Below are 115,343 nucleotides of genomic sequence, written 5' to 3' on the forward strand. Positions count from 1 at the left end.
CTTATAATTCATCCCATACAACAGATCTATTCCACAGGGCAACCAATAACGATCTCATCTTTTTAAAAATTTCATCCTCATTGAAGATGACAACATCTCCTAAGTTTTGGCTAAAGCCAATGGAATTTCATTTTTAATGCGAACGGGATAAAGCCCATTCCTATTGAATCAATATTTAATTAATTATATATTTATCAACACAATACGGGATTTATCTATACTATAGATTTAACAGACCCATTTGTTTTTTTAAACTCTGTCAGGCTCATTTGATGCTTCTTTTTAAAGAATTTATTTAGGTGGCTCTCATCTGAAAAGCCAAATTCTGTGACAATTTCATTAATTCGCATATCACTGAAAAGAAGTCGGTGTTCAATCAGTCTTAATTTATAATTCAGGATATAATGGGTAATTGTTTCTCCACAATGGTTTTTAAAATAGCTGCCAAGATAGGTTTCGGAGAGTCCGAATTTCTGAGCAATTACAGAGACTTTTAAAAGTGCCGGGTCATGAATATTTCCCTGGATATAATTAATAATATCCACTATTCTTTTATCTGTATTGGATGCGGCATGCTCAACCCGCATTTTTGAAATATTTCTTGCTGCAATTACAATTAATGCATTCACATAATGCAGTGTTAACTCCTCTTGATACAGATCCGGATGATGAATCCCATGAAGAAGTGAGGCTACAATTGATTCTACCAAAACCACATCCGGCTTATTCTGTAAAATACAACCGGATAGATAAGATGCACCATATAACAGGCATCCTATTGAGTTAATATTATTCCATTTGTAATCTTTCACATACCGTTCGCTGAACTTTACGAGTAAAAGCTCTGTTTTTCCTTCAATATCCAAATGGTGCTGATCATCAGGTGTCAGTAATATTAAGCTGCCCTTACTATAAGAGGCTATATTATTATTGATGGTAAAGGAGCCTTTTCCGGAAATAACATAAATGATCTGAAAAAAGGAATACTGATTCCCTTTTAAAGGACAGTTTTCAGTTACATGGTATTCTACCTTTACCAGTTGATCTATATTTTCTCTTTTCATATGGTAAAAGTACTTATTTATCATTGAAATATACTGATTTTTTACATTTTTTCTGTTCAAATTTGCTACATCAAAATTTTTTAAATCAATGAAAAGATCAATTTACGTCCTTGCATTGGGCGCTTTTGGTATTATTACCACCGAATTCGGAGTGGTGGGCATCTTACCAACGATCAGCCGACAGTTTGGAGTATCGATAGATGCTGCAGGATGGCTACTGAGTGCTTTTGCAATAACCGTTGCTATCTCCTCTCCTTTTATCACTTCATTTACCAGTAAAATAAACCGAAAGCTCCTCTTATGTCTTGTTATGAGCATATTTGTACTTTCAAATCTGATATCTGCTTTTTCCACCAACTTTACAACGCTTATGATAGCCCGTATATTACCAGCAGTATTACATCCTCTTTTCTGGAATATATCTATTGCTATTGCCTTCAAAGAAAAGGGGGCAAAAGGAGTTTCTACGGTAATGCTCGGGCTAAGCCTTGCCACTGTTCTTGGTATTCCGATGACTACCTATGCGGTTGATCTCTTTCACAATTGGAAAGCTTCATTTTTCCTGAGTAGTGCTATTAGTTTGATTGCATTTATCGGATTATTATTTTTCATTCCTTCTATACCTGCTGAAAAAGAAAAATCTGGACAAAACCAGTTAACCATATTGAAAAACCCACATCTGTGGATCAACCTGATTTCAACCATTGGTACATTGGCTGCCATGTTTTCCAGCTATACTTATCTTACTGCTTATCTTGAAGAAATTACAAAAATGGACGGTGCACAAATCAGTATAATGCTGCTTCTTTTCGGAGGAATGGGAACTCTTGGTAACTGGCTTATGGGTATAGCATTAAACTGGAATGTAAAATTCACAACAAGGTTATTCTTGATCCTGTTAATTACTATACAAATTTTAGCTTATTTTTTAGGCGGAGTTTTTATCCCGATGATCATCATTGTCTCTCTTTGGGGAATGATTCATACCGGAGGCTTTTTGGTTTGCAATATCCGAACTACCCAAACCATTCCACATCATGCGCTGGAATTTGTTAACAGCCTGCTCACGTCATCATTTAACATTGGAATTTCATTAGGCGCATTTCTTGGAGGAATAGTCAGTTCTTATTATGGAGTTCAATATGTTCTTCCCGTGAGTGTTTTACTTCTTGCAGTCACTTTTTTCCTAAGCTTCTTTTCTTTCCCTAAAAATATAACAGAAGATGAGAAGACTGAACACAATAAACTTGCAACACCAGTTTGTGAGCAGATTTAATCCATATCTATTAAATTTTTTAAAAGAAAAGCAACTTATCATAGATGAGTTGCTTTTTTATATGAATTATACGTTGGGAGTGTGATAGTAAACGTTTATCCTGCGTTTCATTTTTTAAGTTTCGGCTAAAGCCAATGGAATGGGGTAATTTTAATTGAATGTATTTTGCACTAGTTATTATTCATCACAAATAATAAATTCCATCGTTCTTCTAACATGTTTATCTTCAATGATTCCTATTGCATATTTACTATTTCGTCCGAAATTGTATTTGTAAGATAAGCCTGATTTATTTCCTCTGTAAGCTGATTCAGATCCTCCGGGATTATAGCCTTAATATTATATAAGATATCATCACATTTGATCTGCCCTGCTGGGCATTTCAAAAAAGTATTATACCAGCTTCTTTCTGCCAGCCCCCATGATCTGGCAAAAATCCTGTCTTGTATAATTACCATCCAGATCTCAAGGAAATCCAAACGCTCTGATCCAGCTTTTATTTCGATAATAGTATTGGCTTTAATGAAGTCTAAAGCTTTGTTTTTATTCATGTTGAAAAATTTCTGTAAAACTATTATAAGGAATGCAGAATAAAAACTTTTTTATGCAGAGTGGCCAATACAATATGTGTTTGGCTTATTTATCAATGTAGCTTAATTTTTCAAAGCATCATTTTACTGATGGTTTCGAGAAGGCAGTCTTTATAACTTTTAGCAACGGTTATCTTTAAATTTCCGCATAACAGCTGATTATCTTCGAAAGATTCAATATTAGTTAAGTTGACGATATATGAATTATGAACCCGCATGAATTCTTCTGGCAGGTTTTCAATCAGGTCTTTAAGTGTTCGGTAATAAATGTGCTTTTTTTGATCTATGGTATGAACTTCTACATAGTTCCCAAGACCTTTGATGACATTGATATCTTTAAAAAAAAGCTTTACCAGCTTTTTATCTGTTTTAATAAAAGCAAATGGCCGATTCTCCATAAAAATTGTTATAAAACTCTCTGAGCATGAAGATAAGCCTTATTCCAATATTTCTCGTTCAATGATGAGATAATTACTCCTTTTGAAGTGGAGGCATGAATAAATTTCACTTCACCATCCGGGCCAATATCATGAACAATTCCTACATGGGAAACCCTGCTGCCACCTGCTGTCGCAAAAAACAATAGATCACCGGGTTTTACATCCCTTATATCGATATTTTTACCTGCTTCAGCCTGATCGGAAGATCTTCTTGGAAGATTAAATGAATTTTCTTCAAAAACTTTTACGGTAAATCCGGAGCAGTCGAAACCTGAAGACGTGTTCCCTCCGAATCGGTAAGGTGTTCCCAGGTATTTTTCGGCATCTTTTAAGACATCATTGATGGATCTTGATACATTTCCATCGAATTTAGAATCCAATTTTCTCAGATTTTCGGATTTCACTACCGTTTTAGAGCCTGATTTCTTGCTGGAAGAAACTTTTTTTGAAGACCCGCAAGACACTACAAAAGCAGAGGCAATCAGCCATACAGAAAGCTGCTTTATACTCAATTTTTTTTCAAATAATCCTGATCCCATACTCGTCTGATTTTTACTTGATTAACGATTGATGCACAAATATACATTTTATATTTTAATTATACTATAACTATACTACAACTATATGATAAATATATGTTAAAAATTTGATTTCCGTTATTTATTACTATATTTGGGTTCAATATTGGCGATATGGCAACATATGAAAGTCTCATCAAGATCAAAGGCGCTGTAGGTGACCTTGTTTTTTATACTCTGAATGGAAAAAATGTGGTTCGGAAGAAAAGCGGGTTTAATAAAACGGCTTTTAAAAAGAATCCGTCTTATGAAAAAGTAAGACAGAACAGTTCCGAGTTCGGGCATTGCTCAAAAATGGGAAAGATTATCAGAAATAGTCTGGATCTTTATCTGAAAGAAGCAGGAGATGCCCTACTCTACCAGAAGTTTGCAAAGCTGATGACTGAAATAAAGGATTTGGATCTGATTTCCGGAAGAGGAAAACGAACGGTCGTAAACGGGCTTAAAACTGCAGAAGGGAGAAAACTTCTTACCTCTTTTCAGTTTGGAGAAATAGAGAATGTAATACCAGTTATTGAACAACAGGATTATGTTCTTTATGTAAAAGAAAATCATCACACTGAAAATGCGACGATCGTTACGATAAAGCTCAATTCAGAAAATTATACAGTAGATAAAATTGAGGAAAATATCTTTTTGAATCAGGACTCAGTATCTTTTAAACAGCATTTTCCGGAAGCTGATACACTGATTTATTTTATAGTATTGAAAAATGAATGCGATGAAATTTCCCGAATGGGATTTGTATAAATAAAAAAGCCTGCAAGATTGCAGGCTTTTATTCTATTCTATTTCTTTTCTTTTTCCCCTTTCCAGGTTCCGTATTGAGCAGGAGTTGGAAGTGTATTGGACCAGCTTCCGTTTGCTTTTTTATCCAGATTAAGCTTTCCTTTGAATTCTCCTTTTGACGGAAGACCTACTGTGCCAACCAGATCTCCTGTATTATTCAGAGTACCGGAAATATTAAAGTTGTCATTACTAACATCAGAGTGCATCGTTCCTGATACTTTCCCTTTCTTATCGACTACAAAATTCCATACTCCTTTATCGCCGCCTTCATAGGTTCCGGACCATGTTCCTACATAGTCATAGATCGTTTCATTATCATCAGAGCTGCAACCAATAAACAAAAATGCTGTTAGTAAAAGTAAAAAAAGTTTCTTCATAGTTTCAGTAGTTTTATAACCTAAAAATCCTGTTATTCTCTATTACATTCTATTAAGGAATTTCCTGTCGTAGAGAATGAGCTTAATATTTATTATTTTTTATTTCGTGCAAATCTACTAATTTTTTATTCAAATTATCTGAATTTTAATGAGTAGACAATATGTTTGTTAAAAACCAATATATTCCGGCTAAAATACAAATATTTTTCAAACAAAATAGCGAACCTTAATTTTTGAGTTAATATCTAAAAGACCGTATTTAAAATTTTCATTAATTAGCCTATTATTATATTATAAATTTAGACGTAACATATTTTTAATTAGTTTTTTATTCTCCATTAACACATAATTCTTACCTTAGTGAAAAAAATAATGTATTTAAAGAATACCATGAAAACAAAGACTTTTTTTTTAGCCGCACTTGCTTTGTGTAGTTTCGCAAGTGCCCAAGTAGGAATTAACACATCATCACCTACAAACACCTTGGATGTTAACGGATCGGTAAGGGTAAGAGGACTTTCAAATCCTGAAAATAAAATTGTTGCTGCTAATGCTCAGGGGGTTTTAACACTCATTTCTCCTGAAGAGATTTTTGCCCCTAAAGCTTTATTGAATACTTCGATGTCTTCTACCGAGCAAAGGTTAACAGTATATGAAGGAAAATGCTTTCAACCTGGAGACAATGCTTCTTCCTGTACTGTGTCTTTAAATCATTATACCTCTTGTGCAGGGTTCAGTAACCCGGTAGATACACAAGTAGTAGTGGGGCAAAGTATTAATACAAGTAACGGACAATTCTTAGGCACATGGACAGCCCGATATATTGATAATAAGGGATATTCAAATACTGCCGCTGTTGCCAACCAAACGGCACCGGATTATCCAAGAATTTCCTATCCAGCTGCTAATTCTGCAAATTATTTAGGAAGCGGAAATTTAATGGGCAGTGCAATACGGATCTGACGGCGACTATTAACCAAACGACCGGAGATATAAAAATAGAATCTGTAAAGAGAAGTATGTATGCTCATTTAGTATATCTTCTTTCCGTAGCACGTTCCAGAAGTTTATAATAAAGCATTCAAAGTATAATAATAAATAAAACCAGGGAAATATTCTTTCTCTGGTTTTTTATTTCTCTTAAATAATGATTATGCATTTGGTCATATCGTTTTTACTTAAAACTTTTGGCCCAATCATCCATATAATTTTCAAAAACAGTGAGAGGCATTGCTCCTCCTTTCAGAATAGTATCATGGAAATCTCTGATATTAAATTTTGATCCTAACTGTACTTTGTATTTATCACGTAATTCTTTGATCTTCAATTCACCAATTTTATAAGAAAGTGCCTGAGCTGGCATGGCCATATACCTTTCGATTTCTGCAGTTGCAAACTGTTCGGAAAGTGGTTCATGATCCATCATATATTTAATGGCATCTTCACGCGTCATTTTCCCGGTATGCAGTCCGGAATCTACTACCAAACGAATGGCACGATGCATTTCTGTACCTAATGCTCCCAGCTGATGATAAGGATTTGTATAAACCCCAAGATCTTTCCCTAAAGATTCTGTATACAATGCCCAGCCTTCTACAAATGCTCCATTCATATATTTTTGTCGAAACTCAGGAACAGAGGTATTTTCATATTGAATACTGATTTGGTAATGATGACCAGGGATAGCTTCATGTAAAAATACACTTTCCATATCCATATTGGTTATATTGACTTTCGTAGGATCTAAAATCGGAGCATAAAATATGCCCGGACGGTTCGTTGGCAGGTTACCTGCAAAATACTCCGGAGAAGCTGAAGCGGCTCTAAATTCTTCTGTTTTACGAATTTCAAAAGGTGTTTTGGGTGTAATCCCAAAATATTTGGCCAAACCAGGTTTTATTTTATCATATACATTCTGATAAGCATCCAATACCTCTTTGTCGGTTTTGAAAGGCATGAATTGCTTATCGGTTTTCATAAACTCAAACAACTCAGGAAGTGAGCCTTTAAAACCAATAGATTCTTTAATCTTTTCCATTGCTGCCGTAATTCTCGCCACTTCAGATAAACCCAATTGATATACATCTTCCGGGTCTTTATCTACTGTTACCATTGAAAAAATGTAGTCTTTATACATTTCTTTCCCATTAGGCAAGGCATTAATCCCTGATGTTAAACGGGCTTTTGGCAGATATTCATTCTGAAAAAAATCGGATAGTTTCTGTATTGATGGAAAAATATTTTTTGCCAACCCATTTTTAAACTCTGCGCTTAAACGTTTCTGTTCTTCTTTTGAAAAGTTCTTCGGAAAATTCTTTATCGGCTCATAAAAAGAAGACTGATCGTTATTTTTCGCCAGACTCTGTAGTTGAGGAATGATTTTAACGACTAAGGATTTAGGCAACACTATTCCTTCTTGAATACCTTTACGCATATTCTGGATCGCAACATCCGTCCATCTGGAAAAAGCCTCGCAACGTTTCAACCAATTGTTATAATCTTTTACAGTTTTGAATGGTTGTGCCGAGCTTCCAGAACCCAACATGGCCATATAGCTAGGCATACTTCCCATCTGGCTGATAGGCATATATTCCGGGTGATATTTTTCGGTTTTCAGAGCAATTTGTATATCACTCTCCAAAATAGCCAACGAAATACGGTCTTCTTTATTCAGATCCTGGTTTTCAAAAGGTTTGAGAAGATTGGCATACTTTGTATAAAATCCATGAATTTTTTTGAGTTGATTTTCATCGTCTGCAGGAAGTTGATCATTGTATCCTTCTATTCCGTTAAAGGTTGCACTCAAGGGGCTTAGGATATTTGACTCTTTATAATATTGGTCAAATATCTGATGCAATTGGGTGTTCTTTTGCTGCGCATTCAGGCAGGATATAATAACAGTACTGAGTAAGGCTAGCTTATGCTTTGTCATATTTTTACTGATCTATTTATACATTATACAACCCATAAAAATACATAATTTATCCTATTCCTTTAGCAATTAGCGATCCTTGAATTCAACAGATAAAATTCTGCTTTTAATCCTACGGTTAAAAAATGGCTTATTTTTCTTTCCGTTCTTTTGTTGCTAACCAGCAAAGTACGGAACCTGCACAAACCATTATGGCACCCTGCCAGAAAGAAAGTCCTAATGATGTCGATAAAAGAACGGAAGATAATGCTGATGACAAAACCGGGATAAAATAAGACGCTCCTGTTAAAATAGTAACATTGCCACCCAAAATGCCAATGTTCCATGCTGCATATCCAAATCCCATAGCGCATGCCGCCAGTAGCAGATATATGATTGAAGAGAGATTAATCTGCATAGTGCTTGAATCACCAATGATTAAATATTTATCCATAAGGCAACAGCCACCATCATAAAAAACAATGTTATCCCGTTTACCCCCTTGGCAATACGAACCGTTACCACACAATAAGCCGCCCATAATAAAGCTCCGATAAAAGCCAGTCCATAGCTTAAAGGATTGGTTTTAATATTGGCAACCATTTGAGAAATATCTAATCCTTGTTCTCCACCCAATACCCAGACAATTCCCAACATCGAAAGTATAATTCCCGGAATAATAAGCCAGTTTGCTTTTTTATGGGCAAAAAGAATCGTAGCTACCATTGTGAATGTTGGCCAGAGGTAATTGACCATTCCCACTTCAATCGCCTGCCTGCTATTGGTAGAATACCCTATAGAAAGGGCTAAGCACAGTTCATAAGAAACCATCAGCAATCCACCAAATATCAGATATTTCTTTGGAAACTTTGATAAAGGCACCCATTTCATGGTTAATAGCAAGAATACAGAGGCGATGGTATATATTAAGGCTGCTCCTATTGTTACTCCAAAAGAATGGCTTACTTCTTTGATAAGTCCTACGATGGAAGACCATAATAGAATGGCACAAAAGCCAATGGCAGTAGCTTTGGTTGGTTGGGTCATAAATGCTCTCTTGATTTTATCGGATAATAAAAACAAAAATAAGTAAAAATTAAAGTATTTTATTTATCTGTTCATTATACATCATTACCTTTCCTCTCACTTAAGGGAAAAAATTTATCTTTGAAAGAATTAAATTTTTAATCATGAAAGAAAAAATTGTTCAGATTACCCATTCAACAGGAAAATATACTTTAGATATACTTCCGGGCAGACTTAATGAAATGCAAGAACAGATTGACAGGTGCTTAAACAATGAACAAGCAGCCATCGTTATTAGAAATGATAAAGGAGAACAGTTTATTTATCCATCAGATTTTTTAAAAAACAGCTTTATTACAATAGTTGACAAAGTTACCCCTCAAGAGTAATAAAAAATCCCTCTCATGAGGGATTTTTTTCTTTTATGGGATATAGGGAACGCATGTGCACATGCAGTCTTCACCAATATTAGGATCACATACGCTCATATCATAACAAATGCGCACATACCCTGCTTTGCAAAAACCAATTCCGCCTTTAATAGCCTTTAAGTTTTCTCTTGATACTTTTTTAAAATTTTTCATGGTTTTATTTTAATTTGTTCTATTCCAAATATAGCGATTATTCTCTAATTGGAGATTTATAATAATAAAATATGTACATAGATCTCTTTACTTAAAAAAGTAGTTATATTAAAAAATATATTTTTAATTAAAATCCAGCATTAATCCTGTAAAATTGACTATTAGGAGCCTTTATAATTCTAATTCTGTTTTACAATATATTGATTTTAAGAATAATAATTTGCTTTTTAGAAATAAATTCATTATATTGTTATATGAAAAAAATTGATCGTCAAGATAATATAACACACGCAGGCAAAGTTAACGAACGTACAAAAGCTTTGGAAGTTCTTGAAAAAGCAAAGAAAGTGCAGGGAAAAATAACTTTTCTCCGACAAGGAGTGGGAAGAAGCTTTAAACCTAAAAGTGAAGAATAAGGAATATATTCATTTCTTTTATGTATAAAGTAGTCTTTTCAAAGAGTGCTATTTAAAATAAATAATCCCTCAATTTGAGGGATTATATCTTATGCTGTAGGTGGTACTATAGGAATGCACAGGCAATTACACTCTGCACCGGGCTCTACTCCACAGATCCCTGTAGCCTCGCACACCCACATGTATTTAGGTTTACAGTTTTCTCGGCCGCCGCCGCCATTAATTGCTTTTAAACTTTCTCTTGATACTTTTTTGAAATTTTTCATGGTTTTATTTTAATTTGTTGTGTTTCAAATATAATGAGTATTCTCTGACTAGGGATTTAACATAATAAAATAATTCTTACAAAAGGACTGATGCGTATAATCTGGTTCTTTTACATTGTATATGATCATGAAAAACAAAATCCCTGAATAGATCCAGGGATTGAAAACTAATCAAAGCTCAAATTGAGTCAAGATATGATGTTCAAAATAAATTAGGTTCAGCATAAAATGCTATTCTTTCATATGTCCAGTCATTTCAGCTCCGTATCCTAATTCATTGATATTGGTTGTATAAAAATGTCCTTCTTTTGAAGATCTGTAATAAGTTGCAATAATATGCTTATTTTTAATATCTCACAATACATAGATTTAAATAAAAGGGAATAATACCTAAATTAATAACTTTCCACTGATTAAGAATGCTAAAAATAAAATTATGTTAACCGGAAAAGCCAAACAAGATTTTGAAAATTGGATGAAAGATAAGCTATTGTTATATACTGAAAATAAATTGAGAATCCTGGTGAATACGTTTGAGGTCGCTTTAGTTATTGAATGGTTGGATACGATCCCCATTATCATCACAATAAATAATGAATATTATGATGGTTTTCATTTTTACTGGCAAATCAATAGGGCTCAACCTCTACGAAGTGATCATGTATTTCCAACAAGAGAACAAGCTACAATTTCTGCTATAGAGAAAGCAAATGAAATATATAATTCCCGTTAGAGAAATATAAATAGTTATCATTGCAGATCCTGATATAGCGAATTAGTATCGGAAAGGAAGACTAATTTCATTAATTCCGAGATTTGTTGATAAATTTTAAAAATATTCTCATAAATATTTGCTTATCCCATTTAAATACTTACTTTTGTACCGCTTCAAACGGGGGATTGGCGCAGTTGGCTAGCGCGTTTGACTGGCAGTCAAAAGGTCACGGGTTCGAATCCCGTATTCTCCACCAGAATAGTAAAGAGTTGTAATTATCAAATTACAACTCTTTTTAAATTATAGTATTTCAATAACATACACACATTCTGAAAGAGTGTTTAATTCTTCTTTCCCATCTTTTCAGAAAATAAAAGGATCTCTTTATTGATGATATCAGCATTTTCTTTTTTTGTAATGATACTACCATGACTTGCATCCATAACAATTTGTTTTCCATTAGAAGAGAGATTTTTTAGCTCTTTTTGCATATCAAACCATAACTGAACTTGTTTTTCAGGGTCAATTCCTTGTTTTCTGTATTTCTCTTTTTGGGATTCTTTATACTGTTCGGTAGCAGTAAATACCAAAACGGGTAATGAATCTAATTTTTTTGCTTTACCTGCTCGCATCAATACATCATTCGTGAGTACATTCTCTCTTAAAAACATGCGATAAACATCTCCAGAATTAGATGTTAGTGATTGTGAACGCTTATACGATTCTTTGGGTAAACCATCACCTTGATAGACGGGTTTGCTCATTGTACTATTATAAACACCTAAAATACCTAAATCTGCAAGTACAGATCCTATTTTTAAAAGGTTTGCTTGTCCTTTAGGAACTAATTCTTTTTGAGCTAATCGTTTCCATTGTTCGGGATGACTTGAATCGATGAAAACGATTCCTTCCACTTCGTTGGGATAAAGATCTCTGAATATTCTACTATAAGGCCCGCCCATAGAATGACCTACCAAAATATAAGGTGGCTTTTCGCCCATTTTTTCTAATAATGCGTGGAGCTGACGTGCATAAAACTCAGGAGATATAGTATCATTATTGCTCGATTCGCTAAACCATTTTCCATCTCTATCATAGCGTATAACTCTCCTCTCTTTTTTCAAACCTTCTGCTAGCCAATGCAACATATCTGTATTACTGTGTGCTCCTGCTTCCATAATAATTGTAGGTAGCGCTTTCTTTTCCCCTTCTACGATTACATGAATATTGGTACCATTCACATTAACTAATTTACCTGGTGGAACTGGCTTTGGACTGAATAATCGGTAGCATAGCCCTGAGAGCAATAATAATATTAGAATGGCTGCTATAAGTTTACCAATGAACTTACATATTTTTAAGGTTAATTTCATATTGATTTTTGAATTTTATATAAAGTTTTGCGACCGACAATAACAGGAATTCCGAAGCGGGATCTTTCTAGAGTATGCATTTTAGCACCTATATTAGGGGGAAACTTTGATATGGACATGGATATTAATTTTCCGCAAATATAACAAAAAGCCATTCCCATTCAATTATGGTAAAAGCTATTTTGTCTTACCATTCATTTTTTAACCTATCTATTTCAATCAAACATTTAATAACTCTCCATAAAAGGACTTAATAAGCTTAAATATCACAAATTGTAAAAATTTACTGATATTTCTCAATATTTTTTTAAAAATAAATGTTTATATTACTCTCGGATCATACTCATTTTATATAAAATTACACATATAACAATCTACAAACTAAAGTGTTAAATAAAGTTAACATATCATAAAATAGCTAGCGATCATGCTCAGTATTTGACGTTTACAAAATTCCGTAAAAAAGATTTAATACTTAATTAAAAAATAAATATTCATCTTTGCAGCCTTAAAACTTAAACACGCTAGTTTATTTCATGAGCATTATTTTGAAAAAGCGTCTTCTTATAGCGCTTGTATTACCAACGGCCGCCTTGTATTATGGGCAGAGTACGAAGGATTCTTTAGAAAAATCTAAATCTATTGATGAGGTGATGTTGGTGGGTAGAAACCTTTCCCAAACAGCCAAAGAAAGAAAAACACCTGTTGCAGTTTCCAACATTAAGGCAGCTGAAATTCAGGAGAAATTGGGAAACAGAGAATTCCCTGAAATTATGAAGTCTACTCCTTCGGTATATGTTACCAAAGTAGGTGGTGGATTTGGAGACAGCAGAATTAACATGCGAGGTTTTGATGGTGCCAATATTGCGGTTATCATCAACGGACAGCCTGTTAATGACATGCAGGGAGGTACTGTATACTGGTCTAACTGGACTGGATTGGCAGATATTGCCAGCACTATTCAGATTCAGAGAGGTTTGGGAGCTTCTAAATTTGTAGTTCCTTCTGTAGGAGGAACGATCAATATCGTAACCAAGGCTACCGATTCTGAGCAAAAAGCAATGATCAAGGCAGAAGCTGGTAACGACAATTACTCGAAACTTTCAGCGATGTACTCTTCCGGGTTGAAAAACAAATGGGCAACTACGGTATTACTTTCCCGTTGGCAAGGTGATGGATACATCAACGGAACTAAAGGGGAAGGATATTCATGGTTTTTCTCAACAGGATTTAAGCCGAATGAAAAACACGCTTTCAATCTAATTGCTACGGGTGCCCCGCAGGTACACGATACGAGAAGATCTTCTGCAACCGGAGCCAATGTGGCTACTTTACAGCAGTTTGACATGTATGGAAGAAGATACAATCCACAAACAGGAATGCTAAATGGTTCTCAATTCAATTTAGCGCCTAACTTCTACCACAAACCAATCGCATCATTGAACTGGGACTGGAATATCAATGATAACCTGAAGTTGTCCACTGTAGTGTATGGTTCTTGGGGACGTGGTGGCGGTGGTACCGGACTTAACGGTTCTATTGTACAAGGCAATACCATGAACTTTATGAATAGTACTGATGGTACTATCAATTGGGATATGATTGCTCGTTATAACAGAGGAGGTTCAGTAACAGATTACAATGGAAATACTTTCCAGAAATCAACTTTACAGCTCCTGCAGGTTCTCCTGCTGATTACAACGGACAATACGTAAGTACTTTAAACGGAAACAGCGGTATTGTTAGAAAGCAAAGTATCAATGCTCATGACTGGTATGGTGTCATTGCAGATCTTAATTACAAAAAGAATAACTGGACGTTCAACGGAGGTCTTGACCTTAAAACTTACAAAGGTGCTCTTTACGATATCGTTACTGATATGTTAGGATCAGATGCTTTATATGTTAAAAATACAGTAAACTCTCCAAACGGTTATTTTATCGATCGTACAGTAAAGCCTGAACCATTAACTAAACTCAATAATGCTCAAAAAGTATCTATCTACAACGAAGGATTGGTAAAATGGGCAGGTATTTACGGAATGGTTGAATATAGCTCTGAAAAACTAAGTGCATCTGTTCAGGGGTCAGTATCTGAGCAGTATTACAAGAGAAAAGACTATATGTTGTACACTCCTGGAAATCAGGAAACGAAATGGTATCACAAAACAGGATATATTGTAAAAGGAGGTGCTAACTATAATATTGATGATCATCATAATGTATTTTTCAATACAGGGATTATTTCAAGACAGCCGTTATTCAACGCTTTATTCCCGTCTAACCAGAACATCTACAACGATGCGAAGAATGAAAGGATTTTCTCTGTGGAATTGGGTTATGGTTTCAAATCCCGTTATGTAGATGTGAATATCAACGCGTACAGAACGCAATGGGACGACAGATTCATTTCAAGAACCTTCAATGCAGGTGCTGCGGATGTTGCCAGATTCTCTCAATTGAAACTTGGAAATGCTTATTTCTACAACGCTCTGAATGTTGGTCAGCTTCACCAGGGAGTTGAATTGGAAGCTAAAGCAAGACCTTTTTCAAATCTTAGGGTAAGAGGAATGGTATCTTTAGGAAACTGGAAATACAAAGGAAATGCAAACTTCAATATTCTGGATGTTCAAAGCAACCAGGAAGTTGCCGGAGCAACAGGTATGATCAATATTAAAGATCTGAAAGTTGGAGATGCTGCACAAACAACAGCAAGTTTAGGAATTGATTATAACATTACCAAAGCTTTCAGTATTGATGCTAACTGGGAATATTATGACAAGCTATATGCACAGTTCAACCCTATCAACTTCCTTACTGAGGCGGATAGAGAAAAAGGAATTGTTAAGTTACCGAGCTATAATCTTTTTGATGTAGGGGCTACTTATAAATTCGAACTTGGACAGAAAAAATCATTAACATTAAGAGCAAACGTTTATAACTTATTCAACAAATATTATATTTCTGAACTAAGTTCTAATATCCATACGACTGACAAAATTGCTAATGGCCCTAATGCCGGAAAAACATATCAGGAAACGGGTAGAGTTTATCAAGGTGTTGCGGATGCCAATACAGGGTTCTTAGGTTTTGGAAGAACGTGGTCTGTAGCTGCGACTTTCAGATTCTAATTCATAATCCGGATCATAAATCAATAGGAACCCGTCATTTTTGGCGGGTTCTTTTTTTTTAGAATATGAGCCATCCCTCTCCTATTGTGTAAACTGTTTATAAATTAACATTATTAAAATATATCCTAAATAAGTAATACATTAGACAAGATAAAAACACAAATTATTTCTGTGACAATGGATCAAGACACCATACAATATATCATCACTTATTTCAGTAATCTGATGACCCATGATGAAAAATTAGCATTGAGATATCATATATATACTTATAAAACCTCCAATAATCCTCAATTTAAAAAAGCTTTGGACGATAAAGGCTGGATAAATTCTGATCCTAAAATTATCGCCTTACTTCAAAATGGATATGATGAATTTGAACTCAATGTTGCTCAGCGAATATTAACAGAAACTCCAGAGAAAATATTTTTTAATGACTGCCCTCAATGCAATAGGCTAGCTCGTACTCCTTTTGCAAAACAATGCAGATATTGTGGATATAGCTGGCGAAATCTGGTTGCTCAATTTAAGATTGACAGTGTTTTCAAGCTTACCAACAGAAGTTTCTATTTTCTTGGTGAGATTATAGATGGCGAAATAACTCCAGGGCAATGGATGGATTTAACAAAGCTGGGACTTCATAAAAAGATTGCCATTGAATCTATTGAATTTGCAGACAAATTAGCCAACGGAAAACCATGGAACGGTGTTGGTTTGGGAACAAATGAATTAACTGAAGAAGAACAAGAGTTTTTAAAACAAAAAAGTTCTCTTCATCCCATCATTCCTATCACTACCTCATCATAAATATTCGCTATCCCAAATCAATAATTTTTCCTACGGCCTCTTCGCCAACAATTTTACCACAAGGAACAAAGCTTCCGTCCTGGTATAACCTTCATATTAAAAAGCAAGCTTTCGGCTTGCTTTTTAATATTTCAAAATGATTACACTATTCTATACAGTAACCAAATATTCATTATTTAAAGGGAGAATATCCCATTTATACTGATTATTGAAGACAAAAGGAAAGTCCTTTACATTATATACTTGTGGTAAATGAAAATTCGATAAAACCTCCTTAACGACATCTTTAGTGAAAATAATTGAGTTTCGATAACAAAGTGAATTAATATAAAAAATATTTTTATTTTCAGGATAAGTATTTAATTTCATATCGGGAAATAGAAAAAAGTTTTTCAATCCTGCAGCTCTTTTTTTAGTTTCCATATCAAAATCAAAAAATTGATCATCAAACCTTACAAACCTTAAAGCATAGTAGATTTCATTGTTTGTCAAATCATTTCCTTTAAGATCAATAATAGATAGTTCTGCAATTTCATAATAATTATCATCTATTCCTTTATTATTAAGAAAAGTCAAAAATTTAGATGAGACAAGAACTGCAAGGTTATTCATCCCATAAAAGTCAAATTTTATAATTGAAGGTTTATTTTTGGTTGAAACTAAATACATTTTCGAGGGAAAACGTTTTTTATCCTCTGGAGGAAATCCGTGAATTGAAGCATCATACATCTTCCAAGGTTGCTCAGCAACAAATTTTGGTTTCTTACTATCAAAACTACTAGTAAAAATCACATCATCAAGCTGAAAACACCCCTCTGGGCCTTGTGTTCTATTAAACCAAATAAATAAATCTGTCATATTAGTGAAGTCTTTTTGCGCCACCTTATACCTACCAACTTGTAAATGGCCTATTGATATTTTTCCAAAGCTGAAGTAAATACTTATCGTAGAAAAAAAATTCTTTGTCTTTAAAATTTTTACTCACTGTTAATCCCAGATCTGGTAAAACAATGTGCCCTTTTCTATCAATTACATTTTCGGTCTTGATAAGCTTCTCCAAATTCAAAATATTATTTAAATCGACATTGTTGAATACTATTTTCAATTCTTTATTTTGAGAACAATCCAAAAAGATTTCAGTAAGTTTATTGTCATAGAACCGAAAGGAAAATGAATCAATATCTATCACTTCTTTTCCTTTTACCCCTAATGTTGCCTCAATAGAAATGTTGAAATTTTTCTTAAAATCTTCCTTGGAAATTCCAAATACAAATTCCCCTAAGGATTCAAAAGGTTTAAAAACAAGTTCATTAGAAATATTTAATGATTCATTACCTAAACTATTATATTTAGGTAATCCTTTTGTATATAAATCTTCTAAAGATTTATCATAAACTAATACCTGCAAAAATTCTTTACTTTTAAAGTCAGGATATAGTGATAATTGAAGCTCTGGAAATATATAGAATTCTCCATCAACAATTGGATTTTCTCTTTTCAAAAAATCCGCTAGATTATCAAAATTTAGAATATCTCCATCTATAACAACCTCTTTTAATGATTGAACAGATACAGTTACTATTATATTATTTACAACTTCAATATAATAAGTTGTGGTATCTCGTTTCATTTCAATTTTTCCATTTCTAGAATCTTGCACTCCAACTTCAAAGGAGTCTAAAATACCTTTCTTGATTTCTATCATACTTTAGTGATGTGTATATTTACGTTTTAAGCGTGCAGCCTCTCTAGATGTTATTTGACCTTCGGTTTTAGCATAATCTATCATCTCTTGCATCCCTTGATTATATTTTGAACCAAATTTCCTTTTGACATCTTTAATATCCATTTCCATAGCTTTACCAAACTTACCTCTATTTATTAGATCTTCTTGTACTCCTCTCCATTGTTTAGCTGTTGCATAATTACCCCAACTCGCTGTTTTCATATGATCGGCAGTTTCCATCCAAGTACTAGGACCTTTATAGTGTGAAATCCCTAATCCAGACCCTTTGTATGAAGTAAAAGCAGGCATATGATTGACCTGACCTCCAGTGCTTAAACCTCTTGTATTACCATAGCTACCACCACCTTGTGCGGATAATCCAAAAATATCAAGCCGGACATTACTATCCAAAACATAACCATACAGTCGTAACCCACCATTTAAGCCAATTGGATCCTCACTTATATAATTCCCTGCCTCATTATCATAATATCTAAAACGGTTATAAGCCAACCCCGTCTCTGCATCCACATACTGCCCCTGATATAAGAAAGGTACAAACTCATTATTTCCTTTTCTTAAAGAACCATATACATCCAATTCCCTTTCCCAAACCAAAGAACCGTTATGATCATAAGCATGGGTGGGTGTTCCTAAATAATCACTGATAATACTGAACTGCTCTTCACCAACAATTTTACCGCAAGGAACAAAGCTTCCGTCCTGGTATAACCTTCATATTAAAAAGCAAGCTTTCGGCTTGCTTTTTAATATTTCAAAATGATTTTAATTATAATAGAGTTTTTAGATTTAAACATAAAATTTATCTATTCCTAAAAACTTTCAAGATCTTATAGTTGAATTGGTTTATAAGATAAAGATTTATCAACAATTTCCTCTGCAGTCAAATCAGCCCACTCAGTTTCAAAAAAATAATCTGTTACATTTGGATCTGGAACGTTATCAGCAAAAAGTTCTAATAAATCATCTTCTTCCTCATCAGTTTCAGTTTCCATATTGATAATTTTTTTTGCAATCTCTATTAACTCTTCTCTACTTAATTTTTGGTTCATATATTCTTATTTTAATAGTTAATGATGTGGAGGTTTACGATCATAATGGTAATTTGGATCCAAAACCTCCTTATGGAATCTTGGAGTTACAATTAACAAATTATCCATATCAAATACGCCTCCACCTGCATGAATTGGAGTTATATGATGTAATTGATATGATCCGACTTTCCCATCCCACTGTGATTTATGCGCTTTAGGAGCTCTCCCTTTTTCCATACGTTTAATATTTTGAGGTGAAAATGCAGAAGAATATTTTGGATTTGTTGCCACTTCTTTCCAAAAGGCTTCCCTAAAATCTTTAAAACTACCAAATGATTTCCCTCTCAAATTATCAGCAATATCTGCTGGAAATAACCCAGCATTGCCATTGGTTCCTTTTAACCACTTATCCCCAATATTTTTCCCACTACCAGTTGCATCACCTCCATTATTTCTTGCACTAAGACCTAATTCATCCGTCCAAACATTTAAATCATGTACATAAGCATAAATATTTAATCCTCCTAAAATTGAAATTGGATCCTGACTTATATAATTCCCCGACTCATTATCATAATATCTAAAACGGTTATAAGCCAACCCTGTCTCTCCATCTACATACTGCCCTTGATACAAGAAAGGAACAAACTCATTATCTCCTTTTCTTAAAGAGCCATATACATCCAATTCTCTTTCCCAAACCAAAGAACCGGTATGGTCATAAGCATGGGTGGGTGTTCCTAAATAATCACTGATGATACTAAACTGTTCCTCGCCAACAATTTTACCGCAAGGAACAAAGCTTCCGTCCTGGTAGAGCCAAGTTATTACATTTTCTGTAGATTCTGCAACCTCTTGTACATTATTTTCTTCATCAATAATCAGTTCCGGCGGGAAACGGCCTTCATATTCCCATTCATGGAGAGGAACGTTGCCATCCCACAGCCAGCGGGTTACTTTATTTTTATATTCTTTGGCAATACGTCTTCCTAAAGGATCATAGAAGAAGTTTACTTCCCCGCCTTTTGGTAATATTACCCTGGCCAGCATTCCGTTGCCTTTCCATTCATATTGCCAGCCGACACCACTACCCATAAGGCTGATCCCGTATTTATGTTCTATGGAAGAAGCAGAGATCACTGCCTGTTGGGTGCTCTTTCTGAATTCCTTGAAGATCAGATTTCCTTCAGGGTCATAATAATAGTTGTAACGCAGGTCTTTCAGCAGTTTTCCACCTGCTCCGTAGGTACGGTCTTTCTGATCAGGAGTTTCAAACAGGTTCCCAATAGCATCCGGAGCTTTGTAAATGGTTTCAGTCTCTTTGCGGCTCTGATACGTACCACTTACCAGGTTATCCCAGGCATCATAAGTAAAATTGGCACTTGCTCCGGTCACTTCGTTCAGGGTTTTCAGCAATCGGTTGGCTGTTCCCCAGAAGTAACGGGTTCTGCTCTTCTCCACATTATGACTGTTGATACTTCTGCGTACTACCCTTCCTAATTGATCATGTTCTGTAATCTGGCTAATTCCTCCGGTGAGTTCTCTTTGTATTTCAAGTCCTGTGGCATCATACTTCCATTGGGCTTTCCAGTCTCCGGCTTCCATTTCGGTTAATTGTCCAAAATGATCGTACTGACTGGTAATATCAGCTCCTAATGAGCTTTACCCATAAAGTATTTTCTTCTTTATTAAATTCTTTGCTTATCCAGTGCTGCCCCTGTTGCTCTTTAAGGATACGGCCATCTTTGCCGCGCTGTATTTTCAGGTTTATTTCCTGGTTTAAAGCACCTGCCAGAAGTCCGTCCTTGTTGTACGTATATCCTGTAAAAGACAGATCACTGTGTTGTTCTTTGATTACATTTCCTGTACCATCATAGTCATATTCTGTCCAGCGGTTATCAGGACGGATGACTTTTTTCACCCGGCCTATCGGATCTCGTTCATATTGTTTGTGCAGACCATCAAATCCCCATTCACTGATCACATCACCCACTCCATCCAAAGCAAATCGATAGACTTCTCCTTTTTCATTGCTGATGCTTTTCAGCTGTAATTCGGTGTCATAGCCAAATTTCACGGTACGCTCATTTTGAGTCCTGCTCAGCAGAATTCCTAAGCTTCCGTATCTGAACCGTACATCATGCAGATCATCTTTTGCATGAATAATATTATAGGAAGTATCATATTCAAAATAATGTTCATTACCATCCGGTTCTTTTAAATACACCACATTTCCGGCATCATCGTGCTTATACCAAGTGATATTCCCTCGTACATCGCGTTCACTGATCACATTTCCCTGCTGATCATATTCCCATTTGCTGTAAGTATCATTCGGATAGGTAATCTGAACCAAGTGATGGGCTTTATCATAAAAGAAATGAACGGCGCGGCTCTTATCATCTGTAATTTTTCGGAGATGCATTCCTTCGTATTCATAATACAGCTTTTCACCGGAAGGAAGTTTTTTGGAAATAACCCTGCTCAATTCATCATAAGTCCATTCCAATTCTGTTCCGCCAGGACTTGTAACCTTAATCAGATCAAAGCATCATCATATTGAAAAGTGGTTTGCTCATTATTTTCATTTTCAATGGATTTTAACAAGCCATTTTCTGTGTACCTATATTTCTGTGTCAATCCCTCTGCATTCACAACCAGTTCAAGTTCCTGAAACTGATTATATTTTTGATGGGTAACCCCTCCATTTTCATCTATGATTTTATAGATCAGTTTACTCTCATCATAAAAATATTCTGCGGTGAATCCAAGGCTATTTTTGGTAATGGTACGTCCGGGTTCATATTCCGTAAAATATTCAAGGATTCCACCATCACCCCAGGTATGAATACATTTGGCATCATCTCCTTTCCCGTCATATTCCCAATAGAAATTCTGTCCTGTCTGGTTGGTTAACTGTATCAGTAAATGACCGTCATAATAAAAATGTTTCTCTGCTCCGATCACGTCTTTATTGCGGATCATATTTCCCAGTTCATCATACCAATACTGAATGTAGGTAATTTCCCTGTTCTCAGCAACCGTATATAAGCGGGTAATACGCTGCTTCGTATCACTTTCGACCTTAATGATTCTTCCCGTACTGTCTACAATCTTCTGCAAACAACCATTGGAATGGTATTCAAATGACAGGCTGAATCCGTCGGCTGTCTTTATTGAAGAAAGCATACGATAACCTTCTTTATTCAAACCGCCATTAAACGATACTGTAATTTATCTGAATCTATCAGCAGATACCCTTTGTCATCTTTCGTAAAAGTAAGCTGCTCCTTTCTGTTAAAGTATTTTTCTCCAATATCCAATAACGGAACCACGGTCTCACGTCCATCTGAAAGTCGTAAGGATGCAAAATCATTTCCAAGATCGTATAATCCCATATTATAACTGTGATGCCAATTATATCCTAATGATCCATTGGCTTCCGCATCACTGTAATAAGTACGCTGCCAGATAAATGGAATTGGCCCTGATAATTCAATATCGGTATTGGTAGAATATACTCTTCCTGTAGCGGCATCCACCGGTTCTCCAACAATCGGCATTTTACAGGCTGTAACACACTGGCCAATTTCTGATTTTTAGGTTTTATACCATCAATCAAATCCTGAAATTTATTTCCGGCTTTCTTCCATAGTTTCCCCATTCCTTTCAGTCCAAGGCTCATGGCCAGCTGAAAAAGGTCTATGGTAGGTGGACCACCTGCTAATACAGGTTTCCCTGCAGAAGTTATGATGAGAAGCATTGAGGTGGGAGCCATCAATGCCACTTTAGGTTTTGGTTTTGTAATTCTGAATGGTGCGGGAATTCCGATGAGGTTACAGGATAGTGCAAGGTGAAACTGGGTGCTGCATGGCCCTCCATCGGCTAATACGGTACTGCTTCCCAGAAACATTTCAGAACTTGCAATCGGTTTTACGATGGGAAACGGAATATGTAAGAATATTCCCGGTAAATGCTGAATTCCTGTTCCGGCATTGGCAACCCATTGTCCATGAACCTGAACAGACGGTTTCATTCCATTCACTATTGCTGTACAAACGGAGGCTAAACTCGTAGGAGGCTCAGATCCATCTGCTGGTGGTGCCGGAGGTGCCGGCAATACACTTGAAATGGCATTCATGATGGCACTCATAATATCAAAAACCATCCCTATGTGAGGTACCGGTAACAAAGGAGATGGTGGAAATATCGTTTCATGGAAATCGATACCAAGAGCCAGATCGAAATATTTCCCTACCGGCATTCCCGGCATCGCTGGCAGAATACTGGCCATATCCTTTTGTAAATGATCTAATTTATCTTTGGCTTCGCCAAACAGTTCTCCAAAGCCCCGTCTAGGAGCCGGAGCGGTCACTACTTTTCCTATGATATCTGACATGGGTATTATTTAAGTTTTGATAATTGTTTGTCCCAAATTGACGGAGCTGTTTTTAATGACGCTGAATCTACCCCAGCCTGTGCCAATAAAATTTCCCAGTCGTCTCCCAACCAATCTGCCAATTGCAGTTTTATTTCGTGTACATCTTCTGCTGTTTTAATCTGTTCCCCCAAATAAAGGCACATAAAAGCAGCGTGTAAAAACGTAGATTGTCTTCTAACATCAATTTCAAGATAAGCTCCTGCGGCCAGCGAAAAAAGGATATGCTCAAAGGCTTTCGTTATTTCATTTTTTTCATAATAGATATGGGCAATCAATCGATTAGCCTCCATCACATAATACACGTCCTGTCTTTTAGAAGCCTTTTCTGATAATTCTTCATAGATTTTAAGAGCACCATTTTTGTCCTTATTTCCAAACAGCAAGGCTGCTTTCAGTAGCATACAGGATTTCCAGACCGGATACCCTGTTGCATCATCCTCTTCCATAACTTTATAAGATTCTTCAAGCGCCTTATCTGTATATTCTTCACTTTTTTTAGTTTTTTGTAAAGAAAAATAAGCTTGGGCAGCCACCAATAATCCGGCAATCTTTGACGAAGCTGTTCCTATTTCATGCGTGATAGTAAGCAACCGTTTTACTTCAACATCTGTTCTATTCTGAGTTTTTTGCGTTGTAGAATCCATGACTATAATCACCTGTTTTCTGAATCTTGCATCAGGATCTACGGCATTGTAGCTATCACTGGCTTTATACATTTCATTCTTAATAGCTTCAGCCATCTTAAGCTTTGGGTACATATAATGGTATAAAGACTCATTATTCTTTTTCCCCTGCAACTGAATACGTCTTTCCTCGGCGAGATCCATAGATACTAACCGCAGATTATCCGGGACATGCTCAACAATTTGCTGAAACCACTGTGCAATATTCATTTTGGTTTGCACAGCCAATGGAAAATAAAGACAGAAATAAAAATGCTGGCTTTGATCTGTGATACTTGTTCTTAAGCGTTCAAGTTCGTTAAATAGGTTTATCGCGTTAGGTGCTAATGACTCATCCGGAACAAAAGGTTCTATAATCATATTATTTTCCCAAAGTGCCCGATGCAGGTCTTTATTTTTTTGAGGATGAGGGGTAAACCATGAAATAAATTCATTCCATAGCTGCTCTTCAAATAATGCCCTGTCTCCTTTATATTCTGTTTCGAAACGAAAAAAAATATCATCCGACTCACCAACAGGAGACTGCTCAATCTGCATAAACTTATCGATAATTTCTACATCAGCATATTGTGCCACCCAGACAGCCAGTTTCCAATTCGTATTCTGTTCTGCTGTGCGCCATAAATCCCGAAGCTTATAATATTCCTGGGCTATAGATGAAGTTTCCATATTATGAATTTAACTTAACCAAACCGCCTGTTATTATTGTATCTCCGGCTCCGCCATCTATAGAAACCTTAGCTGTTGCACTGATACTCGTTTCTTTGGCTGAAATCTGTACATCTTTGCTTCCGGAAGTAGTGACTGTAGTACCGGAAAGTGCGGCTATATTTTCTTTTGAACTTAGTTCTATACCTGCTTTGCCGCTTCCCATGGAAACAATAGTTTCACCAGTAATGTGGATATTTTTAGCTTGAATGGTAATCGTTTCATCATCTATTGTAATGGACGATTTTCCGTTGTCCAGTGTTACTTTTTTGCTGGCTACTGCAGAAATGGTATTGGTTCCATCTACGGTAATAATATTTCCTCCTGTTCTATCGGTGATTGTAATTCCGCCAGCATCATTAAGACTAATGGTATGACCACTTTTACTGCTCAAACTTTTAACATTATTGCCCTGACCACCGCCTCCGCCAGCTCCGCCATGATACATTCCGCCCATTACAAACGGACGATCAGGATGCTGATGTACAAAGTTGACCATAATATGATCATCTACTTCCGGAATAGCCATAAATCCGCGATTCTTGCTTACCTTATCACTACTTCCTGCATCGGGAGTCATCACTCTGATGAATTCAGTGGTGGTGCCTCCGTTTTGCCAGTCAAATTGTACCTGTACGCGGCCTTGATTGAGTGGATCTGTATTAGAAATTACCTTTGCAAATTGCGGTTCTGCCTTTGGACTATCAAATTCAGGACGTGGCATAAAACCAGTATCTGCTGCAATCGCTTCAAAAGATCCGGTATAATATCCTCTTGCATCTACTTCATGGGTCACTTCAGTCATCATAAGCTTTGTAAAATATGAAGTTTCACTGCTGTCTGGTTTACGCATTTCAATATCTGCGGTACATCCCGGATATAAAAATGGTACTGAAGTGGTTCCGGACGTTGTAAACACATTCACAGAATTACTTCCGGTTGCACTCTTTTGAGATGCGTCAACATCTGTTACTCTTGCTGCTTTTATAGGGGCAACACTTAAAGACGGGGTAATAAATGTCTTTTCTGAAATTTCATAAGCCCGTTTTGCGATATCAGAGGTATGATTGATCTTGGAATCACCTCCTTTTAATTTCTCATTTTTACTGCTGTTATAACCATAAAAAGAAGGCTTCACATGCTGCGCCTTCATTTTAATCTTTACATCCGCTACATTGCTTCCGTAAGTAAGAGTCACCGGTTTCTGCTGTGGGGGTAATTTTCCGAAATGGAGTACTTCACCATCATAGAAAAACTGTTCACCATAGGCTTCAGCAATTCTCGCGAGATAATTATAGTGGGTTTCGTCATATTGAGAACTGTAAGATACATTTCCATACTGTGCATCTACCCTGACATCGAATTTACTGCTGCCTAATCCTTCTTTCATGACCTGGTCAGCAATACTGTTCAGACTGATCTCCTGTTTTCCGCCAAAACTTTGTGTATGAGCGGCAGAATCCAGTAAAATAGTTGGACTATAACCTGTTAAGATAATATTTCCCAAGCTTCCTTTATCCTGTCCAAAACCAACCTCTGTGATAACTCCTACAAAGTTTCGCTCAGGGCTATTTTCAACATCCTTATATTTAAAAACAACAGTTACTCTTTTCCCTAAAAAGCTTTGTGCTTCTTCGAGGTTATGATTTTCAGCACTTCCTAAAGTATCGTGAGCGAGGACAAGATCAAACTGGTGGTGCTTTAGCGCACTTTGTGTCAATTTAAAATTTTTGAAAAATTTAATTTCCTTGCCTTCCACAAATATTTCAAGTTTTACCACTCTGTTGATCCCTGCAATAGCACTTTCTGAAATACCTTCTGCATTGAAAATTTTTGAGGTAGGTTGTTTTGACCAAACCTTATCCTCCACAATAGTTGGTGTAGTAGGAATTAAAGGCTGGTTCATAAAACTCTGGGCTGCACCACTTGCTGTCTTAATATTTGATAGGGTCTTATTGGAAGTGGGTATATTGGTTGCGATTTCCTGAATATTGTTTACTACATCTAATTTTTTTACGGAATCTGCACTTTTTTTAGACAGATTGTTTTCTTCTTTAAACATGATGTCATAAGTTTTATCGGTTGTATAAATACGGAGATTTTCACCCAAAAGGTGGGACCATTCTGCTCGGGAGGACAATCAAGTAAGATACTATGGTCTCAATGCACTATTACTATCAGACTGTCTTGAGGAGGGCATCAGAAAGAGTAGCTGTAGAATCAGTACTCATAGCTGTTTAGCAACAACTGTATTTCAAGTGTATATGGTTCTTTTTCATAAGTTTTTTTATTGATTTGGTTATGCAATATATCATCTTAAATACTCACATCAAAATGAATTACCTATTATTTAAAAAATTGTAGTAGAATTACGACTTTTTTGATAATGAATAAGATAGCATGTATTATAAGATCTGTTTATTAGAAGGAATTATCCAGATTTTTGCACGACACTAGATTAACAGTGATATCATAATTTTTCTTAAAATGAAAACAACTCAGGCGATTACCTGAGTTGTTTATTATTTCCGTTAAATTTTAAAATATTAGAAAAATATTCTATTGTAAAAGTATTTTTGCAATTTCATGGCTGATGTTTATGGCATCCACTTCTTCATTATTAGCGAGTACAGCTATTGTCAGTTTTTTACTGGGAATACGAATAAAATTTGTTTCATAGCTTTCCCAGCCACCGGAATGTTCCAATGCATTTTCATTCTGAATTTTAGATTCTTTTAGACCAAAGGCATAAGGTTCATATTTTGCAACCTGTTTTCCATGAACATCAATCGGACTAAAAGGAGTCACAAATTTTTTAACCAAATCCTTACCTCCTACTTCACCTGATGTTATATTTTCACCCCATATCATAAGATCATGTACATTACTGTGCACTGCTCCATCACCGGTATGATTCCATTTAACCTCATGAACCTTACCTTGTTTATCATAAGACAACACATAATCCTGTTTAATTGGGTATTGATCTACTATAAATGTATTTGTCATCCTTAATGGTTCAAATATCCGTGTTCTGCTAAATTCTTTTATAGACATACCACTTACTTTTTCTACAATTTGAGCCAATAAGAAATAACCTGTATTGCTATATTCAAATTCAGTTCCAGGTATAAATTCAGTTCTTGTCAACTCGTACAAATGTTTTAGAGATTCTTCGCCGGTTAAAATATCGTCTCCATAGATCATCCCTTTTTCTTCCGCCAGTTGCATATAATCGGATATTCCGCCTGTATGATGGATCAGGTTGGAAATTGTAACAGGTTTAACATATTCGCCAAGTTCAGGCATGAATTTATAAACAGAGTCATCTAATGAAAGCTTTTTATCTTTCTCCAGGAGTAATATTGCAAAGGCAGTAAATTGCTTTGAAACAGAAGCCAGATTAAATACATCATTCGCCTTCATATTTCTTTTCGGAGAAAGAGAGGCCAACCCTGCAGTCCCATCATAATATACTCCATTATCATACTTTGCCATAAAAGTAAAACCTGGTTTATCTTTGGAATATTGATCGAGTAAATTCTGCAGTTGTAGTATAGTTTGGGGATCTCCTTTCATTTTTTCATTCTTTTTGTACTGCTTAGGATCTGTTACACCAGCCAGAAACAGATTGGGAACAACCAAAAGCAACGCTAATACAGATAAAGTTAAATAACACCGATACATACAATGTGATTTTGATATAGATATTAAAAAATCAAAGCCTTCAAAGCTTGATAATAATTTTCTAATAGGTTCTTATCTGAATTTAGAAATAGAAAAGGTTCTATTAGTTCGAGTTCCATCAGGTGAAATGAATTATTAACAATAACACCATCTACCCTTGCGTAAAGTGTTGGCAATGGTAAACTTTTTAAAAATACTCCCGCTTGTTCTATATGCATCGGATCAGGGATTGGATAACTAATACTTCCACCGTGGTAATGCTGTACTCTAAAGTCACCTTCTTTAGGTTTTTTTAATGCACAGTGGCTATATTTTCCATTAAAAAACAAGAATGACCATTCTCCATTTTTGATCTCTTCTACAAAAGGCTGCACCATATAGTCTTGTTCTTTTACAAGTTGATTAATTTCAATCAACCTCTCATGAAAATTATTCCTATTGACAGTAATAGTATTTTGGGCTCCCGCACTCACACACGGCTTAACAACTAGTTTATCTGTTTTAAAATTATCAAAAAAAAGTTCACTGAATACAGAGCCTTTCTCAATATATTGTGCAGGAATCACCTGAAATCCTTTTTCCAGTATCTCTTTTAGATAATGTTTATCACTATTCCATCGGATAATATCTACAGGATTTAATACTTTAACCCCCAATTGATCAATATGATCCAGCCAGGTTAGAAATTCATTCAAATGATTATGATAATCCCAGGGAGACTTGATAACAGCTACAGCATAACTTCTCCAGTCAACATTTTTATCATTCCAGATAGCGGCTTCAACATTCAGCCCTTTTTCTGATAGATAATTAATAAGTTCGGAATCTTCATCATTGGCAATTCCCTCTGAAAATTTTTTTTCCATTCTATAGCCTATCATTGCTATCTTCATATTTTATGATATTAAGTTAAAATTTTATCATGCTAAATTCGGAAAATGGAATAAACAAACACAGTCACACTTTAGTAAAAACAAATAGACACAGTTAAAATATCTAGCACAAAACGATTGCTATTCAGCTAGTAAAATGCACCATTTCAATGATATTATATCTGTAAGATTTTAGAACACCTGATCATGAGAAAATCAGGTGTAAAATATAATATTTTGGAAAACACTGACAGCCAAAGGACTGATGAATATTTTTTTCCAGAGAAGAAAATTTTCGATAGATGAGAATTGTCCTTATTTTGAATTTTTAAGCTGTAAGGCTCTTTGGTAGAAAGACTGATTGATAATTTTCTCCTCTGCTTCATCTATAGCGGCCAACAAATTATTCTGATTATTGGAAATATCCCCCAATATTTGGGACATAAGTTCCCATACCGGTTTCATCTTATCAATAAGTTCCTGTCCTTTTGAGGTAAGCCTAAACAGTCTTTTACGTTCATCCTGTTTGTCTTTTTCCCATTGTATCAATTCTAGTTTTTCAAGCTCTTTAAGTAAAGTTATTGTGGATGGATGGGTATACCCTATTTCATTGGCAATTTCAACTACACTTGCCCCCTCTTTTTTATAGATCGTAAAAATTACCGGAAACCATTTTAATTCAAAATCAATCCCAAAAGCTTTATAGATAAGCGCTCCATCCTTTCTCAATTGTTCACTGAGACGGTGAAGTCTGGTGGATATCGCAAGGATTCCGGCTTCATTAATAACATTCATTTTCAATCAATATGGAGTTGGTAAAAAATATCGTCGGCACTCATTAATGGAAAACGTTCGGGAAGAGTTTCTTTTTTGATCTTCGTAAAGTTATTCCTTTCATAAAAACGCTGAGCAGCTTTCAACACCGTTATGGTTCCTAAATATAGGTCTTCGATTTTGTTTTCGTGACAAAAAGCAATTAAAATATCCAGTAAGATTTGAGCAATATTCAGCTCTTTACCTCTGAATTCTTTTTTAACAAACATCTTTCTGATGGCTCCAGCTTTTTCATCAAATTTCACCAAAGCAATAGACCCTATAAGCTCCCCATCAATAAAGGCTCCCCAAAAGTTTCCTCCAGCTTCGTGGTAAAAACTTTCTATCTGCTTCAAATCAGGTTGATCATCTACTGTAATCGGAATATTAAACTCCTTTTGCTGAATCGTCAGAATCAAATCAATAGCCTGTTCGGAATACGTATTTCCAATGGATTGTATTTGTACTTTCATTGTGGTTCAATTTTAAAGTATAAAACTACGTAGTTAAATACATATATACAACAAAAATTTGTATTTTAACTTATATTAAAAGGTGGGAAGATGGAAGATGGGAGATGGAAATACTATTTGACTAAAAATTTATGATTGCCTTTTTAAATAGAGGAAGGATATTTTAAGCCACAATGGTTCTCACTCTCCCAGCAAAAAAGCAAACCAAATAATCTTAAACAAGCCTAAACCTCTACCCTTAACTCCAATAATATCCTTTCTTCCAGCCTCCAGCTTCCAACAAAAAACGTGCATCATTGCTGACACACGTTTCATAATTTATTAAAGAATACTGTTTATTTCCAGCCTCCACCAAGAGCCTGATAAAGGTCAACAGCAGCTTTCATTTTGCTATATCTCGCATTGGAAATATTAAGTTCTGCATTCAATGAATTAACACTGGCATTCAAAACTTCAAGATAGTTGGCCATCCCATAGTTTACCAATTCCTGAGAATATTCTACTGAATTCTTGTAAGCATTCAATTCTTTCTGTTTTAAATCAATAAATGAATCCTGTACAGAAAATACTCGAATGGCATTTGACACTTGTTGTCCTGCGGTAAGAACTGTTTTTCTGAAGTTAAGATAAGCTGTCTCCTTGTTTGCTAAACTTATCTCATAGTTCGTTTTAATTGTTCTTTTATTCAGAATTGGCTGTGCTAATCCTGCCACCACATTAGCAAACAAAGAGTTCACATTAAACAGGTGGTCAATATCTACAGACTGAAGTCCTCCTGTTCCTGTAAGCTTTAATGTAGGGTAAAACTGTGCTTTTGCAACATTAGTTAGCTCAAATGCATTCATTAGGCTGTATTCAGCTTGCATCACATCCGGACGGTTAGCTAGCAATTGAGCTGGATATCCAAGTTTCAAATCAATAGGAAGATTCTGCCCTTCCAGCGTAGATCTTTCAATAGAGTGAGAAGGCTCGCCCATTAAAAGGCTCATCGCATTTTCAAGCAATTGAATTTGTGTATCGATATCTATCAATAAAGATTTTGCATTGAAAACGAGTGCCTCACTCTGTTGTACAGCTACTTCTGTAAGGGTTCCGGAAGCTTTTAATGCTTTTGTAGTTTCCAGATTCTTCTCACGGATAGCAATTGTTTCTGTAATGATCTTCTTCTGAGCATCAAAAGTCAACAACTGATAATAAGCAGAAGCAATAGAAGCAACAAGTCCGCTTTTTACAGCCTTATGAGCAGCCACGGTACCTAAATATGCTGCTAATTGAGCTTTTTCCTGTGCTCTCATTTTCCCCCAGATATCTGCTTCCCATCCTAAAGTGGCAGTAATATCAAATTGGTTCACATATCGTCTTTCCCCAATGATCTGCCCAAATTGGGTATTGATAGATTGGGTTTGGAAGGTATAATTAGGGCCTACAGCTAAAGTGGGAGCATAAGCTGCTTTACTTTGCTTAAGATAAGCTTCAGCAGAATTGATATTCTGTAAAGCAATTCTGATATCCAGGTTATTATCCAAAGCCTTGGTAATATGCCCCTGAAGTACCGGATCTGTAAAGATTTCCTTCCAGGAAACATTCGCAACGGTGGCACTGTCTGAAGGAAGCATATCTGTACGGAAAAGCTTTTCGTCAACGACGTTCTTAGGCCTTTCATATTCTTTTCTGGCCATACAGGACGTGATTGCACCCAGCATGATCGCTGAGAAAGTTATTCCTTTTATGATGTTTATTAAACTTTTCATTATTTGAAATTTAAAAGCTCAAGGTTTCTGGCTTTCAGTCATTAACTTTTACACCAAAAACCTTAAACTAAATTAATTTACTCTGCTAAATTGATATCTTCTTTTTTAATAGGCTTAATTTTCTCCTGTATGCTTTCAAAAATCACATACAATACAGGAATTACAAAAAGACCTAAAACAGTACCTATCAACAATCCTATGGCTGCTCCTGTTGCAATGGATCTGTTACCTACTGCTCCAATTCCACTAGCTAATACTAATGGCAATAAACCAAAGATAAAGGCAAATGAAGTCATCAGAATCGGTCTTACCCTTGCTTTTGCTGCATTGATGGCAGACATTACAATTGTTTCACCATGGTGTCTTCTCTGAACCGCAAATTCAACAATAAGGATTGCATTTTTTGCCAACAATCCGACGAGCATGATCAGGGCAATCTGGAAATAAATATTATTTTCCAAGCCCATAATCTTCTGTCCGAAGTAAGCTCCCATTACCCCAAGAGGAAGAGAGATAACAACGATAAGCGGAAGGATATAACTTTCATACTGTGCAGAAAGGATAAAGTAAACAAAGACCAAACTTAGTCCGAAAATCAGAAGGGTCTGAGATCCTGAATTCAATTCTTCTCTGGTTAACCCGGTAAATTCTACTGCATAATTTTGGTTCAGGGTTTCATGAGCAACCTGCTGTACTGCGGCAATAGCATCCCCGGAACTGTATCCGTCAGAGTTTGCTCCTGTCACTTTTACTGAAGTAAATAGGTTATAACGGCTTACAGATTGTGGTCCGTACGCTTTTTTCAGAGTTACAAACTGTGAAATCGGAGACATGATCCCTGAACCTGTTCTGATATAGAGCTGATTCAGATTTTCAATGTTTTTTCTGTTTTCAGGAAGTGCCTGAACCATTACCCTGAACTGTTTTCCATATTTGGTAAAATCGGCTGTATAAACACCTCCAATATACCCCTGCATGGTAGCCAGAATATCATTTACAGAAACCCCAAGCTGCTTACTCAAAGGAACATTAATTTCCATCTGATACTGAGGATATTTTGTATTGAATGAAGTCTGTGCAAACTGAATTTCAGGTCTTTCCATCAATTTCCCAATGAATTCATTGGTTTTATTATCCAGATCAACATATTCTCCACCTGATTTGTCCAGCAATACCATTTCAAAACCAGCACTGCTACCAAATCCCGGTACACTTGGCGGTTGAAAGAACACTACTTTAGCATCAGGAACAGCTCCTACGATTCCAAATAATTTTTTGGTGATATCTTCAGACGTCTGCCCATCTTTTTTTCTTTCTTCGAATGGTTTCAGTTTCACAAAGGCAAGACCATTGTTACTTCCGTTTCCGGATAAGAATCCTCTACCTGTGGAAATCGTTACATTCTGCACTCCCGGAACTTTCATTGCTTTAGCCTGAAGTGTTTTCAATGCATTATAAGTTCTTTCCATAGAAGCACCTGGAGGAAGCTGAACATCGGTAAAGATAATCCCTCTGTCTTCTGTAGGTACAAATCCCTTCTTCATACTGCTGCTTGCCCAAAATAAGATTCCTCCTGTAATGGCGAAAATAACAAGGGTTACCCATTTATGTCTTAACAGGAATACAAATCCTCTTCCGTAACGCTCAGTTGTTGTTTTAAAAGCAATATTAAACTTATAGAAAAACTTCTGTAACAGGTTTAGGTTCTTATATTCTGCATGATGCTCTGCGTGAGGTTTTAGGAATAATGAACATAAAACAGGGCTCAACGTTAATGCATTAATAGCAGAAATAATGATCGCAATAATCAGCGTAATTCCAAACTGTTGGTAAAATACCCCTGTTGGACCTGTAATAAATGTTACAGGAATAAATACCGCTGCCATTACCAAAGTAATAGAAATAATAGCCCCTGTAATCTCATCCATGGCTTCCACTGTTGCTTTTTTAGCATCTGAAATACCATGTTCCATCTTGGCATGCACGGCCTCGACGACGACAATAGCGTCATCCACCACAATACCAATCGCCAGTACCAATGCAAATAGGGTTAACAGGTTTAATGAATATCCAAATAAATTCAGAAAGAAGAATGCCCCTACAATAGATACCGGAACCGCAATGGCCGGAATCAGGGTAGATCTGAAATCCTGAAGGAAATATATACTACAATAAATACCAGAATGAAAGCCTCGATCAGCGTATGCACTACCTTTTCAATAGAAGCTTCCAGGAATTCGTTGGTATCAAAGTTGAAAGTATATTTAATTCCTTTAGGGAAAGTACTTTCTGCAGATTTCAGATAGGTTTTGATATTTTTAATAATCTCCTGTGCGTTAGAGCCTGGCGTCTGGAAAATCCCCATACTGATAGAAGGGTTGTTTCCGTTTTCTCCGATCCCTGTATAAGATTGACCCGCCAATTCTACTTTAGCAACGTCTTTCAGCATTAGATTTTGTCCGTTTGTAAGAGATTTGATGATGATATTATCGTACTGTTCTTTATCGTTGAATTTACCTACATACTTGATAATATATTCAAAAGAACTCCCACTATTCTGACCAATAGAACCCGCTGCTGCTTCTCTACTCTGCTCGTTGATCGCATTGGTAACATCTGTAGGTGTTACTCCGTATGCAGCCATTTTTGCAGGATCCAGCCAGATTCTCATGGAATAGTTTTTCCCTCCGAAAACGTTGGCATCCCCTACACCATTTACCCTTTTCAGGTTTGGTATAATATTGATATTCAAGAAGTTTTGAAGATATACATCGTCAAGATCTTTATTTTCAGAATAGAAAGACATATACATCAGGGCACTGGTCTGCTGCTTCTGCGTTACAACCCCTGAACGCGTTACTTCTGATGGCAAAAGAGGAGTTGCTCTAGCCACACGGTTTTGCACGTTTACTGCTGCAATATCCGGATCTATTCCTTGTTTAAAGAAAACCTGGATCTGTGCAGAACCGTCATTTCCCGCAGAGGAAGTAATATAGTCCATTCCTTCCACCCCGTTGATCTGCTCTTCCAAAGGAACAACTACACTTTTCATTACAGTTTCCGCATTCGCCCCTGTATAGTTTGCCGAAACACTTACTGTAGGAGGCGCAATATCCGGATACTGTGTAACCGGTAACGAGATCAGCCCTAGCACACCGAGAATCACAATCAAGATTGAGATTACGGTAGATAAAACCGGTCTGTTAATAAAATTTTTTATCATTAGAATTTCGGTTTTATTGATTGAACAAGACTATCCATTTTAATTGGCTTTGGTTTCACTGCTGTTCCCGGTTTCAAACCTCCGATACCAGCTGCAACAACTCTTTCACCTTTATTAATTCCTGATTTGATAAGCGCTAAATTGTCGATTCTGTCAATAACATTTACAACAACATTTTTAGCTGTATCTCCTTTTTCAATTTTGTATACGTATACAATACCTTGTTGTTCATAAGTAGCACTTTCAGGAACCACAAGAACATTATCATAGTGCTGAGGGAATCTGATCGTTCCGCTATTCCCATTGCTTAATAATTTCTGAGCATTGGAGAATGCAACTCTGAACTGAATGGTTCCCGTGGTAGGATCAATTTGACCGGTAATGGCTTCAATTCTTCCTTTTTCAGGATAAAGACTGCCGTTGGCTAATTGTAACTCAACCATTGGTAAGTTTTTGATTTTTTCAGGCATAGAAGCTCCTGGAGACTTTTCAAGGAAATCAAAATACTCCTTTTCGTTCATTGCAAAGTAAGCAAAGATCTCCGAAGTATCAGAAATTGTTGTCAAAGGGATCTGATCTGATGGTCCTACCAAACTTCCGACTTTCAATGGCAGTCTTCCAACTACCCCTGAAATAGGCGCGCGAATAATTGAATATTCGATATTCGCTTCTACCCCTTTATAATTTGCTTCAGCTTGTCTTTTTGAAGCATGGGCCTGGGCTAACTGAGCCTGAGCCTGGGCAAGTTGAGCCTGAGCAGTTTGTAACTGTACGTTACTGATGATATTTTTCTGAACCAGCGGCTTCAGTTTGTTCACTTCTACCTGTGCAGCATTTACAGATGCCTGTGCAGCGGCAATACTGGATTCAGCAGCTCCAATTCCTGCTTTGGAAGCAGCAGCGTTTTCAGTAAGGATATTGGTTTCCAAGCGGAATAAAGGTTGTCCTTTGGTAACATATTGCCCTTCATCTACCAGTAACTGGGTAATATATCCTTGTATTTTAGCACGTACATCATTGTTTACTCTACCTTGGATAGTAGCCGGAAACGTCTGATAACCTACTATATTTTTTGACTCCACCGAAACAACAGGGTACGGCTTGGCACCGTCTTGTTTTGGAGCTTCTTTTTTGCAGGCTGTGAGAGAAAGCGCTGCCATTGAAAGTATAACTAGCTTATTATTCATTTTATAGTTTATTAAGAGATTCCTGAATATTTTCTATGTTTTTATTTAAGAGTGCTTTGTAAACTTCTATTCTTTCGTTGTATCCATCGTCTTTACTTTTTTTAAAATTGTTTAAATCATCTAATAGTCTTAATTCGTCCTGCATTTTTTGGACAATTTTCTCAAATCGAATTTTTTTGTATTCATCATTGATGAAAAAATACCGTTTCCGCTCATCCATCTTGTTATGATCTACAATAAGCTGTGCATTTAACAATAGCGAAATACTAGTGGAAACTGAACTTTTACTCGCGGAGAGCACTTCAACAAACTCGTCAAAAGTAATTCCTACTTTCTCATAATCGAAAAGAAGGTAGGAATAGATTTTTGAAGCTAAAGGGGGTAAGCTGAACACGGTGCCATAGAATTTTACGGCATCTTGAAAAATTTTTTCATCAATTTCTATACTTTGGTGCATAATATAAAAATTTGAACAAAAGTAAAAATTAGTTCAGAACCAAACGAACAAAGCTGATAGACATTATAAATACAAGGCGTTTTAAAAATTCAATGAAACTTGATTTAACTTTTTGCTTAAATTATAATCTTCTCATAAGCTTTCCTTAATCCATCTGCCAAAACCACTTCTCCACAGTAAGAATATCCTTTGCTTTCAAGAATCTTCAGCATAGCAATATTATCATAGTTCGTATCTACCTTAACACTCTGAATTCCATTGGCTCTGGTAAAATCCTCAATATGATCGAAAAGCTTTTTAGTCATCCCCTGTCCTGCAAACTTTTCATCAATCGCCACAAGGTGTACAACCACAAATTCTCCGTCACTCAGCCATGCGCCTTCAATTTTGCTGTATGCAGGTTCATCATTAAGGATCAAAGCAGCGTATACTGCAATTTCCCTATCTACTGTAAGCACATATCCGAAACCTTTTGCTATATCACTTTCTACGGTACCAAGATTAGGATAGCCATTTTGCCACTGCGTGCTTCCGTCTTGTCTTCTTCTTTCAATGGACTGCTGAATGATTCCCCAAATGATGTCTCTGTCTTCAATTTCCGATTTTCTTAGTTTGATTTCTGGATTCATGTTGTTGATTTTGATTAAAAATATAGAGTCTAAAAGACTAAAATCAGAACTATTTATTCTTAATTTAAAGCTGATTTTTATTAACGCAAAGGTTTTATTTATAAAGCTTAAGACTTTAAGTGGGCAAAGGCTTCGACTTCGTCGTAGAAAAAGCGATTGGCTATACGATTACTTAATGAGAGGTTGTCTCAAAAGTCAATTAATTTGACTTTTGTCATTCTGACGCAGGAAGAATCTTATTTGAAAATCAATTGTTTGAGATTCTTCATTACATTGCATTTCATTCAGAATGACACTTTTGAGACAGCATCCGTCTTTACTTCCTTAAAAATATAGCATAAGGTTACCAAAGCTTTTGCATCAAATTTAAATCAGACCAATACAAATTTCTGTTTATCTAACTTTGCTTCTGATATAAAATAATAGTTCTTCAAATCATCTTTTAAACATTTATTTTTTAATAATTTAATGATTGATTTAATTAAAAAACCGAAAATTAATTAAGAATTAATTTTCGGTTCGAAGTAGTAAAATTTAAAATTATGAAATTGTTTTATTAATTTTCACTTTGTTGAAGATAAGCATCAATAATTTCAAATGCTTTCTTCTCATCTTCCAAATCTACCATTACCTTCAGCGATGTTGCTGTAGGGGTTGTAGTAAATGTCAGATAGTTGTTTTCAACGGTATTTGTAATTTGCGCGTCATCCAATTTAGACTTAACCAACTGAATTTCTGAAGGGTTATCACTTTCATAAACTGATACTCTCGTACTTCTTTCCATATTCTAAATGTTTGAGTATCTAAATGTACAATGTTTTTTCGAAAATTACAAATCTTTGTTTTTAAATCTTATTAATATTATTTTCAATTTTATCTAATGCTAATTGAATTTCTTCTTTGGTAACATTCAAATGTGGTCTGAAGCGTAAAGAATGATCTCCACAAGGAAGAATGATCAATCCATCATTGAATAATTCAGTCATCATTTTGTTTCTGTCTTCTCCGGATGGAAGATCAATGGCACACATTAATCCTCTACCTCTTGCATTGGAAATTTTTGAAGGATATTTCTCAGCTAATGCTTTTAAACTTTCCAATAGGAAATCTCCTACCACTCTTGCATTTTCTACAAGGTTCTCTTTTTCGATGACTTCCATTACCAATTGGAAACGAAGCATATCGATAAAGTTACCTCCAAATGTAGAATTGATTCTTGAGCTTTCTCTGAAAACGTTGTTCGGAACTTCGTCAAACTTTTCTTTGTTCGCTAAAACCCCGCAAACTTGTGCTTTTTTACCAAAAGAAATAATGTCCGGTTTTGCTGCAAAGTGTTGAAATGCCCACATTTTTCCTGTAATGGCAATCCCGGTCTGAACTTCATCAAAAATAAGTAAGATTTCATTATCGTCACAGATTCTTCTTAAACCTAATAAGAATTCGTCTCTGAAGTGATTGTCACCACCTTCTGCCTGAATAGGCTCAATGATGATACAAGCTACTTTATCAGGGTTCATCAGAATTGCTTCTTCAATCTGAACTAAAGCTAATTGCTCGTTCTTAATTGTTTCTGCAAGATTCTCCTCTGTGATCGGGAATGATAATTTCGGATTTAAAATTCTTGGCCACTTAAAGAGTGGAAAATATTGGTATTTCCTAGGATCTGAAGTATTTGTTAAGCTTAAAGTATACCCACTTCTTCCGTGGAAAGCCTGCTTGAAATGAATACAGATTCCGGCTTCAGTATCAAGTCCTTTAGCAAAGTTCTTACGCGTTTTCCAGTCGAAGCAAGCCTTCAATGCGTTTTCAACGCCTAAAGTTCCGCCTTCAATAAAGAAAGCGTACTGTAATTCCTCAGGAATTACCACTCTCTCAAATACTTCTAAAAAATGAGCATATTCTTCTGAATAAACGTCTGCCAATGTTGGTTTATTGACAGCCATTCTACCCAACCATTCTGATCTTTCTACAAGATACGGGTGGTTGTACCCGATGGAAGCTGATGCAAACATAGAGAACATATCCAGGTATTCTCTGTCTGTAAGTTTATCATAAAGCCATGATCCGTGAGATTTTTCAATATCCATCACGAAATCGAAACCGTCTGCCAACACATGTTTTCCAACTGTTTCTTTTACTTTATTTGCTTGTATATCTAATGTGTGTTCCATAATAAATTGTTGTGTGATTTAATAAGTGAATGAATAAACGATCAAAAGCAGAGCGTTTAATCATTCAGGTTATTAAGTTTTTATTGTTTTTTTGGGTGCTTTAAGTAAAGCTTTTATAAATCAAATTTAATTCCCTGTGCTAAAGGAAGTTGTGCGGTGTAATTTATAGTATTGGTTTGTCTTCTCATATAATACTTCCAAGCATCAGATCCAGACTCTCTTCCGCCTCCGGTTTCTTTCTCTCCTCCGAAAGCTCCTCCGATCTCAGCACCTGAAGTACCAATATTGACATTCGCAATACCACAATCTGAACCTGCATGAGAAAGGAACAATTCTGCTTCTCTAAGGTTTTGAGTCATGATGGCAGAAGAAAGTCCCTGTGGAACATCATTCTGAATAGCGATAGCTTCTTCTAATGTTTTGTATTTGATTAAGTATAGAATGGGTGCAAAAGTTTCATGCTGAACGATCTCGTAAGAGTTCTTCACTTCAGCAACGCAAGGTTTCACATAGCATCCGGATTCATATCCTTTCCAGATAAAACGCCACCTTCAACAACGAATTTACCACCTTCTTTTTTACATTTTTTGATAGATTCTTCATACTGATTTACAGCATCTACATCAATTAACGGGCCTACATGATTAGCTTCATCCAACGGATTTCCGATCTTTAACTGACCATACGCTTTTACTAATCTTGTTTTTACTTCATCATATACATCTTCCTGAATAATCAGTCTTCTTGTAGAAGTACATCTTTGTCCCGCAGTTCCTACAGCTCCGAAAACAGCTCCAATGATAGACATGTTAAGATCTGCTTCTTTAGTAATGATGATGGCATTGTTACCTCCTAATTCAAGAATAGATTTTCCGAATCTTTCTGCTACTTTAGAAGAAACCATTCTTCCTACTCTTGTAGAACCCGTGAAAGATACCAATGCTACTCTTTTATCATCTACCAGTTTCTGACCGATTTCATGATCTGCTACCAATACACTTGAAATTCCTTCAGAAAGGTTATTTTCTTTCAGAACTTCATTCATAATATTCTGGCATGCAATGGCACAAAGTGGAGTCTTTTCTGATGGTTTCCAAATGGTAACGTTACCACAGATCCAAGCTAAAGCCGTGTTCCAAGACCATACTGCTACCGGAAAGTTGAATGCCGTAATGATTCCCACTACTCCAAGCGGATGGTATTGTTCGTACATTCTGTGACCAGGTCTTTCCGAATGCATGGTATATCCCTGAAGTTGTCTTGAAAGTCCTACTGCAAAATCGCAGATATCAATCATTTCCTGTACTTCTCCAAGTCCTTCCTGCAAAGATTTACCCATTTCATAAGAAACAAGTTTTCCAAGATCATCTTTATATTCTCTTAATTTTAAACCAAGCTGTCTTACGATCTCTCCTCTCTTAGGAGCCGGGATCAGCCTGAATTCCTGAAATGCCTTTTGAGCCGTTTCAATAACTTTGTCATAATCACTTTCTCCGGAAGTCTTTACTTTTGCAATTAAATTCCCATCTGCAGGAGATACGCTTTCTATCGTCTTTCCTGAAGCGAAATATTTCCCGCCCACTGAAGTACCTTTATTTTCTTCTTTAATTCCAAGGTTTTTGAGTGTTTTTTCGATTCCGAAATCCTTTACTTTTTTTGACATAAAATCTTACTTTTCGTTCTCTCTAAAGATAAAAATATTATGCGAACCTCAAAACTTTAATTTTTTAATATGTTTTTTATTTGGACTAATTCCAAACATGCTTATCTTTGTAGGGTAATCTTTTTGATAATCACCGATGGAAAATTCACAAGAAAATAACTCAAAGTTTAAAAAGTGGTTCAAGCGTGTGGGATGGGCGGGGTTTGCTTTCTTTACCATTAAAGGCTTGATTTGGCTCGTAATATTCTACTTTGGAGCAGATTCGCTTCAAAGTTGCATGAAATAAAAAAGCAGAGAAAAATTTTCTCTGCTTTCTTTTTATTATAAGGTTAATTAAATGATTTTTTCTGTTGCAAATAATGATAAAATCCATAATAGAACAATGGATTTTATATTTGAACCTTACAAAAAATCCAATTTTGATGAATTAAAGCTATTTTCAGCGGGTTCTACTTTCCCCATTTTTGTTTCAAAGCTAATCTTTTTTCTTCCTTCCGGAGTTCGCAAGGCTTTGATGCAGGAGATATTCAATCTGACCGTTTACACTTCTGAATTCATCATTGGCCCATTTTTCTAGGAGCTTATAAGTAGACTCATCGATCCTTAAGACAAAAGATTTTTTGCTTTTGTTTTCCGAAGTGTTCTGAGCTTTTTCCGATTTCATTATTCTTGTTTTTGATGCAAGATGCATTAAGTTATATTCCAGATCTATATCTTAACAAACCTGGAATGAGTAATTATTACGATTAGTTATATAATGTTCCTGCATTCAAGATAGGAGTTGCTGCCTTTTCACCACAAAGAACGACCATTAAATTGCTTACCATGGCCGCTTTTCTTTCATCATCCAGCTCCACAATATTCTCTTCTGAAAGCTTTTTCAGCGCAAGATCTACCATTCCAACAGCCCCTTCAACGATTTTAGTTCTTGCTGCCACAATAGCGGTAGCCTGTTGTCTCTGAAGCATAGCTCCTGCTATTTCTGATGCGTAGGCTAAGTGAGAGATTCTCGCTTCCTGAATGATAATACCAGCTTTCGAAAGGCGGTCTGTAAGTTCTTGCTCCAGAATAGCATTAATCTTATCTCCTCCTTCTCTTAAAGTGATAGGGGCATGATCGTCTTCTAAGTTATCATAAGGAAAGCTCATCGCCAAGTGACGTACGGCTGCTTCGCTCTGCATTCTTACAAAGTCAGAATAACGTTCTACATCAAAAGCAGCTTTGTAAGTATCTCCTACTTTCCATACCATTACTACCGCAATTTCAATAGGATTTCCCATCTTATCATTTACTTTCAGCGTCTGCCCTTGCAAATTCTCTGAACGTAAAGATATTTTCTGTGATGAATACAAAGGATTGATAAAGAATAGTCCGTTCTCTTTCACACTTCCTACATACTTTCCAAAAAAATTCAGCACTCTTGAGTGGTTAGGCTGAATAATCATTAAACCTTTTAAAAAAAAGCACGACACTAGGAAGCAAAGCATTGCAATGACAACAAATGTAATACTTTGATCTACTCCACTAATAAAGAAATATACTGCCGCAACAAAGAGTACTAGACAGATTACTAATGTCAGATAACCCGACATGGGTTTTAATGTTTTTTCCATGATTGAATTTTTAATTTGATATTATTTTGATATCATAAAGTTAGCAGTAAATTTTGGAATACGGATGAGAAATTTTGATATTTTTGATGAGCGTGAGATCCAATGCTCAAGGTATAAAGTACACGATTATTTTTTTTTACAATTATCAGCCGAGAGCAAGTGATATAAACGCTAGACTCGCAAGGGTTTTTAAAAGTCTATAATGAAAAGGTTCGCAAAGTTGTTTCACTCAGTTAAGGACGCTTTTTGCTGAACGAAATACCGTTGCGATCGAAAAACTAACCATACTATATATTTAACCTTGCGAACATCACGTTAAAATAAATCTTTAAAGTATTTCATTATCTATAGAAAAGAACAGTTATACTTTCATCTTTTTATGCAAAAAAATCCCGGAAGTGGATTCCGGGATTTTAAATAATATGTTGAAAAAAATTATTTCTTTGTTAAAACTTTAAACTTGAAATAAGATACAGCTGCTAAAGTAATCATGGTTGCGATTCCGATGTATACCCAAGCTGGTACTGGTACCGGATCACCTGCAGCATATGAGTGAAGCCCGCTCAGGTAGTAATTTACTCCAAAATAAGTCATTACCATAGAACAGAAAGCAAACATTGTAGCTACGTGGAATGCCCATCTGCTTCTTAATCCAGGAACTAATCTCATGTGTAATACAAAAGCGTACACCATAATGGAAATAAAAGCCCATGTTTCTTTTGGATCCCAGCTCCAGTATCTACCCCATGATTCGTTTGCCCAGATACCTCCTAAGAAGTTACCTACCGTTAAAGCAAAAAGACCAACTGTTAATGACATCTCAGAAACGATTACCAATTCTTTCAATGTTGTATCATGATGAATTTTGTACGTGTCTTTGTTTGAAATAATATAGAACACCAAAGATAGTACGGCAATAATCATGGACAGAGCAAAGAAACCGTAACTCGAAGTAATGATTGCTACGTGAACGATCAACCAGTAAGATTTCAATACCGGAACAAGCGGCGTAATCTGTGGATCAAGTGCCGAACCTCCATGCGCAAATCCCATCATGATAACAGCTACCATAAATCCTGATGCAGGAATCAGTGCATTGGCATTTCTATAAAGAACCAAACCTGCTGTGATACCCACCCACGAGATAAAGATAATTGCTTCATATCCGTTACTCCAAGGAGCATGTCCTGAAATATACCATCTTGCTACAAGGCCTAAGAAATGGAAAATATATCCAATTAAACCAATAGCAATAATTACTTTAATGGTTTTATTTAATATTTTATTTGGTTTAAATAATTCTACAAATCCAAGCATCAAAAGAAGTCCGCCGATGATAGTATAGAAAATCAATAGTTTAAAATTGATATCCGCAGTATTCATGAATACTTCAAGATCTACTTTAGATTGATCAGGAATAACTGCTTTTCCCCATTTCTTCTGATACTCTGAAAGCTTTGCCAACTCAGTGTCTGCTGTGCTCCAATTTCCGGATTTTTGTGCTCCGATTACTTCTGAAAAATAAGGCCCCATTACTTGCTGAGATTCCATATCCGGTTCAAATTTTTGATCCAACCATGAATGCCATGTATGGTTAGCATCATTTTTTACAGGAACAATTCTTAAGAACTGACCGCTGAAAAATTCATTGAAAATCTGAACTCTTTCATTAAGTTTAATTACTTGCTTGTCATATTCAGATTGGTCTGCCGGTTTTTTAGCAAAAGCCGTGTTATAGTCTTTTTCCAGAATATAAGTTAACATTCCTGTTCTCTTATCTACCGGGAAGAGATTCAATAAAGAAGTGTAACCTTCTTCGTCAGCTTTCGTCTTTTTAAGAAGTTCTTTCCCTCCTTTTTCATCAACTTTGATTAAAGGAACTGATGTCCAGCTTTCTGTATCTGTATTAATAGAGAGGAACCATTGGTTAGCATCCAGAGATTTCCCGTCTGTTCCTTTGAATTTGTCACGCTTGTAAAGTTTTCTTAAAACCTCTAAAGCCTGCGTATTCATTGGAATAATTCTTCCTTCAAAGTTCTGAACCAAAAGGTAACCGAATTTATTTGCGTGTTCCTTACTGATTTTGTTTTTAGCAATGATTTCATCTGCAGAGATGGTTCTCATTTTCCCCATTGGAGAGGCTAATGAGTTCTGTTTTATCTCACTATCCTGCTGCGTTTGAGCTTGAGCTTCAGGAGCCGGTGCTGCATGTGTATGCCCGTCACCTTCTACATGTACATGTTCTCTGCTTCCGTCAGTAGTACCATGTGTTTCAATTTTTTGAGCATTTACCCCTAAGCTTAAGAATAATAAAAGTACTGCTGCTGCTTTCTTTTTATTAACGTCTTTCAGCATTTTATTTAATTTCCAGAAGTGTGTTCCTTTCCAGAAGAAAATCACAAACATTCCTAAGAATAATAATCCATAGCCAATATAAGAAACTAAAGTTCCCCAAAAATCATGGTTTACAGATAATACGGTTCCCATTCTGTCCGGATCAAAGCTTGACTGGAAGAAACGGTATCCTTTATAATTTAGAACGTGGTTCATATAGATTTTATAAGGCGTTTCTTTTCCTTCATCAACAATTTTCACATGGCTTTCATAAGCACTTGGTGAACTACTTCCAGGATATGTTTCCATCACGAAGTCATCCAATTTCAATGCAAAAGGAGTATTGTAGACTTTTGGCCCGTATCCTACCATAATGTTCAAACCATCCATTGTGATTTGTTTGTATGCATTTGGATTTCCTCTTTCAACGGAAAGATCAACCAATTGTTTTGTTTTTGGACCCTGCAGTTCAATCTGAAGCATGTCTGGGACACTGGCATCTTTCTTTCTATCTCCTTCGATAGCCAATAACTTACCTTTTTAAGACCTTCAGGCACTACAAGCTTTAACTCATTGATGCTGTATAAGCTTCTCAATGCTAAAGGCTGGAATTCGTCTTTTACAGTATTTCCGGTAGCCTGTGTTGCCATAGTCATATAGCTTGCATCTACAGGAGTCTTGATGAATAATTTACCACCTTCGTTTTTGAATTCTACAGCACCATCAATCGGTCTGTTGAAAGTTACCAAAGTTCCATTGATGGATTTTGTTTCACCCGCTTTGATATAAACATTTTGTCTTCCTGTTTTTCCTGTTGAAACAAGGTGAAGATATTCAGTTCCATTAGGTTCAGCCAATAAGCTGTCTTTTTTTCTTTGAATATATTCTTTTGCAAAGATTTTCACTTCTTTTCCGTGGAAGTCATAAGTGGCATTAAGATCTTTGTGAAGTGGAGACATCAGGTAAGGAATATCCTGATAGTTAAGGACGTCTCCTTTTTCCTCGATTTGGATTTTAAGGAAGTTTTTATCCGTTACAATCTCGTTGGAGGTTTCTCCTTCTCTGATGTGCATTTGCCCCTCAAAACTGATGTATCTTGTGATGGCACCACCGATAAAAATAAAAATAAAGGCAAGGTGAAAAACCAAAACCGGCCATTTATCCTTTTTCCATAGTCTGTATCTTCCGATATTTCCTATAAAGTTAACGATAAGCAGCACCATAATGAGTTCAAACCATTTCGCCTCATAAATTAACGCTTTTGCTGTAGGAGTTCCGTAGTCGTTTTCTAAGAACGTTGCATAGGCCATTGCGAATGCGTACACCAGTAACAATACAGCCATTGTCCTGGTTGAGATAATAATATCTTGGAGCTTCTTCATGATTTAATATATACTTGACATGCAAAAATAAGGATGATAAACCATAAAGAGCTGAAAAAAAGCTGTTTTTTATCATTTTGGAGCCCGTTTTACTTATTTTGAATCATTCTTAATAATATTGGAGTTATTATGAAAAAATCAATTTTTAACACCGAAGGAATACAGATTAATATTGCCTATAGCGGTGATTGAAGACTTCTATTTCAAGAGTGTTATTTTTAGGAAAAATAAAGCAAAACAGGGTTCGATTTATCTAATTTGAAGACATCATAACCAGCCCTTTGTAGTGTGTAAATCTTTATCAACTTTTGATTTTATTTCTGTGGTTCATCCATCTATTTTAGAGCTATTAAACCTTTCTATTCTATAAACTGAGGTACAAAAAATGATCCTCATTATAAACCATGGCAACACTGTTACAAATTTCAAGCATAAACACCTGATTATTAGTATTGGCAATCACTACTCCTAAAAATCTAACGACAAAATAAAGGTTCTATTTTTCCAATGAAATCCGTTTTCTGATCTTGCTTAAAAATTCATGGGTTATTCCAAGATAGGAAGCCACCTGTTGTTGAGTGAGCTTTTGTTCCAGTCCGGGATATTTTTGTAAAAACTCTGAATACCGTTTATCTGCTGTTTTGCCTGTTAAAGACAGAATTCTTCTCTGAAGAGCCACAGACGACTGCTGATTCATGATCCTGAAAAGTTTTTCGATCTGTGGCATTGTTTCATACAGTTGTTCCTTCTCCTTTTTTGAAATCATCAATACTTCACTATCCAAAAGCGCTTCAATATTTAAAATACTGGGAACGTCGTTAATCAGACTATCAATATCCGTAATCCACCAACCTTCTACTGCAAAATACAAGGTCTGTTCAAATCCGTTTTCATTCAGATAATAGACTTTGAAACATCCATTCAGCACAAATCCTTCAAAAAGACAAAAGTCACCTTCTTTGAGAACAACTGCTTTCTTTTTAAAACTTTTCCATTCAAAAGGAGCTGTAAACTGACTGAATTCTTCTTCCGAAAGATCAATGTATCGGCTAATATTTTTATAAAGCAAATCGAACATACTACTATTTAACAAAATAAAGATACCAATATTCATGATATCCTTATTAAATAATGCCTGTTTACCTTATTTTCCCTGTAAGAAATCTGGTGTATTAGTGATACGAGCATAAAGATTACCTAATGCAGATATTCCTGCCAAAAAAGACCGTTGGATTTCTGTTGCTTTTACGACCTGTCCATTGAGCTCCCGGTCTCTCGTTGCTGTGGCATCACCGATAATTGTATTATTAAAACCAAAATCAAAAGATGCTCTCGTGGTAGATTCTACGCAGACATCCGTCATCATTCCCGTAATGACCAAGTTTTTAATGTTTTTAGATTGAAGATATTGTAACAGATCTGTTTCTCTAAAACTGTTAGGAAAGTGTTTTTCGATCACTTTTTCGTCGGCTAAAGGAGAAACCAGTGAATGAATTTCTGAGCCGGCAGTTCCCGGCAAGAAAAAGGCAGCCCCATCGTTGATTGAGATATGGCGGATATGAATAACAGGAAGATTATTTTTTCTAAAATATTCCAAAATCTGCTGAGCGTTCTTACCAGCCCGTTCAGCTCCTTCCAAGGTCATTCTCCCTCCCTGGAAGTAATCATTCTGTACGTCGATAATTAATAATGCTGTGTTTTCCATTTTTATTTTTTGTTGTGCATTCATTGATACAAGTGATAGCAAAGCCAGACATAGCGTCATCATGCTTTTCAATATATTTTTCATTATTTAAACTTTAGGGTACAAAATTACTAGCTCCGAAACTTCTAACCTTTGAACTAGTTCAAAAAACACACCTTGATACAAAATAAAAGACCGGAGGAAAATCCTTCGGTCTCATATTCTATTTTTATTTCCAGTAACTCCATTTTAACCCATCAAAAACAGCCATGGTTTTACTCACTGTATCATAACAAATCATTCCCGGATATGGACTTTTAACATTGAGATGAGGATTGGCTACCTTAGGCAATATTAAAGCTTTATTAGCAGACTCCAGTACCAATACTCCAGGAACACTTGTAACAGGACTTCCGATAATTACCCTATTAGGCCCCGGCACTTCAGAATTGGTATTGAAAGTAACATTACTAATAGAACCGGCATCACTAAGTGCAATCCAACTAGAAGCATCTTTCATTTTTAGAATCTTATCATTTTTATCCATCAGAAGAGTTCCAGCTACAGCATCATTAGGTAATGTTTCTACAATAGGAAGCATTATACCATTAGTCGTATTAGATGCAAAATCCAGGATTCCGTCTCCGTCAATAGTTTCCTTACTTATTCCCACTTGTGCATTGGTAAAACCTGTCGCCAAAAACCCTATGAGTAGTATTATATTTTTCATTTTTCTATTTTTTAAACATAACCCGTTATTCATTACATGATCTTATGATGCAATTCCAAGAAGTACCATTGTATAACTTAAAGCAATTATCTGCAGTATCAAAAATCAACATTCCTTCTACAGGAACAGCAATATTGGCAGCAATAGTTCTGGTAATAACAAATCCTTTATTTTTTGATTCCAACGCTATAAACCCGTTCGGAATAATGGCAGGCCAGTTTGTCTGCAAGCCTGTATGATCTGTAATCCCAAATCTGGTCATACTATTGGGTGTTCCTATAGCGGCGTCTTTGGTACAATATGCCTGAAGATTGGTTCCGAATGTAAAATATTGATTCGCTGGAAATGTGTAATTGAAGACAGCTTTACCATTCACAAAACTTGTCGCAGAAATCATTTTTACATTTTGTGTAAATCCGGCATCATCTGCTACCATCATGAATACTTTATCCGTAGATAATATACCGGTATACTTTGAAAGATCTGCCTGTAACCATATAGGATCCTGATCATTCGTTTTCTGTGCCAGCCAGCTTCTTTGGATAATCTTTCCTGAAGTTGTACCATAATTAACCAATGCAAGAGCCTGAACATTATTATCTCCCATCACCAAAAAGGTTTTATCTTTAGAAAAAGGAGCTCTGCTCGCATCTGCACTCGGCACAATAAAATTATTGGAAGTAGCTGCTGTAAGCATGATATTATTTTCTTCATTAATGCTACTGCTTACTCTTTGGTTTAAAACTGACATATCATCTCTGGCTATCCCAAAAATATTATGATTAAAAATAGTATTTAAGCTAGAATTCCATGTGATTTCCGGTACAGAGTTTAGGTAATTTTGAGGTTGCTGCAAAGTAATCCCATACTTGATAGCCAAATAAGAATTTACCCTCTGCCTTTCTACCGGAGATTGTGTTTCCGAATATAGAATAAACTCACCCATCCTGTCTCCTGCCAATGAGGTGGAACCGGATCCAGCATCGTTATCCATCAGAAGAACCATTCCAGGATAATTATATATAGAAGAAATATCATTTGAAGGGCCTCCATACGTAAGACCATTGTTATCAAAAAAATATTTTACATCGCTGCCTACTATATCATTATAATAAGATTGAATACTGGGAACATTAGTTCCTACTGTATTGATAACATCTGTTCCAAAGAATACATCTCCAGATTCTTTTTCATTGTAAAATTCAGGACGGTTGGTTCTTGTTCCAAAAAACGGAGACTGCCAGATTCCGGCAATATCACTAGGATTGGAACTACGGGTTGTGCCATTCATCACAAAAACGGTTCTGTAGTTAGTAGATGCTGTTCTGGTAAGATGAGTGTACGAAGTAAGTGCTTTCGTTGTATCATCAGGAAATCCTAATGGAAATTTGAATCCGGATCTATAACCGCTGGTACTTACAATTTCTATGGCAGGGTTAAAATTAAAACTCGGAATTGATGTGGCAGAACGATAAATAGGTTTTGTATCCGCTCCGGGATCTGCATAGTAACCAGGCATTCCCTGGTTGGCAATTCCATTTACTCCGCCAATTTTCTGATTCTCCCAAATGGAGACCTGTGTATTATCAGTTGTGGTAGCTGTACCTGCATCAGCTCTCACCCATACCTGTAGATTTGTGGAAACCCCACCTGGAGACTGCGCCCATAACGTACAATTACCCAACAAGAATACAAAGAATAACTGCTTTCTCATTCATCTTTTTTTAATGTTTGTATCTATATTTTTTATTGGTAAATCAAAAAAGAATCACCAATTCACTAAGAAGCATGGAATATGGAAATCAGTTTTAGAATAAAATAGGTAAAGTTCTTTTTCTATCATGCACAACACCTTATTAATGTAATAAAGCAGCACAACATAAAAGCTATATTAATTTCATGCAGATCACAAATATATGAAATATTTTTTTTCAATTTAAGATCATAATTTATTCAAAAAAAATAATATTTTTAATATATTTTAAATGTAAAGTGTATTCTTTGTTTTTGAAATTTTATAGAAGGAATACATATCAATTAATATAATTTAACAGCTCTGTATTTGGATAAACAATAAAAATAACCTTACTTTTATTTCAGCCAATATTTGCAACACAAAATATTTTTAAATTAACTTGAAACAATCGCAGTAAAAAGTGGTATTATAAAATGTTTTTTGAAGAAAAAAGATTCTTTTTAGTATTGAAAAAACATTAAATTTGCCTCATTGATATTTATGGATAAAAAGACACAAAAAAAACCGACTGAATCGCCTGAAAAAGGCAGAATCTTATCTAAGCCCCGCATATTTTTCGGGCTTACTTTTATACTTTTCTCTGCTGTTCTCGCCTTATCATTCATTTCTTATTTAATGAATTGGAAAGCAGACCAAAGTCAGGCAGGAACCATGCTTGATAAGAGTATAAAATCTTCAAACATTTTTGGTAAAGCCGGAGATTGGTTTGGAAATATTTTCATATTTGAAAGCATAGGTATAGCCTCATTTATTATAGCATTCTTATTTTTGGTTGTTGGAACCATGATCCTTAAAAAGAAAATCTTTAAACCATGGAAAACCATTGGACATTCTTTGTTCTTTATTTGCTGGCTTCCTATTTTCATGGGAGCAATTACTAAAGGGCAAGGTGTACTTGGAGGAGTATATGGATATCAGATCATGGATTATTTAAATGCCATTATCGGATCTGTAGGACTATGGACTGTATTAGCAGCCAGCATCCTTTTATATTTTATTCTTGAATTTAATCTTCGCCCTAGTTCTATCAAGGCAAAACTAAATAAGATCAATGAAAATACCATTGGAAAAGTAAAATCTATGATGCCTGATTCTGATGAAGACTTTGAAGCAGATGAAGACTTGAAAGAAGAAATAGATGAAAGTGAAGAAAAAGAATTAACTCCTAATGTTACAGTAAGTGTTATCCCCAATTCTCCTTCCTCTAATCCAATCAATAAAGTTAAAGCACCAGAACCGGTAGATATTCCAAAAGGATTCCCTGAGGTTTCGGCAGCAAGCAACATAGAAACCATCACCACTCCTAATCATACTTCATTTGATAACGAGCCTCAAGAGGTCCCGCAACCTGTTAGCTTAAATCTTTCTACAAAACCAACCATTCCGGTTTCAAGCCCGGAAGAAGCTTTTGATATCAGGCCATCTGTTCCTGTTTCTGCTCCTGCACCTGTAGTTCCTGCAATGCCAGTGCCGGTAAAAGAAGATATAAAGTTTAATGTGGAAGTAGCACCCGTAATTGACATATTGGATGATAGTGATAAAAATCACAAGAGCTTATAGAAAAGCACGGTTTATACGATCACAAATTGGATCTTGCGAACTTCCAGATGCCTCCTGTTGAACTTCTGAAAGATTATGGTAACGAGGAGATTTCTATTAACAAAGAAGAATTAGAAGAAAATAAAAACAAAATCGTTGGACTTCTAAAGAACTTCAATGTAGGCATTGCAGAGATTAAAGCGACCATCGGCCCGACGGTTACTTTATACGAAATTGTACCGGAAGCTGGAATTCGTGTTGCTGCTATTAAAAAGCTACAGGATGATATTGCATTAAATCTTTCTGCTCTTGGAATTAGAATTATTGCTCCAATGCCAGGAAAAGGAACTATTGGTATTGAAGTACCAAGAAAAAATCCTACCATGGTTTCTATGCGTTCTGTGATTGCTTCTCATAAATTCCAAAATACAGACATGGATCTTCCGGTTGTTTTCGGAAAAACAATTTCCAATGAGATCTTTATGGCTGACCTGTCAAAAATGCCTCACTTATTGATGGCAGGAGCAACAGGACAAGGTAAATCTGTCGGGATTAACGCCATCCTTACTTCCCTACTCTACAAGAAACACCCAAGCGAATTAAAATTCGTAATGGTTGACCCTAAAAAAGTAGAACTTTCTTTATATTCAAAAATAGAAAGACATTATCTGGCGAAATTACCGGATGCTGAAGAAGCCATCATCACAGATACCAATAAAGTAATCAATACTCTGAACTCTCTGTGTATTGAGATGGATACCCGATATGACCTTCTTAAAAATGCTTTCTGTAAAAACCTTAAAGAATACAACAAGAAGTTTACAGAAAGAAAATTAAATCCTGAAAACGGACACCGTTTCCTTCCTTATATCGTATTGGTAGTAGACGAGTTTGCAGACTTAATCATGACCGCAGGAAAAGAGGTTGAATTACCGATTGCCCGATTGGCACAGTTGGCAAGAGCCGTAGGAATTCACCTTATTGTTGCCACACAAAGACCATCTGTAAACGTAATCACAGGTATGATTAAGGCTAACTTCCCTGCAAGAGCAGCCTTCAGAGTAATTTCAAGTGTGGATTCAAGAACAATCCTTGATTCTCCTGGAGCTGATCAACTGATTGGTAAAGGAGACATGCTTTACTTCAACGGTAATGAAATCTTAAGGCTTCAATGTGCCTTTGTAGATACCCCGGAAGTAGAAAGACTTGCAGAATTTATTGGAGAGCAAAGGATACTCATCGGCTTTCATTCTACCGGAATATGTTTCAGAAGATGCCAACAGTTCTGCTGTAGGAGCCTTCGATCCTAATGAAAAAGATGCATTATTTGAAGATGCCGCAAGAATTATCGTTTCTACACAGCAGGGATCTACTTCCATGCTTCAAAGACAACTGAAACTAGGATACAACAGAGCCGGAAGAATCATGGATCAGCTGGAAGCAAGCGGTATCGTAGGTGGATTCAATGGAGCTAAAGCAAGAGAAGTTATTATCAGCGATCTTCATTCTTTGGAACAATTCCTTGAAGATTTAAGAAATTAAATATTCATTAAAGCATTACTGCAACAAATTAATCCCGGGTTATACTCAAACAGACATAATCCGGGATTTATATAAATAAGATTCGATAACTATTATCATGAAAATTACAATTAAACAAACTATTAAATTAGGTCTTTTTGCATCTACACTAACATTATCTTCCTGCGCATTAAGATCCGTTCCCAGCGACTACACTTCTGTAAAACTAGATGTAATCGACAATAATACACTAGGAAACGGCAAAGTACTGATCTATAATGGTGCCGGAATACTTCATCAAGTAGACAACACGGCAAGATTAAATATTATGCTTGACAGTAAATCTTTGGGACAGATCAGGCCAAGAGAATATGTAATTGTTGACTTAGGAATAGGAAACATGAGTTCACTGCTCTTCATATAGATATGGTAAATATGAGAAGTAAACATTTGGTGGATATCAATGAGCATACTAAAGTTATAAAAATTGAACCCACCATTACATCTAACAAATTAACCATTACCAATATGCTTCCTGAAAACTTCGACAAGTATATTGAAAGACCGGAAACAAGATAATTGAGAAATAGTATCCTTAATACTTTCCGTCTTGAAAAAGGTTCTTTTTGGAACAGTTTTTGGAAGAATAGCAGTAATACAGGGGAAAAGGGTTTTTGCTTTACCCTGATAAGTTTAAAATTATCTAAAGATTATTAAATAAAAAATGAAAAATATTATTTCAAAAGTTATACTAGGAAGTTTTGTTGTAGGTGCAGTGGGTATGGCTAATGCTCAAAAGATAGATGCAAAAGCTAAAAAGATATTGGATGATATTACAGCCAACTATAATTCTAAAAAGAATTCTTACTTCAAATTTTCTTTTGGAAGCGGCTTGAATGGGCAGGTCAACAAAACAGAACCGGGAATTTATTATACCGCTGGAGATAAATACAAGCTGAAGATCATGGATACAGAGCAGATCTTCGACGGAAATAAGATCTACAACATCAACGCTGATGATATGGAAGTCACCATTGCAAAGCCAAACGGCAGCACAACCATGTTCTCCCCTATCAATTACCTTACTACCTATAGAAATGAATACAATGTAACGTATAACGGTAAGAAACAGTGAACGGTGTAAATACAGACTTTATTAAACTTACTCCGGTAAAAGCAAACGGAATTCAATTTGTTTATCTTTTTGTAGATTCTGCGAAAAAACAAATGGTAAAACTAGAACAGCACGGAAACAATAAAGATGTGGCTGTAATTGCAATCAAAGAGTACAAAGAGAACCAGGATCTGGATCCCAATATGTTTGTTTTTGACAAAAACAAGTTCAAAAACTACGTCATTACCGAACTTTAAAAGTTGAAAATCAAAATGGTAAATTCGCCTTTTGATAATTTCAGTTCAGAAAAAAAATAACAAAATATAAAAGCCGCAAGTTTGCGGCTTTTTGATTAATTTTGGCGCATGTTAAAAATACTAGACAGATATATCATAAAAACCTTCTTTGGACCGTTTTTCTTTATATTCAGCGTATTGTTTTTCATTTTCATTGTAAACATTATCTGGGTTCAATTGGGACAGTTTATGGGAAAAGGATTAAGCTACTGGCAAATCCTGAAACTTCTTTTTTACCTTGGGGTGAACGTTATCAGTATGGTTCTCCCGCTCACCATCCTTCTGGCGAGTATCATGTCATTCGGAGAATTTGGAGAACGTTATGAACTAGCAGCGATGAAAGCGGCAGGAATTCCTCTTACCAGAGTAATGACCCCATTATTTGGGATTACAACCATTCTGGCAATTATGCTGTTTTTCTTTTCCAACAACATTATTCCGGACTTCCAGAGAAAAGCAAAGAATATGCTTTTTAATATCGCCCAAACCAAACCTGCGATCAACTTTACTCCGGGTCAATTTATCGATCAGATTCCTGGGTATATGGTGAAATTTGACAAGATTTATGGAGAAAATGGGGAGAATATTGAAGGGGTATTTGTTCACAAAAAAGCCAATACATACGAAAACCAACAGTCTGTAGTGGCAGAAAAAGGAAAATTTGTTCCTGCAAGCAATAAGAACTTTCTAAAACTGATCCTTTATAATGGCTATGTAGTTGAAGATAACTTTGCCGGAAAAGGGGAAGCAGTAAGACTAAAGCAGCCCGATCAGGCCATTAAGTTTGATACTTTGGTAAATCATTTCGATATCAGCGAAATCATTAACAAAGCCATCGAAAAGGAGCAGATTACGGATGACTACCGTTTTGAAACCTATAATCAACTCAACAAGACCATTGCAACCAGCAAGAAGGAAAATGCATTGTTCTTTAAAAATATCGGAACAGATGTTTTAAACCAGACCAATACGGTAGTGGGCTATATGGATCAGGGTAATAAACCTAAAGTAACACCCAAAGCACAAGTAAAACTGGATACGGTAAAAAGTGATAAAAAGCTTGAGATGATCTACAGCTCTTATAATAGACTTGAGACTCTTAAATCAACACTCGAATCCAAAAAGAATGAATTCAGTACTAATGTGAAGTACTTCAGTAAGGTTGTTATTTATCAGCAGAGGTACATCTCTTATTCGGTAACCTGCCTTATTTTCTTCCTGATTGGGGCGAGTTTAGGATCAATCATCAGAAAAGGAGGAATGGGACTTCCGGTAATTATTGCTATTGTTATCTTCATCATTTTCTATGTGATCAATGTTGGAGTAGAAAACATGTCCTGGAGTGGAAAAATGAACCCTTATTTAGCAGCCTGGCTTCCTAATTTCATTCTTCTCCCATTTGGAATCTGGATGACCTACAAAGCACTCACCGATTCGCAATTGTTTGATGCAGAAAAATACAAAGCACTATTCAAACCTATTACCAAAAGATTCTCAAAAAGTAAAGAGCACCAGAGATATCAATAATTTCATAAAAACAAAAAGACCCGGAAAAATCCGGGTCTTTTTGTTTTTATGAAAGATGGAAGCTGGAGGCTGGAAGCTATTTATAAGTATATTATTAAAGTTGATTGTTAAAAGCAATTGTAAACACTCATTGCAATGGAGTCTTTTGGATCATTAAAAATGATTCCACGTCTCACCTTTTATCTTTAAATAAGCTCCGGTTATTTTGCAAAAAACAATTAAGTCCCATTTCTATCATCCAGTTTCTCTGCTTCTCAAAAATTATTTTTCTCCAATCAATAAAAGTTTATATTTGCACAAAACTAAACTGTACATGAAAAAAGTACTGGCTTTAAGCCTTTTTGCGTTGGTTTCCTTTAATGCTTACGCACAGGAAGATAACAATACGGATTATGAACTAAGAAAAGATGAAAAATACGGCTATATTATCGACAAAAGTGGTAAAAAGATCGAAGGAATCGTAAGATTGAACGGAGATGCCATGTATCCTTGGAATAATCAGAAAAAAGTAAAATTTGTTCCTGTATCTGATATTGATAAATCGAAGAAGAAGCAAAAATTCAAAACATTAGACACTGATGATATCAAGGAATATGTTGCTATTGATGATAACAACAATGAAAGACACTTCGAAAACATCAAGTATACCAATACTAAAGAAGGTTTCAATACTGCAACAGGCGGTTTAAGTGGTAATATCAAAGCTTTTAATAACCTTACAAAAAGTACACAGTTTGCTGAGATCATAGCAGATGGAAAAATTAAAGTATACAAGCTATATGGCTACCCAACTACATTCTCTGCCGGAACCAGTCAGATGGCAACTGCTGATGCAGAAACCAAGAGAATGAGAGAAACTCCCTCTTATATTTATAGCAAAAAAGGAGGCAAGGTTGAAGAACTTACTTTTGCCAAAGCTAAAATAATTATAGCAGATTGCAGCTATGCAAAAAGCAAGATGATCAGCGGAGCTTATGCCTCACTAAAGAATGATGAAAAGAAAAGATCCGGACTTGGCAGATTGATCAAAAGCCAGATTGATGATGTAACGTCAAACATTCCGGAAATTGTCAATGAGGTCATTGTAGATTACAATGAAAATTGTAAATAACCGATCTAATATAAAAAGAAGAGACTCTGAATCCAGAGTCTCTTTTTATATTGTTAAAATTGATATACAAAAGCATTAATATTCATCCCTGCTCCTACTGAAGCAAACAGGACAACATCCCCTTTTTTAAGTTGATGATCCTCCAGCTCTCCTTTTAAAATCATGGCCAACAAAGATGGGATCGTTGCCACACTGCTATTTCCCAATTTATGGATAACCATTGGCATGATATGTTCCGGTGTTGAAGTATTATATAATTGATAAAACCTGTTAACAATCGCTTCATCCATTTTTTCATTAGCCTGATGAATAATAATTTTATTTAATTCATTAATTGAATATCCGCTATTATCAAGGCATTTTTTCATGGCTTCAGGAACATGCAACAGGGCAAACTCATAAATTTTCCTTCCATCCATTTTGATATATTTGGTGTCCGGACATTTCTCATTGTTATAAGATTTACCAAAGTATAAATAATCCTTTTCAGTGAAGGTAAAAGATGCAGATAAATGAGATTTTATTCCAGACTCATCATCTATATTCGTTTCAAGAACAGCGGCTCCCGCACCGTCAGCATAGATCATGCTGTCTCTGTCATGAATGTCCACCACACGGGATAGGGTTTCAGCTCCAATCACCAAACAACGTTTGGCAATACCTGCCTTGATAAAAGCATTAGCTTGTATTACTCCTTCAATCCAACCTGGACATCCGAACAAAACGTCGTATGCAACACAGAAATTATTCCGTATTCCCAATAAATGCTTCACTCGGGAAGCAAGGCTGGGAACCGTATCAGACTGAATAGTACCAAAACGGACATCTCCAAAATTGTGAGCGAATATAATATAATCCAGTGTTTCAGGATCTATCCCTGCATTTTCTATGGCAGCCTGAGCTGCTTTAAGTCCTAGATCTGAAGTAACTTGTGTACTTTTGGCATATCTTCTTTCTTCAATACCTGTAATCTTTTTTAATTTTTCTGTGATAGAGGCATTATTGTCTTTTAATAAAACACCCTCCTCATTGAGGAAAATATGTTTGTCAAAAAATAAATTGGTAATAGTTTCTGACGGGATATAGTTCCCCACTCCAATAATTCTGGTCATCATCTTTATGTTATCTATCCTGTTTTTATAGTACTTCAGGAATAATTCGATAAATATAACGATAATACTTATCAATATATTATAACAACTAGATAATTCTAATTAAATTGTAAACATTTTTTATAAAAAAAGAGGATTCCAAAACCGGAATCCTCTTTCTGTATTTTCAAAAACTGAAAATTATACTTTCATAATTTCTGCTTCTTTTGTCTTAAGATGCTCATCGCAAAGCTTTGTGTACTTATCTGTATAAGTCTGGATTTCTTCTTCCACACCTTTCAGAACATCTTCAGAAACTCCATCAAGTCTTTTAAGTTCTTTCAAACCATCCTGTCTTGCATTTCTAACTACGATTTTAGTTTGCTCAGTTTCACTTTTAGCTTGTTTTGCCAATTCTTTTCTTCTTTCTTCTGTTAAAGGGGGTACATTAAGAATAATGTTTTCTCCATTGTTAGAAGGTGCAAAACCTAAATTTGAATTGATGATTGCTTTTTCGATTGCGTTAATCGCTGTTCTGTCCCAAGGTTGAATAGAGATGGTCATGGCATCTGGAATAGAAACATTGGCAACCTGGTTGATTGGAGTCATTGCTCCATAATATTCAACCATTACATCCTGAACCATTGATGTAGAAGCACGTCCTGCTCTGATTCTTTGAAATGCATGGTCAAGGTGTTTTACCGCTGCGTCCATGTCCTGTTTTACAGATTCTAATATTAAATCTAATTCTTCCATTATTATAGTATAGTTTGATAAATTACACATTATTATACGCTTCTGAATAACAGCTATTTACACTTTCTCATTACCTGAAAAACCACTGTTTTTTACTATTCAGTGGTGCAAAAATAATGATTTTTGATATAAAGAAGCATAGCTTATCTATTTTTATTGAATATTACATCGGATAACCTCAATAATACAACATTAAAAAGAGGGAGTGATATCGTATAATTACTTAGAATATATTTTGGTTATTTCCACTTAATGAAAAGCGGTTCTTAATCCCTTACTTTACTATATCAATGTCGAGTGATTTTTTTAAAAAATTTAAAAAATAGCTCCATAGAAATAAATAATTCGATGACTTTACCATCACCTAACTTTTAATTATTAAAATCATGACAAATCCATCTTTAGATGCCTATCAACAGGTTTTTAGTATGGCAATCCTTGCCAATCGCGCAGGAGACTATAACGGCGGCGGTATAGAGCTGCAGCAGCAACTTCAATATGACTTGTCTTATTATTTCAACAATGTTCCGCCAGTGAAAATAATGGGACAAAATAATCCCTCAATTGTAGATCCTTCAGTTACTCCATTCTTAGGAAACTGGAATCTTGTTTGGGGTCCTGCTCTCATTGAAGAAACAGATGAACATGGTAAACATACCGGAGTTGCCGACAATGCATTATATGTAGTTCAGTGTGATACTGTTGCTTTTCCAGGAGGCCCTACCCTACCTACCTATATGGTCGCTATTGCTGCTACCAATCCTGCCTCCCTTTACGATTGGGAAACAGAGGATTTTTCAGTTTCAGAAGTAGTTAACTGGACAACATACGATCCAACCAAATTCACTCCATCAACATATAATGGTACTGATCCTTATATTTCAAAAGGTACAGCTATAGGAGTGAGTATACTTCTTGGACTTAAAAGCCCTAATCATGCAGCCTCACCCAACACTACTCTTCAACAGTTTCTTACTGGTTTAAAACCTAATCCAGAAACAGCAATTATATTTGGCGGGCATAGCCTTGCAGGGGCGTTATCTCCTACTTTAGCTCTTTATCTAAAGGAGAATAAGGATCTGGATGCCTTCGGAACAATTCTGGTATACCCAACTGCGGGACCTACTCCTGGTGAAGCAGCTTTTGCTAAGCTCTTCAATAATACATTTCCACCATTACCTTCCGGATGGCAACCTCAAACTGGAAATTACCAAAGCTGGAATACCATGCATTGGAATAATCTGGACGTGGTACCTCATGCATGGGCAGTGTCAGAGCTGGAAGAAATTGCAACAATATATGGTCAAGCTACTACAAATCTTACATCTGCCTTATTAAATGCTTTACAAAATATGGCTATCAATAATTCTTTAAAATCAAAAGCCACCTATACGAGGATACAAAACCAATCGCTCCCAGGTCAGCTCCAACACTCAGGGCCAAACTCAATTAGCATCGAAACACCTCCTGTAACTATCCATGATTATATGTTCCAACTAGCAGTACAACATGTAGGGATGTATACAGGTATTCCTGCAGTAGGAACTGCCCCTCAGGTAAACGGCCTTATTTTAACACAGCCATTACCACAAAATCCCATTAAACTGGCGCCAGGAGTAACTAAGGTCAATGAACTTGAGATGATTATAAAAATAATCAATCAGATCATTGGCTGGATTTCTAATCGTTATGTTTTAGTTGAGAAAGAAAGTGCCAAACAAAATGTTGAAGCAGATCAATAAATACCAAAGACTAATATCAAATAAAAACACCTGCTATGATAAATTATCATAACAGGTGTTTGTTATATTCTTTTACAAAGTTGATTATAAATCAACCAAAGTACCTACATTTTCTCCTTCCACTATTTTCACCAAATTTCCATCTTTATTCATATCGAATACAATGATTGGTAATTTATTTTCGTGGCTTAAAGTAAAGGCAGTCATATCCATTACCTTAAGGTTTTTCTCAAATACTTCATCGAAAGATAGAGAATTGTATTTTACAGCATCAGCATTTTTTTCAGGGTCACTGTCATAAATTCCATCTACTCTTGTTCCTTTAAGAATTACATCTGCTCCGATTTCGATAGCTCTTAATGTTGCAGCCGTATCTGTTGTAAAATAAGGATTTCCTGTTCCTGCACCGAAGATCACTACTCTCCCTTTTTCAAGGTGTCTTACTGCTCTTCTTTTGATGAAAGGCTCAGCTACCTTATCCATTTCAATAGCAGACTGAAGTCTTGTCTTGATTCCAGCATCCTCCAATGCTCCTTGCAATGCCATACCATTGATTACAGTGGCTAGCATACCCATGTAGTCTCCCTGTACTCTGTCCATTCCTTTCGCAGCCCCAGCTACACCACGGAAAATATTTCCTCCTCCAATGACGATCGCTACTTCACAGCCTTTTTCAACTACTTTTTTAATCTCTGCAGCATATTCCTGCAGCCTTTCGTTGTCAATACCGTATTGTCTGTTCCCCATTAAGGCCTCTCCACTAAGTTTCAGAAGGATTCTTTTATATTTCATCTTTTATTTTTAATAAACTTTTTACTTGAGTTGGTTTCCCAAAAATTTGATTTTGCAAATATAATCATTAAAAATATTGCTAAAAGAAAAATATTTAATTAGAAATAATGTAAGAAATATTTTGAAAAGTACGAAAAAGGATTATTTTTGCATTAATTATAAATTGAGTTGAAGAAAATTATCATTTTTTCATTATTTCTATCAGGAATTGTTTCTTATGCGCAAACAGGAACAAATGTGTATCCGTTCTTAAATGTACCTGTATCTGCAAGACAGGCTGCCTTGGGTGGAGATGCAATTTCGATACGAGATTATGATGTTTCCTTTGCTATTGCAAACCCAGCCCTGTTAAATAAAGATTCCGACAAGCAGCTTTCTGTGAACGCTACTGCTTATCTTGCCGATTCAAAATACGGAACCATTGCTTATGCCAAAGATTTTGAAAATGGCCACATGGCCACCATCAATGCCAGGTATATGAGCTATGGAAGTATTCCAAGGACAGATGAAAGTGGTTTTCAGGATGGAGAATATAAAGCTTCAGATGTTGCCATTGGTGCCGGATATGCTTACCAGTTTGAAGAAGACTGGACAATTGGTGGAGGGTTAAATTTCGTTACCTCAAAAATAGACAACTATACTTCTTCCGCAATCTCAGGAACTGCGGGAATTACCTATCATAACAAAAAAAATAAAGAAGTTCTTTCTCTAGTATTAAGAAACTTTGGTTTCCAGCTAAAGTCTTTTAATGGAACTCGTGAAAATCTTCCTTTCAGAGTAGATATAGGATACACCAAAATATTAAAGAACTTCCCTCTCGCGATTACGATTACAGCACACGATCTTCAGCAATTTAATATCTCATCAGAATATAATGTAGAAGGTCAGAAAGTGAATGCTGGCAGAAAAATTGCCGATCACTTCTCTTTGGGGGCGGAATTATTTCCGGAAAAAAACTTTAATATCAGATTGGGTTATAATGTAAAAAGAGGAAATGAACTTGCTGTGGCAGATCAGCGAAACTTTTCAGGACTTTCCGGCGGATTCGGAATTAAAGTTTCAAGATTTCGCATAGATTATGCCCACATAAGATATCATAACGCTTCGAATGTCAATCAGATAGGAATCTCCATGGATCTTTCCAGCCACAGAGGAGAATAAGATGCATCTTGAAAAATCTTAAAATAAAGTAAGAAATTTCTTAGCTTTTCTTGATTTTCTAAAAAAAATCTTGAAATTTGCAGTATGAAAAAACCTGTAATAGCTATCGATGGGTACTCGTCTACCGGAAAAAGTTCTATCTCCAAAATCATTGCTGATAAGCTAGGACTTATTCATATGGATACAGGAGCACTTTACAGAGGAGTTACCTGGTTTGCTTTGCAACATTGTCTAAATGAAGATGGCAGGATCAATCTGAATACTTTATTTTCATCTCTAGATCAGATTCAGCTTGAATTTAAGAATAATGATGGAGCTCTTATCCTCTATCTTAATAACGTAGATATTTCTAAAGAGATCAGAACCAATGAAGTTTCTGACAATGTAAGTCTTGTAGCCAAGCAAAAAGAAGTAAGAGACTTTTTATTACAATCTCAACGTTCTTTGGCAGAAAAAGGCGGTGTTATTATGGATGGGCGTGACATAGGGACAGTAGTTCTGCCAAATGCGGACTATAAATTCTTTCTTACTGCCAGTATTGATGAAAGAACCAACAGAAGATTTCTTGAATTAAAAGGCTTGGGAATTGAAGCGGATAAGGAACAGGTAAAACAAAACCTTATTGAGAGAGATAAGATCGACAGTGAGCGTGAAATTGCCCCATTGAAACAGGCTGAAGACGCTACGGTAATAGACAATTCTGAGCTTACTAAAGAACAAACCATAGAACTGATTCTTTCTTACATCGAAAAGATTTAACAATTTTTAATAGGCATACAGCCTCCTTTGGTATACAAATTGTAAGTTTTATTAGTGTAAAAAACTAATCTATTATTAACTATTAAAAAACTTAAAATGTCTAAAAACGGAAAAAATACAGCAGGTATATTAGCGGGACTTCTTGCAGGTGCTGCAGCGGGTGTAATCTTAGGAATGTTATATGCACCGGAAGAAGGTAAAGAAACTAGAAAAAAAATCAAAAATAAAGCCAATGATCTTAAAGATCAGGCAAAAGATAAATACGGAGAAGTTTCTGAAAAAGTGAAAGACCAGTATGGTAATATTTCTTCTACTTTTAAAGAAACAGCTAATAACGTAGCACATACTGTGAAAGACGGATATGATAAATACAAAGATCAGATTGTTTCTAAAACAGCGGATGTAGTAAAAGATGTAGAGGCAGAACTGAACGATCTTAAATCATAAGTAATTTATCTTTTTTAAGTAAATTACAGAAAGGAACTTTTGTGCGAAAGTTCCTTTTTTTGTAACTTTAAAAAAAAACAATGATAGAAACTATTAAAGAATACGCCTCGAAAAGAATCGATCTTCTGAAAATAGAAGCTACAGAAAAGTCTTCTCTTTCTGCCGGGCTCATTACCTACTTTGTAGTACTGCTTGTTGCTTTTGCTTTTTTTATTATCCTTTTCAATTTTGGAATCGCTTTTCTTATTGGGAAAGCACTGGATAATTATTCCTATGGTTTCTTAATTGTAGCGGCATTTTATGCTCTAGTAATGGCTTTTGTCATTTCATTCAAAAATAAAATCGTGAATACTGTTGCAGATCAGGTTATTAAATTTTTAAATCATTCAAGCCATGAGTAGAAAATATGAAAGCATAGAAGAATTAAGAAGAAAGAAAAAACTGCTTAAAGGGGAAATTAGTGATCTGGAAAATCTTCTTACGTTTAAGAATACCAAAGAAAGTCTTAGCGCATTCACCAACGGCTTGAGTGATCAATATCTCCAAGAAAAAGTAGATGAAGATGGTGATGAAAAAGTTGTTCTGAGAAAGGATGTCATTGCCAAGCAGCTTACTTCAGAAGTTAAAGACCTCTTGATCAGTAAGAATACAGCTGTAGGACTTGCCAGTACAGCCTTCACGGGAAATATCGCAGACAGTATTATTAAGCTAGGGGTTACCGCTATCGTTGGTAACTACGCCAAAAAAAATATGAAAAGTTCTAATTGGAAGAATAAGCTCGTAGGTGCTGCATTGATTTACCTTGCTCCTATTGCTCTGAAATATGTCAGAAAGAAATTGGAAGTATACCAGAAAAATAAAAGTGTTTCCAGTATGGAACAATTGATATGACAGTTTTTATAGATGTCAGATGTCAGACACCAGATTTCAGATGTATTGGTTGAGTGATTAATTTTCTCAACCGTATTAAAAGTCTGAAATCTGATATCTGAAATCTAAAAGTCTATTTCGAAAATAATTGTCCTAAAATAATTCCGGCCGCCATTGATACATTCAGACTTTCTGTAGACTGGGATTTTCCAAATCTTGGAATACTAATGCATTTTTGTAGCTGTTTTTCCGTTTCCGGCCTCATTCCGTTTCCTTCATTTCCAAGAATCAGATTTATTTTTTCAGGTTTTTCAAAGGTATAGATGCTTTCTCCATCCATATCCGTTCCAATATTTAAATTTTCTGTTTTAGAAAGATATTCCACAAGATCTGTATACACAACATTAACTCTTATAAACGATCCCATTGTCGCCTGAATCACCTTTGGATTATAAACATCCACCGTATCTTCACTACAAATGATCTGTTCTATTCCAAACCAGTCTGCCAATCGGATAATGGTTCCTAAATTTCCCGGATCTTGAATACCATCCAAAACGAGCTGTATCTTCTTGTCTTCCCATATTTCCTCCTCAGCCAGATAGCACACGGCAACAGAATCTTTTGGGGTTTTAAGAAAACTAATTTTTTTTAACTCATTTTCAGTGATATGAGTAACGGGGATATCAGTCTGGTCCAATTTTTGTGGATCGGTTGATAATATTTCTTTAACTTTAAAGTTAGAATTGAAAAGTTCACAAATGATTTTATTACCTTCAACCAAAAACAAATTGTATTTTTGTCTGAACTTCTTTTTATCTAAAGATTGTAAAACTTTTATTGTATGAGCTGTAAGCATTATAAGAATTCTCCTCAAAAATATTATAAAATTATTTCATTTGCAACATTTGTTGGTCTCCTTTATGCTTGTAGTACCACAAAAAAAGTTCCGGATGGTGAATATCTGCTTACTAAGAACAACTTTGAGTTCGAAGATAAGAAAGAATTTTTTGATGAAGAATTAAAGGATTACGTTCAGCAAAAGCCTAACAAGAAACAGTTTCTTTTCATGCCATTGGGTCTTATGTTCTATAACATGGCCAATCCAAAATACGATACGATTCTTAATGAATATATGACGTATCCGAGTGAAATGAGAAATCAGAAACTGAGAGATTCATTATTTATCAGGTACAATATGAAAAATAGTGTCGGAAAAAATCTTTTCTTCGACCGACTTTTACATAGCTGGGGATCTCCGCCTGTTATTTTGGATCAGACCAGAAGTGAAAAAAGTGCGGAATCTATTAAAAAAAGACTTACGTATAGAGGATTTTGGGATGCAGAAGTGAGATATAAACAGAATATGGACTCTGCTTCTAAAAAAGCAACCGTAAATTATTTCATCAAGCACAATGAACCTACCTATATAAAAGATTATTTCTTTAATATTCCTGATCTTGGAATAAAACAGGTTTATAACGACCATCTTAATAAAACCCTTGTAAGATCAGGTAAAATCCTTGATCAAACTGTTCTTGAAAAAGAAGTAAACAGGATTACAGACTTAATGAGAGAATCTGGGTATTATAAATTTAATATTTCCAATGATGAAGTCTATTTTGTGGCAGATTCATTAAAAAGTAAAAAGCAGGTTCCTGTTACCTTAGAAATTCATAAAGATTCCTTAGATCGCCCTTATAAAAAGGCCACTTTTGGAAATATTGATGTTGCTATTGTAGATGATGCCAATGACTTTCCTAAGAATACTGTTAAAGATAGTTTAAGACGAATCAGATTCCATAAAATGAATGATAAATATAAAACATCATCATTATGGAGAACCATTATTGTAGACAGCAAACAGCCTTATGATCAGCAAAAACTGGATGTGACCAAGAGAAATCTCTTGACTATGAACAATTTTAGCATCGTAAAAGCAAGAGACTCTTTAAGACGCGGAGGCATGACTTCCCCTAATGACAGTATTGTAGATGTTTTATATATATTGAAACCGCTTCCTAAGTATGAACTAAAAGTAGGAACAGATCTTAATTATTCCCAGATTCTGAATCTTGGAGTATCTCCTTCTGTAGATCTTACTACCAGAAATGTTTTCAAAGGTGCAGAGAACCTTTCAACGAGTCTTTCCGGTACATTTGGATCTATTGCAAGTACAGAAAATACTGATAAAAGAGTATTAGCCTATGAAATATCAGCTCAGGCATCCCTGAACTTCCCAAGGCTTTTATTGCCTTTTAATTATTATAAATTTATTCCTAAAAGGTACACCCCTACTTCCTCTATTCTGTTAGGAGCTTCTATACAGAACAATATCGGATTGGGAAGAGTAAACTTTAATACCGGATTAAATTATCAGGCGAACGTAAATGAACAGGTATACCATAAACTTACCTTATTCAATACCCAGATCAGTTTAACAAAGAATAAAAATGCCTATTACGATTATTTCGTTAATGATGAAGTCGTGAGAAAAACAATATTTGCTGACTATTTAGCTAAAACAGGTGTTGATCTTCAACAAGAAGTAAATGCTGGACAAATTAGCATGGATGATGCCTCTCTAAGGATTATCGATAATGTTGATTACCGCGCTGCACTTGATTCACAAGGATTAGATTTACTGACAACCTTTAGAGGAAGTCTTATCAATAAAGAAAGACAAACTCAGGATGTCTTTATATCTTCTATGATCTACAATTTTGTGTATAATGAAATTGGAAAAAAAGATTACCCTAATGCCTTCTACTTTAATGGAAAAGTTGAACTTGCCGGTAATATTTTAAGTTTATTCAACAAGAAAAGTAATGATGGTGGAGTTGTTTCAGCTCCGCAAAAAACAATTTTTGGTATTCCTTATGCTCAATTCGTAAAATTCGATATTGATACTAGAAAATATTTTAAATTCAATGGTAATCAAACCTTAGTTCTCCGTCAGTTTATTGGGGTTGGTATTCCTTATGGGAATTCAGATGATATGCCTATTATTAAATCTTATTTCAACGGTGGTTCCAATGATATCAGAGCTTGGGTAGCGTTCGGAGGATTAGGCCCTGCCGACTCTCAGGTAGACGAAAGAATTCGTGCTTACATGACTAACGATATAAAACTGACCACCAATATTGAATATAGAATTCCTTTTAACAATATGTATGAAGGTGCTATATTTACAGATATAGGAAATACCTGGAGTCTTCGTAATCACAATGATGCTCATCAGGATCAGTTCAGATTCAATAAATTCTTAGGGCAAATGGGTGTTGGTAGTGGATTTGGATTAAGAATCAATGTAGCATATATTACCTTGAGACTAGATTTTGCTTATAAAATCTTTGACCCCAACAAGCCTGAGGGAGATCGCTGGAGATTCAAAACATTACAGCCTTTTAAACCTACGGTTAATTTTGCTTTCGGATATCCTTTCTAATCCGGAGAAACTCCAAGAATAAAATACACTACAGCAATAACACGGGCGAGGATTTCCCTCGCCTGATTTCTGTAGAAACTTTCGGGTTTTGTTACGTCCTGTGCATCAAAGCCTAATGCATTCATATCATTATTTCTAGCAAAAAACAGGGCACGAAGGTTATGATATCCCTGGGAAACAATAATGACATTTTTCTTCTTATAAACATCTTTACAACGAAGAATACTTTTATAGGTATTAAAGCCTTTCGGATCTTCAACGATAATATCTTCGGGAACGCCTTCCTGGTAGATCAGATAATTTTTCATAGCAGCCGGTTCATTATAGCCTTTACTTTTTTCACCACTTACGATAATTTTCTTAATCTTTCCATGGTGATAAAGAAGAGCCACTGCATCCATTCTCTTTGTAAAATAAGGATTGGAAAGACCTGATCTCATTTTTGGAGAAGTTCCAAGTACCAAAGCCACTTCTCTTGGTGGAATTTTTGAAATTTTGGTATAGGTTCTTCCGTTGGTGAGTCCAAAAACCCACACATTACAGAAACATATCATTAAAATTCCTAATTCAAATGATACTCTTCCTAAGTTAAATATGTTCCTAATAATTCTCAACTAAGATCAAAGTTAAGCTTTATTTTTTTACTTTTCACTATTGACATGCAAGCTAATATATGTCCTTGCCCTTCCTCTTTTTCGGTAAGGTATTCATTTTCTAGCAGTTCTACCTCTCCCTCTTCTAAAGAACATTCGCAACTACCGCAGATCCCAGATTTACACGAATAAGGAACCGGAAATTTCTGAAGCAAAAGCTGTTGCAAGATTTTATCCTTATTATCAGGAAGTTGAGTTATATATTTTTTCCCAAGCATTGTAAATTCCACGTCTATATTTTCAATAAGTGGAAATTCTTTTTCTACAGGATAAATATCATCATTATATTCTTCAAAAAGTTCAAAATGAATATTTCTTTTCGGAATTCCGTGATGATAACAAGCATTGGCCAATGTTTTGATCATCTCTCCTTTCCCACAAATCAGCACTTCATCCACAGCATCCCAAATTGTAGATTCTTCATCTGTATCATCTAAATGTAGGATTTGATTGATAATTAAATTGAGTTTCTTTTCATCCAATCTACCATAGAAAAACTGATCGGCAGTTTTTTCCTGTGAAAAGAAGTAAAAAATCTGAAGTCTTTCTCCACACGTTCTGGCAAGATTATCCAGCTGATCTCTGTATATCAAATCTTCTGAACTTTTATTTCCAAAAAACAAAAACAGTCTTGTTCTGGGCTCGTTATGAAGAATATTTTTAAAATGACTTAAAATAGGGGTAATTCCAATACCGGCAGCAAAAGCAACAATGGTTCTGAACTCGCTGGGCTTGGATCCTATTGTAAATCTGCCTGCAGGTTCACTTACCATTAATTCATCTCCTACACCATAGTTTTGAAACAGTTGAGAAGTCGCTCCATCAGGAGAATTAACCTTTATTCCCAAACATATCTTTCTCTCATAAGGAGCAGAAGTCATTGAATAATCATTAATAACCTCTTTACCATGTGACTGAAATTTTACACTGACGAACTGCCCGGCTTCAAACTTAAAGTTTTCTTTCAAATTCTCCGGAATCTCAAATTCCAGAGAAAAAGTATTTTTGGTCAGCTCTACCTTTTTCGCTATTTTTAACGGACGAAACTGTATCAGTTTCCCTTTATAGATTTGTTGTTCCATACTTCAATTCAAAAATAGATAAAAAATAATTTATGAAGAAGATAATTTTATCCACGTTGATTCTGACTGCTCTTTACAGCTGTAAAAAAGAAGCAACAAAAACAGAAGACAACACTGTTGCCGATTCACTTACTGTAACTCAAAATACAGCAGATCAACCAGCTACATATGTTCCCAAAGAGCTTTCTCCTGAGAATGTCACCCAACATCTGGCTAAAAATAACGATACATTATATGTTACTAATTTCTTTGCAACATGGTGTGGCCCTTGTATCAAGGAAATCCCAAGTTTTAAAAATAAAATGCAGGAACTAAAAGACAAACCTGTAAAATTTACCTTTGTCAATCTTGATGATAAAGCAGACTGGGATAGTGCCGTGAAAAACTTTGTAATGGAAAATAATCTTGGTGCCAATGTTATTTTACTGGATGGACAAAAATTAGATCAAAATTTCTTTTCCAACAACTTCAAACAATGGGATGGGGGTTCAATTCCTTTTACCTTTATGAGAAAAGGAAGCCAGACGGATGAGTATCTGGGAATGATGACCGAAGAGGTATTAAACTCTAAAATCAATACTTTTCTAAAATAAAACATATATCTTTCTGAATAATGTCAAAAAGATTTAAGGTCCTGTGTTTGTTGTTGGCCATTGCAATTATTGGAGGCGCAATTGTTAATCTAAACACAGGATTTTTGAGCTTAAGTCTTCAGGATTTCTTCCAGGATTCTGCTCAAAGTCAAATTGCTGAAATCCGTATTAACAGGGTTCTTGTTATGCTGTTGGCTGGAATTTCAATTCCAACTTCAGGTTTTCTAATGCAGGAATATTTCCAAAACCCATTAGCCGGGCCTGATATTCTGGGCATCACTTCTGTTGCCAGTTTATCAGTTGCATTCTATATTTTCTTTTCCCATAACATTTTGCTTCCGGAATTTCTGCAAAACAGTTTTCTTAGTTTATCTGCTATTGGAGGGAGTTTATTCCTGATGCTGATCCTGCTATCCATGTCCAATAAATTTCAAGACAAATCTTATCTTATTATTTTTGGGTTTTTGGTATCTGCATTTGCCGGAGCTATTGTCTCCTTATTGCAGTTCTATGCTGAAAACCAAAGCCTGAAAAACTACATTTTATGGTCGTTTGGTGCGAATAACATGGTCACCAGAAATCAAATCTATGTTTTATCTATTTTGGTATTCATAGGATTGTTTTTTTGTTTTAAATCGATAAAGCCATTAATAGGAAATTCATTGGGAACTTCGTATGCACAGAGTTTAGGAGTTAATCTGAAGCATTTAAAGCTTTTAATAATCATTGCCTCTTCCCTACTTTCTGCCTCTATCACAGCTTTTTTAGGCCCCATTCTATTTATAGGAATTATTGTGCCTCACTTTTGTCGATTGATCTATAATCCTTCAAAATTATGGCAACAATGGATATTGAATATGTTTCTAGGAATGCTGGTTATGTTGTTCTTCTCAGTAATTGCAGAGAAAACACAGATCCCGTTGAATGTAATAAGTTCTGTATTCGGAATTCCTGTGATCCTATTGATGCTTTTGAAACAGAATAAAGTATAATGTTTTTATTGGATAAACGCCAAGACGCAAGTTCTTTTTGCCTACACCATGTTTTAAGGCGCAATGGTTTTATCTACGATAAAATTGAATACCGTATATATACTACTTAAATCTGAAACTGCAGGCAAACCTATTTGATCTTGATGATCCTTTTGAGAAAAATTATGCGTAACTTTTTGTTGGAAACGCAAAGACGCAAGTTTCTTTACCTACACCATGCTTTAAGGCGCAATGGTTTCATCTACGATAAAATTAAATACCGTATATATACTTAAATCTAAAACCGCAGGCGAACCTATTTGATCTTGATGATCCTTTTGAGACAAATTATGCGTAACTTTTTGTTGGAAACGCAAAGACGCAAGTTCTTTTTGCCTACACCATGCTTTAAGGCGCAATGATTTTATCTACGATAAAATTAAATACCGTATATATACTTAAATCTAAAACCGCAGGCGAACCTATTTGATATTGAGGATCCTTTTGAGACAAACTATGCGTAACTTTTTGTTAGAAACGCAAAGACGCAAGTTTCTTTACCTACACCATGCTTTAAGGCGCAATGGTTTTATCTACTATAAAATTAAATACCATATATATACTTAAATCTAAAACTGCTGGCGAATGTATTATCAATCTTCGCGCCTTCGCGTTTATCCAACAATTCTTATATTTAAAATATAAAAACACTACAAATGACAGAAAATGAGATATCAAAAATTGTTTTTGAAACAGGTCTAAAAATTCATAAAAAATTAGGAGCCGGATTATTTGAACATGTATATGAAGAATGTATGTTCTATGAATTAACAAAATCAGGGTTCGCCATAGAAAGGCAAAAGCTACTTCCTATTATTTATGAAGAATTAAGAATTGAAAATGCTTTCAGGCTCGATATAATTATAGAAAACAAAGTTATCTTAGAAATAAAAACAGTAGACAATATTCATCTTGTTCATAAAGCTCAGCTTCTAACTTATTTAAAAATGACTGATTGTAAACTAGGTTTATTACTCAATTTTCAATCTGATATTTTCAAAAATGGAGTAACAAGAATCGTAAATAATCTATAGAAAACACTATAAAATTTGACATTGTAAAATTCTTTGCGTCTTAAAACAGTATTTTTGTAAAATAATTTTGCGCCTTCGCGTTTTATCCAACATTTAACATGCATCTACAGATCAAACAAGCCAATATCGGGTATAATAAAACATTAATTTCAAATGCTAATGCAGATTTGAAGCTTGGTGATGTATGCTTATTGATTGGAAATAATGGAGTTGGAAAAACAACGTTAATCAAATCTATTCTTCATCAGATTTCTTTATTAGATGGAGACATATTTATTAATAAGAAGAATGTTAAAAAACTTTCTGTAAAAGAAATTGCAGAGAATATTGCGATTGTCTTTTCAAAATCGGTTATCCCGCAACATTACACTGTTGAGGATCTTATTTCATTAGGAAAATATATCTACTACCCTTTTTATTTTGAATTAAAAAAGGAAGATCGTGAAGAGGTCGCTCATATCATTGAAGAACTGGATCTTGGCGAATACAGATATACACTCCTTAAAAATCTTTCGGATGGAAACCTTCAGAAAGCATTTATCGGGCGTGCCATTACCCAAAACTCATCTGTTATTATTCTGGATGAGCCCACTACTCATTTGGATGAAAAAAATAAAATTATTATCCTCAAAACTCTAAGAAGACTCGCAAAAGAACAGAATAAACTTATCCTTTTTTCTTCCCATGACTGGCGGTTAGCTAAAGAATTTGCGGATAAAATATGGTATGTAAAAGATAGACAGCTTCATACCGGAATTGTAGAAGATATCTTGCTTCAGCATAACGAACTTACCAATGCTTCTTTATTTCAAGTAAACGAGAGTTTTATTCCGCCACATATTTCTGCACCACAGGTTCATAAAGAAATGCTCTATTCTTTGCTTCAAAAAAACTTCTCAAAAGACCTTTCTTTCTTAAATTTTGAATTTCAGGACAACTTTTGGGTAATTACTAATGATTCCCAGAAACAAGAATGTGAATCTTTTGAAGAAATCATAAATTTCGTCGGAAACATTTACTAATCAATAGTTTTCTTTGATTATTTCACATACTATGCATGCATAGTATTATGCAAATCATACAATTTAACCCATTTATTATCAGCTTATTAACAAAATTTAACGTTAATAAATACTATGCATGCATAATATTTACTAAATTTGGGTAAAACCATTTGCGCAAAAATGATGGATAATAATAAGGAAAAAATAGAAAACGTAGACTTAATTTTAAAACAGACCTGGTTGGCTGTTTCTAAAATGTACACAGAATTGGCTCAGGAACATGATTCCACAGCAGTACAAGCACTTACTCTTCTTAAAATTGATCCCAAAGAAGGTACGCGAAGTACAAATCTTGGACCTAAAATGGCCATAGAACCCACTTCCCTAACGAGAATCATTAAACTTCTGGAAGACAATGGATATATCTATAAGGAAAAAACCACTACTGATAAAAGAGAAGTGATTATTAAACTTACTGATAAAGGATTAAACTCCAGAAATATGTCTAAGGAAGTTGTTGTCAGCTTTAATAAAAGGGTAATGGAAAAAATTACTCCCGAAAAGATAGATACTTTTAAGGAAGTGATGACTGAAATCATGAAAATTGCCAATGAACTTCTCAATAACAGAAAATAAATTATCATGAACTGCACAGTTCATATAACCTTATAAATAATAAAAAAATAGATATGAAAAGAAGAATCAAACATGTAACGGTTCTTGGTTCAGGAATTATGGGTAGCGGTATCGCAGCTCACTTCGCCAATATTGGTGTGGAGGTGTCACTATTAGATATTGTTCCCTTTGAACTAACTGAAGCTGAACAGAAAAAAGGTTTGACTAAAGAAGATAAGGCAGTAAGGAACAGAATTGCTACCGAAAACTTCGAAAAACTGAAAAAAGCAAGCCCTGCACTTCTTTACACGCCAAAGTTTGCAGATAGAATCAAAGTTGGAAATTTCGACGATGATTTACCAAAAATAAAAAATACAGACTGGATCATTGAAGTAGTAGTGGAAAGGCTAGACATCAAAAAGTCTGTTTACGAAAAAATAGAACAGTTCAGAAAACCGGGAACATTAATTTCTTCCAATACTTCAGGGATTCCAATTCACTTCCTGACAGAAGGAAGAAGTGAAGATTTTAAAAAATATTTTGCAGGAACTCACTTCTTTAACCCGGTGAGATATCTTCCTCTTCTTGAAATCATCCCAACGAACGATACAGCTCCTGAAATCATAGACTTCTATATGAACTATGGTGCTAAATTCTTAGGGAAGACTACCGTTTTAGCTAAAGATACTCCAGCATTTATCGCCAACAGAATTGGTGTATTTTCTATGATGGATCTTCTTCATAATGTACAAAAATTAGGACTTACCGTTTCTGATGTTGATAAATTAACGGGTCCGGTAATCGGTCGTCCAAAATCGGCAACATTCAGAACTGCAGATGTTGTAGGTCTTGATACTTTGGTAATGGTAGCCAATGGCGTTCGTCAAAGTGGTGCTGAAGCCAATGATTTTAATGATGTATTTGCTCTTCCTGCCTATATCCAGAAAATGATGGATAATAAATGGTTAGGTTCTAAGACCGAGCAAGGATTCTATAAAAAAGTGAAAAATGCAGAAGGTAAATCTGAAATTCACGGATTAAACCTTGATACTTTAGAATATGAACTTCAAGGAAAATCTTCATTCCCTACTTTAGAATTAACAAAATCCATCGATAAGCCAATTGACAGATTCAAGGTGTTAATCGGAGGTAAAGATAAAGCGGGTGAACTATACAGAAAATCATTAGGGGCACTCTTCGCTTATGTTTCTCATAAAGTTCCTGAAATTTCTGATGAAGTTTACAAAATAGATGACGCTATGAGAGCTGGTTTCGGATGGGAAAATGGTCCATTTGAGATCTGGGACGCTGTTGGGGTTCAAAAAGGTATTGAATTAGCTCAGGATGCAGGATATCAGGTTTCTGATTGGGTTAAAAATGTAGAGACGTTCTATAAAGTTAATGACGAAGGACAAAGCATCTATGTAGATAAGAACTCAGGAGAATACAACAAAATTCCGGGTCAGGATGCCTTTATTATCCTAGATAACATCAGAAAAAACAAAACTCTTTGGAGCAATTCAGGTTCAGCAATTCTTGATTTAGGCGATGGGATCATCAACTTCGAGATCCGTTCCAAAATGAACTCCCTTGGTGGCGAAGTTTTAGATGGATTAAACAGAGCTATTGATTTAGCAGAAAAAGAATATGACGGATTAGTAGTAGGAAACCAAGGAGCTAACTTCTCTGTAGGCGCTAACCTTGCTATGATTCTTATGATGGCTATTGAGCAAGACTGGGATGATTTGAATATGGCGATTGCTTATTTCCAAAAATCTATGATGAGAGTACGTTACTCCTCTATTCCTGTAGTTGTTGCTCCTCACGGAATGACCTTAGGTGGTGGATGCGAAATGACAATGCACGCAGACAGAGTGGTTGCAGCAGCAGAAACTTATATCGGACTGGTAGAAACCGGAGTGGGTGTAATCCCTGGTGGTGGTGGTACTAAAGAACTTGCTTTAAGAACTTCCAGAGAATTCCACAGTGACGATGTTAAAAATAACAGACTTCGTGACGCTTTCATGAACATTGCTATGGGTAAAGTAGCTACTTCAGCATATGAAGCTTATGATATGGGAATCCTTGAAAAAGGAAAAGATATTGTTTCCGTAAGCAAAAATAGACAGATTGCTGAAGCTAAAAAAGTAGCAAAACTATTGGCAGAACAAGGCTATACTCAACCTATCGAACAAAAAGTAAAAGTTTTGGGTAGAGATGCATTAGGAATGTTCTACGTAGGAACAGACCAGATGTTAACAGGAAAATATATTTCTGAACACGACAAGAAAATTGCTGACAAATTAGCCAACGTAATGGTAGGTGGAAACTTATCTGAACCAACAGTGGTAACTGAACAGTATCTATTGAACCTTGAAAGAGAAACATTCCTTCAGCTTTGTGGTGAAAGAAAAACTTTAGAGAGAATTCAGTATATGTTACAAAATGGAAAGCCATTAAGAAACTAACGGGGAGCTCCGTAGGAGCGAACTGTTAATAGCTATAGAATAATTTTAAAAGATTAGAGAGCCTCGTAGAGGCGACCTGTTAATTTTTATGGCCAATACCTATACACAAATTTATATTCAAATTGTTTTTGCTGTAAAAGGAAGACAAAATCTGATTTCAAAAGAAAACAGAGAAGAATTACATAAATTGATTACAGGTATCGTTTCCAATAGAAATCAAAGATTATTCGCGGTTTTTGCAATGCCTGACCATGTTCATATTCTCGTAAGTATGAATCCGACGCTATCAGTTTCAGATTTAGTAAGAGATATTAAAGCAGGGTCTTCAAAATTCATCAATGAAAAAGGATGGATAAATGGGAAATTCAATTGGCAGGAAGGATACGGTGCTTTCTCTTATTCTAAAAGTAGTGTTGATTCGGTGGTGAAATATATTTTAAACCAGGAGGAACATCATACAAAGAAAACTTTTAGAGAAGAATATCTGGATTTGATGTCAAAATTTGAAATTGAATATGATCCAAAATATTTATTTGAATGGATTGAAGATTAACAGGTCGCTCCTACGGAGCTCCACAAATTGCAAAATAATATCGCTATAAACAGTTTACCTCTACGAGGCAAAAATCTTTCAAAAACAAATTAATTAAACAAGAAAAATGAAAACAGCATACATCGTAAAAGGATTCAGATCAGCAGTAGGAAAAGCACCAAAAGGTTCTCTACGCTTTACTCGTCCTGACGTAATGGCAGCTACCGTTATTGAAAAATTAATGGCTGAGCTACCACAATTAGATAAAAACAGAATTGATGACCTTATCGTAGGAAATGCGATGCCTGAGGCAGAGCAAGGATTAAACGTGGCTCGTTTGATCTCCCTAATGGGTCTAAATACAGATAAAGTTCCTGGAGTAACTGTCAACAGATACTGTGCATCAGGAAGTGAAGCGATTGCGATTGCTTCTGCAAAAATTCAGGCAGGAATGGCTGACTGCATCATCGCTGGAGGTACAGAATCTATGTCTTACATTCCGATGGGTGGTTACAAGCCGGTTCCTGAAACGGATATCGCTAAAACAAATCCTGATTATTATTGGGGAATGGGCTACACTGCTGAAGAGGTAGCAAAACAATATAATATTACAAGAGAAGAACAGGATCAGTTTGCATTTGAATCTCATATGAAAGCCCTGAAAGCGAATCAGGAAGGTAAATTTGCCAATCAGATTGTTCCGATTCCGGTAGAATATAACTTCCTTGATGAAAATCAAAAGATTCAAACCAAGAAATTCGATTTCTCTGTGGATGAAGGCCCAAGAGCAGATACGTCTTTAGCTGGATTAGCTAAACTTAGACCTGTTTTCGCCAACGGAGGAAGTGTAACTGCAGGAAACTCTTCTCAAATGAGTGACGGTGCCGCTTTTGTAATGGTTATGAGCGAAGAAATGGTAAAAGAATTAGGTCTTGAACCCGAAGCAAGATTAGTAGCCTATGCTGCTGCAGGTCTTGAGCCAAGAATTATGGGGATGGGACCAATTTATGCAATTCCAAAAGCGCTTAAACAAGCTGGTCTTGAATTAAAAGACATTGACCTGATTGAATTAAATGAAGCTTTTGCCTCTCAATCAGTGGCTATCAAAAAAGAACTAGGTTTAAATCCGGATATCTTAAACGTAAACGGAGGTGCTATTGCTCTCGGTCACCCATTGGGATGTACAGGAACGAAACTAACAGTTCAGCTTCTTGACGAAATGAGAAGACGTGGGAACAAGTATGGTATGGTTTCTATGTGCGTAGGAACTGGACAGGGAGCAGCTTCAATTTTTGAACTACTGTAAATAGACAAATAGATAATGGACGGAGAGATAAAAGACATAGTTCAACATCTATCATCTGTCTGTCTATTCACTAAAAGTCTCAAAAACCAAAGAAATAAACATGAGTGATTTTAAAAGACACAATTTCAAAAAACTTAAAATTTGGCAATTGGCTTTGGAATTATCAAAAAATGTATTAGATCTGTCAGATACTTTTCCAACTTATGAAAAATATGGTTTAAAAAGTCAAATGGACAGATGTGCAATTTCAATTCCATCAAATATTGCTGAAGGTTCAAGTAGAACAAATAAGTCTTTTAGTCATTTTTTGGATATTTCTTTAGGCTCATCATTTGAATTACAAACACAAATATTGTTAGCCAATCACAGAAACTATTTATCTGATGAAAAAAGTGAAATCTTTGAAATCAGAATTGAAGAATTTCAAAAAGCAACAATGGTGTTTCAGAATACTTTAAATAAAGACTAATTAAGAGAAAAGATGAATAGTTAATAGACGGATAGATAATAGACAAAGTTCAGCATCTATCATCTATCCGTCTATTACCTAAAAGTCTCAAAAAATATAAAAATAAAATAATATATGGCTACATTAAAAGGGGGTGAATTCCTAATCAAGGAAATTCCTGCAAACGAAATTTTCAGCATTGAAGAACTGAATGAAGAACAAAAAATGCTTCGTGATTCTGCGAAGGAATTTATAGATAGAGAGGTTGTGCCTCAAAGAGAGCGTTTCGAAAAGAAAGATTATGGCTTCACTGAAGAAACGATGCGTAAGCTTGGAGATATGGGAATGCTGGGAATCGCAGTTCCTGAAGAGTACGGAGGTCTTGGAATGGGCTTTGTAACAACAATGTTAGCTTGTGATTACATTTCCGGAACTACAGGTTCATTGGCAACAGCTTATGGAGCACACACTGGAATCGGAACTTTACCTATCGTTCTTTATGGAACTGAAGAGCAAAAGAAAAATACCTTCCGGACTTGGCAACAGGAACAAAATTCGGGGCTTATTGCTTAACTGAACCTGATGCAGGTTCTGATGCAAACTCTGGAAAAACAAGAGCTAAGCTTTCTGAAGATGGAAAACATTATATCATCAATGGTCAGAAAATGTGGATCTCTAATGCAGGATTTGCAGATACATTCACATTATTTGCTAAAATTGATGATGATAAAAATATTACAGGATTTGTAATCAACAGATCTGAATTGGAGAACCCTGGAAGCTTAACTTTCGGTGAAGAAGAGCACAAATTAGGTATTCGCGCCTCTTCTACCCGTCAGGTTTTCTTCAATGACATGAAAGTTCCTGTAGAGAACCTTTTAGGAGAAAGAAACAATGGTTTCAAAATCGCTTTAAATGCATTGAACGTAGGTCGTATTAAACTAGCGGCTGCTTGTCTTGACGCTCAAAGAAGAATCTTAAACCACTCTCTTCAGTATTCTAATGAAAGAAAGCAATTTGGAGTTTCTATTGCTACTTTCGGAGCGATCAGAAAGAAACTTGCTGAAATGGCAACTGGAGTTTTCGTAAGTGAGGCTGGTTCTTACAGAGCTGCGAAAAATGTTCAGGATAAAATTGACGAATTGGTAGCAGGTGGTATGGATCACCAGGCTGCTGAATTGAAAGGTGTTGAAGAATTCGCTGTAGAATGTTCAATCCTTAAAGTATTTGTTTCTGATCTTGCACAGCATACTGCTGATGAAGGAATTCAGGTATACGGAGGTATGGGATTCTCTGAAGATACTCCAATGGAAGCTGCATGGAGAGATTCTAGAATTTCAAGAATCTATGAAGGAACTAACGAAATCAACAGATTATTGGCTGTAGGAATGCTTATTAAGAGAGCAATGAAAGGTGAATTAGACCTTTTATCTCCTGCCATGGCAATCAGCAAAGAATTGATGGGTATTCCTTCATTTGAAGTTCCTGATTATTCAGCGTTCATGAGCGAAGAGAAAGCGATTATCGCAAACCTTAAGAAAGTTTTCCTTATGGTTTCCGGAGCCGCTCTTCAAAAATACATGATGGATATTGAAAAGCAACAACACTTATTATTGAATGCTTCTGAGATCCTTAACCAGATCTATATGGCAGAATCTGCAGTATTAAGAGCTGAGAAACACTTCTCTCCTGAATCTGTAGAAGCAGCGATGGCTCAATTGAACCTTTACAAAGCGGTTGAGAAAATCATCGTAGCTGCTAAAGAAGGAATTATTTCTTTTGCTGAAGGAGATGAGCAGAGAATGATGCTTTCAGGATTAAGAAGATTCACTAAGTATACTAATCATCCAAATGTAGTAGCATTAACTGAGAAAGTAGCTGCTCACTATATTGAAAAAGGAACTTATTAGTCTTTATAACATAAATTTGATTTCAAAACGTCCCATTTGGGGCGTTTTTTTTTATGTTTAAAACCAATTATCGTAATTTTATTTTATCATTGCAGAAATATTTAATGTAAGATAAGCATACCCATGAAAACATTTTTACTGATCATTACTGTAGCTTCTTCAATTTTTGTTAAAAGCCAGGTGACAAATCATCCACCTGCAGGAAAAGCATCTTCAATTGAAGAAAAAATTTATGGCAACAAAAAACCTTACGAACAAGCAGAGATTATTCCACAATTTAAAGGAGAAATTACTAAGTTCAAAAAATTACTTCTTGAGAAATTAGATCTTAAAAAATTTAATAATAACAATACGTTTTACTTTTCTGAACTTAGCTTTATTATTGAAAAAGATGGCTCTGTAAGTTCAATAAAAGCTGAGGGCGATGAAAAAGATTTTAATACAGAAGTAATCAATGGATTTAAAAAAATGAGAACAGAATGGATAGCCGCAGGAATGGGCAATTGGAAAGTACGATATCATGTAAGTGTACCTGTTAGCCATAGCAACGATCAATTAGGCAAAGGAACTAACAACCCTTATAATTTTTTTGGAAATAAAAGAATAAGCACCCTTGAGGTATTCGAAAGTGTTGAACAAAAAGCTTTTTACCAAAAGGGTATTGAGAATTTTAAAAATATAATCCTATCCAAAATTGGGACTCTTGCAGATTCTTATCCATTTACAATGTCATTTGTAGTAGAAAGGGATGGGTTATGTTCAGGGGTAAAAATTTCCGGTACGGATGAAGATAAAAATGAAAAGATAAAAAGAGCTATTTTACCCATAAAAGAAATCTGGATTCCTGCTAAAATAAGTGGGCAAGCCGTAAGATGTAAGTATGGAATTGATTTTCATTAATCAATAATGTTTACATATTTATTGATCATAACTTTTTATTTTTTTATCTTTAATTTAAAAGTAGAAGCAATTCTATTTAAGTAATAACCAAACCACAACTCAAAAAACTATTATCATGGGAAAATTTATTATTTCTAAAAGAACCAACGGCGAGTTTCAGTTCAATCTTAAAGCTGGAAACGGCCAAGTCATTTTAACAAGTCAAGGATACAGTACAAAACCCTCTTGTGAGAACGGAATCAGTTCTGTAAAAACCAATGCTCAGGAAGATGCCAAATTTGAAAGAAATACTGCCCGGGATGGCAGATGTTATTTTAATCTTAAAGCCGGAAACGGACAAATTATTGGAACCAGCCAGATGTACGAATCTGATAACGGGATGGAAAACGGAATAGAATCCGTAAAAAACAATGCTCCCAATGCTTCTGTGGAGGATGAAACAAATTTCTAAAATAATCTTAAATAATCTCATTAAAAATGTCTTATTTTTTTAAGGCATTTTTTATTTTTGTACTCTATTTTTTAGAAAAAATGACAAAGGAAGAATTACTCAACAAAGCTATAAAGATTGCCGATAAGGCTCATAAAGGACAAACTGATAAATACCACGCTCCTTACATAGGACATGTTATGCGTGTCATGGAATATGGTAAAACCATTGATGAAAAAATCGTTGGTGTACTTCATGATGTTGTTGAAGATCATCCCGTAGAATTCAGTCTGGATTATTTAAGAGCTGAAGGATTTCCTGAATACATTATTTTTGCCATCAGCTGCCTTACCAAATTCGATCCGGAAGAAGACTATGATGATTTCATTAAAAGAACGGAAAGATCCCTTCTTGCGGTTGCTGTAAAAATTAATGACCTTCGTGACAATATGGATCTTAGAAGAGTAAACCGAGAGCTTACTCCCAAGGATATCAAAAGATTTAATAAATATCTTAAAGCTTATCGTTATCTGATCGAGAAATATTAATTAAAAAAAACACAAATGACTAATAACCTGCCCAAAATTTCACATGCTTATCAATCTAAGCTGACTTCTGCTATTATATCAGTTTCAGTCTTTTTTTTGATTTATTTACTACTTACCCTAACTTCTCTCCTATTGGTTTTCCTATTAGGCTATGGTGCTATTCAGCTATTGAGGATTAAGGTCAATTATTTTACGATTTTTGGAGCTGTAGGATTATTTAGCATAGGAATTTTTGTATTTATCTTTCTTATCAGATTTATTTTCAGAAAAAATAATTACAATACACAGCACCTGATAGAAGTAACACGTTCCCATCAGCCCGAACTTTTTAACATGATTGACGACATTGTGAGGGAAACAAAAGCTCAGGCTCCTAAGAAAGTTTTTCTTTCGCCAGAGGTAAATGCCAGTGTAAGCTATAATTCTATTTTCTGGAGCATGTTTCTGCCTGTAAAGAAAAACCTTACTATAGGTATGGGGCTTATTAATACAACAAGTACCGGAGAATTGAGAACAGTTTTAGCTCACGAGTTTGGTCATTTTTCCCAAAGAAGTATGAAAGTTGGTGGCTATGTAAATCAAGCTGAAAAAATTATTTTTGAAACCGTTTACAATAATAAAGATTATGAAAATTTCATTATAGAGTTTTCAGGAGGCAATGTATTCTTTAAAATTTTCGGTCTTATTTCTGTAGGCTTCATCAATGTATTTCAATATATTCTTAAAAGCATTTCAAATTTTCTTTTTAAAAATCACGCTTCTCTGCAAAGGGAAATGGAATATCATGCCGATGCTATTTCAACTTTCGTTACAAACCCGGATGAGCAGGTCTCCTCTTTATTACGATTAGAATTAAGTGATGCTGCACTCAATTATGCACTCAGTTTCTATATTGAAAGCAATCAGAAATATCGTCCTAAAAATCTTTATGAAAACCAAACTTCTTTAATGAAAGTTTTCAGCGAAAGAAATAATCACCCTTATGTAAACGGACTTCCAAAGATAGATATTGAAGATTTGACCCGATATAACAAATCCAGAATTGAAATTGAAGACCAATGGGCATCCCATCCTGATATCGCCAAAAGAGTTGAAAGGATCAAAGAGAATCCAACCCAGAATACAAACAAAGATCACAAACCTGCCGGAGAAATAATAAAAGGGTATGAAAATATATGCGAAGCCTTAACCTCAAAATACCTCACATTATTAAATATTAAAAATGTTGGAGAAGTTATTGATGGCAAATTATTCACAACACTCTATCTGGAAAACAATAATTATCAGAATCTGATCTCTCGTTTTAATGGCTATTATGAAAGACATAATCCTATTTTAGAGAATCTTGAAACGATTATTACGAATTCAAAGCATGAACATGAATCTGATATGTTCAGTGATAAAAAAGTTTCTCTTGTGTATGAAAAATCAGGGATAGAGCAAGACCTTCAAATCTTAAAGTACTTAGTTTCTCAACCAAAAGAAATAAAAACATTCAGATATAATGGCACTTTACACAAAACAAAAGATGCCGGAAGCATTATCCCGCAACTTGAAAAAGAGCTTACCCATGTAAAAACTGAACTTCTTGAAAACGATAAATCCATTTTCCAATATTACTACCGGCGATGCAGCGATGAACAGCAAATGAATCTCATAGGTACATACAAAAAAATGGCGGCAATAGACAAAGAATTTGATGAATTTCAGGAAAGTCTTAATGACTTTATCGGATACTTACAGTTTATGGGCATTACTTTACCTTTTGAAGAAATCCGAATGCACAGAGCAAAGCTTTTGAAGGCAGAAAAGCCTTTTAAACAAAAGATAAGAAGCCTTCTTGAAGAATCAGCGTACAAAGAATTGCTGACAACTGAAGAAAATGATCTTCTTCAGCAATTTGTAAATGCTGAGTATATCTATTTCAATAATGACCGATATCTTCAGAATGAAGTGGATTCAGTAGCATTATTGATTGAAAAATATCAGGCTCTTTTAACGACTTATTACCTTAATACAAAACAGGAACTATTAAATTTACAGTCAGACTTAGACAAAGCATCTTAATCCGCTCCAGGGAAATCGTAGGTTCTCACATGATGGCCAGTATCGTCAATGTTGATATTTAAAGCCAGATAAATAAAATGTAGATTTTTATTCCCTTTCGCTTCAAATTCACGTTGCCAAAGGTATCCCGTTGCGATTCCAAAATACTCATCGATCTGATAGCCGAAACCGCCATATACTCTGTTTCTGGCAAAAGTAGGCTTCATCGGGGTTACAAAAAAGATTTCATCATAAGCATTCGCAAAAACAGTTCCTTTTTCAATCGTCTTAGAGTTTAACGGAACGCTTACATTCAGACGGTAACGGTAACGCATCCTTTGCGAAGTATTATCCGTTTGAGGCTCATAAAACCAACTTTTTTCCACACGGAAACGGTTTTCAAATTTTACGACCCCCTTTTTGACATCAATAATATCCTGAAGCCATACCCTGAACTCTTCCTTAGTTAGTTTGTGATCCTTATAGTTCACATACCTTCCAAGTCCTATGAATGGTTTATGATTTTTGGTAAGGTTATACCCTAATCCTCCTTTCACTTCATAATAATCCGGATAAGAATATTCTTCGTTACCTCGAAGCTGGCCTTCACCATAAAGGAAAAATTTAGGATGAAATTTATAGGTTAAAGTCACTGCATTGAAGCTGGAAATATGTTCCTGTGCTTTGAAGAAAGATAGACTAAGAAGTAAACTTAAACCTATAAAACGTTTCATAAAAATTTTTTGCAAATGTAAATTTTTTAACAATTTCTTAATATTAACTTTAATTAATATTGAATTAATACTTACTTCATATTAATTGTATAAGAAAACCCGATATGGAACCATCTTTGCGGCATTGGAACACCAAATGCTTCTGTATATTTTACATTGGTGATATTATTCACTAAAACATATACCGAATACTCTTTTTTGGTAAAGCTTAATTTCTCATCCAACAGCTGATAACTTCCCAGATTCATTCTTTCATTGTATCGGTAAACAATCTCATTTGTGAAAGCACCCAGGAATTTTGTTTCTACTTTACCAATGAACTGATGTCTCAGATTATCCATAATATATTTTGAAACAAATTCATTGGCTTTCTGAAACTTACCATCAATGTAGGTATACCCTGCCATCAGCTTTAGCCAGCCGTTCATTTTATAATTTATTTCCGCTTCTATCCCTTTGATCTTGATGTTTCCTACATTATCAGCAGCCCATGTTTTATCATTGATATCTTTTTTAACCCAATCTATAGAATTCCTCGAATCTCTTAAAAATCCACTAATTTTGGCTAAAATCTTTTTATCCTGGTATTGATACCCTATTTCAGATGAAATACCATTTTCAGGCTGTAAATTTGGATTACCACGTTCCTGTGGACTTACATAATACAGATCGGTAAAAGTAGGAATACGGTGTACTTTGGCAATATTTCCATACACTTTATTATTAGGATTGAAATTATATCCAACATCCAGCCCAGGATAGAAGAAATTTCCTTCTTTAGAATAATTTGCCCATGAAATTCCAGGGGTAATGTTTAATTTTTATCTAATAATGAGAAATGATGTTCAAAGAAAACCTGGGAAACAAAACGGTTTGGATTTCCTAAATTACTACTCACCAAAAATTCTTTTCTCAACTCTACCCCCACTCCGGTAGTTCCTAATCCCCATTGATAGCTGGAGTTCACTTCACCACCCACATTATTTCCAATATGCATGTTTCTATAGCCATTAGGATTCTGTCTGGTATACAGATACATGTCCTGTCCTCTTCTCCAGTATACATTGGAATTAATCTTTAATTTCCCAAAGGTTTGCTGATGAGCAATACTTACAATAGAAGCCTGCATTTCTTCATATTGATCTACAGCAGATTTGGAAGCATAAAATCCATTAGCCCCAAATTTCTTTTCCGAAAACCCCGCCTGAAGTCTCAAATCTCCATTTTTAATATTCAGTTTCCCCTGATAGAATACATTCCTGATTTCATAATCGGTATTGTACATATATCCTTCTGATCCGGAAGTATTGGCCTGAAGAGTATTGGCAAATTTCTCATTTCCCATCTGGGCATTGAAGCCCAGCCTGTAAGAACTATAATCACCTCCTTCGGCACTTATTTTAATCTTTTTTCCTACTCCGGGTTTGGTAATCACATTAATAACACCAGCATAAGCATTTTGTCCAAAACGTCTGGCAGCAGGTCCTTTGATGATCTCAATTTTTTCCACATCTTCCAGATCCACCGGAATATTCATAGAATTGTGTCCTGTCTGGGAATCATTAATTCGGACTCCATTTAATAGTAACAAAACCTGTTCAAAAGAACTTCCTCGGAAACTAATATCACTCTGTACCCCATTAGATCCTCTCCTTCTGATGTCCATTCCCGGTACCTGCTGAAGAATTTCATCAATACTTTTGGAGGGAGCATTGGCAATATCTTCTTTCGTGATAACCGTAATATTTTGGTTAGCACTTTTATAAGGAGTGGAGATAAATTTCCCTTGAAATTCAACGCTTTCAATATCTGTCGTCTTTTCCTGTGCGTTTACCCAAAGCAGAGATCCCAGAAAAAAAGCACTTCCTATCTTTTTGATCATAATCGTTTCCGTAGTTTCTTTTAACAAGGTTCAAAAGTAAGGGAGTTCATGAAGACAGGCAAATGATACTTGTCATAAAAAAAGACACAACATTGAATGCTGCGTCTGTACTTTTTTGAGGGGCTAATTCTATCTTTTTCTCATTAAATGTGTAACTAGATCTCTGAATAATTTTCTCATTTCTATATTACATATTTATGAATACAATTTTAAATAATTTTAAAACATAAAACAATACCATGGTAAAAAAATACACCAGACACCGTGAAAGCATTTAAAATTCAATAAAAATAAATGATTAAGAGAGAATAATTCTCTAAAATAGATCTAAAATCCTCTTTTTAGGTCACCATTTTTGTTCACCAGCCCCCTCATTTCTATTTTTTATATATAATTTTAGTCATAAGAGAAACATACAATTTTCGCTAAAAAATTCGTAATTTTGTGGGTCTTAATTTTACGGATAAAACTTTCTTTTTTAACTGTATTTTGGCAGCGTTCTATCAATAAGTTGCCTCTATCAGTTGAATCTGGAAATAATTTAAAAAGTTCAATTGATGACTCCCGGAATTTTCCGGAAAACACCATTAAACTGACCGTTTACAACACGGTACAGTTCCTTTTATGAATAAACAAAATATGGCTGATATAACAGAAATAGATATAAAAAAACAGATTTTCGTTAAGAATGCTCATCTTAACAATCTGAAGCATATTGATGTCCTGATTCCAAAAAATAAACTGATCGTTATTACCGGAGTATCAGGAAGTGGAAAATCATCTTTGGCTTTTGATACCATTTATGCAGAAGGACAAAGAAGATATGTAGAAAGCTTGAGTTCTTATGCTCGCCAGTTCTTAGGAAAATTAGAAAAACCTAAAGTTGACGACATTAAAGGTCTCGCTCCCTCCATCGCGATCCAACAGAAGGTAATTTCTTCTAATCCGCGTTCTACAGTAGGGACTTCTACTGAGATTTATGATTATATGAAACTTTTATTCGCAAGGATTGGGAAAACCTTTTCTCCTGTTTCGGGAGAAGAAGTAAAAAAAGATTCAGTGTCTGATGTGGTTGACTTTATCAAGGCTTCTAAAAAAGATACTTCCTTTTTATTAACTGCTCCTTTGGAATATGATGCAGAAAACTTTAAAGAAACTTTAAATGTTTTAAAACTTGCCGGTTTTACAAGACTTGAAATCAACGGAAATGTCGCAGGGATCGAAGATCTTGAAAGTTTCGGATTTGCTCCGGAAAAAGGGATGAAGATCAATCTTGTGATCGACCGTTTTTCTTATGAAGAAGACGAAAGCTTTTTACAGCGATTGGCAGATTCTATTCAAATGGCATTTTATGAAGGCCGTGGTTACTGTGCTTTAAAGAATACAGATACTGAAAAGGTAAAAGAATTCTCCAATAAATTTGAATTGGACGGTATGGAGTTCCTTGAACCGAACGTTCATTTCTTCAGTTTCAATAATCCGTACGGAGCTTGTCCTGCCTGCGAAGGATATGGAAAGGTAATCGGTATTGATGAAGATCTTGTAGTTCCCAATAAACATTGTCTGTCTATGAAGATGCAGTAGTCTGCTGGAGAGGCGAAACGATGAGCGAATGGAAAAAAGACTTCATTAAAAAGGCTGGAGACTTCCCTATTCATAAACCTTATCACCAATTGACAAAGGAACAAAAAAGCTTCCTTTGGAAAGGTGATGGCAAAAGCAGTTTCCCTTGCATCAATAATTTCTTCAAAATGCTTGAAGAAAACCTTTACAAAATCCAGTACAGAGTAATGCTTTCCCGTTACAGAGGAAAAACTCTTTGTCCAACGTGTGAAGGATTGAGACTTCGTGAAGAGACCAGCTGGGTAAAGGTAGATGGACATAATATTCAATCAATGATTGAACTTCCATTGGATGAACTTGCTCCAATGATCAACAGCTTACAATTATCAGATCATGATAAAGAAGTTGCGAAAAGATTATTATATGAAATCACAACCCGTCTTGAATTCTTATTAAAGGTTGGTTTAGGATATTTAACATTAAACAGAACTTCGAATACCCTTTCAGGAGGAGAAAGTCAAAGAATTAACCTGGCAACAAGCTTAGGAAGTTCGTTGGTAGGTTCTATTTATATATTGGATGAACCTTCTATTGGTCTTCACTCTAAGGATACGGAAAACCTTATCGAAGTTTTGAAAAACCTTCGCGATTTAGGAAATACAGTGATCGTAGTAGAACACGATGAAGATGTAATGCACGCTGCCGATTACATTATTGATATTGGGCCGGAAGCGGGCTATCTTGGTGGGGAGCTTGTTTTTGCAGGAGACTATAAAGATTTGAAAAAAGCCAATACCCTTACTTCAGAATACCTTACAGGAAGACTGGAAATAGAAGTTCCTAAGAAGCGAAGAAAGGCAAAAGAATGGATTCATATTAAAGGAGCTCGTCAAAACAATCTTAAAAATATTGATGTAGACGTTCCTTTGGAAAGTCTCACCGTTATTTCGGGAGTTTCAGGAAGTGGAAAATCTACCCTGATGAAGGAGATCCTTACCAACGACATTCAGATTCAGTTGGGAATGGGGGGTAAAAAAGGAGACTATGATTCTGTAGAATTTCCAAAAAAATTGATCAAAAATATCGAACTGATCGACCAGAATCCTATTGGAAAGTCTTCCCGTTCAAACCCTGTTACCTATCTGAAAGCTTACGATGACATTCGTGATCTTTTTGCCAAGCAGAAAGTAGCTAAAATGATGGGGTATAAACCCAAACATTTCTCCTTCAACGTAGATGGCGGAAGATGTGACGAATGTAAAGGTGAAGGAGTTATCAATGTTTCGATGCAGTTTATGGCTGATATTGAGCTTGAATGTGAGGTTTGTAAAGGAACCCGATTCAAGAGTGAAATTCTTGAAGTAAAATTCGATGAGAAAAGTATTTCCGATATCCTTCACATGACCGTGGATGAAGCTTTGGAGTTCTTTAAAGATAATAATGAAGAAAAAATTGTTACCAAACTGAGACCATTACAGGAAGTTGGATTAGGTTATCTACAGTTAGGACAAAGTTCTTCTACTCTTTCCGGTGGTGAGGCACAGCGTGTGAAACTGGCTTCATTCCTGGTAAAAGGAGTTACAACAGATAAGACATTATTTATCTTCGATGAACCTTCTACTGGTCTTCATTTCCATGATATTCAAAAGTTATTGAAATCTTTACAGGCATTAATTGACCTTGGGCACTCAGTGATCGTTATTGAGCATCAACCGGATATTATCAAATGTGCCGATTATATCATTGATATTGGCCCGGAAGCAGGAAAACATGGCGGTGAAGTAGTTTTTGCCGGAACACCTGAAGACCTTACGAAAAATAAAAAGTCTCATACCGCAAAATACATCAAGGAAAAGCTTGAGAAATAAATTAAAAGCGATTGTTTTAGAAACAGTCGCTTTTTTCATCGGTATTTTGAATATTATTTACAATAGATTCTCTTATATTTATACAATCACTTCAAAATTATTTTTATGCCTTGGAACCCCGAACTCTACGATCAATACAAAGATGTACGTTACAAACCGTTTTACGATTTAGCTGCATTAATTAATCCTGGAAACAATATAAAAGCAATTGACTTAGGCTGTGGTACCGGAGAACAAACCTCTATTTTAACGGAAAAGCTGACAGGTTCTACATTTTTAGGAATCGATTCGTCAGCAGAAATGCTTGAAAAATCGAAAAAATTTGAAAATGACAATTTACACTTTAAGCTTCAGAGTATTGAAGAAATAGCTCAGTCTGTTCAAAAGTGGGATCTTGTTTTCAGCAATGCCGCTTTGCAGTGGGCGGATGATCACGAAACTTTATTCCCTAAAATCATTGGACTATTGTCTGCTGAAGGTCAACTGGCTATTCAGATGCCTGTTCAGAAAGAAAATATTCTCAACCAGATTCTAACGGAAATGGCAGATGAAGAACCTTATGCATCACAATTAAATCATTTCAACCGTGATTCACCGGTACTTTCGATGGATGATTATGCACAGATTTATTTGACAACGGAATTCAGGATATAGAAATATTTCAGAAGGTTTACCCTATCATTGCTGATGATCATGAGGCTTTATATGAATTTATTTCAGGAACAGCACTCCTACCTTATCTGGAACGTCTGGAAGGAGAACAGAAAGAAAAATTCATTTCCGAATTTAAATCACGTATCTCAAAAAGGTTTACAAAATATCCGGCCATCTATGCATTTAAGCGCATACTGATGTATGGCCATAAGAAATAAAAAATGATTACCTATATTAATTAAGAAACAGGCTTTTTTGATGTATTCAGAATTATCAATTTGAGATACTATAATAGTCTTATTTAAATATGATGGTTATTATTCAATCCGCTTTCCTCATAAATTGTTTATTCATAAATTATTTCAATAATAATTTCTTTTATAATAAGAAAATTCTGATTTTTGTTCTCAATCTGTTCTACCATGAAATTCCAAAAAGTAATATACCTTACACCTGCTCTCCTCCTTTTTATGAACTGTTCTGTAAAGAAAAATATAAATTCAGAAAATGAGTATGAAGTGAAGCGGGATACCCTTACCATATTCGATCAAAGCAGAAACCGTAAAATCCCTGTTGCCTATTATTTACCTAAAACCAATAAGAAGATTCCCAACCAACAACTGATTATCTTTAATCACGGGTATGGTTTCAATAAAGGTGGAGATTATTTTGTGTATTCTTATTTAACGGAGAAGCTGGCTTCTAAAGGATATTTTACAGTGAGCATTCAGCACGAACAAACTACAGACGCTCCATTGCCTGTAGAAGGAAACCTGCAAATGGTAAGAAGGCCATTCTGGCAAAATGGATCTGACAATATATTATATGTATTGAACGAACTAAAAAAGACGAATCCCAATCTGGATTATAAACACCTTACGTTAATTGGACATTCCAATGGAGGTGATATGGTGGCCTTATTTGGAAATCAGCATCCTAATCTGGTCTATAAGATTATTGCCATGGATAACAGAAGAATGTTCCTTCCCAGAACAAGCATTCCTAAATATACTCACTCCGTTCCAATGATTATCCTGCAGATGAAGGAGTATTGCCTACAGAAGAAGAGCAAAAAAAGTATCGTATGACCATTCAGCCAACTTCCATCAATCATAGTCACATGGATAATAAAGGCAGTGATGAGGAGAAAAACACCTTGAATGACTTTGTACTACAATACCTGAATGAACAGTAATATTGAGCATATCTTATCTTATTAAATAGTAATTTGTGGACTCACGCCAGACTTATCCACAATAAAATGTGGATAACTTGTGAATTTTAACATTAAATTCATATTCCGTATTAAAAATATCACTACATTTACTATGTAATAAACATCGAAGTGGAAACTTTATTTGCTTTTCTTACTACTCTTGAAATTGCAATTAAATTTGAAATAAAAATTTAAGCACAGCATTGTCGGCTGTGCTTTTTATTGTTGTCTAATTAAAAAAATGAGATGTCTTATCTACTGAATCTGCCCCTAAAGGGCAGATTCTTTTATTTCATAGGAAGTCTATAAATATTTCAAAATCATTTTTTTTCTTTGCTCCTTTAGCTAAAATCAATTGATTAATTTTGATCAGCTAGTGATGAATGATTGAAAATATTTGAACTATTAAGATTTTTTAAGTGATTAAGAGAAGTTAAGGTATAGCTAAAGCTATTAATAAAGCGCTTTCTTCATTCATCTTTGATGAATCTTAACTTATGTTAGCATCTTCATTTTCTTAATGGTTCATCCTGTTTTTTACTTTTAAGCAGATCGTTATAATTACAAATTAATCAGCAAAAGTTAAAATCACCAAAATATATGCAAACATCTGTGTAGAATTGGTTTTTAGGTTTAAAATACAGTATCAATTTTCAAAATAGAATACTATACTATAAAAAAAGCAACCCTTTGAAGTTAACAGTAGCCGCACCAGGGATCGAACCTGGATCTAAAGTTTAGGAAACTTTTGTTCTATCCATTGAACTATGTGGCCTTTTGGAAAATAAAAGTACAAATTATTCTTGTATGTGTTTTAAATCAATAGGTTAATATATTGTTTTACCACGGATTTCACATTTGTTCTTTATTGGTATAAAAACCTATTCACTAATATTTTACACCCAATTAGTTGAAATTAAAACTAATTTTCCGTACATTTGTTAGGAAGCATCAACATAGAATTTTATGTCTGAAAAACAAAATAACCTGTCCGAACTGGCTTTAGAACTGGGCTGGGCAATGAGTGAAATGAAGAGTCGCTTACGGCAAAAAATTCAGGCGTGCGTTAATGAGTATGATCCGGATCTTTCCGTTGAACTGGTTGAAATTTTAGGACTTCTATCCCGGAATGATGGGATCAATCAACAGGAAATAGCCAACAAAGTAAGCAAAGATAAATCAAGCATCACCTATCTTATTAATGCCCTTGTAAAAAGAGAACTGGTAGAAAGGGTTGCTTATAAAAATGACCGAAGAAACAAGCAGATCTTTCTTACTTCAAAAGGAAAAAAGCTAGTAGAAAAAGTGTATCCATGGGCACTGGAGCTATATAAAAAAGCAGCTGGTGATCTTCATGAAGACGAAATCAACAAAGCTCTTCTTTTAGTAAAAAAAATGACTGCTAATTTAGAATAATCAGGATTTAAAATAGACAACATGAGAACAATCCTCGTCCCTATTGACTTTACACCCACTACGGAAAATGCTGTAAAAGTAGCCGCAGAATGGGCAAAAAATTATAATTACCAAAACATTATCCTTTTAAAAATTGCCGGAGAATCTGAATTTGATTATCTGCATATTGCAGAAGGCCACTCATTCGTTAATGAAGAAAGTGTCAATAGTCTTTTGGAAAGAACAGAATTGCGATTTGACCAACTAAGTCAAGTTGTTGCAGAGATTTCACCGGAGGTAAAAGTCTCCAGGCTGTTAAGTGATTGGGCACTGACAAGAAGTATCAATGAAGTATTGAAAAATCAGCCGTCCATCGAAATGATCATTTTAGGAAGTGATGACTCCACTTCTTCCAGTGAAAGTTTTGTTTCCGACAATATTATCAGTATTGCAAGAACAAGTCCTGTTAAAACCTTGATTGTTCCCAATAGTTATCAATATAGTAGTGTAAACAATATTGTGATTCCCTGCGATGTCAATGGGATTAAAAAGCTTGAAAGACTGTTTCAACACAAATCAATTATTCAGAAACAGGATGTTCGTTTATCATTCCTGAATATCAATACTAAAGAAAAAACGGAGATCGATGCTGACAAAAAGAAAGAATTGGAAGACTATATTCGTCAGCATTTAACGGAGATTCCGAGCAATATTCATTATTCCTATGATGAAAATGTGATCAACGGAATTTTGGCTTTTGCCGCTTCAAACAATACGGACCTTATTATTGCTCTACCAGGCAGACATAGCTTCCTTTATTATATGGCGAACAGAAGTATTTCTGAAGGACTTTATCAAAATACCAATATCCCTGTTTTGATTTTGAAATAAAACTTTGATTTAATATAAAGATCGTAAGTATAAAAATAGAGTCCGTTTCACAAATAGTGAAAACGGACTCTATTTTTTATTTATCAACCTCTTTTTTCAAGTGTAAAATTCTTGAACTCCATGAAGAAATGCATAAGCTATCTTCGAGCAGGTTTCATTATCTTTTTCAAAATGAGGTAAATTTCGCTACTTATAAACTTAAGAAAGTTCATCAATTATGACCGTATATTTCGGAAAAACTTGTTTCAAATGATCCAAAAACAGTTTACGTTCCTTCTCATCACTTGGTAAAGATGTACTACAGCCTTCATGAAAACCTGGTGCTAAGCTACAACTGCTTAAATTAAAATCCTCATTGACGACTTTAGCACCAAACCATGTATTTTTGGGGACAATAGCCTGTAACTTTTCCCCTTTACTTGTATTCCGCCCTATCACTTTAACCGTTGCTGTCTTTTTCTCCAAGTCGAAAATATAAATTTGCAATGCTGAGCCATCATGAAAAAACCATTGCTCGTCCATTGTAAGCTTATGCAGTTTTAACTTTGGATGATTATCGATCAGAATAAAATTTAAAGAATAGGTGCTATCTTTATCTGCGTCATGAGTATGATCAATACCAAAATAGCCTACACGATCTACCAATTTAAGTCCCAAATCTTTAATCCATGTTTCCTTAGTTTTTTGCAATGCGAAGTTAACAGTAGTACCTAAAATTTCGGATTCATTTGTTGGGCATCGCCATAACCCTTTTTGTGTAAGAATAGGTTGTAGCGACCCGTCCGGTAATTCTATCAATTCGCGATGATTCAATAAGGGTACCCCAGACTTTCTTACTGCTTCATCATCCTTTACATGCTGCTCTCTGTCATCAATCGTCCCTATAATAGCAGAGACAGAACTTCCCACTAATTGGGCAAAGTTTCATTGCAGTATACAAATCTGGAATCTACATCTTTTACACAAGTATAGACACCGTCCATATTTAATACAGGACTTGAATCCAGACCAATTTCTATAGGTAGAATAGTTTCTATATTATCCATCATGCTTAAAATTTAGATTGATCCATTAAAGAAAAAGCATCAATAGATTCTGTATATTCACTATTAGTATGTTTTCCTGTACCATTAACACTTTTTTCTTTAGTACTCATCGGTTTACCTACTTTTTTCGCAGCAATTCGTTGATCAGCTAGTTGTAATGCCATTGCCGTCATAGTCAAAGTAGGATTCCAGGCACCACTTTGTGCCCATAATGATGCTCCTGTTATAAATAAATTGGATACAGATGCTCCTCTGTTTATCAGTTGGTACTCTAAATTTACTACAGCCTCAATATCATTATTATTTACTATAGGCAGTGTAGAACCTTCGTGTACCATTGCCGGAACGTGTGGATAAGCTGTACGTTTATCTTTATTTACCCAAGAGTTTTGCATTTTAGATCGTTTGTCCAAATCTTTGACCACATCCTTGCCTAATTGAGACTCTTGATAATAGTTCAGGTCACTATACCAATATTCAGGTTTATCAAATAAGTAATCAAGAATATCATAGGCTGCTTTCCCCATATCATCCCATGTTTCTTTATCTATTGAGCTTGGGTTGCAGCGAAGGACACTAGCGGTTGTAATGTCATGATCCTTATTAGCATGAAAATATGCTTCTTTATTGTGAATATCTAATTCACCCAGAATAGCACATACTAATATCACATGATTTTCAGAGTCTGCCAATTGTTCCGGAGAGGCTGTAGACACAACATCCGGCATATAGCGCATAGCAAGCTCTCTATTCTTATTCGGGTTAGGATCATGGATAATAGACAATTGAATATGAAACTGCTGCTTATTTTTTGCAAAGAATGGCAGGTAGATAGCTCCCATCTGCAAATTGTCATTTTCTGAAATCGAATCTTGTCCTAAATGCTCCAAAAACTTAGACTTCTCTACCCTGGCCGTTATTGCAGAAATTGTATGAGCTGTAAAATGCTGACCCGCTAATTGATGGTTAAATGATTTCTGAATCAACGTAGCAGGTGGCATCGCTCCGGTTGCTACTATCAATTCGGCATTGTTCAATGCTATTGTTCCCCTCGTTGTTGATAAGCCATACGCTTTATTATCTTCATTTAAAATCTCTTCTACGACGCATTCTGTAACAATATGCAACCTGTTTGGGTACATATTATTTCTTTCTCTTCGTCTTGTTTCTGCAGCAGGATCTTTTTTAGTATCAAATGCCGTACTGTCTACCAAATTCAGAATTGCAGTTGGGGTAGAAAATTTATTAAAATCAATCCCTTTATTCTCACCATCACCACAAGCCAGAGAAGCGTACTCAACCTTCATCAGTTGAGCACCGGTACGATTTCCTTTATCAACATTCGAGTTAAAACTTTCTCTATTCTTATAAATTTTATTGTAAATAGCATCTTGCAATACTCCATATTCTGGTAATTGTAATTTACTCAAATTGTCTTCCAAATCCAGTCCTTTTAATTTTTTTAAGTTCTTCACAAAAGGTAAGCTATTAGACTTATGAACATGCAATAACTCAATGGCATCATCAAAATAAGATTTTTCACCATTCTTTTTTATTAGAGATTCATATAATTCCGTAGACCATTTTTCAACTTGCCCTGCTTCGGGTTGCGGACACCAGGCGCTCCATAAGAAACTTCTCCCGCCAAAATAAGGTAACATACCATGTTGGGTTACCCGATAAGGTGCTTTTTCAAGCATTGTAGATTGAGATAAGCTCCAAGGAAACGTTTCAGAGATTGGACCAACCAGTTTCTTATAGCTTGCCCCTAAATTCTGAAAGTGAGTGGGCAATAAGAATCCTCCCCTTTCAATCATTAGAATCGTAGCTTCTTTGTCTTTTTCTAAAATTCTTTTAGCAAAGGCATACCCACAGAAGCCTGAGCCAATTACGATATAGTCATAAGAATTATTTTCTCTTGCTTCTTTCCATTGACCTTCTGTCAAGAAATAAGCGTGATTCATGATATCCTGAATATCAGGACGCTGAGGACCCGGAGTTGGATATCCATTGCCTAGGTTTCTAGATGATGCAAAATTTCCCATAATTATTAGTTTATTTTTATGAATTATTATGGGATAAAAGTAATATGTTAAAAACAATATAAATTAAGTATTTATACCTAATTTGTGGTACCGAATTTCTACATACAATCAATAATTAACGTGAAATAAACACATTGTAACTTATAGTTATTTCTCAAAAAAGCATCCATCTCCTCATATATTAATTTATTTTTAAAAAAAATATCGCCAACTGAATACAGTTAGCGATTTATTTAGTTTTTAGCTCGTTTCTATTTATCTTTAAATGAATACTCGTCATACACTGTATTGATAAGCTGTTCAGAATGGATATTTCGTGAAAAAATAGGATAATGAAAGCGATCCAGTTTATTAAGAATACGTATAAGTTCCATCTTTTCGCTGTGATTAAGATTTCCTGCAACAATATGGGTAGCCTGACGAATCTTATCCATTTGCTTTTCCAAAATCATCAATCCTCTTTCAGAAATACGGATTAGTTTACTTCGTTTATCCACATCAGAATCCATCTGCTCAATAAGTCCCTGATGCAAAAGCCTTGCAATAATAAGCATCCCGACAGGTTTATCTTGAATATTTTTCTTGATCAGAGCCATCTTGGTCATCTCTCCAAAAGCTTTCAGATTTATTAAATAAATAAAGTCTTCCTGAGTAGAGAATTCCGAGTCTGAAATTGCTGACTTTGAATAGGTTTTCGCATACCGGTTAAGATGAACAAGTAATGTACTTATGGCGCTTTCCGGAGTTCTTCCATTCTCCTTACCTTCCCAATAGGGCTCTTCTGAGTTATTTTTTTGCTCAGTATTTTCTTTATTAGAAACCCATGCTTTAAAACCCTGAATATTTTCTGGATATAAATCAGGACATGCCTGAATTTCTGTTTCAAACTCCTGCAGTAGGTCTACAAAATCTTTAATAAGTGTATAATTCATATCCGCTAAATAGTTTACAAAAATACCTAATTCCTTAAAGAACTACGTAATGTATCATCAAAACTATACTAAATAGAATTGATTAAGCTGTTCCTCACATAGAATTTTAATCACTTCAATCCAACGATCTTCATCGTTTAGACAAGGTATATATGTGAAATTCTCACCCCCAGCTTCCATAAACTGCTCTTTTCCTTCAACAGAAATTTCTTCCAGAGTTTCAAGACAGTCTGAAACAAAGGCAGGACAAACTATGGCAAGATTTTTAATTCCTTTTTCGGGAATAGTTTCTAGGGTATGATCTGTATAAGGCTCTATCCATTTGTCTTTTCCTAATCTGGATTGAAAAGAAACAATCACTTTGTTTTTTGGCAATTTAAGTTTTTTGATGACGCGATCTGTGGTATTAAAGCATTGATGACGATAGCAGAATGAATGACTTGGATGGGTATCTTTATGACAGCAATCATTCATATTGCACGTCTTTGTTCGGTCTGTGTTGTAAATATGCCGCTCGGGAACACCATGGTACGAAAACAATAAGGCATCAAAATTTTCAGGAAGCTTCTCGCGGATACTTTCTGCTAAACAGTTCGTATATACATCCCGATTATAAAAAGGCTGCACATAATTGATTCTTACCTCGGGAAATTTTTTCTTTCTGATTTCTTCTGCTTTTTCAATGACTGTTTCTGTAGTACTCATTGCATATTGCGGATAAAGGGGAAACAATACAATTTCTGTAATTCCTTTTTCAACAAGATTTCTGATCCCCGTTTCAATGCTGGGTTCCGCGTATCTCATTCCTATCTCAACGGGTATATCAACTACCTTTTGCAGCTTTTGCTGTATCTTTTTGGTGATAACAATAAGAGGCGATCCTTCTTCTGTCCATACGGTTTTATAAGCTTCCGCTGATTTTGCAGGTCGGGTTTTTAAAATAATTCCACGAACCAAAAGCGCCCGAAAAATCCATCGATAATCAATTACCTTTTCATCCATCAGGAATTCATCCAGATATTCTTTTACATCTTCTACTGCAGTTGACCTCGGAGATCCAAGATTGATCAACAAAATTCCTTTTTTAGCCAATGTTATTTATTTTATTTATTAATAGTTATGATCTTTTATTCTGTCAATCCGTCTTTGTAAGCTTTCAGCGCCCTTTCTCTAGCTTTTGTATGCTCTACAATAGGTTCTTCCTTATATTCTTCAGGAAGCCATTTTCTGATATATTGAAGGTCTTTATCAAATTTTTTTGATTGTTCATAAGGATTGAATATTCTGAAATAAGGTGCCGCATCACATCCACATCCTGCAGCCCATTGCCAATTTCCATTATTTGCAGCCAGATCATAGTCTAAGAGTTTTTCGGCAAAATAGGCTTCTCCCCACCGCCAATCAATAAGCAAATGTTTGGTAAGGAAACTTGCTGTAATCATTCTTACTCTGTTGTGCATAAATCCAGTTTCATTGAGCTGTCTCATTCCGGCATCTACAATTGGATACCCTGTTCTCCCTTCACACCATGCTTTAAATTCATTTTCATCGTTCCTCCAAATAATATTCTCATATTTCTTTTTAAAGCAAGAATGAACAACACTTGGAAAATGATATAAAATCTGCATGAAAAACTCTCTCCAAATAAGTTCATTAAGCCAGGTTTCATTATGTTTAACAGCATATTGCACACATTTCCTGATAGAAATCGTCCCAAACCGAAGGGCAATGCCAAGATGAGTCGTACGATCCAATGCAGGAAAGTCTCTATAATCTCCATAAGAATCTATAATCCCTTTGTCAAGTTGTGGTTCTACAAAGTCAAGATCTGTTTTCTCAAATCCAATTTCTTTCAGTGAAATAATTTCTGAAGACCCCTTATAGTGGGCAAAATTCTCCATGTTTGGAGTAACCGTTTCTATGCTGTCCAAATTTTCCTTCCATTTCTTTGAATATGGGGTAAAAACAGTATAGGGAGAAAGATCATTTTTCAAAATATTATTTTTTTCAAATATGACCTGATCTTTAAAATCTCTGAATATAATATGACGTATCGACAAAAAGCCTGCGATCTGCCGATCCCGTTGTAGGGCTTGTGGTTCATAATCTCTGTTGCAAAAGACAGTATCAATTGTAAAATCCTCCGTTATTGTATTAAAAACTTCCATTGGAGTACCATAGTAGACATGAAGCCCGCTGTTATATTCCTTCAAATTGCTGTGAATCTGTTGTAAAGCCTGATGAATATAATCTACCCTTCTGTCATCTTTATTCTGAAGCCGATTCAGGATCTCCTGATCAAAAATAAAAATTGGAAGGACTTTCAATCCGGAATTAAGGGCATGATAAAGACCCATATTATCTTCCAACCTAAGATCTCTTCTGAACCAAAAAATATTCACCTTATTCATTATTTTATCTATTTAAAAAAGTAGTGATTTTATTTTAAAATAAATCACAAATATACCATTAAATAAATAAAAAGAATATTAATATACTAAAATAATATTAGATTTATGTATAAAAATCAGAGGGCAAAAACGAAAACCAAAACTAAACACAAATGAAAATAAAAAATTTATAGCCTTGCCAATATCTTAAAGTAACATATAAATAAACTAAATAATATAAAAAAAAGACCGAAATTCATGAATTCCGGTCTTTTTTTAAACTAACTTAATTGGTTTTCTTTCTCCATTCTGCCTTCACATCTTCAGCGGCATCTTTGGTCTTTTCCCACGCTTCATCTGCTTTATCCTTAATATCTTCCCACGCGTCAGAAAAGTTTGATTTTACTCTTTCCATCCAGTCTTCCTGAGTTGCTTCCTGATCACTATCTCTTTTCTCATTGATATAATCCTTAGCTTTATCGGCCAAATCATTGATCTTCCACTTTGCCTCATCAGCTGCATTTTTTAAAGAATTTTTTGTTTCATCTACTGCATTTTCCGCTTTGTTATAATCTGAATTATTCATAATATAATATTTTAGTAATTGGTATATAAATAAACAATATCTGTGCCTAAAAAATAATTATCATGTTAAAAAAAATATAAAAAATTATTCAACAGTAATATGAATTATTTTATTTGAACAACCCCTATCAAAATTTTTTACTGATTCCAGATCCCTTTACAATATATTAAATTGGCAGTCAGCTAATCCTATAAATAAAAGCATTCTTACAAACCATAGATTTAGCCATTAAAGAGATTGCAGACCAGCTTGATTTCAAAGATTCATCATATAGGGCTTGTTATTTCAAAAAGCAAACTGGTGCTACACTAACTCAATATCGAAAATGAAACACCCAACCTGATGAAAGATTGGGTGTTATGAATGGTTATCTTAAAACAATATCAAAATGAGTAGATAAAGCTGTTCTCATTCGATTCTGAATGATATTGATTTCTTCATTGTTTAAGGTTCGTTCATTCGAGCGATAGGTAATTCTATAGGATAAAGAGGTCTGATTATTCTTGGAAAATTTATCCTGTAGACAAACATCTTCAATCAGGTCATCTCCTTCTTCCCTTGCCATTTCGCAAAAGTTATTATAATCTGACCAGATTCCTTCAAAATTATCTTTATAGTCGTTAACCCAGAATGATATATCCTTGTAAACAGGAGGATACTTGGAATACTCATGGAACTCCACCAATCCATTTTTAAATTGGGAAAGGAAGCGAGGATCGTGAGTCCAGAGATATCGGATATCCGGAATATTGCAATAAGAAAGCAACAGACGATCTAGTCCTAGCCCAAACGCCCAACCTGTTCCTTCAATATTACAGTTCTCAAGAATTGTAGAGTGAATAACTCCTGCTCCAAGAATTTCCATCCACTCCCCATTTTGGTTCACTTCTATTTGCAAGGATGGTTCTGTGAATGGAAAATAATCATCCAAAAATCTATATTCCTTTCCGGGATACAGATATTGGATCAAGCCTTCTAAGGTATGTTTTAGATCTGCTAATGCATCTGCACCTTGGGGCATTATTTTAACACCTTCCATTTGATGAAAGACAGGATAATGGGTTTTGTCTATAGTATCCTTACGATAAACATCTCCTACTACAATAAATTGCCTGTTTCCAGCTCGTAACAGAGTATTCTGATGGGCAGATGTCTGAGTCCTCAGTACATTTTTGTCATCAATATAATAGGTATCATTCGTAGATCTTGCCGGATGCTCCAAAGGAATCAATAGGTCATCAAAATTATCCTGAATACTTACAACTTCATTCAAATCGTCGAAGATCGTAAAATCTTTAAAAAAATGCTGTATCTTTTGTTTTAACTGGCTTATAGGATGGTTTAAGTCATTATGTAATTTCCTTCCTCGTTTTTCATTGATGGTTCTTGATATATTATTCATTTTGAAAATAATATTAGATTATCTACGAAAGTAATTTCGCAGATATATAATTAAAAAATAGGTAAAAGTCTGATTTTGATTTGAATATCCGTACGCAACGGACATATAGAATTATCTTGGCCCTTGGGGGCCAAAAAAGAAGAAGAAAAATAATATGTTGATTTTAGAAATCATTCTTACTGCTAATTTACAAAAAAATTATAACCCATCAAAGGAAGAGTGCTATTTATAGACAATACACATCCGTTTTTGTAGTTATTATTTTTAAAATAAGCTTCAAGATTAAATCACAAGAGAATACTACTCATAATGAGTATCTTGTGAAAACAACTACCCTACTTACTCATAAACATGATAAATTTAGCCTGAGTTTTCCGAACTTTGTACCCATTAAACATATAGAACCTTAAATAATGGAGGAATTTGAACTACCGGTAACCTATAAAGGTAAAGAGGAGCTTTTTAATGTAAAACTGGCTACTTTTACTTATGGTTATAAATTCTATGTAGATGTGAATGGTAATGAAGTTGTTTTTGAGCGAGATGATGAAGGAAATATGCGGGCAATGGTACAGGATACCTCATCAGAATCAAAGATAGAAAAAGGACTTATTGAGGCGATTATGGAAGTATTTAATCGTATTTAATTCTGTTTTTTGTCAGTTGGCCGCTTCAAGTCTATAGGCTTTAAGGCTTTTCCCTTGATGTCTTTTGAAAAATTTATTGATATGGCTTTCATCGGCAAATCCAAATTCATCAGCAATTTCATGAACCCTTTTGTCACTGAAACGCAACCTATGTTCTATTAAACGAATTTTATAAGAAGAAATATAGTGTTGAATAGACTCGTTGCATTGTTTACGGAAATAGCCCCCTAAATAAGTTGGTGATAATCCAAACTCATTGGCTATCGTTTCTACCTTTAACAGTTTGGGGTCACGTATATGTTCCTGAATATAATCCAGAATCTGAAGAATGCGAACATCAGCATTGGAAGAGATATTCTCCGGTTTGATCACAGCAATATTCCTGGCCGCAATCACAATAATAGCGTTCACCAAATGGCGCGTAAGGTCTTCATTATACACTGAATCATGTTCTATGGCCTGTCTTAGATTCTGTATCAGCAGGCTGATCATTTTTTTATCTTCATTATTCACAAGAACAGATCCTGATAAATGAGAAGCGTAATACAAAAGACATTCAATATGGTCTATACTCTTCCATTGATACTCTTTGATGTAATTTTCGCCAAAACGAACTACCATAAATTCACAAATTCCATTCAGATCAAACCCATGACAATCATTGGGGGTAATCAAAAACAGGTCTCCGGCAGAAAAGGCAATTTTATTTTCATTCACTATATGATCTCCAATACCGGAAATGACATATACCAACTCAAAAAAGTTAAACTGTCTATCCTTTAAAGGGCATTGATCAATCTTTTCATAAAAAACTTCAAGGGACTGGTATATATTTTCTCTCGCCATACTACAAAGATACCCAAATAAGCTTGAAATATACCTGTTTTAGCCTTATTTATCAGTCTATTTTTGCCCTACAAAATAAAAACAATGCAAGAAAGAATAGATCCGGATTTGCTAAGAGTCATGATTGAAAGCCCTTTTAGTCGGATTGATTACGAAAAACTATTAGTAGAAAATCCCAACAGAATCAGAGAAGAAGAAATGAAAGTAATGGAAAAAGAAGAACCAGTATCTATTCCTGAATCACTCTCTGTAGAAAATATTTATATTGCCTCTTCCGATGTTCAAAGAAGTATCCGATTAAGAGTTTATCAGCCTAAAGGAAAAGAAAATCTACCCATATTATTGTATTTTCATGGGGGTGCATTTATATATGGAACACCGGAACAATATGATTTTATTTTCGTTCCATTGGCTTTGGATATTAATGCTGTTGTGGTCTCTGTTGACTATCGGTTAGCGCCCGAACATCCATTCCCGGCTGCCATGAAAGATGGCTATGATGCTTTATTATGGTTATCTGAATCTGCAGCACAGATAAGCGGAAATAAAAATAATATCATTGTTGGCGGGAGCAGTGCCGGAGCAACAATTACGGCTTCATTAACCCATTATGCAAGGGATAAAAAAGCAATCAACATCCGGCATCAATACTTATTATATCCACCAACCGATCATTTACTGACAAGCTCATCCATGCATGAACTGGCCAACACTCCCATGCAAACAAAAGATGCCGCCAGGTGGATGTGGAAGCATTATCTGCAACAGGAGATAAATCAGCCACCCCAATATGCTGTTCCATTACACGAAAAGAACTTTAGGGATCTTCCTGATGCTACCCTTATTATTTGTGAACTGGATCCCCTGAAAGATGAAGGTAAAGAATATGCAAAAAAATTGCAGAAGGCAGGAGTTTCAGTTAATCTTTTGGAAATTGAAGGTGCTGTACATGCATTTGATTTCTTTTCATGTTCTCTATCAGATGCTTTTTACAAAAGACAAATCGAATTATTCAAATATATTTTAATTCAATCATTATGAAAAAAATAGTCGTAATCAACGGACATCCGGATCAGGAAAGCTTTAATGCCGCCATAGCAGATTCTTATATTAACTCCGCCATAGCTTCTGGTGCAGAAGTACGATATATTGCTCTTGGAAAACTGAATTTTAATCCTAACCTTCAATTCGGATATCGTCAACGGATGGAACTGGAACCTGATCTGGTAAAAGCCTTGGAAAATATTCAGTGGAGCGACCATCAGGTATGGATACATCCTGTTTGGTGGCTGGGTATGCCTGCTATCATGAAAGGATTTTTGATAGGGCATTTCTTCCGGGAATCACTTTTAAAAGCAATAAAAAAGGAAGCAGCGAAGGATTATTAAACGCAAAATCAGCGAGAATCATTACAACAGCCGGCGATGTATCCCTCAAGGTATATGAAGAAGAATATCAATCCAGCGGGCTTATCCAGCTCAAAAAGGGAATTCTGGAATACTGTGGCATTTCCTCTATTGAAAACAACTTTATAGGCCCGTTATATGAATTAAGTGAAAAAGACAGAAGAGAATGGCTGGATATCATCAAGGAACTGGCTATTACGGATACTATCAATCAGTCTCAATATACCTCCAGTGAAGAAGTACCTTTAGGACGATAAAGATAGAGGGTAATGTAAGTAGTCATTACATTATCCTTTCCTTTTCTTTTAAAATCACCCCAAAGAGCCGATTTTTCGTCATTTACTCTCTGCAGGCATACAATTTTGCCCGCTGCATAAAAAGTTATTTTATAATTTTCAATAGGCTTTACATCAAAAAAAGCGACATCTGTATTGGTTCTGAATACATATTCATGATTCCATCTCTCTTTTATTTCATCCGGAAGTAAGTACAATTGTTTGGCTATTCTTTTTTCTCTATTGTAATAAATATTGGCTAATGCACTCCAGGAACCGTTTGTATAAATACTTCTTATCTTATTATATTTAGCAACAACTTCCTGTTCAATAGCTTGTAGCTTATCTTGATCGGTAGTTTGCAAACCTCAGCATTTTCCAGCGTTTCTATATGGTAAGGAATATCAGCAAAGAAAGTAAATGAGCCTTCAAATGTATTATCAGATCCCATTTTCTTTTTAAAAGTTGAATAGCTTTGTACATCATTTTCTTCTAAACTGCCGGTCTTATTTTTCAGTGATTTTACAATCTTCATCTTTATTCCTGAATCGGGAGAAAACTGCGTATTTAAAGCATTTTGCTCCTTATTAAATCCTGGAGTCATTTTTATGGTAACTCTTTGAGTGCCTTTATTATTAATTCCTTCATTCAGCGGAAAATAAGAACCAGCCAAACCACTCCCCGAAGTATCACTGTATTTTATAACAGGAATATCATTAATTAAAATTTCAAAAGAACAGTTCGTACTATGGATATAAACACCATAACGAGATTCATTCTCAAAAGATCTAATATCCTTAACGGCTGCTGGAATATTCTGGTGAGGTATAATAGATTCAATTTTCTTCTCAGCATAAGCCGACAAAGGCAGCATCAACCCTAATACAATATATTTTTCATACGTTTATTTTACATAATAATCCCAAAATGAAGGTCAATTCCAAAATGTATACAAGCACATCAAGGAAAACGGTTCTGCTTATTTCATTTTTTAAATAGGGAAATATTTCGCTGCTAAATTAAAAAAGGATTACCTTCAAAAGAATTATTTCATGAGCCCGATAAAAATAAGAATATTTTTTATACTAATCCGGCTATAAATAATGGCTTTTATACATGATAAGAGTATAATTTTCTTATTCAAAAACAACATAGTTTACTTTATCCACTCCCGTATTTCCTGTTTTCGCATGGTAAGCATATAAGGTAAGCTCATAATTCCCTGGTGTATTAATCAGATGATTTCCTTCAAATAGATTGATAGAGACCCATGACATATCAATATTTTTCACCAATTTACCGTCTTTCTTAAGGATTCCTTTTACTTCCATCTCATCAGAATTCCATACTCCACCCTTTTCAATCACACATCCGCACATCATAACGATATTGGCCTGAAATAAAAAGGGTTTATCTTTAATTGTATTCAGTGCAATATACTGATGGGTTCTGGGTTTTAAAATATCTATAATATACCCTGGAATTTCAAGAATAATGCCTTCACCTAGTATATTTTTTCCAGGAATCAACCACAGTTCTGTACTTACAACGGCTTGTGCCTGTCTACTGTTTAAAGGGGAAATAACTTCTATGGTAACAAATGTAGGTTCCTCAATATCAACTGCTGCTACAAATCCTCCTGTTTGATCATCAGTAATTGAGTTCCCTCTTACTTTAGGTGTTTTCATAATCAAATCAGTGTTTCCGGTACTTCCGGTAGTATTCCCTTCCGCTAAAATCTTTTGGTTTAATTTATTCCTGACAATAATATGAGCCCCACCCAGTGAACTCCCAATAAATTTAGCATCTTTTGCTTTCGCTCTTATCATTACTTTAGTTTCAGTAGCTGAAATCATAAGGTTAGAAAAAAGCATTGCGGTCATAAGAAAAAGTGTTTTCATGGTTGTATAGATTTTAAGTATTCTTTTTTAAATCGATTGTGGAAAGATTCCTCTTTCAATTCTTGGTCTATAGCATCCAGATAAGAGAAAATAGATAAATCCTCTGATAGTAATTTTAAAATAGATTTCTCGCAACTATCCCAGATTTGCTCCAATTGAGGAAGCATTTCAATAGCTTTAGGCGATAGTGAAATCATCTGCTTCCTTTTATCAGTATTGTCTTTCTTAATGACCAGATACCCTTTTTCTGTCATTTTCTTTACAATAATTACCACAGATGGATGAGAATATCCCAATGGTTCAGCAATATCCGTAATCGAGATCTCTCCTCTTTGCTGTAAGAGCATAAAAACAAGATACCAGTTAGGTTCCACATCAATTCCAAACTCCTTGTAAAACTTCCTTACATCATGAGCCATCCGGTCACTTATTCTTTTTAATCTGCTGTCTAATGCTTTATAGCCCAATTCTTTAATAAAGTCAAAATCCATTTGAAAAAATTTTGATGTAAATATATACAAATACATAGTCAACTATATAGTCAACTATGTTAATTTTTAGAAAAATTTTAAATTCTAATAAATCAAGTGTTTACAAAAAATAAGAAAAGCCCTGCTACTGCCTTTTTACTTATTGTTCTTCCGATACTCACCCGGAGTGATACCTTTGTATTTTTTAAAAAGTTTGGAAAGATGGCTCTCATCACTGAACTGCAATTCATAAGCAATCTCACTCAGTCTTATGCTGCTGTATTTAAGATATGTTTCTACTAATTTTAATCGGTAATCCAATAGATAATCTTGATAAGAAACCCCGGTTTGTTGTTTAAAATACTCTCCAAAGTAATTTCCTGAAATCCCAAAATGTTCTGCAATAGCTTGTATAGTCGTCTTTTCCCTATCTTTTATATGTTTTTGAATATAGGTAATGATCTTCATGATGGAAAAAGCCTTTCTATTTTCCTGCAGATCGGATGTTTCACTTTGAATAATATTCCGGGCAATAAGATTAAGTAAAATTGAGATACAATTACGGATGATCAGATAATCTTCTACTTTATTTCTAAATTCATTTGCAATCTGCCGGATAAGGGTTTTCGCAAAATCTTCATCATTTTTATTACGGAATACACATCCGGCACGGGCGTGATAGTTATTGCTGATGTATTGAAGCTTATAAAGGTTTTCACAACTTTCAATGCGGTCGGCTTCCAGACGGATCTTGTCAATAAACTCAATAGGACATTCAATGGTAATCAGATCAGCATTTTCCCCTTCAAAATGATAGGATTCCTGTTGAGGGATAATAAAAAGTTTCCCTTCTGTAAAATTAATATAACGCTCATCATACAGCAGATTTCCTTTTCCCTTTACAATATAAACAAATGAAATAAAAGTGGAGGTTTTTAAAATAGTCTCTCCGTTAAGCTTTATTTCTTTCACTTTAATTCCTTCAAGATGGAGTCCTTTCATGAGTGCGCACTATATTTTCCTCCAAAAGTACAATTTTACCAGAACACAAGGAGGTTATTTTTGCATAAAAAAATATGAATACCTTTCCGAAACGATGGCAGGCACTCAATTTCCTGATTGCTGGTGCTTTTCTTTCACCATTGGACTATTTTATTGTGAATATGGCATTACCTTCTATAAAAAATGCTTTTAAAGCCAGTGATCACCAACTGCAATTGGTCATTGCTATTTACGGACTTACTTATGGAGCGTTGGTAATCTGTGGTGGCCGGCTGGGAGATCTCTATGGACGCAAGAAAATTTTCACGTGGGGATTGTATATCTTTTTGTTGTCTTCCTTGGCCTGCGCTTTTTCTCCAACCGTAACATGGCTGATTATCGCCAGATTATTTCAAGGGGTTGGAGCCTCATTACTTGCCCCACAGGTTTTAGCTTCTATAAAAGTTTTATTCAGCAGTAAGGAACAACCTAAAGCAGTAAGTCTCTTTAGTTCAGTATTTGGGTTAGCCTCTGTTATTGGGCAATTACTTGGTGGCCTTCTCCTCAGCATGCATTGGGGAAATTTCACCTGGGAACTTGTATTCCTTGTGAATGTTCCCATTACCATTATATGCATTGTGGGAATTCATTTTACGATGGACAATAACCATCAAGAATCCAATTCAGGTATTGATTTTAAAGGAGCTTTATTGTTGATCATCGCCTTACTTATGTTGATCTGCCCGCTTATTTTTGGACAGAAATATCAATGGGCATGGTGGATTTTTATGATCATGATATCAGGAGTATCTTTATTAGTCATTTTCATTAGATACGAAAAATATCGCCTAAAGAATAACCGTCCTGTACTTGTAGACCCCACGTTACTCCAGCATAAGCCTTTTGCATTGAGTCTTTTGATTCTCTTTTTTTACAATTTCACTTCAGGCTTGTTTATTTGTTACCCTTATTATCTACAAGAGTTCTTACATCAAAATTCTATGCAGACAGGATTAGCCATTGTACCTTATGGGATTGCCTTTTTTATAGCACCTTTGTTAGTATCTAAAATCAAAATGGCATCCTATACAATGATTTACATTGGTCTGGGATTATTAATGGGAGGATTTATTTTCAGTGCATTGTGTTTTTATTTCCAGCAGAAACCTTCACTCATTACTCATATTGCTTTATTTATGGCAGGGCTAGGCCATGGTACTATTATGCCGGTCATGATGCGGACTGCTATTACATTTACAACTAAAGATAAAGCTGGCCAAGCCTCAGGATTGGTAAGTATCGGAATTCAGGTTGGGAGTGTATTGGGAGGAGCTGTAATTGGAACCTTATTTTTTAATCTGATTGAGATCTTAGGATTTCCAGAGGCATTTGCAATAGCCATTGGTATGATTGGCGCTATTCAGATAATTGGAATAATGGTTAATGGCAGATTACGGAAGTATATTACTGTCTGATTTTATTAACAACAAAAAAATTATAAATTTAAATCGATGAACAACAAAGAAAAAATTAACAACGAATTAAAAGACTTCTGTGAAAATATTGAAAACTGGTTCCAAGGGAATACAACGGATCAGGATCTACTATTCAGAAAAATACTTTCAGGGTTCTCTCCGGACTTTAAAATGATTAATGGTGACGGAAATCAGATTACATTAACCCTGTTTTCAGATTGGCTACCCACTGTTTTTGGAAAATTCCCGGATCGAAAGGTACAGATTCAAGACATAGAAATCCATCAAACCGAGCACCATGCGCTGGCTACTTATACCGAAATTCAGACGACAGAAGGAATAGCAAACGTACGAACAGCCTCAGCCGTATTTCTTTTCAATGAAGAAAAAACCTTATGGTTTCATCTTGTAGAAAACTGGATATAAATAACAAACGGACTGCTTTCCCCAACAGTCCGTTTTATTTTTAATATCGATTATTTATCATTTCTGAATACTTCCATCTTTCCAGCCATAATACTCAATAGAATTCCAAAGCAGGCAAAAAGCCCATAAGAATACCTGAGATCAAAACCTTCTGCAATATATCCAATCAAAGGGGGGCCAATCAGAAATCCCAAAAATGAAATACTGGATACAAAAGATAAGGCTATACTTGGTGCTACCGTGTTTACTTTTCCAATGGTACTATAAACTGATGGTACACTTAGAGAGGCTCCAAGTCCGATAATCATAAATGCAATGATACAGATCCATAGCTCGGGAAAGAAAACACTCAGGAAAAGACCGATACTCATCAGGACTCCACAAAACTGCAATACAGTTCTTTTTCCCAGTTTCTCAATGATTTTATTTCCAACGAACCTCCCTAAAGTCATCATTAAGATAAAGCTTGTATATCCCAATATAACAAGATTTTCCGGCGCTTTTACAATAGTTTGAAAATAAACCCCGCTCCAGTCAAACATAGCTCCTTCAATGGCCATACTTAAAAAACCAATGATCCCCAATCCTACCAGTGTAGGATTCACAGATTTAAAAATAGATTGTGTTTGCGGTTCAGCTTTATGGATAATATTCGTAAGATTATTTTTGCTATACAGCCAGAGTAAAAACACCAAAATAAAAGTCAGTACAAAATGATGAAATGTTTCTATATGCAGATTAATAGCAAGTAATCCTAATAACGCTCCAACCAGCCCAGCAAAACACCATGCCCCATGATACGAAGACAATAGTGTTCTTTTTGTAATAGATTCTATTTCAATAGCCTGGGTATTGATTGCTATATTGCATAAATTTCCGCTGACACCAAAGAAAAATAACACCACCGCCAGAATCCAATAAGAGGGTGAAAGACCGATTAATAAAAGACATACCGGATAAATCAAAAAACAGGTTTTAATAACTCTGCTGCTTCCGTATTTACTGATTAATTTTCCGGATAACATCATTGTAGAAAGCTGACCTATTGGCATTAGGAGCAAAAGTGTCCCCAGTTGTGCCTCATTAATAGAAAGTGCCTCCTTAATAATGGGAATGCGGCTGGCCCATGACGAAAAAACAAGGCCGTGGGCAAAGAAAAGTAAAAAACAGGCCGTAGGCATTTTCGCATTGAATGATTCTCTATCGTGCATTGTAACAGTGTTTGATTAAAATTTCCGTTTGCGAAGTTAGTAACACTCTTCCAATAAAATACATTCCATTTTTGATATTTTATATTCCATTTTAAACAATGCTTCTAAAAAGAAAAATTAACTGCTTACATTTGATCACCGGAATACCATTGATAAAATTATTAACCATTCTAAGAAGTCATCCAACTGTATAATGATAGAGATCAAACCCAATTTTGAAGGATTATGTATTGAAAAATATAGCATAAACAACCTCTCTGAATTTCACAGAAAAGCAGGAAATCTGAATAAACTGTTGCTTTGTTTTGTATCAAATGGTACACTAGATCTTCAAATCAATACCTTATCTTTTCACATACAAGCTAATTCCATCATCATGTTATTACCTGATACTGATCTGGGAGATCTTTCCGGCAGCAATGACCTTGAGCTATCCGTATTTTTTATCTCTCTGGATTTCATTAGTACCTATAGTTTTCTGACTGTTCTACTGGCCAGTGATGAAATCAAATTCAATCCTGTGATACAAACAGAATCTTCAGCAAGCAAGCTCATCTGGTCAACAGTAAAGCTCATTCAGGAATACAACTCCAAGACAAAGGAAGAAAGCACACTGGAATCGGTACAATATCTACTCTATGCTCTTCTGGAACTAATCTCAAAGCTTTATTTACCGGTAATCAAAAACAATAGCCTTTTACAAACCAGAAGTCAGGCTATTATTGATCACTTTTTTGAATTATTGAATAAACATGGGCATTTGGAACGGAGTGTCTTATTTTATTCTGATCAATTGCATCTTTCGCCACAGTATTTAAGCAGCCTGATAAAAAAGGAAACCGGAAAGCCTATCAAGCAATGGATAAGCTATAGAGTCATCAAACAGGCTGAAGAACTTCTTAAAACGACTTCATTATCCATTAAGGAAATCAGCAATCAATTACAAT

104 protein-coding genes, 2 tRNA genes and 8 pseudogenes (1 of these 114 only partly in view) are annotated in these 115,343 nt (G+C 35.3%); 49 read left to right on the forward strand and 65 right to left on the reverse strand.

The annotated features are described in order from the left end of the window. Window positions 1–215 precede the first annotated feature (215 nt). Window positions 216–1,088, reverse strand: a complete 873-nt coding sequence (locus QWZ06_RS14030; protein WP_290298861.1) for an AraC family transcriptional regulator — start codon at window positions 1,086–1,088, stop codon at window positions 216–218. A gap of 64 nt (window positions 1,089–1,152) precedes the next feature. Here QWZ06_RS14030 and QWZ06_RS14035 point away from each other — a divergent pair, with 64 nt between their 5' ends. Next, complete coding sequence (locus QWZ06_RS14035; protein ID WP_290298863.1) at window positions 1,153–2,340, forward strand: MFS transporter; 1,188 nt, start codon at window positions 1,153–1,155, stop codon at window positions 2,338–2,340. Between the two features lie 236 nt (window positions 2,341–2,576). On the opposite strand, the gene QWZ06_RS14040 is transcribed toward QWZ06_RS14035, so the two are convergent. The 3 genes from QWZ06_RS14040 to QWZ06_RS14050 all read right to left on the reverse strand — a co-directional run bounded on the left by QWZ06_RS14040 (window position 2,577) and on the right by QWZ06_RS14050 (window position 3,909). Then, complete coding sequence (locus tag QWZ06_RS14040; protein ID WP_290298864.1) at window positions 2,577–2,891, reverse strand: DUF2255 family protein; 315 nt, start codon at window positions 2,889–2,891, stop codon at window positions 2,577–2,579. Window positions 2,892–3,001: 110 nt separating this feature from the next. After that, window positions 3,002–3,328, reverse strand: a complete 327-nt coding sequence (locus QWZ06_RS14045) for a LytR/AlgR family response regulator transcription factor (RefSeq protein ID WP_290298866.1) — start codon at window positions 3,326–3,328, stop codon at window positions 3,002–3,004. Window positions 3,329–3,336: 8 nt separating this feature from the next. Then, entirely contained in the window at window positions 3,337–3,909 is a 573-nt protein-coding gene (locus QWZ06_RS14050) for a C40 family peptidase (RefSeq protein ID WP_290298868.1), read from the reverse strand. A 153-nt stretch (window positions 3,910–4,062) separates the two neighbouring features. On the opposite strand from QWZ06_RS14050, the gene QWZ06_RS14055 reads away from it, so the two are divergent. Further along, complete coding sequence (locus QWZ06_RS14055) at window positions 4,063–4,698, forward strand: hypothetical protein (RefSeq protein WP_290298869.1); 636 nt, start codon at window positions 4,063–4,065, stop codon at window positions 4,696–4,698. A 38-nt stretch (window positions 4,699–4,736) separates the two neighbouring features. Here the strand turns inward: QWZ06_RS14055 and QWZ06_RS14060 are convergent, their stop codons facing one another. Next, window positions 4,737–5,114 carry a hypothetical protein gene (locus QWZ06_RS14060; RefSeq protein WP_290298871.1) on the reverse strand — a complete coding sequence of 126 codons (378 nt, stop codon included), beginning with the start codon at window positions 5,112–5,114 and terminating at the stop codon, window positions 4,737–4,739. A gap of 390 nt (window positions 5,115–5,504) precedes the next feature. Between QWZ06_RS14060 and QWZ06_RS14065 the strand changes: the two genes are divergently transcribed. Then, a complete protein-coding gene (locus QWZ06_RS14065) occupies window positions 5,505–6,077 on the forward strand; it encodes a hypothetical protein (RefSeq protein ID WP_290298872.1) in 573 nt (190 codons plus the stop codon). Between the two features lie 211 nt (window positions 6,078–6,288). Here the strand turns inward: QWZ06_RS14065 and QWZ06_RS14070 are convergent, their stop codons facing one another. Next, window positions 6,289–8,046, reverse strand: a complete 1,758-nt coding sequence (locus tag QWZ06_RS14070) for a DUF885 domain-containing protein (RefSeq protein ID WP_290298874.1) — start codon at window positions 8,044–8,046, stop codon at window positions 6,289–6,291. Window positions 8,047–8,171: 125 nt separating this feature from the next. On the opposite strand from QWZ06_RS14070, the gene QWZ06_RS28195 reads away from it, so the two are divergent. Then, the gene (locus QWZ06_RS28195) at window positions 8,172–8,321 is read left to right on the forward strand and encodes a hypothetical protein (RefSeq protein ID WP_290298877.1); all 150 of its coding nucleotides are present in this window, start codon (window positions 8,172–8,174) and stop codon (window positions 8,319–8,321) included. Between the two features lie 142 nt (window positions 8,322–8,463). Here QWZ06_RS28195 and yddG read toward each other — a convergent pair whose 3' ends face one another. Then, window positions 8,464–9,072 carry an aromatic amino acid DMT transporter YddG gene (gene yddG, locus QWZ06_RS14080; protein WP_290298880.1) on the reverse strand — a complete coding sequence of 203 codons (609 nt, stop codon included), beginning with the start codon at window positions 9,070–9,072 and terminating at the stop codon, window positions 8,464–8,466. Window positions 9,073–9,215: 143 nt separating this feature from the next. Between yddG and QWZ06_RS14085 the strand changes: the two genes are divergently transcribed. Continuing rightward, window positions 9,216–9,440: a glyceraldehyde-3-phosphate dehydrogenase gene (locus tag QWZ06_RS14085; protein ID WP_290298882.1), complete on the forward strand. Its 225-nt coding sequence runs from the start codon at window positions 9,216–9,218 to the stop codon at window positions 9,438–9,440. A gap of 33 nt (window positions 9,441–9,473) precedes the next feature. Here QWZ06_RS14085 and QWZ06_RS28200 read toward each other — a convergent pair whose 3' ends face one another. Then, window positions 9,474–9,635 carry a bacteriocin-like protein gene (locus QWZ06_RS28200; protein WP_435384121.1) on the reverse strand — a complete coding sequence of 54 codons (162 nt, stop codon included), beginning with the start codon at window positions 9,633–9,635 and terminating at the stop codon, window positions 9,474–9,476. A gap of 254 nt (window positions 9,636–9,889) precedes the next feature. Between QWZ06_RS28200 and QWZ06_RS14090 the strand changes: the two genes are divergently transcribed. Beyond that, the gene (locus tag QWZ06_RS14090; protein ID WP_290298884.1) at window positions 9,890–10,051 is read left to right on the forward strand and encodes a hypothetical protein; all 162 of its coding nucleotides are present in this window, start codon (window positions 9,890–9,892) and stop codon (window positions 10,049–10,051) included. A gap of 89 nt (window positions 10,052–10,140) precedes the next feature. Here the strand turns inward: QWZ06_RS14090 and QWZ06_RS28205 are convergent, their stop codons facing one another. Then, window positions 10,141–10,317, reverse strand: a complete 177-nt coding sequence (locus QWZ06_RS28205) for a bacteriocin-like protein (protein WP_435384122.1) — start codon at window positions 10,315–10,317, stop codon at window positions 10,141–10,143. Window positions 10,318–10,753: 436 nt separating this feature from the next. Here QWZ06_RS28205 and QWZ06_RS14095 point away from each other — a divergent pair, with 436 nt between their 5' ends. Then, complete coding sequence (locus QWZ06_RS14095) at window positions 10,754–11,050, forward strand: hypothetical protein (protein ID WP_290298885.1); 297 nt, start codon at window positions 10,754–10,756, stop codon at window positions 11,048–11,050. A gap of 161 nt (window positions 11,051–11,211) precedes the next feature. Continuing rightward, window positions 11,212–11,288: transfer RNA gene (locus QWZ06_RS14100), tRNA-Ala, on the forward strand. Window positions 11,289–11,373: 85 nt separating this feature from the next. Here the strand turns inward: QWZ06_RS14100 and QWZ06_RS14105 are convergent. After that, entirely contained in the window at window positions 11,374–12,405 is a 1,032-nt protein-coding gene (locus QWZ06_RS14105) for an alpha/beta fold hydrolase (protein ID WP_290298887.1), read from the reverse strand. Window positions 12,406–12,941: 536 nt separating this feature from the next. Between QWZ06_RS14105 and QWZ06_RS14110 the strand changes: the two genes are divergently transcribed. From QWZ06_RS14110 to QWZ06_RS14120, 3 genes are all read left to right on the forward strand, one after another. Next, entirely contained in the window at window positions 12,942–14,120 is a 1,179-nt protein-coding gene (locus tag QWZ06_RS14110; RefSeq protein ID WP_290298889.1) for a TonB-dependent receptor plug domain-containing protein, read from the forward strand. 164 nt (window positions 14,121–14,284) lie between these two features. Next, window positions 14,285–15,535, forward strand: coding sequence for a TonB-dependent receptor (locus tag QWZ06_RS14115; RefSeq protein ID WP_353959972.1), 1,251 nt, complete (start codon window positions 14,285–14,287; stop codon window positions 15,533–15,535). Window positions 15,536–15,712: 177 nt separating this feature from the next. After that, entirely contained in the window at window positions 15,713–16,342 is a 630-nt protein-coding gene (locus QWZ06_RS14120; protein ID WP_290298891.1) for a hypothetical protein, read from the forward strand. Between the two features lie 150 nt (window positions 16,343–16,492). On the opposite strand, the gene QWZ06_RS14125 is transcribed toward QWZ06_RS14120, so the two are convergent. The 30 genes and pseudogenes from QWZ06_RS14125 to QWZ06_RS14270 form a co-directional block, all read right to left on the reverse strand. Next, window positions 16,493–17,200, reverse strand: coding sequence for an Imm43 family immunity protein (locus QWZ06_RS14125; RefSeq protein ID WP_290298893.1), 708 nt, complete (start codon window positions 17,198–17,200; stop codon window positions 16,493–16,495). Between the two features lie 31 nt (window positions 17,201–17,231). Next, window positions 17,232–18,047, reverse strand: coding sequence for a hypothetical protein (locus tag QWZ06_RS14130; RefSeq protein WP_290298895.1), 816 nt, complete (start codon window positions 18,045–18,047; stop codon window positions 17,232–17,234). A 3-nt stretch (window positions 18,048–18,050) separates the two neighbouring features. Then, entirely contained in the window at window positions 18,051–18,764 is a 714-nt protein-coding gene (locus tag QWZ06_RS14135; RefSeq protein ID WP_494337515.1) for an RHS repeat domain-containing protein, read from the reverse strand. Window positions 18,765–18,919: 155 nt separating this feature from the next. After that, window positions 18,920–19,141 carry a bacteriocin immunity protein gene (locus tag QWZ06_RS14140; protein WP_290298898.1) on the reverse strand — a complete coding sequence of 74 codons (222 nt, stop codon included), beginning with the start codon at window positions 19,139–19,141 and terminating at the stop codon, window positions 18,920–18,922. 18 nt (window positions 19,142–19,159) lie between these two features. Beyond that, entirely contained in the window at window positions 19,160–20,728 is a 1,569-nt protein-coding gene (locus QWZ06_RS14145; RefSeq protein WP_290298900.1) for a pyocin-S2/colicin E7-DNase domain-containing protein, read from the reverse strand. A gap of 40 nt (window positions 20,729–20,768) precedes the next feature. After that, window positions 20,769–21,632 carry a hypothetical protein gene (locus tag QWZ06_RS14150; protein ID WP_290298902.1) on the reverse strand — a complete coding sequence of 288 codons (864 nt, stop codon included), beginning with the start codon at window positions 21,630–21,632 and terminating at the stop codon, window positions 20,769–20,771. 29 nt (window positions 21,633–21,661) lie between these two features. After that, complete coding sequence (locus tag QWZ06_RS14155) at window positions 21,662–22,312, reverse strand: hypothetical protein (protein WP_290298904.1); 651 nt, start codon at window positions 22,310–22,312, stop codon at window positions 21,662–21,664. Between the two features lie 17 nt (window positions 22,313–22,329). After that, window positions 22,330–22,665, reverse strand: a complete 336-nt coding sequence (locus QWZ06_RS14160) for a DUF6531 domain-containing protein (protein ID WP_290298906.1) — start codon at window positions 22,663–22,665, stop codon at window positions 22,330–22,332. After that, window positions 22,548–23,522, reverse strand: coding sequence for a hypothetical protein (locus QWZ06_RS14165; RefSeq protein WP_290298908.1), 975 nt, complete (start codon window positions 23,520–23,522; stop codon window positions 22,548–22,550). Before QWZ06_RS14165 ends, QWZ06_RS14160 begins: the two co-directional genes overlap by 118 nt. 5 nt (window positions 23,523–23,527) lie before the next feature. Then, window positions 23,528–24,916 carry a hypothetical protein gene (locus QWZ06_RS14170; protein ID WP_290298910.1) on the reverse strand — a complete coding sequence of 463 codons (1,389 nt, stop codon included), beginning with the start codon at window positions 24,914–24,916 and terminating at the stop codon, window positions 23,528–23,530. 1 nt (window position 24,917) lies between these two features. Further along, entirely contained in the window at window positions 24,918–27,017 is a 2,100-nt protein-coding gene (locus QWZ06_RS14175; RefSeq protein ID WP_290298912.1) for a type VI secretion system Vgr family protein, read from the reverse strand. Window positions 27,018–27,514: 497 nt separating this feature from the next. Beyond that, a complete protein-coding gene (locus tag QWZ06_RS14180) occupies window positions 27,515–28,642 on the reverse strand; it encodes a serine hydrolase domain-containing protein (RefSeq protein WP_290298914.1) in 1,128 nt (375 codons plus the stop codon). A 23-nt stretch (window positions 28,643–28,665) separates the two neighbouring features. Then, window positions 28,666–29,535: an ATP-grasp domain-containing protein gene (locus QWZ06_RS14185; RefSeq protein ID WP_290298917.1), complete on the reverse strand. Its 870-nt coding sequence runs from the start codon at window positions 29,533–29,535 to the stop codon at window positions 28,666–28,668. A 294-nt stretch (window positions 29,536–29,829) separates the two neighbouring features. After that, window positions 29,830–30,309 (reverse strand): MarR family winged helix-turn-helix transcriptional regulator, encoded by a 480-nt coding sequence (locus QWZ06_RS14190; RefSeq protein WP_290298919.1) that lies wholly within the window; start codon window positions 30,307–30,309, stop codon window positions 29,830–29,832. Window positions 30,310–30,311: 2 nt separating this feature from the next. Then, window positions 30,312–30,800: a GNAT family N-acetyltransferase gene (locus tag QWZ06_RS14195; RefSeq protein ID WP_290298922.1), complete on the reverse strand. Its 489-nt coding sequence runs from the start codon at window positions 30,798–30,800 to the stop codon at window positions 30,312–30,314. A 335-nt stretch (window positions 30,801–31,135) separates the two neighbouring features. Further along, entirely contained in the window at window positions 31,136–32,551 is a 1,416-nt protein-coding gene (locus tag QWZ06_RS14200; protein ID WP_290298924.1) for an efflux transporter outer membrane subunit, read from the reverse strand. 77 nt (window positions 32,552–32,628) lie between these two features. Beyond that, a pseudogene (locus QWZ06_RS14205) lies at window positions 32,629–35,774 on the reverse strand (efflux RND transporter permease subunit). Further along, window positions 35,774–36,961, reverse strand: coding sequence for an efflux RND transporter periplasmic adaptor subunit (locus QWZ06_RS14210; protein ID WP_290298927.1), 1,188 nt, complete (start codon window positions 36,959–36,961; stop codon window positions 35,774–35,776). The pseudogene QWZ06_RS14205 and the gene QWZ06_RS14210 overlap by 1 nt, the downstream one beginning before the upstream one ends. A gap of 1 nt (window position 36,962) precedes the next feature. After that, window positions 36,963–37,418 carry a hypothetical protein gene (locus QWZ06_RS14215; protein WP_034694378.1) on the reverse strand — a complete coding sequence of 152 codons (456 nt, stop codon included), beginning with the start codon at window positions 37,416–37,418 and terminating at the stop codon, window positions 36,963–36,965. A 116-nt stretch (window positions 37,419–37,534) separates the two neighbouring features. After that, on the reverse strand, window positions 37,535–38,047 hold the full coding sequence (locus QWZ06_RS14220; RefSeq protein ID WP_290298933.1) for a GNAT family N-acetyltransferase: 513 nt from the start codon (window positions 38,045–38,047) through the stop codon (window positions 37,535–37,537). Between the two features lie 556 nt (window positions 38,048–38,603). Further along, on the reverse strand, window positions 38,604–38,831 hold the full coding sequence (locus QWZ06_RS14225; protein ID WP_106915805.1) for a DUF2007 domain-containing protein: 228 nt from the start codon (window positions 38,829–38,831) through the stop codon (window positions 38,604–38,606). Window positions 38,832–38,892: 61 nt separating this feature from the next. Then, window positions 38,893–40,218: an L-lysine 6-transaminase gene (gene lat / locus QWZ06_RS14230; RefSeq protein ID WP_290298940.1), complete on the reverse strand. Its 1,326-nt coding sequence runs from the start codon at window positions 40,216–40,218 to the stop codon at window positions 38,893–38,895. Between the two features lie 113 nt (window positions 40,219–40,331). Beyond that, window positions 40,332–41,881: pseudogene (amaB, locus tag QWZ06_RS14235) on the reverse strand (L-piperidine-6-carboxylate dehydrogenase). Window positions 41,882–42,356: 475 nt separating this feature from the next. Next, on the reverse strand, window positions 42,357–42,545 hold the full coding sequence (locus tag QWZ06_RS14240) for a type II toxin-antitoxin system antitoxin (protein ID WP_290298943.1): 189 nt from the start codon (window positions 42,543–42,545) through the stop codon (window positions 42,357–42,359). An 82-nt stretch (window positions 42,546–42,627) separates the two neighbouring features. Continuing rightward, on the reverse strand, window positions 42,628–43,494 hold the full coding sequence (locus tag QWZ06_RS14245) for an SPFH domain-containing protein (RefSeq protein ID WP_290298945.1): 867 nt from the start codon (window positions 43,492–43,494) through the stop codon (window positions 42,628–42,630). Window positions 43,495–43,929: 435 nt separating this feature from the next. After that, a pseudogene (locus QWZ06_RS14250) lies at window positions 43,930–47,210 on the reverse strand (cytochrome c biogenesis protein). A 496-nt stretch (window positions 47,211–47,706) separates the two neighbouring features. Continuing rightward, entirely contained in the window at window positions 47,707–48,324 is a 618-nt protein-coding gene (locus QWZ06_RS14255) for a Crp/Fnr family transcriptional regulator (RefSeq protein ID WP_353959973.1), read from the reverse strand. A 30-nt stretch (window positions 48,325–48,354) separates the two neighbouring features. After that, window positions 48,355–48,999 (reverse strand): cysteine hydrolase family protein, encoded by a 645-nt coding sequence (locus QWZ06_RS14260; RefSeq protein ID WP_290298946.1) that lies wholly within the window; start codon window positions 48,997–48,999, stop codon window positions 48,355–48,357. A 124-nt stretch (window positions 49,000–49,123) separates the two neighbouring features. Next, a complete protein-coding gene (locus QWZ06_RS14265) occupies window positions 49,124–49,624 on the reverse strand; it encodes a hypothetical protein (RefSeq protein WP_290298948.1) in 501 nt (166 codons plus the stop codon). Between the two features lie 25 nt (window positions 49,625–49,649). Further along, a complete protein-coding gene (locus QWZ06_RS14270) occupies window positions 49,650–51,338 on the reverse strand; it encodes a DUF8202 domain-containing protein (RefSeq protein ID WP_290298951.1) in 1,689 nt (562 codons plus the stop codon). A 522-nt stretch (window positions 51,339–51,860) separates the two neighbouring features. Here QWZ06_RS14270 and QWZ06_RS14275 point away from each other — a divergent pair. From QWZ06_RS14275 to QWZ06_RS14300, 6 genes and pseudogenes are all read left to right on the forward strand, one after another. Next, window positions 51,861–54,461 (forward strand): annotated as a pseudogene (locus QWZ06_RS14275) (FtsK/SpoIIIE family DNA translocase). 97 nt (window positions 54,462–54,558) lie between these two features. Then, window positions 54,559–54,864: a hypothetical protein gene (locus QWZ06_RS14280; protein WP_290298953.1), complete on the forward strand. Its 306-nt coding sequence runs from the start codon at window positions 54,559–54,561 to the stop codon at window positions 54,862–54,864. Between the two features lie 11 nt (window positions 54,865–54,875). Further along, window positions 54,876–55,019, forward strand: a complete 144-nt coding sequence (locus tag QWZ06_RS14285; protein ID WP_290298956.1) for a hypothetical protein — start codon at window positions 54,876–54,878, stop codon at window positions 55,017–55,019. Between the two features lie 145 nt (window positions 55,020–55,164). Further along, window positions 55,165–55,811 (forward strand): annotated as a pseudogene (lolA1, locus tag QWZ06_RS14290) (outer membrane lipoprotein periplasmic chaperone LolA1). A 108-nt stretch (window positions 55,812–55,919) separates the two neighbouring features. Beyond that, window positions 55,920–57,377, forward strand: a complete 1,458-nt coding sequence (locus tag QWZ06_RS14295) for an LptF/LptG family permease (RefSeq protein WP_290298958.1) — start codon at window positions 55,920–55,922, stop codon at window positions 57,375–57,377. 313 nt (window positions 57,378–57,690) lie between these two features. Next, window positions 57,691–58,488, forward strand: a complete 798-nt coding sequence (locus QWZ06_RS14300; RefSeq protein ID WP_290298960.1) for a hypothetical protein — start codon at window positions 57,691–57,693, stop codon at window positions 58,486–58,488. A 53-nt stretch (window positions 58,489–58,541) separates the two neighbouring features. Here the strand turns inward: QWZ06_RS14300 and QWZ06_RS14305 are convergent, their stop codons facing one another. After that, window positions 58,542–59,603 carry a 3-oxoacyl-ACP synthase III family protein gene (locus QWZ06_RS14305; protein ID WP_290298962.1) on the reverse strand — a complete coding sequence of 354 codons (1,062 nt, stop codon included), beginning with the start codon at window positions 59,601–59,603 and terminating at the stop codon, window positions 58,542–58,544. A gap of 177 nt (window positions 59,604–59,780) precedes the next feature. Further along, on the reverse strand, window positions 59,781–60,335 hold the full coding sequence (gene frr / locus QWZ06_RS14310) for a ribosome recycling factor (protein ID WP_290298964.1): 555 nt from the start codon (window positions 60,333–60,335) through the stop codon (window positions 59,781–59,783). A 386-nt stretch (window positions 60,336–60,721) separates the two neighbouring features. On the opposite strand from frr, the gene QWZ06_RS14315 reads away from it, so the two are divergent. Continuing rightward, entirely contained in the window at window positions 60,722–62,077 is a 1,356-nt protein-coding gene (locus tag QWZ06_RS14315) for a lipase family protein (protein ID WP_290298966.1), read from the forward strand. A gap of 84 nt (window positions 62,078–62,161) precedes the next feature. On the opposite strand, the gene pyrH is transcribed toward QWZ06_RS14315, so the two are convergent. Then, complete coding sequence (gene pyrH, locus QWZ06_RS14320; protein ID WP_068943145.1) at window positions 62,162–62,869, reverse strand: UMP kinase; 708 nt, start codon at window positions 62,867–62,869, stop codon at window positions 62,162–62,164. Between the two features lie 168 nt (window positions 62,870–63,037). Between pyrH and porQ the strand changes: the two genes are divergently transcribed. The 5 genes from porQ to QWZ06_RS14345 all read left to right on the forward strand — a co-directional run bounded on the left by porQ (window position 63,038) and on the right by QWZ06_RS14345 (window position 66,127). Further along, window positions 63,038–64,030, forward strand: a complete 993-nt coding sequence (gene porQ / locus QWZ06_RS14325; RefSeq protein ID WP_290298973.1) for a type IX secretion system protein PorQ — start codon at window positions 63,038–63,040, stop codon at window positions 64,028–64,030. Between the two features lie 84 nt (window positions 64,031–64,114). Beyond that, window positions 64,115–64,789, forward strand: a complete 675-nt coding sequence (cmk, locus tag QWZ06_RS14330) for a (d)CMP kinase (RefSeq protein ID WP_290298975.1) — start codon at window positions 64,115–64,117, stop codon at window positions 64,787–64,789. Window positions 64,790–64,885: 96 nt separating this feature from the next. Further along, window positions 64,886–65,236, forward strand: a complete 351-nt coding sequence (locus QWZ06_RS14335; protein ID WP_160138253.1) for a YtxH domain-containing protein — start codon at window positions 64,886–64,888, stop codon at window positions 65,234–65,236. An 80-nt stretch (window positions 65,237–65,316) separates the two neighbouring features. After that, entirely contained in the window at window positions 65,317–65,637 is a 321-nt protein-coding gene (locus tag QWZ06_RS14340; RefSeq protein WP_068943141.1) for a phage holin family protein, read from the forward strand. Then, window positions 65,630–66,127, forward strand: coding sequence for a phosphoribosyl-ATP pyrophosphatase (locus tag QWZ06_RS14345; RefSeq protein WP_290298981.1), 498 nt, complete (start codon window positions 65,630–65,632; stop codon window positions 66,125–66,127). Before QWZ06_RS14340 ends, QWZ06_RS14345 begins: the two co-directional genes overlap by 8 nt. A gap of 112 nt (window positions 66,128–66,239) precedes the next feature. Here QWZ06_RS14345 and QWZ06_RS14350 read toward each other — a convergent pair whose 3' ends face one another. Further along, on the reverse strand, window positions 66,240–66,965 hold the full coding sequence (locus tag QWZ06_RS14350; RefSeq protein WP_290298984.1) for a TrmH family RNA methyltransferase: 726 nt from the start codon (window positions 66,963–66,965) through the stop codon (window positions 66,240–66,242). Here QWZ06_RS14350 and tamL point away from each other — a divergent pair. After that, on the forward strand, window positions 66,951–69,554 hold the full coding sequence (tamL, locus tag QWZ06_RS14355; protein ID WP_290298986.1) for a translocation and assembly module lipoprotein TamL: 2,604 nt from the start codon (window positions 66,951–66,953) through the stop codon (window positions 69,552–69,554). The genes QWZ06_RS14350 and tamL overlap by 15 nt on opposite strands. On the opposite strand, the gene QWZ06_RS14360 is transcribed toward tamL, so the two are convergent. Together QWZ06_RS14360 and QWZ06_RS14365 are read right to left on the reverse strand one after the other, a co-directional pair. Next, window positions 69,551–70,108 (reverse strand): SanA/YdcF family protein, encoded by a 558-nt coding sequence (locus QWZ06_RS14360; protein ID WP_378170560.1) that lies wholly within the window; start codon window positions 70,106–70,108, stop codon window positions 69,551–69,553. The genes tamL and QWZ06_RS14360 overlap by 4 nt on opposite strands. A gap of 56 nt (window positions 70,109–70,164) precedes the next feature. Beyond that, window positions 70,165–71,289, reverse strand: a complete 1,125-nt coding sequence (locus QWZ06_RS14365; protein WP_290298990.1) for a ferredoxin--NADP reductase — start codon at window positions 71,287–71,289, stop codon at window positions 70,165–70,167. Window positions 71,290–71,321: 32 nt separating this feature from the next. On the opposite strand from QWZ06_RS14365, the gene QWZ06_RS14370 reads away from it, so the two are divergent. From QWZ06_RS14370 to QWZ06_RS14435, 14 genes and pseudogenes are all read left to right on the forward strand, one after another. Next, entirely contained in the window at window positions 71,322–71,882 is a 561-nt protein-coding gene (locus tag QWZ06_RS14370; protein WP_290298992.1) for a TlpA family protein disulfide reductase, read from the forward strand. Between the two features lie 20 nt (window positions 71,883–71,902). After that, window positions 71,903–72,874, forward strand: a complete 972-nt coding sequence (locus tag QWZ06_RS14375; protein ID WP_290298994.1) for an iron chelate uptake ABC transporter family permease subunit — start codon at window positions 71,903–71,905, stop codon at window positions 72,872–72,874. Window positions 72,875–73,569: 695 nt separating this feature from the next. Further along, window positions 73,570–73,947 (forward strand): GxxExxY protein, encoded by a 378-nt coding sequence (locus QWZ06_RS14380; protein WP_290298996.1) that lies wholly within the window; start codon window positions 73,570–73,572, stop codon window positions 73,945–73,947. Window positions 73,948–74,045: 98 nt separating this feature from the next. After that, a complete protein-coding gene (locus tag QWZ06_RS14385) occupies window positions 74,046–74,969 on the forward strand; it encodes an ABC transporter ATP-binding protein (RefSeq protein ID WP_290298997.1) in 924 nt (307 codons plus the stop codon). Window positions 74,970–75,134: 165 nt separating this feature from the next. After that, complete coding sequence (locus QWZ06_RS14390) at window positions 75,135–75,587, forward strand: MarR family winged helix-turn-helix transcriptional regulator (protein ID WP_290301369.1); 453 nt, start codon at window positions 75,135–75,137, stop codon at window positions 75,585–75,587. Between the two features lie 53 nt (window positions 75,588–75,640). Beyond that, window positions 75,641–78,034, forward strand: a complete 2,394-nt coding sequence (locus QWZ06_RS14395) for a 3-hydroxyacyl-CoA dehydrogenase/enoyl-CoA hydratase family protein (RefSeq protein WP_290299000.1) — start codon at window positions 75,641–75,643, stop codon at window positions 78,032–78,034. 88 nt (window positions 78,035–78,122) lie between these two features. After that, entirely contained in the window at window positions 78,123–78,587 is a 465-nt protein-coding gene (tnpA, locus tag QWZ06_RS14400) for an IS200/IS605 family transposase (RefSeq protein WP_290299001.1), read from the forward strand. A gap of 106 nt (window positions 78,588–78,693) precedes the next feature. After that, the gene (locus tag QWZ06_RS14405) at window positions 78,694–79,872 is read left to right on the forward strand and encodes an acetyl-CoA C-acyltransferase (protein ID WP_290299003.1); all 1,179 of its coding nucleotides are present in this window, start codon (window positions 78,694–78,696) and stop codon (window positions 79,870–79,872) included. Between the two features lie 100 nt (window positions 79,873–79,972). Further along, window positions 79,973–80,341 carry a four helix bundle protein gene (locus QWZ06_RS14410; RefSeq protein ID WP_290299005.1) on the forward strand — a complete coding sequence of 123 codons (369 nt, stop codon included), beginning with the start codon at window positions 79,973–79,975 and terminating at the stop codon, window positions 80,339–80,341. A gap of 114 nt (window positions 80,342–80,455) precedes the next feature. Next, window positions 80,456–82,230: pseudogene (locus QWZ06_RS14415) on the forward strand (acyl-CoA dehydrogenase FadE). A 123-nt stretch (window positions 82,231–82,353) separates the two neighbouring features. Continuing rightward, window positions 82,354–83,130 (forward strand): hypothetical protein, encoded by a 777-nt coding sequence (locus tag QWZ06_RS14420; RefSeq protein WP_290299008.1) that lies wholly within the window; start codon window positions 82,354–82,356, stop codon window positions 83,128–83,130. Window positions 83,131–83,245: 115 nt separating this feature from the next. Next, window positions 83,246–83,581, forward strand: a complete 336-nt coding sequence (locus QWZ06_RS14425) for a YegP family protein (protein ID WP_290299010.1) — start codon at window positions 83,246–83,248, stop codon at window positions 83,579–83,581. Between the two features lie 80 nt (window positions 83,582–83,661). Continuing rightward, complete coding sequence (locus QWZ06_RS14430) at window positions 83,662–84,108, forward strand: phosphohydrolase (RefSeq protein WP_290299012.1); 447 nt, start codon at window positions 83,662–83,664, stop codon at window positions 84,106–84,108. Window positions 84,109–84,123: 15 nt separating this feature from the next. Then, the gene (locus tag QWZ06_RS14435) at window positions 84,124–86,175 is read left to right on the forward strand and encodes a M48 family metallopeptidase (protein WP_290299014.1); all 2,052 of its coding nucleotides are present in this window, start codon (window positions 84,124–84,126) and stop codon (window positions 86,173–86,175) included. Here the strand turns inward: QWZ06_RS14435 and QWZ06_RS14440 are convergent. The 3 genes from QWZ06_RS14440 to QWZ06_RS14450 form a co-directional block, all read right to left on the reverse strand. After that, on the reverse strand, window positions 86,172–86,888 hold the full coding sequence (locus QWZ06_RS14440; RefSeq protein WP_290299016.1) for a DUF2490 domain-containing protein: 717 nt from the start codon (window positions 86,886–86,888) through the stop codon (window positions 86,172–86,174). The two genes, QWZ06_RS14435 and QWZ06_RS14440, sit on opposite strands and share 4 nt — an antisense overlap. A 71-nt stretch (window positions 86,889–86,959) precedes the next feature. Further along, window positions 86,960–87,700 (reverse strand): TonB-dependent receptor domain-containing protein, encoded by a 741-nt coding sequence (locus QWZ06_RS14445; RefSeq protein ID WP_353960018.1) that lies wholly within the window; start codon window positions 87,698–87,700, stop codon window positions 86,960–86,962. A 2-nt stretch (window positions 87,701–87,702) separates the two neighbouring features. Next, the gene (locus QWZ06_RS14450) at window positions 87,703–88,770 is read right to left on the reverse strand and encodes a TonB-dependent receptor (RefSeq protein WP_290299017.1); all 1,068 of its coding nucleotides are present in this window, start codon (window positions 88,768–88,770) and stop codon (window positions 87,703–87,705) included. A 639-nt stretch (window positions 88,771–89,409) separates the two neighbouring features. On the opposite strand from QWZ06_RS14450, the pseudogene uvrA reads away from it, so the two are divergent. The 3 genes and pseudogenes from uvrA (at window position 89,410) to QWZ06_RS14465 (ending at window position 93,943) form a co-directional block, all read left to right on the forward strand. Beyond that, window positions 89,410–92,201 (forward strand): annotated as a pseudogene (uvrA, locus tag QWZ06_RS14455) (excinuclease ABC subunit UvrA). 105 nt (window positions 92,202–92,306) lie between these two features. Next, on the forward strand, window positions 92,307–92,855 hold the full coding sequence (locus QWZ06_RS14460; RefSeq protein ID WP_353959974.1) for a methyltransferase domain-containing protein: 549 nt from the start codon (window positions 92,307–92,309) through the stop codon (window positions 92,853–92,855). Window positions 92,856–93,277: 422 nt separating this feature from the next. After that, window positions 93,278–93,943: an alpha/beta hydrolase family protein gene (locus tag QWZ06_RS14465; RefSeq protein ID WP_290299019.1), complete on the forward strand. Its 666-nt coding sequence runs from the start codon at window positions 93,278–93,280 to the stop codon at window positions 93,941–93,943. A gap of 831 nt (window positions 93,944–94,774) precedes the next feature. Here QWZ06_RS14465 and QWZ06_RS14470 read toward each other — a convergent pair. Then, window positions 94,775–94,846, reverse strand: a tRNA-Arg gene (locus QWZ06_RS14470). 191 nt (window positions 94,847–95,037) lie between these two features. Between QWZ06_RS14470 and QWZ06_RS14475 the strand changes: the two genes are divergently transcribed. Both QWZ06_RS14475 and QWZ06_RS14480 read left to right on the forward strand, forming a co-directional pair. After that, window positions 95,038–95,487 carry a MarR family winged helix-turn-helix transcriptional regulator gene (locus QWZ06_RS14475; RefSeq protein ID WP_290299022.1) on the forward strand — a complete coding sequence of 150 codons (450 nt, stop codon included), beginning with the start codon at window positions 95,038–95,040 and terminating at the stop codon, window positions 95,485–95,487. A gap of 21 nt (window positions 95,488–95,508) precedes the next feature. Beyond that, a complete protein-coding gene (locus QWZ06_RS14480) occupies window positions 95,509–96,357 on the forward strand; it encodes a universal stress protein (RefSeq protein WP_290299024.1) in 849 nt (282 codons plus the stop codon). A 198-nt stretch (window positions 96,358–96,555) separates the two neighbouring features. Here QWZ06_RS14480 and QWZ06_RS14485 read toward each other — a convergent pair whose 3' ends face one another. The 8 genes from QWZ06_RS14485 to srmL all read right to left on the reverse strand — a co-directional run bounded on the left by QWZ06_RS14485 (window position 96,556) and on the right by srmL (window position 104,758). After that, window positions 96,556–97,266 carry a cupin domain-containing protein gene (locus tag QWZ06_RS14485; protein ID WP_290299025.1) on the reverse strand — a complete coding sequence of 237 codons (711 nt, stop codon included), beginning with the start codon at window positions 97,264–97,266 and terminating at the stop codon, window positions 96,556–96,558. Continuing rightward, complete coding sequence (locus tag QWZ06_RS14490) at window positions 97,266–97,406, reverse strand: hypothetical protein (RefSeq protein ID WP_290299028.1); 141 nt, start codon at window positions 97,404–97,406, stop codon at window positions 97,266–97,268. The genes QWZ06_RS14485 and QWZ06_RS14490 overlap by 1 nt, the downstream gene beginning before the upstream one ends. A gap of 2 nt (window positions 97,407–97,408) precedes the next feature. Beyond that, complete coding sequence (locus QWZ06_RS14495) at window positions 97,409–99,448, reverse strand: hypothetical protein (protein ID WP_290299030.1); 2,040 nt, start codon at window positions 99,446–99,448, stop codon at window positions 97,409–97,411. A 251-nt stretch (window positions 99,449–99,699) separates the two neighbouring features. Further along, complete coding sequence (locus tag QWZ06_RS14500; RefSeq protein ID WP_290299033.1) at window positions 99,700–100,380, reverse strand: MarR family winged helix-turn-helix transcriptional regulator; 681 nt, start codon at window positions 100,378–100,380, stop codon at window positions 99,700–99,702. 63 nt (window positions 100,381–100,443) lie between these two features. Then, window positions 100,444–101,472 carry a ferrochelatase gene (hemH, locus tag QWZ06_RS14505; RefSeq protein ID WP_290299035.1) on the reverse strand — a complete coding sequence of 343 codons (1,029 nt, stop codon included), beginning with the start codon at window positions 101,470–101,472 and terminating at the stop codon, window positions 100,444–100,446. Between the two features lie 35 nt (window positions 101,473–101,507). After that, the gene (locus QWZ06_RS14510) at window positions 101,508–102,791 is read right to left on the reverse strand and encodes a cryptochrome/photolyase family protein (RefSeq protein ID WP_290299036.1); all 1,284 of its coding nucleotides are present in this window, start codon (window positions 102,789–102,791) and stop codon (window positions 101,508–101,510) included. Between the two features lie 265 nt (window positions 102,792–103,056). Further along, a complete protein-coding gene (locus QWZ06_RS14515) occupies window positions 103,057–103,356 on the reverse strand; it encodes a hypothetical protein (protein ID WP_290299039.1) in 300 nt (99 codons plus the stop codon). A 367-nt stretch (window positions 103,357–103,723) separates the two neighbouring features. Beyond that, window positions 103,724–104,758 (reverse strand): PheS-related mystery ligase SrmL, encoded by a 1,035-nt coding sequence (gene srmL / locus QWZ06_RS14520; protein ID WP_290299040.1) that lies wholly within the window; start codon window positions 104,756–104,758, stop codon window positions 103,724–103,726. Window positions 104,759–105,171: 413 nt separating this feature from the next. Between srmL and QWZ06_RS14525 the strand changes: the two genes are divergently transcribed. Continuing rightward, window positions 105,172–105,405: a hypothetical protein gene (locus tag QWZ06_RS14525; RefSeq protein ID WP_290299042.1), complete on the forward strand. Its 234-nt coding sequence runs from the start codon at window positions 105,172–105,174 to the stop codon at window positions 105,403–105,405. A gap of 12 nt (window positions 105,406–105,417) precedes the next feature. Here QWZ06_RS14525 and QWZ06_RS14530 read toward each other — a convergent pair whose 3' ends face one another. Further along, the gene (locus tag QWZ06_RS14530) at window positions 105,418–106,251 is read right to left on the reverse strand and encodes an AraC family transcriptional regulator (protein ID WP_290299043.1); all 834 of its coding nucleotides are present in this window, start codon (window positions 106,249–106,251) and stop codon (window positions 105,418–105,420) included. Between the two features lie 84 nt (window positions 106,252–106,335). Here QWZ06_RS14530 and QWZ06_RS14535 point away from each other — a divergent pair, with 84 nt between their 5' ends. Further along, on the forward strand, window positions 106,336–107,292 hold the full coding sequence (locus QWZ06_RS14535) for an alpha/beta hydrolase (protein WP_290299046.1): 957 nt from the start codon (window positions 106,336–106,338) through the stop codon (window positions 107,290–107,292). Then, window positions 107,289–107,914, forward strand: a pseudogene (locus QWZ06_RS14540) (NAD(P)H-dependent oxidoreductase). The gene QWZ06_RS14535 and the pseudogene QWZ06_RS14540 overlap by 4 nt, the downstream one beginning before the upstream one ends. On the opposite strand, the gene QWZ06_RS14545 reads toward QWZ06_RS14540, so the two are convergent. The 5 genes from QWZ06_RS14545 to QWZ06_RS14565 form a co-directional block, all read right to left on the reverse strand. After that, window positions 107,875–108,297 (reverse strand): hypothetical protein, encoded by a 423-nt coding sequence (locus QWZ06_RS14545; RefSeq protein WP_290299047.1) that lies wholly within the window; start codon window positions 108,295–108,297, stop codon window positions 107,875–107,877. The pseudogene QWZ06_RS14540 and the gene QWZ06_RS14545 overlap by 40 nt on opposite strands. Beyond that, entirely contained in the window at window positions 108,228–108,806 is a 579-nt protein-coding gene (locus tag QWZ06_RS14550) for a hypothetical protein (RefSeq protein WP_290299048.1), read from the reverse strand. Before QWZ06_RS14550 ends, QWZ06_RS14545 begins: the two co-directional genes overlap by 70 nt. Before the next feature lie 262 nt (window positions 108,807–109,068). Then, the gene (locus tag QWZ06_RS14555; protein ID WP_290299050.1) at window positions 109,069–109,833 is read right to left on the reverse strand and encodes a hypothetical protein; all 765 of its coding nucleotides are present in this window, start codon (window positions 109,831–109,833) and stop codon (window positions 109,069–109,071) included. Further along, window positions 109,830–110,324, reverse strand: coding sequence for a MarR family winged helix-turn-helix transcriptional regulator (locus QWZ06_RS14560; RefSeq protein ID WP_290299052.1), 495 nt, complete (start codon window positions 110,322–110,324; stop codon window positions 109,830–109,832). Before QWZ06_RS14560 ends, QWZ06_RS14555 begins: the two co-directional genes overlap by 4 nt. Before the next feature lie 135 nt (window positions 110,325–110,459). Next, entirely contained in the window at window positions 110,460–111,305 is an 846-nt protein-coding gene (locus QWZ06_RS14565; RefSeq protein WP_290299053.1) for an AraC family transcriptional regulator, read from the reverse strand. A gap of 74 nt (window positions 111,306–111,379) precedes the next feature. On the opposite strand from QWZ06_RS14565, the gene QWZ06_RS14570 reads away from it, so the two are divergent. Together QWZ06_RS14570 and QWZ06_RS14575 are read left to right on the forward strand one after the other, a co-directional pair. Beyond that, window positions 111,380–112,759 carry an MFS transporter gene (locus tag QWZ06_RS14570; RefSeq protein WP_290299055.1) on the forward strand — a complete coding sequence of 460 codons (1,380 nt, stop codon included), beginning with the start codon at window positions 111,380–111,382 and terminating at the stop codon, window positions 112,757–112,759. A gap of 36 nt (window positions 112,760–112,795) precedes the next feature. Further along, window positions 112,796–113,185 (forward strand): hypothetical protein, encoded by a 390-nt coding sequence (locus QWZ06_RS14575; protein ID WP_290299057.1) that lies wholly within the window; start codon window positions 112,796–112,798, stop codon window positions 113,183–113,185. Window positions 113,186–113,235: 50 nt separating this feature from the next. On the opposite strand, the gene QWZ06_RS14580 is transcribed toward QWZ06_RS14575, so the two are convergent. Further along, complete coding sequence (locus QWZ06_RS14580) at window positions 113,236–114,396, reverse strand: MFS transporter (protein ID WP_290299060.1); 1,161 nt, start codon at window positions 114,394–114,396, stop codon at window positions 113,236–113,238. A 193-nt stretch (window positions 114,397–114,589) separates the two neighbouring features. Here QWZ06_RS14580 and QWZ06_RS14585 point away from each other — a divergent pair, with 193 nt between their 5' ends. Continuing rightward, window positions 114,590–115,343: the 5' portion of a helix-turn-helix domain-containing protein gene (locus tag QWZ06_RS14585; RefSeq protein ID WP_290299062.1), read on the forward strand. It continues 92 nt past the right edge of the window; the window shows 754 of its 846 coding nt (coding positions 1–754); it begins with the start codon at window positions 114,590–114,592; the stop codon falls past the right edge of the window.

It is taken from the genome of Chryseobacterium tructae (assembly GCF_030409875.1).
Taxonomy (GTDB): Bacteria; Bacteroidota; Bacteroidia; order Flavobacteriales; family Weeksellaceae; genus Chryseobacterium; species Chryseobacterium tructae.

Excerpts from the sequence above, each read along its gene's own strand:
- QWZ06_RS14460 (WP_353959974.1), top strand. The coding sequence starts at position 92,307 with ATGCCTTGGAACCCCGAACTCTACGATCAATACAAAGATGTACGTTAC.
- QWZ06_RS14065 (WP_290298872.1), top strand. The coding sequence starts at position 5,505 with ATGAAAACAAAGACTTTTTTTTTAGCCGCACTTGCTTTGTGTAGTTTC.
- QWZ06_RS14200 (WP_290298924.1), bottom strand. The coding sequence starts at position 32,551 with ATGAAAAGTTTAATAAACATCATAAAAGGAATAACTTTCTCAGCGATC.
- QWZ06_RS14500 (WP_290299033.1), bottom strand. The coding sequence starts at position 100,380 with ATGAATTATACACTTATTAAAGATTTTGTAGACCTACTGCAGGAGTTT.
- QWZ06_RS14185 (WP_290298917.1), bottom strand. The coding sequence starts at position 29,535 with ATGAAGATAGCAATGATAGGCTATAGAATGGAAAAAAAATTTTCAGAG.
- QWZ06_RS14380 (WP_290298996.1), top strand. The coding sequence starts at position 73,570 with ATGACAGAAAATGAGATATCAAAAATTGTTTTTGAAACAGGTCTAAAA.
- pyrH (WP_068943145.1), bottom strand. The coding sequence starts at position 62,869 with ATGAAATATAAAAGAATCCTTCTGAAACTTAGTGGAGAGGCCTTAATG.
- QWZ06_RS14575 (WP_290299057.1), top strand. The coding sequence starts at position 112,796 with ATGAACAACAAAGAAAAAATTAACAACGAATTAAAAGACTTCTGTGAA.
- QWZ06_RS14285 (WP_290298956.1), top strand. The coding sequence starts at position 54,876 with ATGAGAAGTAAACATTTGGTGGATATCAATGAGCATACTAAAGTTATA.
- QWZ06_RS14085 (WP_290298882.1), top strand. The coding sequence starts at position 9,216 with ATGAAAGAAAAAATTGTTCAGATTACCCATTCAACAGGAAAATATACT.
- QWZ06_RS14220 (WP_290298933.1), bottom strand. The coding sequence starts at position 38,047 with ATGAATCCAGAAATCAAACTAAGAAAATCGGAAATTGAAGACAGAGAC.
- QWZ06_RS14180 (WP_290298914.1), bottom strand. The coding sequence starts at position 28,642 with ATGTATCGGTGTTATTTAACTTTATCTGTATTAGCGTTGCTTTTGGTT.
- QWZ06_RS14045 (WP_290298866.1), bottom strand. The coding sequence starts at position 3,328 with ATGGAGAATCGGCCATTTGCTTTTATTAAAACAGATAAAAAGCTGGTA.
- QWZ06_RS14120 (WP_290298891.1), top strand. The coding sequence starts at position 15,713 with ATGGATCAAGACACCATACAATATATCATCACTTATTTCAGTAATCTG.
- QWZ06_RS14050 (WP_290298868.1), bottom strand. The coding sequence starts at position 3,909 with ATGGGATCAGGATTATTTGAAAAAAAATTGAGTATAAAGCAGCTTTCT.
- QWZ06_RS14525 (WP_290299042.1), top strand. The coding sequence starts at position 105,172 with ATGGAGGAATTTGAACTACCGGTAACCTATAAAGGTAAAGAGGAGCTT.
- QWZ06_RS14265 (WP_290298948.1), bottom strand. The coding sequence starts at position 49,624 with ATGAAAAATATAATACTACTCATAGGGTTTTTGGCGACAGGTTTTACC.
- QWZ06_RS14035 (WP_290298863.1), top strand. The coding sequence starts at position 1,153 with ATGAAAAGATCAATTTACGTCCTTGCATTGGGCGCTTTTGGTATTATT.
- QWZ06_RS14190 (WP_290298919.1), bottom strand. The coding sequence starts at position 30,309 with ATGAATGTTATTAATGAAGCCGGAATCCTTGCGATATCCACCAGACTT.
- QWZ06_RS14480 (WP_290299024.1), top strand. The coding sequence starts at position 95,509 with ATGAGAACAATCCTCGTCCCTATTGACTTTACACCCACTACGGAAAAT.
- QWZ06_RS14570 (WP_290299055.1), top strand. The coding sequence starts at position 111,380 with ATGAATACCTTTCCGAAACGATGGCAGGCACTCAATTTCCTGATTGCT.
- QWZ06_RS14145 (WP_290298900.1), bottom strand. The coding sequence starts at position 20,728 with ATGGAAGCCGGAGACTGGAAAGCCCAATGGAAGTATGATGCCACAGGA.
- QWZ06_RS14195 (WP_290298922.1), bottom strand. The coding sequence starts at position 30,800 with ATGAAAGTACAAATACAATCCATTGGAAATACGTATTCCGAACAGGCT.
- QWZ06_RS14340 (WP_068943141.1), top strand. The coding sequence starts at position 65,317 with ATGATAGAAACTATTAAAGAATACGCCTCGAAAAGAATCGATCTTCTG.
- QWZ06_RS14315 (WP_290298966.1), top strand. The coding sequence starts at position 60,722 with ATGACAAATCCATCTTTAGATGCCTATCAACAGGTTTTTAGTATGGCA.
- QWZ06_RS14360 (WP_378170560.1), bottom strand. The coding sequence starts at position 70,108 with ATGATATGTTTCTGTAATGTGTGGGTTTTTGGACTCACCAACGGAAGA.
- QWZ06_RS14055 (WP_290298869.1), top strand. The coding sequence starts at position 4,063 with ATGGCAACATATGAAAGTCTCATCAAGATCAAAGGCGCTGTAGGTGAC.
- QWZ06_RS28205 (WP_435384122.1), bottom strand. The coding sequence starts at position 10,317 with ATGAAAAATTTCAAAAAAGTATCAAGAGAAAGTTTAAAAGCAATTAAT.
- QWZ06_RS14465 (WP_290299019.1), top strand. The coding sequence starts at position 93,278 with ATGAAATTCCAAAAAGTAATATACCTTACACCTGCTCTCCTCCTTTTT.
- QWZ06_RS14440 (WP_290299016.1), bottom strand. The coding sequence starts at position 86,888 with ATGAAACGTTTTATAGGTTTAAGTTTACTTCTTAGTCTATCTTTCTTC.
- QWZ06_RS14425 (WP_290299010.1), top strand. The coding sequence starts at position 83,246 with ATGGGAAAATTTATTATTTCTAAAAGAACCAACGGCGAGTTTCAGTTC.
- QWZ06_RS14350 (WP_290298984.1), bottom strand. The coding sequence starts at position 66,965 with ATGCTTACAGCTCATACAATAAAAGTTTTACAATCTTTAGATAAAAAG.
- cmk (WP_290298975.1), top strand. The coding sequence starts at position 64,115 with ATGAAAAAACCTGTAATAGCTATCGATGGGTACTCGTCTACCGGAAAA.
- yddG (WP_290298880.1), bottom strand. The coding sequence starts at position 9,072 with ATGACCCAACCAACCAAAGCTACTGCCATTGGCTTTTGTGCCATTCTA.
- QWZ06_RS14410 (WP_290299005.1), top strand. The coding sequence starts at position 79,973 with ATGAGTGATTTTAAAAGACACAATTTCAAAAAACTTAAAATTTGGCAA.
- QWZ06_RS14090 (WP_290298884.1), top strand. The coding sequence starts at position 9,890 with ATGAAAAAAATTGATCGTCAAGATAATATAACACACGCAGGCAAAGTT.
- QWZ06_RS14335 (WP_160138253.1), top strand. The coding sequence starts at position 64,886 with ATGTCTAAAAACGGAAAAAATACAGCAGGTATATTAGCGGGACTTCTT.
- QWZ06_RS14110 (WP_290298889.1), top strand. The coding sequence starts at position 12,942 with ATGAGCATTATTTTGAAAAAGCGTCTTCTTATAGCGCTTGTATTACCA.
- QWZ06_RS14490 (WP_290299028.1), bottom strand. The coding sequence starts at position 97,406 with ATGATGGATAATATAGAAACTATTCTACCTATAGAAATTGGTCTGGAT.
- QWZ06_RS14095 (WP_290298885.1), top strand. The coding sequence starts at position 10,754 with ATGTTAACCGGAAAAGCCAAACAAGATTTTGAAAATTGGATGAAAGAT.
- srmL (WP_290299040.1), bottom strand. The coding sequence starts at position 104,758 with ATGAATAATATATCAAGAACCATCAATGAAAAACGAGGAAGGAAATTA.
- QWZ06_RS14070 (WP_290298874.1), bottom strand. The coding sequence starts at position 8,046 with ATGACAAAGCATAAGCTAGCCTTACTCAGTACTGTTATTATATCCTGC.
- QWZ06_RS14115 (WP_353959972.1), top strand. The coding sequence starts at position 14,285 with ATGTTAGGATCAGATGCTTTATATGTTAAAAATACAGTAAACTCTCCA.
- QWZ06_RS28200 (WP_435384121.1), bottom strand. The coding sequence starts at position 9,635 with ATGAAAAATTTTAAAAAAGTATCAAGAGAAAACTTAAAGGCTATTAAA.
- QWZ06_RS14435 (WP_290299014.1), top strand. The coding sequence starts at position 84,124 with ATGACTAATAACCTGCCCAAAATTTCACATGCTTATCAATCTAAGCTG.
- QWZ06_RS14550 (WP_290299048.1), bottom strand. The coding sequence starts at position 108,806 with ATGCTGCCTTTGTCGGCTTATGCTGAGAAGAAAATTGAATCTATTATA.
- QWZ06_RS14255 (WP_353959973.1), bottom strand. The coding sequence starts at position 48,324 with ATGAATATTGGTATCTTTATTTTGTTAAATAGTAGTATGTTCGATTTG.
- QWZ06_RS14165 (WP_290298908.1), bottom strand. The coding sequence starts at position 23,522 with ATGTCAGATATCATAGGAAAAGTAGTGACCGCTCCGGCTCCTAGACGG.
- tamL (WP_290298986.1), top strand. The coding sequence starts at position 66,951 with ATGAGCTGTAAGCATTATAAGAATTCTCCTCAAAAATATTATAAAATT.
- QWZ06_RS14170 (WP_290298910.1), bottom strand. The coding sequence starts at position 24,916 with ATGGAAACTTCATCTATAGCCCAGGAATATTATAAGCTTCGGGATTTA.
- QWZ06_RS14430 (WP_290299012.1), top strand. The coding sequence starts at position 83,662 with ATGACAAAGGAAGAATTACTCAACAAAGCTATAAAGATTGCCGATAAG.
- QWZ06_RS14060 (WP_290298871.1), bottom strand. The coding sequence starts at position 5,114 with ATGAAGAAACTTTTTTTACTTTTACTAACAGCATTTTTGTTTATTGGT.
- QWZ06_RS14345 (WP_290298981.1), top strand. The coding sequence starts at position 65,630 with ATGAGTAGAAAATATGAAAGCATAGAAGAATTAAGAAGAAAGAAAAAA.
- QWZ06_RS14130 (WP_290298895.1), bottom strand. The coding sequence starts at position 18,047 with ATGATAGAAATCAAGAAAGGTATTTTAGACTCCTTTGAAGTTGGAGTG.
- QWZ06_RS14030 (WP_290298861.1), bottom strand. The coding sequence starts at position 1,088 with ATGATAAATAAGTACTTTTACCATATGAAAAGAGAAAATATAGATCAA.
- QWZ06_RS14175 (WP_290298912.1), bottom strand. The coding sequence starts at position 27,017 with ATGTTTAAAGAAGAAAACAATCTGTCTAAAAAAAGTGCAGATTCCGTA.
- QWZ06_RS14510 (WP_290299036.1), bottom strand. The coding sequence starts at position 102,791 with ATGAATAAGGTGAATATTTTTTGGTTCAGAAGAGATCTTAGGTTGGAA.
- QWZ06_RS14300 (WP_290298960.1), top strand. The coding sequence starts at position 57,691 with ATGAAAAAAGTACTGGCTTTAAGCCTTTTTGCGTTGGTTTCCTTTAAT.
- QWZ06_RS28195 (WP_290298877.1), top strand. The coding sequence starts at position 8,172 with ATGGCTTATTTTTCTTTCCGTTCTTTTGTTGCTAACCAGCAAAGTACG.
- QWZ06_RS14450 (WP_290299017.1), bottom strand. The coding sequence starts at position 88,770 with ATGATCAAAAAGATAGGAAGTGCTTTTTTTCTGGGATCTCTGCTTTGG.
- QWZ06_RS14535 (WP_290299046.1), top strand. The coding sequence starts at position 106,336 with ATGCAAGAAAGAATAGATCCGGATTTGCTAAGAGTCATGATTGAAAGC.
- QWZ06_RS14240 (WP_290298943.1), bottom strand. The coding sequence starts at position 42,545 with ATGAAATCGGAAAAAGCTCAGAACACTTCGGAAAACAAAAGCAAAAAA.
- QWZ06_RS14420 (WP_290299008.1), top strand. The coding sequence starts at position 82,354 with ATGAAAACATTTTTACTGATCATTACTGTAGCTTCTTCAATTTTTGTT.
- QWZ06_RS14580 (WP_290299060.1), bottom strand. The coding sequence starts at position 114,396 with ATGCACGATAGAGAATCATTCAATGCGAAAATGCCTACGGCCTGTTTT.
- QWZ06_RS14365 (WP_290298990.1), bottom strand. The coding sequence starts at position 71,289 with ATGGAACAACAAATCTATAAAGGGAAACTGATACAGTTTCGTCCGTTA.
- QWZ06_RS14370 (WP_290298992.1), top strand. The coding sequence starts at position 71,322 with ATGAAGAAGATAATTTTATCCACGTTGATTCTGACTGCTCTTTACAGC.
- QWZ06_RS14555 (WP_290299050.1), bottom strand. The coding sequence starts at position 109,833 with ATGAAAACACTTTTTCTTATGACCGCAATGCTTTTTTCTAACCTTATG.
- QWZ06_RS14105 (WP_290298887.1), bottom strand. The coding sequence starts at position 12,405 with ATGAAATTAACCTTAAAAATATGTAAGTTCATTGGTAAACTTATAGCA.
- QWZ06_RS14565 (WP_290299053.1), bottom strand. The coding sequence starts at position 111,305 with ATGAAAGGACTCCATCTTGAAGGAATTAAAGTGAAAGAAATAAAGCTT.
- QWZ06_RS14125 (WP_290298893.1), bottom strand. The coding sequence starts at position 17,200 with ATGACAGATTTATTTATTTGGTTTAATAGAACACAAGGCCCAGAGGGG.
- QWZ06_RS14475 (WP_290299022.1), top strand. The coding sequence starts at position 95,038 with ATGTCTGAAAAACAAAATAACCTGTCCGAACTGGCTTTAGAACTGGGC.
- QWZ06_RS14405 (WP_290299003.1), top strand. The coding sequence starts at position 78,694 with ATGAAAACAGCATACATCGTAAAAGGATTCAGATCAGCAGTAGGAAAA.
- QWZ06_RS14270 (WP_290298951.1), bottom strand. The coding sequence starts at position 51,338 with ATGAGAAAGCAGTTATTCTTTGTATTCTTGTTGGGTAATTGTACGTTA.
- QWZ06_RS14245 (WP_290298945.1), bottom strand. The coding sequence starts at position 43,494 with ATGGAAAAAACATTAAAACCCATGTCGGGTTATCTGACATTAGTAATC.
- QWZ06_RS14140 (WP_290298898.1), bottom strand. The coding sequence starts at position 19,141 with ATGAACCAAAAATTAAGTAGAGAAGAGTTAATAGAGATTGCAAAAAAA.
- QWZ06_RS14040 (WP_290298864.1), bottom strand. The coding sequence starts at position 2,891 with ATGAATAAAAACAAAGCTTTAGACTTCATTAAAGCCAATACTATTATC.
- QWZ06_RS14375 (WP_290298994.1), top strand. The coding sequence starts at position 71,903 with ATGTCAAAAAGATTTAAGGTCCTGTGTTTGTTGTTGGCCATTGCAATT.
- QWZ06_RS14295 (WP_290298958.1), top strand. The coding sequence starts at position 55,920 with ATGTTAAAAATACTAGACAGATATATCATAAAAACCTTCTTTGGACCG.
- QWZ06_RS14515 (WP_290299039.1), bottom strand. The coding sequence starts at position 103,356 with ATGAATAATTCAGATTATAACAAAGCGGAAAATGCAGTAGATGAAACA.
- QWZ06_RS14530 (WP_290299043.1), bottom strand. The coding sequence starts at position 106,251 with ATGGCGAGAGAAAATATATACCAGTCCCTTGAAGTTTTTTATGAAAAG.
- QWZ06_RS14390 (WP_290301369.1), top strand. The coding sequence starts at position 75,135 with ATGGATAATAATAAGGAAAAAATAGAAAACGTAGACTTAATTTTAAAA.
- QWZ06_RS14280 (WP_290298953.1), top strand. The coding sequence starts at position 54,559 with ATGAAAATTACAATTAAACAAACTATTAAATTAGGTCTTTTTGCATCT.
- QWZ06_RS14395 (WP_290299000.1), top strand. The coding sequence starts at position 75,641 with ATGAAAAGAAGAATCAAACATGTAACGGTTCTTGGTTCAGGAATTATG.
- QWZ06_RS14385 (WP_290298997.1), top strand. The coding sequence starts at position 74,046 with ATGCATCTACAGATCAAACAAGCCAATATCGGGTATAATAAAACATTA.
- QWZ06_RS14560 (WP_290299052.1), bottom strand. The coding sequence starts at position 110,324 with ATGGATTTTGACTTTATTAAAGAATTGGGCTATAAAGCATTAGACAGC.
- lat (WP_290298940.1), bottom strand. The coding sequence starts at position 40,218 with ATGGAACACACATTAGATATACAAGCAAATAAAGTAAAAGAAACAGTT.
- QWZ06_RS14210 (WP_290298927.1), bottom strand. The coding sequence starts at position 36,961 with ATGAATAATAAGCTAGTTATACTTTCAATGGCAGCGCTTTCTCTCACA.
- QWZ06_RS14225 (WP_106915805.1), bottom strand. The coding sequence starts at position 38,831 with ATGGAAAGAAGTACGAGAGTATCAGTTTATGAAAGTGATAACCCTTCA.
- QWZ06_RS14260 (WP_290298946.1), bottom strand. The coding sequence starts at position 48,999 with ATGAAAAATATATTGAAAAGCATGATGACGCTATGTCTGGCTTTGCTA.
- tnpA (WP_290299001.1), top strand. The coding sequence starts at position 78,123 with ATGGCCAATACCTATACACAAATTTATATTCAAATTGTTTTTGCTGTA.
- QWZ06_RS14495 (WP_290299030.1), bottom strand. The coding sequence starts at position 99,448 with ATGGGAAATTTTGCATCATCTAGAAACCTAGGCAATGGATATCCAACT.
- frr (WP_290298964.1), bottom strand. The coding sequence starts at position 60,335 with ATGGAAGAATTAGATTTAATATTAGAATCTGTAAAACAGGACATGGAC.
- QWZ06_RS14305 (WP_290298962.1), bottom strand. The coding sequence starts at position 59,603 with ATGATGACCAGAATTATTGGAGTGGGGAACTATATCCCGTCAGAAACT.
- QWZ06_RS14215 (WP_034694378.1), bottom strand. The coding sequence starts at position 37,418 with ATGCACCAAAGTATAGAAATTGATGAAAAAATTTTTCAAGATGCCGTA.
- QWZ06_RS14155 (WP_290298904.1), bottom strand. The coding sequence starts at position 22,312 with ATGCTTTCTTCAATAAAGACAGCCGACGGATTCAGCCTGTCATTTGAA.